Below are 115,343 nucleotides of genomic sequence, written 5' to 3' on the forward strand. Positions count from 1 at the left end.
AGGAGCAGTGATTTTATATTATTTGAATAGATATTTTTTGTCACAGCTAATTGAGGTGAAAGTGTAATTTATAACGAAAAAGATTATATTTGAAAAAATATAAAACGAAAAACCTTCGTATATACATCTAAATTTGGATAGATCTGCGAATGTTTATTTCGCATATTTACTAGTTATAGGCTAGTTGTGCCGAAATTACGCAGAAGAGAATAATCAGAAAACAAACAGTTAGTGAAAAATAATATTTCAAAAATGAAAAAACTCATTTCAATAATAGTATTAGTTTTATTCTGTAGTTGCGAAAAGAAAAAAGAAAGTTGCTTTACAAACTTTACTTATTCAAAAGGTAATATTAAAACGAGTTATAGATTAAAATTTAATTCTTCAGATACAGTTTACTATTTAGATTATTATCCTTTTGGAAAAAAAGGTTTGTACTATTTTTTGCTTGAACAGAATGAGAAAAAAATATTAGATAGTTTAATCTGTGATTTTAAATTCCCCATTAAAGATTCTGTCTTATTAAATGATCAAATAAACGATGGAACAACAATAGCTTTTTCAATAGACAGTAAAAGATTAATGTTACACGGTCATAAAGGACCAAAAGAGTTTTGGGAATTTGAAGAATGGATGGATAATTTGAAAATTTACAAACAGTTAAAACCGATAAATAGAAAAATAAAATTTGACAAGTTTGATAAAATGTTTCCTGTCCCTCCTCATATCATCAATTAATAACTCACTCTGGCGCTCGTTTGCAACGAGTGCCTACATAAATTAAAAGATAAATTGTAGCATTTGTAGTGCGGTTATTAAAACAAAAGTTCATTATAAATTTGTAGAATTCATGTAAACAGCCGCATTGCAAACGCTTTATTTAGTTTCTATAAGTAAACAGATACTCGTTGCAAACGAGCACCAGATTGAACTTCTGGCATGAATACAACTCAGTTTTCTCAAACACAGTGCTTTTACACAAATAAAATCCGATTTGCCTCAGGAAGCAACGTTTCTAACATGAATTAAACTCATTTCACCTCAGATGCAGCGCTTCTGGCATGAATAGAACTCAGTTTGCTTCAAACGCAGCGCTTTTGGCATAAATAAAACTCGGTTTGCCTTAGAAGCAACGTTTCTAACATGAATTACACCCATTCTACCTCAGATACAGCGCTTCTGACATAAATAGAACTCAGTTTGCTCCCTCTAGTGCTCGTTTGCAACGAGTGCCTACATAAATTTAAAAGATAAATTGTAACATTTATAATGCGGTTATTAAAACAAAAGGTCATTATAAATTTGTAGGGAATTCATGTAAACAGTCGCGTTGCAAACGCTTTATTTAGTTTCTATAAGTAAACAGGTACTCGTTGCAAACGAGCACCAGATTGAAGTGGGCACGGATTTTCATTCCTGCAAGGTTTACAAAACATTGTAGGTATTATTAACCTAACGGAATACCTACAAGGTCAAAAAAAGACCTTGCAGGAAAGCATCAGATTTCGCAAATTGATATTTTCAATGACAATCAGGACTCCCCTGTACAAACAAACTCATATTAGAGGGAGAAACATACGGAATTCCTAATCCTAAACCTCTGAGAATAAACAAAACTCCAATTATTACAGCGACATAAGGAATTGCTTTTTGAATTTTATTTCGAAAGGGCAGTTTTAGTAAAGAATGAATATAAACCACAATCGTCATTAAAGGTATCGTTCCCAATCCGAACAAAAGCATGTATAAAATGCCAAAAGAAGCACTTTGCATCGCTATGGCTCCAAATAAAGCTACATAGACCATTCCGCAGGGCAGGAAACCGTTTAATAATCCAATCGTAAATAGAGATTTGTAGCTTTTCTTTTTAAATTGGCTTCCCAAAGTAGATTTTAGGCTTGAAATAACTTTATAAACCGGTTTAGAGAAATTGTATTTAGAAAAGATTCTTTCCGGAATTAAAACCGCAATTATCATCGCCAGGCCAATAAAAATTGACATTTTCTGTTGCAATCCGGCCAGAAAAAAACCTCTTCCTAAGAGTCCGAAAATCAATCCTATTGTGGCGTAGGCAGCTAATCTGCCTAAATGATAGGTGATAATCTGCATTACTTTTTTAGCTTCATTTTGATGATCAATCGGAAGCATCATTGCAATTGGACCACACATCCCCACGCAATGTAAACTGCTGATAAGTCCTAATATGAAAGCTGAATACAACATTTATTTTTTATTTTTTGCAACAGATTTAATGATTAAAATAATTTTTAAAATCTGCTGAATCTGCAAAATCTGCGTGAAAATTTTGGCACGCAGATTCAGCAGATTTTGCAGATTCAAAAACTAAAAATAACTTCAATTTTTACCTGCTCACGTTTTTTAATTAACGTAAATAACCTCTTTGGTTAAGTATTTTTTGCCTTCATACTGCCATTCCATATTGACATCCCAGCGTCCTTTTACCAATTTCTTTTGCGGAATAAGTATAGATGAATTTGTTAAAGCAATTTGGGTATTAAAATCAAACTTTTTGTTTGAAGGACGATAAAGCAAAACGTTTCCTTTTAGTTTATTGCTTTCGAAAGTTTCCGGGAAAGTGATTTTTACTCCGTCTTCGACATACTTAATCGAAGGTTTGTACTGTAAATCATGTGCATTCTGAATGCGTGCCATTTCGTCCTGAAAATGCGAATCGTGTTTGTAATACTCTTCAACAACTAAATCATTGTCGTATTTACTGTTTGACTGTACTTCAAAAACAAAATATAAAATGAAAGTCATAAACAATCCGAATGCTATGACAATTCCTGTTCCCCAATTGATTTTCATAATATTGTTATTTTAAAATGGGAGTAATTAGTTTTGATAATGATTTTTCGTCAGTTCGAGTAATCCCGATTTTTCATCGGGATTGTATCGAGAACAGAAAAATCATCATTAAAGATGGTTCTCGATACATTTTTTGTTCCGTTTCTCTGCACAAAAAACACTCGAACTGACGTTTAATAATTACACCCAAAGGGTTATATTTAAAATTATACCTTAAAAAAGTTTGTTGCTTAATTAAAACTTCTCGGACCTAAAAAATTAGTTGTTGTAGTTTCTAATAATTCATTACCGTTGTACACACCAATTTTAACTTTTGTCTTATCACTTTCCAAAAGAACTTCATTGATTTCGATGAATAATGTTCCCTGCGAAATTCCTTCTTTTGCTACTTTAAAATGCTGTTCTCCCACCTTGCTGATTTCGCCTTTCTGATCAATCAGCTCAAAATGAATATCGCTGTAATCTTTCATGGTCTTGTTTACGATTTTATAGGTGTAAACGTTACTGATTTTATCGCCTTTATGCTGGAAAAGCTGTCCGGGCAAACGCAAAATAATAGCTTCGACATTGGTTCTTAAAAACAGCATTCCGACAAAAACACTCAACAGGATAAATAAGACTGCTGTATATCCTTTCATTCGGGCTGTGAATTTAAAAGGTTCTTTTTTCTCTATTTCGTCTTCAGAAGCATAACGAATCAATCCTTTTGGCAGACCCACTGAGTCCATAATCGAGTCGCATTCGTCGATACAGGCGGTACAATTGGTACATTCTAATTGTGTTCCGTTTCGAATATCAATTCCCATCGGACAAACATGCACACATTGATGGCAATCGATACAATCTCCTTTTCCGGTTAAAGCCCTGTCTTCTTTTTTATTAAATTTGGCACGACCCTGTTCTTTTTCGCCACGAACAAAATCATAAGCCACATTGATCGATTTATTATCTAAAAGTACTCCTTGTAATCTGCCGTAAGGACAGGCAATGATACAAACCTGTTCCCGAAACCATACAAAAACAAAATAAAAAACACCTGTAAAAATCAATAACGCAATAAAGTTACTTGCCTGCGAAACAGGCCCTTGCTCCATCATTAAAAACAAGGTATCACTACCGACCAAATAAGCAAGAAAAACATTTGCTATTCCGAAAGAAATCAGGAAGAAGACAAACCATTTCGTGAGTCTTTTTCGGATTTTATCAGCATTCCATTCCTGTCTTGCCAAACGTGATTGGGCACCGCGGTCACCGTCTATCCAATATTCAATCCGGCGGAAAACCATTTCGAGGAAAATAGTCTGTGGACAAATCCATCCGCAAAATATCCTTCCGAAAACAACAGTAAACAAAATGATAAAGACAACCCCTACAAGCAATGAAATCACAAAAAGATAAAAATCCTGCGGCCAGAAAGGGAATCCAAAAATATTAAAACGACGTTCAACAATATTGAACATCATAAATTGGTTTCCGTTAATTTTTATAAACGGATTTGCAATCAGAATCCCCAATAAAACATAACTGACTATTTTGCGATAATCGTAAAACTTACCAGACGGTTTTTTAGGGAAAATAAATTTTCGTTTTCCGCCTTCATCAATAGTTCCGATGGTATCTCTAAAAGCTTCGTCTGGTAAATTTGACATGGTAATTATTTTTTAACTGCTGTACTATCTGTTGTATTATTTGCTGTAGCATCTTTTTTTGGAGCGCTTTCATCTACCCAAACTTCTCCTTCAGCTTCTTTTGCGTCTTTTGGGTTACTTCCCTGCAATGACAAAATATAACTTGCCACTTTTTGAATTTCTTTTGGCTTCATACCATTGGTTTTCCATGAAACCATTCCTTTTCCGTCTCGTCCACCATTAGATATCGTGTGAAAAATTTCTTTAATTCCGCCACCTAAAATCCATTTATTATCTGTCAAGTTTGGACCAATCTGACCTCCTCCGTCTGCTCTGTGACAGGCAGCACAATTAGTGGTGAAAATTTCTTTACCTTCGGCTAAACTTGGAGCATCTGTAAGCAGGACAACTGTTTTTTCGTCCATCAGATCCGGAGCTGTTTTTAGGTATTCTTCTACCTCGATTTTTGCCTGAGCCATTTCTTTCTTCAATTCCATTTCCTGATTGTCTCCACCAAAAACGTCGAAGTAAAAAACATAAGCAACTCCAAAAACGATACAGATGTAAAATAAATACACCCACCAAGGCGGTAAATTATTGTCTAATTCTTTAATACCGTCATAATCATGATCCATCAACAAATCACCTTCTTTTTCAATTGGTTCTGTCTGGGTAAGTCTGTGCATCAAATTCTTAAACCAGGTACTTTCTTTTAAACTAAGGCTTTCTTCGTATGCCAGTTTTTCTTTTTCTTCAGGAGATAACAATTGATACATTACCCGATTTACAGCATTTAGCGTAATTTCGATAGCAATCAGAATAAACAAAAAGACAAACAAAAAGACAGAAACCATTGGATATTTGATAAAAGCCGGTCTGTCGCCTGAGTCTATAAAATATTCCATCAAACCGAATACAATGAAGAAAATCAACGGTACTCTTACATATACGGGGAAAAACTTTTTCATTATTATTTATCTTTTGAAGTTAAACTACAGCCATCAACCAAAGGAATCTGACTCATTTCCTCAATTTTATCTTTTTTATATGAGAACACCCAAAAGCCTAATCCTACAAAAAAGAAGAAGAAAATCAGGAGAGAGAGAATCGGAAAAATTTCAATCCCCGAAATCGTCTCCATATTGTGTTTTATTTGTTCGAACATAATGCTGTTATTTTGAAGTTTCTTTTACTTTAATATCAGTTCCAAGTCTTTGTATGTAAGCAATCAGAGCTACAATTTCCCTTTCGTTCATCGGAACAAATTTCTCTCCTTTTGCGGCTGCTTTCTTCTTACTTTCCTCATAACTTTTTACATAGTCAGGATCATTTTCAAGACTTTTTTCAATAGTAAGAGCCTGATCTCTCAATGTTTTCTGCGCATTAGCAACTTCTGCTTCTGAATAAGGCACTCCAAGTGTAACCATAACTTTCATTTTCTTTTCAAGTAATGAAATATCCAGTGCTTTATTATCAAATAGCCATTTATAGCCCGGCATGATAGATCCGGCAGATGTGCTTTGCGGATTCCACATGTGGTTAAAGTGCCAGTTGTCATTGTACTTACCTCCTACTCGCTGCAAATCAGGACCTGTACGTTTTGACCCCCACAAAAATGGATGATCGTACACAAACTCTCCTGCTTTGGCCTGAGGCCCGTAACGCTCTACCTCACTTCTGAACGGGCGAACTGATTGTGAGTGACAACCCACGCAGCCTTCTCGGATGTATAAATCACGACCTTCCAGTTCTAACGGTGTGTATGGTTTTACACTTGAAATGGTTGGAATATTCGATTTTACCATAATCGTTGGAACAATCTGAATGATACCACCAATTAAAATCGCAATTGTTGCCAAAATAGTTAACTGAATCGGTTTTCTTTCTAACCAGGAATGGAATTTTTCTCCACTGATTCTACCGCTTTTAATAGTCTGCAATGCTGGAGCCTGAGCCAATTCATCTTCAATTGTATTACCTGCTTTAACGGTCATTATAATATTGTAAACCAGCGTCAGCATTCCTATTAAGTAGAAAGTTCCTCCAATAGCTCTCATCCAATACAGAGGCATAATGGCTGTAACGGTTTCAAGGAAATTCCCGTAAGTCAAAGTTCCATCAGGATTAAATTGTTTCCACATAGATGCCTGTTGAAAACCAGCCACGTACATTGGAACTGTATATAAAATGATTCCTAAAGTTCCAATCCAGAAATGGAAATTGGCTAATTTAGTTGAAAACAATTGACTTTTTGTCATTCGTGGAATCAACCAGTAAATAATACCAAACGACATAAATCCGTTCCATGCTAAAGCCCCTACATGTACGTGTGCTACGATCCAGTCTGTATAATGTGCAATCGCATTTACGTTTTTAAAAGAAAGCATTGGCCCTTCAAAAGTCGCCATTCCGTACCCTGTGATGGCTACCACAAAGAATTTCAAAACCGGTTCTACACGAACTTTATCCCAGGCACCTCTTAAAGTTAACAATCCATTAATCATACCTCCCCAAGACGGAGCCAGTAACATAACAGAGAAAGCAACCCCTAAATTTTGTGCCCAGTTTGGTAAAGCAGAATACAATAAATGGTGTGGTCCTGCCCAGATATAGATAAAGATTAAAGACCAAAAGTGAATAATAGATAATCTATAAGAATAAACCGGTCGATTAGCAACCTTTGGAATAAAATAATACATAAGTCCTAAAAAAGGAGTGGTTAAGAAAAATGCCACCGCATTATGTCCGTACCACCATTGTACCAAGGCATCCTGAACACCTGCATACACAGAATAGCTTTTTAACCCAGAAACCGGAATTTCGATATTATTGAAAATATGCAATACTGCAACGGTAACAAACGTAGCGAGGTAAAACCAAATTGCCACATACAAATGACGTTCTCTACGTCGTAGCATTGTACCAATCATATTGATTCCCATTACGACCCAGATCAATGCAATTGCAATATCAATAGGCCACTCCAGTTCAGCATATTCTTTTGAAGAAGTATAACCTAAAGGAAGTGTAATAGCAGCGGCCACAATAATAAGCTGCCATCCCCAGAAATGAAGGTTACTCAAAAAGTCACTGAACATTCTGGCTTTCAGTAATCGTTGCAGCGAATAATACATCCCGGCAAAAAAAGCGTTACCTACAAAGGCAAAAATTACCGCATTGGTGTGCAAAGGTCTTAAACGACCATAACTGAGCCATGAAATCCCATCGGTCATGTTGGGAAAAAGGTACATAACCGCCAGGGTCAGTCCCACTAACATACCAACTACCCCAAAAAGGATGGTAGCGTAAATGAATTTTTTTACGATTTTATTGTCGTAGTAAAATTGTTCCATTTCCATAATTAAACTTGTTTTTCTTCTATTGGTAAATTATTATTTTGAGAGGTAATTTTGGTTTCATCATCAAAGAGGATTCTGACCGAGGGTGTATAATCATCATCGTACTGTCCGGATTTGACAGCAGCTATAAATGCAATAAAAAAACAGATTGCGACAAAAATACTTACTGAAATTAATAGATAAATGACACTCATACCTTAGATTTATAGTAACAAAATTAGTAGTATAAGGGCGCTTAAAATATGATAATTATCATAGTCAAAGGAGAATATTAAGATTTTAAAAAACTCCTTTTTGACTCAATTCAAATCACTTTAATTTATTCTTACTAAAATAGTTAGACATAATCGTTACAAAACTCACAATAGTAATTGTGCTCAATGGCATTATTATAGCGGCAACCAGAGGATTTAAGTTTCCTGTAACAGCAAATAAGAGCCCTACAACATTATAAAGAAGCGATAAACCAAAACTCATTTTGATTATCCTAATCGATTTGTGAGACAACTTTAAAAAGTAATCCAGTCTGGAAAATTCGCCTGCATCCAGAATAGCATCACAAGCGGGTGAAAATACGTTCACGTTTTCAGAAATTGAAATCCCAACGTTACTTTGGGCCAAAGCACCTGCATCATTCAGGCCGTCTCCAACCATCATTACATTTTGTCCTTTTTCCTGCAGTTTTTTTATGAATTCCAGCTTCTGTTCCGGTTTTTGATTGAAGATAAGTTCAGTACCTTTTGGAAGAATATCCTCCAGATTCGCTCTTTCTCCATCATTATCGCCAGAAAGGACTTTTATTTCATAATCTTTCTTTAGTCTATTAAATAGTACTTCAAGACCATCTCTGTACTGATTTTGAAAATAAAATCGTCCGTAATAAACGTTGTCAATCTTAATATGAAGTGCTGTTTTTTCTATTTCATCAGCGTCATTTGTACTTTCAACAAAAGAAGCCGACCCGATTTTGATGATTTTATTTTCAAAAGAAGCCAAAATACCTTTTCCGGTAATTTCTTCAAATGCATCAATTTTGATTCTTTTTACTTCCGGCAGAAAATCATATAACATTCGGCTCAAAGGGTGATTAGATCCTCTAAGTACATTTTTTATCAGTATATAATTTTCATCAGAAAGTGTATTTCCTTCATATCCAATATTTGATTTTTTATTGGTTGTAATGGTTCCGGTTTTATCAAAAACTATCGTGTCTACTTTTGCAAGTTGTTCTATAACCAAAGCATTTTTAAGATACATTTTTTGTTTTCCCATAATTCTGAGAATATTTCCGAAAGTAAACGGTGCCGTAAGTGCAAGCGCACATGGGCAGGCCACAATTAAAACTGCTGTAAAAACATTAAAAGCTGTATTGACATCAATACATATCCAGTAACCAAAACCGGCAAAAGCTATTAATAATAAAATGGGGGTAAAATAACGACTGATTTTATCGGTAATCGTTTTATGTTTTTGATCTACTTTTTTCTGAAAAATTTCATTGCTCCAAAGCTGCGTTAAATAACTTTGTGAAACCGAATGCAACACTTCCATTTCGATTACTTTTCCAATTTGTTTTCCTCCGGCAAATACTTTGTCTCCTGATTTTTTAGTAATCGGAACTGCTTCTCCGGTAACGAAACTATAATCAATTTCGGCTTTTTCGCTAATCAAAATTCCATCTACCGGAATTAATTCCTGATTTCGAATTAATAATCTGTCTCCTTTTAAAACATCATAAATTGGTACACTTTCCTCTGATGTATTAGAATTGATTCTGGTAACTGCAATTGGAAAATAGGATTTAAAATCTCTTTCGAAACTCAGAAAACTATAGGTTTTGGTCTGAAACATTTTGCCGAGCAGCATAAAGAAAACCAAACTCGCCAAGCTGTCAAAAAAACCCGGACCATGATCCATTAGCATGTCATAAGAACTACGAATAAACATGACGATAATTCCCAAAGCGATTGGAATATCAATATTTAGCATCCTGGTTTTGATACTGTGATAAGCCGAAACATAATAGCCACTTGCTGAATAGAGAAAACTTGGCAATGCCAAAACAAAAATCAAAAGCCTGAAAAATGGTTTATAGCTATCCAGCCAGAATTCTTTCATCTCGAAATATTCGGGAAATGACAATAACATGATATTTCCAAAACAGAAGAAAGCAACACCCAACTTATAGGTCAGGCTTCTGTCTGTTTTTGTTTTTCCTGTCTCGTAGTTTTCTAAACTAATGTAAGGCTCATAACCAATTGAACTCAGCAGATAAACAATTGATTTGAGGGAAACCATTTCAGAATTGAATGTGATTCTAACTTTTTTCTCCGGAAAATTAACCTGTGAGCTATTTATACCTGGCTGCAAACGGTTAAGGTTTTCAAGAATCCAAATGCATGAACTGCAATGAATATGAGGAATATTTAAAGAAACTATTGAAGCATTTCCTTCCTGAAATTCTAAAACTTTAGAAATAATAGTTTCATTGTCCAAAAAATCATATTTTCCCTGAATGTCCTGCGGAGTGGCACCCGGGGATTTTTCAAAATCATAATAGCAGGTTAAATCATTAAGACTAAAAATTTCGTAAACTGTTTTACAGCCCGTGCAACAAAACTTTTTTTCATCAAAATTGATTACTTCATTTTTAGGAATTGTAAGTCCACAATGAAAACAACTCTGCTCGCTCATAATTTGTTTCTTTTTTAATGTAACAAATATTCAAAATAATAAGCGGCTATAAATATGACATTTATCATATAAAAATGAAATCAGATTTTAAATTTAAGAAAATAAAACAGGTAAATTACAACAACAGATTTTCTCTGTGTTTTTTCAAATATTTTAACCTACCAAAGCGATTATTGGTTAATTTTGCAGTAAATACTTTTGCTATGAATAAATGTGACCAATGTATCGTACGCCAGCTTTCATCTTTAAAAGCACTTAATAAAGAAGAAGTTATAAAATTAGCAAATAGTAAAACGACTCACAAAATAAAAAAAGGTGAAGCGATTTTTGAAGAAGGTGAAGTTACAAATGGTGTTTTTTGTGTGAAAGACGGAATTGGAAAACTCTCTAAATTAAGCGCTAACGGAAAAGATCAGATTGTAAAACTGGTAAAATCAGGAGAACTTTTGGGGCAACGTTCGATGATTAGCAATGAACCTGCAAATTTATCAGCAAAAGCTGTTGCAGATATGGAAGTTTGTTTTATTCCGAAATCTGAAATTATACATTTCTTTAATAATAACAATCAATTCTCAATGAACCTGATGCAGTCTGTTTGTGAAGACTTGAAAGATTCTGAAAACGATAAAATTGCCTTAGTACAAAAAACCGTAAAACAACGTTTAGCAGAAACATTATTGCATTTGCATGATGCTTTTGGCGAAAACGCAGACAAAACGCTGAAAGTCCAGCTAACCCGAGAAGAGCTGGCAGGAATAATTGGTACCGCTACAGAAAGCTGTATCAGATTATTATCTGATTTTAATAAACTTGAATTGATTGAATTGGCAGGTAAAAAAATTGTTCTTAAAGATGTAAAAGCTTTAAAAAAGCTGGCTGAACAATTATAATTTTTTTGCTTCGTTCCAAAAAACATCCATTTCTGCCAAAGTCATATCCATTAAAGGCTTTCCTAATTCACCGGCTTTATTTTCTAAGTATTGAAAGCGTTTAATAAATTTTTTATTGGTACGTTCTAAAGCATCTTCAGGATTAACATTTAAAAATCTGGCGTAGTTTATCATCGAGAACAAAACATCACCAAATTCGGCTTCGATTTTATCCTGGTCTCCTGATTTCACCTCAACCTGCAGTTCTTCTAATTCTTCCTGTACTTTATCCCAAACCTGATGTGGTTCTTCCCAGTCAAAACCAACACCTTTAACTTTGTCCTGAATTCGGCTGGCTTTTACCAGAGCAGGCAAACTTCTCGGAACACCTTCCAAAACAGACTTTTTACCTTCTTTAAGTTTTAGTTTTTCCCAGTTTTGTTTGACTTCTTCTTCATCTTTCACAACAGTGTCACTGTAAATATGAGGATGACGGTGAATCAACTTGTCGCAAATTTCATTACATACATCAGCTATATCAAAATCATTGGTTTCAGAACCTATTTTGGCGTAAAAAACAATATGCAGTAATAAATCACCCAGTTCTTTTTTAACTTCATTCAGGTCATTATCCAGAATGGCATCTCCCAATTCGTATGTTTCTTCTATCGTCAGATGCCTCAAAGTTTGCAAAGTTTGCTTTTTATCCCAAGGGCATTGCTCACGAAGCTCATCCATGATAATTAATAATCTTTCAAAAGCTTTAAGTTGAAGTTCTTTGCTCATTTTGTGAAGTTTTTTGTTGTAATCTAATTGTGTAAAAGTAAAAAATCCTGTTAAGAAAACATCTTAACAGGATTAATATATTTGAATGTAAAATTTACTATTCTTCTTTTTTAGCTGTTGCTTTTTTGGCAGGAGCTTTTTTAGCAGGAGCCTTTTTTACCGGCTCTTCAACAGCAATTTCTTCAGATGTTGAAATTGCAGCAGGTGCTTCATCTGTAACTAAACCTTTTGCCTGAAGCATGTTATACCAGTTTAATATTTTTTTAATATCTGAAGGATATACTCTTTCTTCATCATATTCAGGTAAAATTTCTTTAAAATAAGCTGTTAATTTTGCATTATCTTCTTTATGTGAAATTGCCTGACCTTTGTTTTCTTTAACAGCAATACGCTGCATTACTTCTGTCAAAGGTTTTTCTCCTTCGTAAGTATAAATTGAAATTTCAGACAATAAACTTACGTTGCTTTTTAAGTTTACAGTAATTTTTTTTCCGTCTAGTAATGATTCTGCCACAAAACCTGTGCGTGTCTGCACTTTCAATACATATAAACCAGGTTTTCCTGAAATGGCTAAAATTTTCTCTAAATTCATGTTTATTAAATTAGTATTAAGAATTTGGTGTATTATAATTATCTTCCTTTTTTAGCGGATGCATATTTCATTCTGTATTCCTGAAAAGTTTTACCTTCGGTAATATTTTTTAGTTTCTTCTGAATCAGTCGTTTCTTTAAAGATGATATTTTATCAGTAAATAAAACTCCTTCAATATGGTCGTATTCATGCTGAATAACCCTTGCAATCAAACCATCAAAAACTTCTGTTTTTGTTACAAAATCTTCCTCGCAATATTCAAGCGTTACAGTAGGTTTTCTATATACGTCTTCTCTAACATCTGGAATACTTAAACATCCCTCGTTAAAACTCCACTCTTCGCCTTCTTCATGAATAATTTTAGCATTGATAAAAGTTTTCTTGAAACCTTTTAAATCTTTTTGCTCATCAGATGGTAAATCTTCATCATCACTAAAAGGTGTTGTATCGATAACAAACAAACGAATTGCCAAACCTACCTGCGGTGCAGCAAGTCCCACACCATAAGCATTATACATGGTTTCGTACATATTTGCTATTGTTTCTTTTAAGTTTGGATAATCCGGTGTAATTACCTCACCAACTTTTCTTAAAACAGGATCCCCATATCCTACAATTGGTAAAATCATCTATATTGTATTATTTATTTTTATTTACTAAAAAATTAATCTAAATTCTTCCAATTTAGCAGTCAAAAATAGTAAAAAATAGTCAATGAACATTTGAAAATAATATATAAAATCGCATTTTGACCGTTCACCAAAATCTCAGCTATAATTATGCCAAATTATCTTACCTTTGTTTTAAACCTATTTCTATGTTAGATCGTATTGCAAAATTCACCAACAGCACTTCGTTTTTAAATGCCACAAAAGTAACTATTGCCTCAGTAGTGCCCGTATTAATTTTGAATTTTCTGGGTCATTTTGAAATTGGTTTCACCATTGCCTTAGGTGCTTTTTACACTTATCCCAGCGACATTCCAAGTACCTTAAGCCACAAAATAAAAGGATTAATTGTTGCTTCTTTTATTGTTTCCGGAGTCAATTTATTAGTTAATCTGGCCTACCCTTTTCCTTATTTGTTTTACCCTTTTTTAGGGTTTTTACTTTTTTTATGCTCCATGATATCGGTCTATGGGCAACGGGCAACTTTAGTTTCGTTTTCAGCATTAATTTCAATTTCTTTATCATTTGGTCATTTACATCAGGGTTGGGAAGCCTTTGCCTATTCGGGTTACATATTTATCGGAGGAATTTTATATTTAATTGTTTCTCTTATATTTCATTTTGTACAGCCTTATAAATTTATTGAACTTGAAATTGCCGAAGGAATTAAATTAACCGCAAAGTATTTAAAACTAAGAGGTGATTTATGGAGTCCTGAAGCGAACCGAACAACAATTATTGAAAAACAATTAAGTATTCAGGTACAACTCAACGAGATTCATGAGGATCTGCGAAAGGTACTTATTGGAAACCAAAACAGTTCTGCAACAACAAGCCAAAACCGAAAGATGTTACTGGTTTTTATTACTCTGGTTGAAATACAGGAACTGGCTTTATACACTTCATTTGATCATAGTAAAATTCATGAAAAATTTGATAAACATCCTGATGTTTTAAGAACGTATCAAAATGTAGCCTATAAACTCGCTTCAACTTTAAAAAAACTATCTAAAAACGTTCATCACATTGCAGTTTATGTAGACAAGCAAGATTTAAAAAATGAACTTGACGCCCTCGAATTTGCTATTTTTGACTACGAAAAAACATTAGGAAAAGAAGCAGCAGCTGAAGGCGTTCTCATGTTAACCAACATGCTGAAATATGCTAAAAACCAGGTTGGGAAAATAAAGATTATCCAGCGTGCGCTTTCTCTTGCCATGCAGTCTTACAAATTAAAAGATAAGGATAAAGAACTTGAAAAATTCCTGACACCTCAATATTATCCATTGCGCACATTGACTGAAAATTTGAGTTTTTCATCATCCATTTTCAGGCATTCTGTTCGATTGACCATAACCATTTTGATAGGTTTTATTGTTGGAAAATTTCTTCCTTTTCAAAATGTATATTGGATTTTATTGACCATTATAGTAATCATGCGACCAGGTTACGGTTTAACCAAGGAACGTTCTTATAATCGTATTTTCGGGACTCTTTTGGGAGGTTTATTGGCTTTTGGAATTGTTTCGCTTGTACAAAATGATGTTGCATTAAGTATTTTTTCAATTATCTGTATGCTGCTTGGAATTTCCTTTACACAAATCAATTACAAAATCAGTGCGACTTTTGTTACCATGTACGTGGTTTTTATTTATGGAATTTTAGTTCCTAATGTTGTTGAAGTAATTCAGTTTAGAATTTTAGACTCATTAGCCGGAGCCATTTTAGCTTTTCTTGCCAATCAGTTTTTATGGCCCGCATGGGAATTTATCAATACTCCAATACACATTGAAAATTCAATTCGTGCCAATAGGACTTATCTTAAAGAAATTGCGGATTTTTACAATAAAAAAGGAGAAATCCCTACTTCATACAGACTAGCCAGAAAAAGTGTTTTTATAGAAATTGGGAATTTAATGACCTCTTTTCAGCGTATGATGCAGGAACCAAAATCAAAGCAAAAAACACTGCCTCTTGTTAATAAATTAGTGGTTCTAAATCATTCTTTACTTTCAGCCTTAGCCTCTTTATCAACTTACATTCAGGCAAACCAAACCACATCAGCTTCAGAATCTTTCAATTACATCATAAAAACTATCTTATTAAATTTAGATCATTCGATTTCAATTTTAAAAAATGAAGCCATTATAACCGATACTTTTTTTGATAAAGAAGACGTGACTTTGCAATTTGAAGAAATGAAACGTAAAAATTTTACTCGTTTAGCAACAGATGAAGATCTGGATAAAGAAACACGTCAAGCCAAAATGCAGGAGGCGCAAATGGTCATTGAGCAATTAATCTGGATGAGTAACCTGTCCGAAAAAATATTAAAGATTACAAAAGACTTTAAAGCAACAAATCCGGATTAATTATCCGGATTTGTTTTTTATAATAAAGATTACATTCTAGTATTAATTTCTGTTCAGCTTTAAGACTTCAGCAGTATTTTTTCTAATTTCTGCTAAAAGTTCCGGCTTGTCATTTAAAGTTTGGCTATAAGAAGGAATCATATTTTTCAGCTTCGCTTCCCACTCCGGTGTATTAATCTGATCTTTAAAACATCTTCCAATCAAATCAACCATGATAGAAACCGCTGTAGATGCACCTGGAGATGCTCCTAATAAAACAGCCAAAGTTCCGTCTTGTGTATTGATTACTTCTGTACCAAATTCTAAAACTCCGCCTCCATTTTCACCTTTTTTAATAACCTGTACACGCTGTCCTGCTTTTTCTAATACCCAGTCTTTAGATCGTGCGCTTGGCAAATATTCGCGTAAAGCTTTTATTCTGTCTTTAGGAGACTGACGAACCTGCTCAATTAGATATTTTGTCAAAGGAATATTGTTATATCCTGCAGATAACATCGGGATCAGGTTGTTTGCTTTTATAGATAATGGTAAATCTAAATAAGATCCATTTTTTAAAAAACGGGTTGAAAATCCTGCAAAAGGTCCAAAAAGTAATGCTTTTTCACCATCAATTACACGGGTATCAATATGCGGAACCGACATTGGCGGAGCTCCAACACTCGCTTTTCCGTAAACTTTTGCCTGATGTTTTGCAATAACTTCTGGATTTGTACATTTTAACCACTGACCGCTTACCGGAAAACCACCATAACCATGACCTTCCGGTACATTTGCTTTTTCCAGTAATGGCAAGGAACCACCTCCGGCACCAATAAATACAAACTTCGTATAGGCTTTTCTTTTTTGGCCAGACTCTAAATCGGTTATTTTAATTCTCCATGATTTATCTTCACGCTGTCTTATTTTTTTTACCTCATGGTTAAAATGTAAAGACACACCGTCTAATTTTTCTAAATAATTAAACATACTTCTTGTCAAAGCACCAAAATTCACATCGGTACCAATTGCCATTGTAGTAGCAGCCAGTTTTTCATCAGGCTGTCTTCCCTCCATAACTAATGGCATCCACTGTTTCAATTGCTCAAAATCAGTACTAAAAAGCATTTCAGCAAATAATGGATTAGCCTGTAAAGCTTCAAAACGGGTTTTAAGGTATTTTACATTTTTTTCACCCCACACAAAACTCATGTGAGGCACACTTTTTATAAAATTTTCAGGCGAAGGAACCTTATTTTCCTGTACTAAATACGACCAAAACTGACGCGAAACTTCAAAAGCTTCCGCAATGCTGATGGCTTTTTTAGGATCTACAGAACCATCGGCTTTTTCAGGGGTGTAATTTAATTCACAAAAAGCAGAGTGTCCGGTTCCGGCATTATTCCATGCATCAGAACTTTCGGCTGCTGCAACATCTAATCTTTCGTAAATTTCAATCTTGATATCAGGTTGTAATTCTTTCAAAATTACTCCGAGTGTAGCACTCATAATTCCAGCTCCAATAAGCACTACTTCACTATTGGAACGTATTGTATTGTCAGGCATAACAGTATTATATTTTAAAATGCAAAGTTACTTTTTATAATCCCAAAAAAAAACTAATTTTCGAAAGATAATAGTTAGATAATTACATTTTTTTCTAAATAAAGTGAAATTTATAGGCCTAAAACCTAAAAACGATTAGAAGAAAGATAGTCCTGAAGCATAATCGTTGCGGAAATTTCATCTATCAGTCCTTTGTTCTGACGCTGCTTTTTGCTCAGTCCGCTATCGATCATCGTCTGAAAAGCCATTTTTGAAGTAAAACGTTCATCTACACGAACGACTTTCATTTCCGGAAAAATATTAGAAAAATGAGTTACAAAACCTTTTATTACAGAAGCGCTTTCTGATGGCTGTCCATTCATTTGTTTTGGTTCACCGATTAAAACCGCTTCTACTTTTTCTTTAGCAAAATAAGCTGTAAGGAAATCAATTAAAGTATTTGTTGGAATCGTGGTTAAACCAGAAGCTATAATCTGCATTTCATCGGTAACAGCAATTCCGGTACGCTTTTGTCCGTAGTCTATGGAGAGGATTCTTGGCATTTTATATTTTTTTCAAAGGTAACTATTTTAATTTTCCAATTCTTAGCAACAGTGGAAATGTAACTTTCTTATCATTATTTTCCCAGGAAAGCTTCAATTCATCATAAATCAAGTCAATCGGATTTTGATTGTTCTTCGAAATATAATGCTGCACAGACGACCATGTCTGGAGATATCCTATTAATGCTTCAAAAGTCCAAATGAATTGATTTTGAAATCTCTTTGCCGTGATTTCATCAAACGGAAATGGAATCGTTTCATAATTTTCATCCAGATACTTTCGTTCAGCATCCCAATAAGAACCTATAATATCATAATAAAAATGTCTCAGAATTTTATCTGAATCCGGATTGGTAGAAAATAATCCGTAACCCATGACAGCAAAAATGCCTTCGGGCTTTAATATTCTGTAGATTTCTTTATAAAACTTTTCAAAATCAAACCAATGTACAGCCTGTGCCACAACAATCAAATCGAATTGCTGATTTTTGAACGAAGTCTTTTCTGCAGATTCTTTACTGTAGCTTATATTATCAGCCTGAATCGCATTATCGAGTTGCTTTTGACTAATATCTGTAGCAAATACTTTTTTGAAACGAGTAGAAAGCTTATGCGCTACCTGACCGTTTCCTGTAGCAATGTCAAGTGCAATTGATTTATCATTAACAAATGAAACCACAAAATCAATCATTGCCTCAGGATATTGCGGACGAAATTTAGAATAGTCAACTGCTTGTTTTGAAAAATTATCCTTCATGAGTTATATTTTCGAATTGATATTCTAAAAGTACAACTTTTCTATTTTAATCATCTTTTAATAAATACATAAAACTCAAAAAATCCGCCCTGAAAATTCAAAACGGATTTTTAACCAAAAATTAAAACAACTAAAAATTTTATTATAAAGTATTATTACCTGCCAAACAACCTGCTAAAAAAACCTCTTTCCTCTTCTTCATCTTCTGCCTTCATTTCGTAATTAGCAAATTTTGACTGTGCTTTTTCATGTTCATAAATCAGCTCCTTAATATATTCAACATAAGTTCTCTTTTTTTCTTCCAGGAATCCGATTAAATATTTCTCACTAAACTCAACGCCGCTTGCTGCCTCAATTTGCAGTAACTTTTTATAAAGAGGTTCAATATGCAGTGAAATAACTTCCTGAGGTACAGCCTGTCTTCTTCCGAAATAATTAACAATCACACCGTTTTCATCTTTTGCAATTTCAAAATCAGTAATTACCCAATAATATCTTCCTGATTTTGCTAAGTTTTTCACGATAGCATGAAAGTTTTTTCCGTTTTTAAGATTTTCCCAAAGCACTTTAAAAATAACTTTTGGCATATCCGGATGCCGAATAATATTATGTGGCTGTCCCATTAGCTCATAATCTTCATAACCACAAACGTCAACAAAAACTTCATTAGCATATTCTATAATACCAAAAGCATTTGTTTTACTCATAATTACTTGTGTTTTGTCCCACGTGACTTCTTTATCAACGATTGGTACCCGGGTCTGAAACTGATTCTCCTGATTCATTTTTTGGCTTGATTAATTTAAAACTATATTTCAATTCCTTAATTTGTCTCAGGAATTATTAAACAAAATTAACGTGAATAAAAATCATGAAATCTGATTTTTATCATGTAGTAATATTAAAAAAATTACATTTTTAGAAACGTTTCAGACCAAACTAACTTTTCAAATTACACACAAAAAGTTAAATATGTAACATTTTCAAATTGAATTACCTTTTTGATTTTACCTAAATACGCTATCTTTGCCAAAAATTTAAACTTATGAGTTCTTTACAAATTATAATTGAACAAGCTTGGGAAAACAGAGCTTTATTACAAGAAACTGCAACTACTGATGCTATTAGAGAAGTTATCGAATTATTAGATTCCGGAAAACTTCGTGTTGCTGAACCAAAAGGTGACGGATGGCAGGTTAACGAATGGGTAAAAAAAGCAGTGGTAATGTATTTCCCTATTCAAAAAATGGAAACCTGGGAAGCTGGAATCTTCGAATATAATGACAAAATGTTATTAAAAAGAGATTATGCCGAAAAAGGAGTTCGTGTAGTTCCGGGAGCATCTGCCCGTTATGGTTCTTACATTTCAAGCGGTGTAATTATGATGCCAAGTTATGTAAACATTGGTGCTTATGTTGATGCCGGAACAATGGTTGATACGTGGGCAACAGTTGGTAGCTGTGCTCAAATTGGAAAAGACGTTCACTTAAGTGGTGGTGTTGGTATTGGTGGCGTTTTAGAGCCATTACAAGCTGCTCCTGTTATCATTGAAGATGGTGTTTTTGTAGGTTCTCGTTGTATTGTAGTAGAAGGTGTTCACGTAGGCAAAGAAGCTGTTTTAGGTGCAAATGTATGTTTGACTGCTTCTACTAAAATTATTGACGTTACCGGTGATGAGCCTGTAGAAATGAAAGGTTTTGTACCTGCACGTTCTGTAGTAATCCCTGGAAGTTATACTAAAAAATTCGCAGCGGGTGAGTTTCAGGTTCCATGTGCTTTAATTATTGGTACTCGTAAACCATCTACTGATTTAAAAACTTCATTAAATAATGCTTTACGTGAATATGACGTAGCGGTATAATTTAAATTTCAATATTTTAAAATTCCAAATTCCAAACTATACAGGAATTTGGAATTTTTTATTTTAAAACTAATCTTAAATTGATTTTTTTTGCTTCAATTTGTACTCTCTTAAAAGACTCAATTTCTACATGAAGATACTTGTAATTCAACAAAAAATGATTGGCGATGTGTTAGCTAGTTCGGCTATTTGTAATACGTTAAAAAATGAATACCCAACAGCACAAATAGATTATTTAATTTATCCGTTTACCAGTCCGGTTGTTGAAAACAATCCAAATATTGACAATCTTATACTTTTTACAGAGGAAGCTAAAAAAAGTAAAATTGAACTTTTGAAATTTTGTCTTAAAGTTAGAAAAACAAAATATGATATTATTGTAGATGCCTACGGAAAGCTTGAAAGCAATATGATTGTTGCCTTATCCGGAGCTAAAACAAAAATCGGTTTTTACAAATCGTACACTAATCTTATTTACACAAATACCGTTAAAGAACTCTCTGTACCTAAAACAACTGCAGGATTAGCTCTTGAAAACAGAATGCTTTTGTTAGAGTCATTTGACCTGAAAAAAGCATCAAAAGTTAAACCAGAAATCTTCCTGAAAGAATCTGAAATTGAAAACGGAAAACAAATTCTGATTCAGAACCAAATTGATTTTTCTAAAAAAATATACATGATTGGGGTTTTGGGAAGCGGAACAACGAAAACCTATCCAAGTAACTATATGGCTGAACTTTTGGATAAAATTGTTTTGGAAACGAATGCTACATTATTATTCAATTACATTCCTTCTCAATTAAAAGAAGCACAGGTAATTTTTGATTTGTGCCAGCCTGAGACACAAAAAAACATCAAAATAGATATTGTTCCCAAATCTATCAGAGAGTTTTTATCGATTACCTATCATTGTGATGCCTTAATTGGTAATGAAGGCGGAGCTGTAAATATGGCAAAAGCATTAAACAAACCTACATTTACTATTTTTTCGACCTGGATTAAAAAAGAAGCCTGGAATAGTTTTGATGACGGAATAAAAAATGTTTCAGTACATTTAAAAGACTTAAAACCTGAATTATACGGCGAAAAATCTGCTAAAGAAATGAAAAGTCAGGCTATGGTTTTATATCAGGCTTTTACACCTGATTTAATTATTCCGAGTTTAGAAGAATATCTGAAAACTAATTAGAATCGATACCAATTGTAGTTTTTACAACTTTATTCTTCTTTGTATTTTCTCTGATTGCGAAGTTTTTCTTCCATGTTGCCTCATTTACATAACCTCTTGCGTGGTCTAAATGTACCACTATGGCACTATAGCGAATTTGTTTGGATTTCAGGCCTTTATTAAAAAGCCTTTCACCCAATTCCCTATCCTGCCCTCCGTATTGCATTTCCTGATTGAAGCCGTTGATAAAAACCAAATCTTCTTTCCATCCGGAAGCGTTATGTCCGTTCCAGGTAGCTTTTGTAGGCGTTACAGCATTTAAAAATTTAGCTAAAAATCCTGAAGCTGATAATTTAGAATTTTTAAATGATTTTTTTAAACCGTGTTGAATAAGCCATTTTACATCAAAACAATTCTGAGATAAAATATCGTTTTTGGTAATTGCTTTCGAAATATCCATCGGAAGCATAAAATAACCACCCGAAAGAAAATACCCTTTTTCCCTGTATGCTAAATGCGTAGCTACAAAATCTTTCCTCGGAATACAGTCTCCATCTGTAAAAATAAGATAATCCGAATTGGACGCCATTATCGCCTTATTCAGAATTTGGGATTTCTGGAAACCGTTATCTTTCTGCCAAACGTGTATCAATGGCATGGAAATCTGGCTTCTTAGAGCATCTAATAATTCTTTTGTTTTTGGCTTCGAACCGTCATCAGCAATAATAATTTCGAAATTGGTTTCGGTTTGCACACTCAATCCCCAAATGACTTTTTCGAGCCATTCTTCGGCATTATAGGTACTCATTATTACAGATGCTTTCATATTTTTAGTAGTATCAGTCCTTATTTTTTCCAAAACTTTAATGCTTTTTTTATTCTTTTTTTGCGATGAAATTTATCTCTGAAAGCTTCTGCTCCGGTAATCATTATTTTTAAAACGTCATTATAAGAAGCTCCGTAAAGTTTGGCATATTCATCACTCATCACTTCAACAATCTTTCTGTTTGGAGTTAGTTTGGAGAAGTTCAGTATTCTCTGGTTTAGACTCATTTCTTTATGAAATTTCATTCTGTTTAAATCAACCAGAAAAAAAGAATAAGAACCCGCAGGATTTTTTTTAATCAAAGTATTTCCAGGAGTATGATCTAAAAACTCAATTCCGTTTTGATGCAGATTAAATGTAAATTTGGTAAACTGCCTCAAAATTATTTCATGCTCGGGATAATCAAAATCGTTGGTTAATTCTCTGAAAGTTAAATCCGGATAAATTTGTTCACAAACATAATAACTGTCTAAAAGCACTCCTTTAAAATTTTCAAAATAAGCAATTGGCGCCGGAGTACCTATTTCTTTTTCTACAAGAATATTGGCAAACTCATAAGAACGACGTGCTTTTGAAGGTCTGAAAAAAGCGTAAACTATTTTATTTACAAGGTTTGGAACCCTAAAAAATTTTACATTTAGTATTATTTCTCCTAAATCAAAAGTTTTAATTTTATTTCTCTTTCCATCTACAAACAGCGATCCTTTTGTTTCATAATTCTCTATAGCGTCTCTTATTTCGGCCTTTTTGCTTAGAAAATCAGGATGATAAACTTCATGCATTTAATTAAGTTTTACGTTTTTTACAAAAGTAACGATTTGAATTTTACTCTTCAAATAATTAATTTAATTTTACACAAAAGTTATTTAGTATTTAATAAAATTTCACAGATGTTCGAACACTATCTCATTACCCGATTTAATCTTAAAAATCCTAATTGGGATGTAACCAAAAACAACGAAGAACTTCTGACTGATGCCTGGATGGAAGACAGAATGTGGCTTTTTGAAAACTTTTGCCTGCCATCTGTTAAAGCACAAACCAATAAAAACTTTACATGGCTTTTATATTTAGACACTACAACTTCTGAAAAATATAAAACCAAAATGTTCGATTTAACTTCGGGGATAGAAAATATTAAAGTATTTTTTATCAACGGGATGAATGAATTTTATCCTGAAATTAAAAAAGCTATAACAAACGACAAACCCTATCTTATCACCACCCGAATTGATAATGATGACGTAATAAGTTCCTTGTTTATTGATGAAGTCCAAAAGAAATTTGCATCACAGGATTTTCTGGCTGTAGATGTTATAAAAGGATACTCTTTGCAAATAAAACCTACTTATATTTTAGGCAAAAAAGAGCATATTTTCAATCCGTTTATCAGTTTGATTGAAAAAAATGAAAACCCAAAAACGGTTTGGTTTAACGACCACACGCAATGGAAAAAAGAGAGCCGTATTATTCAGGTTACCGATAAAAGGCTTTGGATGTCTATTATTCATGAAAAAAACAAGGTAAACGAATTTGATGGCTATGACAATGTAAAATGGAAAGATGTAAATAGCGAATTCATAGTTTCTAAAGAATTGGATGATTTAATATCCCGGAAGATTATTCCTTACAAAGACTGGTATTTTTTGAGTTTAAAAAACATGTTGTACGTAAAAATGGTTTTATTCAGTAAAACATTAAAGAAATCAATTGGACTCTATAAAGTAAAGTAAAAGATTTAATACTTGCTCCATAACCTATTTTCAACAAAAAGCCATTGCATTTAGCAATGGCTTTTTGTTGAAAATTAATTTCATAAAATTATTACTTTAAAACAATTTGGCAATTATATTATTTAATCCTACTACTACCAAAGTTGGTAAAAATAGCTTAAAATGAATTTCTAAATCTCTTTCTGGTCAGACATATAAAACTGTGTAATTCTATAATTAAGCTTATCAAAAAAATGAGGCCTAAAATAAAATTCCAACCGTATATCTTTATTTTTCCATAAAAACTTAAACCATTGACCAAAATTTTTACACATCAAATATTGTTTTGAGATTTGAAGGTTAGATTTTAGATTAACATTCATTTTTATATCTTCAAATTTTCTGGTAGGCAAATAATCTAATTTTCTCCATCGTTTAGGATTTATATAATAAAAATTTTCAAATTGATTATAATTTGTTTCATTTACCGTTACCCATTTTTTAAGAAAATCTTCATTTACTTCATTATTATGTCCCCAATTTTGGAGTTTACATACCAATTCTTCTTCAGTTCGGGCAATTGATTCATGCAAAACTAAATTGTCAAAATAAATCGTCCTTTCATTAGTTCGTCTGGCGCATTTATAATTGGGGTAATTAGTAGCAAAAACAGACTTCATTGGTTTGTCAACAATAAGAGTTCCTTCTTTTGTATATTTATAAATAATCAACCAAAAACAAGCAAACTGAACTTTCTTTTTTTCGGGTTCATCAAGGTAATGATCGTACTTTCTCAAATTTGAAACAAAACTCTCAAAATCAATAAAATATTCGTCACTATCTATCTGAATTAACCAATTTCCAATGCCCATTTTCAAAGAAAGTAAATAACGTTCTCTGGTGTCGTTTTCTATCGCTGTTAATTCGGGAATATAAAAATTATCTCTATAAAATTCAATTTTATTATCGACATCAAATTCTTTCAACCATTCATAGAAAGAATTATCGACATAAAATTCATTTCCAGACCAAGTTAGCTTATTGCTATCTTCAGCAATAAAAATCTTGTCAGCTGCTTGATATACGGGCGGTATTGATAGTTTCAACTTTTCATAATCATACGAAAGTAAAAAACCTACATGAATTTTTTTCATCATTTAACTTTTAAATAAATAAAATTCAAATACTAATTGAATTTTATTTCTCTTCAAACATTTGAAAAGCCTTTTTATTATAAGAGTGTCATTATTTAAAAAGGTTGCTTTGCGTTTTCCATAATAGACCATTTTTTATAAAACAAGCTTATAGTTTCAGCAAAAACAAGAAACAATTCCTATAAAAACAACCTGAAAAATAAATTAAAAAAATATTGAAAATTTAAAACCATTAAAAATAAGATATCTAATAACAATAATTAAGTTTTAAACATTTGTTCTTATTTCAGTCCTTATAATCAATAAAAAACAAAAAACAAGTAGAATAAAAAACCAATATTTCCTACTTTTGTAGAATATATAAATTTTATGAAAATCTGCTTAATTAGTTTTGATTACTGGGGATATGATGAAAAAATCACTCAAGAATTAATAAAAATGGGACATCAGGCTTTTCATATAAAGCTGAGTGATTATAAGTATCACTATAAAAATACTGGAGAGCGAATTATTAATTCTTTAAACAAAATAATTTTTCAAAAAAATATCAAAAAAATAAAAACAGAAGAATTCATTTTATCAGAATTAAAAAACAAGGGAAAACAAGATAAAATTATTGTCATAAACCCCGAAAGGATTAGTAAAAATTGCCATGTAAGAATAAAGGAATATTCTAAAAATTACATTGCATACCTTTACGACAGTATAGACAGATATGACAATAAAAAATTAATTATTGGAAACAGTTTTGATAAAGTATTTACTTTTGATAAAAAAGACACCAATGACTACAATCTTCTTTTTTTACCAAATTACATTCATTTGAAAAAAAAGGAATTGAAAACCAAACCTCAATATAAAGTTTTATCCGTTACTTCTATTGACGATAGGTACCCCATAATTAATAGTATAACTGACTATTTTGACAGTAATAAAATATCGCATGAGACTATTTTTTTTGGAAAAAGAAAGCCTTACAAACTAAAAAAATCAATTGTATTCACAAAAGAAAAACTTTCCCAGAGTCAAATACAAGAAAAAATTGAAAACTCGGAGATAATATTAGATGTATTAAGAGAAAATCAAAATGGACTTAGTTTTAGAATTTTTGATGCACTGGCACTTGAGAAAAAAATCATAACTACTAACAATTCTATTACTGAATATGATTTTTATAATCCATATAACATACTAGTAATAGATGTGAACAAAATAGAAATTCCTAAGGATTTTTTAAATACCGAATATAAAAAAATACCTGATACTATTTACGAAAAATACACGTTAAATAGCTGGATTACAAACATATTAGCAGAATGAGTAAAAAAACATTATTATATATAGCCCCAGATCACTATAGCTTTTATAAAGTTATACTTGACGGATTCATTAAATTTAGTGGTTACAATGTTCAATTTATCTATTCAAATAAATCGGAAGATTTTAAATACAAAAATTTTGGACAAAGAATTTATAACTTTTTTTTAAAAAATTTCACAAACAGAAACATAAAAAGAGACTACAAATCAAAATATTTTGAATCAAAATTAAATGAATATAAAAACTATGATTTATTATATATTAACAGACCTGATATTTTTACCGAAGAAGAATTAAAAAAAATCACTTCTAAATGTAATAATTCGATTGTATATTATTGGGATAGCTTTGAAAAGATTAAAGGTCAATATGAAACCATGAAATATTTCGATAAAACTTACAGTTTCGACAAATTTGATTGCGAAAAATATGGTTTAATCAAAGGTCATAACTTTTTTTACAACACTGATAATTCAAAAATACCTGAATATGATATTTTTTTCATTGGAACATATGATAAAAGATATGACGATCTGGTAAAAATTTTAGATTTAATTGGTAAACAAAATCTAAAAGTTCATTCTACATTATTTACTTATGATGAAAGTATATCAAAAAAATTACACCATAGAAATATATCTTTCATCCATGAAATAGTACCATTTAATGAAGCATATATTTACAATCAAAACACTAAAATAATTTTAGATATTCAACATGATACACAAGTTGGATTATCCTTTAGACCTTATGAAGCAATAGGTTTAAAAAAGAAACTAATAACAACAAACCCATATATTAAAGAATATGATTTTTATAATCCAAATAATATCTTTATTTGGGAAAAACATATAACTGAAATACCAAAATCTTTTTTAGAAACACCATATCAAGATATCGACACAGAGTTATATAACAAATATAAATTAGAAAGTTGGGTTAAAACATTCCTAAATTAAATTTATGGAGAAAAAAATATATTTTATTTGTACAGATAATAAAGAACCTATTGGAGGAGTAAAACAACTATACCGCCAAGTAGATATTTTGAATAAAAATGGTTTTACTGCTTTTATTATACATCGAAAAAAAGGTTTTAGACATAAGTGGTTCAAAAATGAAACCAAAATAATCTACAATAGATCTATCTATAATACCATTGACAAGATTCTCAAAAAAAAACAAAAGCCCTTTAAACTATTCAAAAACTATTTAAGAACTAAAAATGATGATCCTATTGATGATAATGGGATACTTGTAATACCGGAAATATATGGGCCATATATAAGTGCCCTAAACAAAAACATCGAAAAAGTTATTTTTAATCAAAATTGTTATTACACTTTTAATAAATGTGATATTATAGAGTCTAAAAAAGAAGTTATTTATCTTGATGAAAAATTTTTAGCATCAATTGTTGTTTCTGAAGATTCAAAAAAATATTTAGAATATACTTTTCCTAAATCTACAACTCATAGAGTCCATCTTGGGATAAACACCAATAAATTTAATTATAATAACACTTTAAAAAAGAAACAAATAGCTTTCATGCCAAGGAAATTGGAAGATGATATTATACAAATAATAAATATACTCAGAATAAGAGATAATTTGAAAAATTGGAATTTTGTTCCAATTGATAATAAAACAGAAGACGAAGTTGCAACAATCTTGAATGAAAGTTCAATTTTTTTAAGTTTAAATCATAAAGAAGGTTTCGGATTACCTCCAGCTGAAGCTATGGCTTCTGGATGCATTGTAATAGGATATGCTGGTCAAGGAGGTAAAGAATATTTTAATCCTAACTTTTCTTTTAAAATTGATGAAGGTAACATTATTGATTTTGTAGATAAAATAGAAGAAATCAGTTTAAAATTAGAAAAGAATGATCCTGAAATTTTAAAAATTACTCAATCTGCTTCCGATTATATTTCAAATAATTATAACTTAAAAAAAGAAGAAGAAAGCATTGTTTTAACTTGGAAAAAAATCTTAAAATCCAATTAACAGATGTATATTTCAGTAGCTTTGTGTACCTATAATGGTGAAAAATTTATCAAAAAACAATTAGACAGCATTCTAAATCAAACTTTAAAAGTAAATGAAATAGTTATTTGTGATGACAAATCTTCTGATTCTACCTTAGCCATTTTAGAAAAATATAAAGCTGACTATCCAAACATTTTTAAAATATTCATCAACGAATCTAATTTAAAAAGCAACAAAAATTTTGAAAAAGCACTAAGCTTAACCAGTGGTGATTATATATTTTTTTCTGATCAAGATGATTTGTGGCGATTAGATAAAGTTGATAAAATAATTCGTGTTTTTGAGAAAAACAAAAATATTGAAGGTGTATTTAGTAACGCTAATTTGATCGATGAAAATGATTTAATTCTTTCAAAACCAATTACATTGTGGGATACCGTAGGTTTTTTTGAACAAAAGCTAACAACTCCTGTCAATTATTTAAAATACCTAATGATTGAAGGTAATTTTGTCACTGGGGCTACAATATGTATTTCAAAAAACGTTAAAGATTTTTGTTTACCATTTGATACAAATGAAAAAAACTTCTTTCATGACTATTGGATTGCATTATTATTAGCCGAAAGAAATTCTCTTACATGTATTAATGAAAATTTAATATCCTATAGAATTCATATTAATCAACAAATAGGTGTTGGTAATATTTCCGAAAGAATTGAAAAACATAACAATAAATCAAAAAACTATAACTTAATACTAGGTTATTTTAATCCAAAAACTTTCAAGGAATTTAAATTTATTACAAATTTCATATATGAAAAATACATTTATCATAAAAATAATCCTGATCAATTCTATAGTTTAGATATCAATAAAAGAAAAGAAGAAAATCTTTTTAAACTATATAATGAAGCTAAAAAAAATATGATTAGTAATAAACCTATTATCTATTTTATAAAAAACACTAAAAATAAAATAAAAAATTGGATACGAATTCACAAAAATTGACTCTCTATTTCACTTCCAATGACTGTAAACTCACTAAATTGGCATAATTCCCATTCATATTCAATAGTTCTTCATGAGTTCCCTGTTCTACAATTCTTCCTTTGCTCATAACTACAATCAAATCGGCATTTTGAATCGTTGATAAACGATGTGCAATAACAATAGAAGTCCTGTTCTCCATCATATTTTCTAATCCTACTTGAACTAATTTTTCAGATTCAGTATCTAATGCTGATGTAGCTTCATCCAAAATCATAATTGGAGGATTTTTCATTACAGCTCTGGCAATAGCCACTCGCTGTCGTTGTCCACCGGACAGCATTCCGCCTCCATCACCTACCGGGCTATTATATTGTTCCGGAAATTCTGAAATAAAATTATGGGCATTTGCAACTGTTGCAGCACTTATAATGGCATCCATATCCGGATTATCTATACTTAAAGAAATATTGTTTGCTATCGAATCATTAAACAAAATAGAATCCTGAGCAACGATTCCCATTTGTTTTCTTAGCGAATTTGAAGTAACATCCTTGATATTAACACCGTCAAAAGTGATACTTCCTTCAGTAACATCATAAAGTCTGGTCACCAGGTTTGCCAAAGTAGATTTTCCACTACCCGATTCTCCTACCAACGCTACTCTTTTTCCTTTTGGAACTGTTAAATTAAAGTCTCTCAAAACATATTCGGTATCATACTTAAACGAAACATTAGTAAACTTAATTTCATTTTTAAATTCAGTAATGGTTATAGCATTAAGATTGTCTTTTAGCGGATTGGTTGCGTCTAAAATAAAAGCAACTCTTTCGTAAGCCGCATTTCCTCCCATCAAGGCCTGATTTGCTTTTGTAATTGCTTTTGCAGGTGTTAATATTTGATATGCTAATCCCATGTATGCAATAAAAGCACTACCGCTCATAGAACCATCAATTAAAACCAAAGATCCTCCATATACCAACAAAATAGAGATTACAAAAATTCCTAAAAATTCACTCATAGGGCCTGCCAGACTCATTCGAACTCCTATTTTATTATTCAGATTATTAATAAACTCTGTAGAATTTAAATAGCGACGGGTGAAAAAATTCTCTGAAGTAAAGTTTTTAATTACTTTTATTCCTCCTAAAGTTTCTTCAATATCTGATAATAAATGTCCTTCAAGAGAAAAAATATCTCCTGACTGGCTTTTAATGGATTTACTCATTCTGGAAATTAAAATTCCTGAGAGAGGGAGAAAAAGAAATACGAAAATGGTCAGTTTCCAACTTATAAAAACCATTGATATCAAAGTAAATACAATCGTTAATGGCTCACTTACCATCATTAAAATGCTTAAAAAAGCACTTTTTATGGTATTTATATCAGAGGTCATTCTTGAAATTAAATCCCCTTTTCTCTCATTGGAAAAAAAAGAAACCGGCAGGCTAATTACTTTTTGATATACATCATTTCTCAAATCTTTCAAAATTCCATTATTCAAATAGGTCATGTAAACAATTGAAATGAAGTTGAAAAGATTTTTCAGTAAAAAAGTACTCAAAACAAAAACAACCATCCATATCAATGTACTTAATGCCCCTTTTGTTTCTGTATTATGGGTAATAAAATAATTTAAAGAATCTTCCAAATAACGTTTATCGATACTTTTAAATCCTTCATATACTGGTTTAACATGCACTTTTTCACCATCAGAAAATAACACCTTCATTAAAGGAAAAAGAGAAAGCATTGAAATGGCTGAAAACAATGCATACAAAACATTAAAAATGATACTGATTACTAAATTTTTCTTGTGAGGTATTAGATACTTTAAAAAGCGTTTAAAATTTTTCATTGAATGACTTTAGAATAAAGACTATTTTAATTAATAATTGTTATTTTTTTTGCAAAGTTAAAACTAAAATAGTTTTAAAACTAACAAACTAAAAATGAGTAAACTTAGAAAATATAAGGATTTTGAATTCTAAATTCTCCTGCACAATAATCAAACCAAATCTAATAATTACTTAATTAAAGCCCAAATACAATAACCGCTAAAAAATAAATTTGAAGGTTTTATTTTTAAATTACAAGAATTACATTTACAACTTCAAATTTTTATTCACATTATTAATTTAAAATGCCTACTCATACTTTACTCTGGACCAGCGGATGGGATTCTACTTTTAGACTTTTGCAAATAATTTTAGTTGAAAAAGAAGCTGTTCAGCCAATCTATATAATTGATAAAACCAGAAGATCTTTAAACAAAGAACTTGATAGCATCAAAAGAATTCAGGAAAAAATCAAAGAATTACATCCCGAAGCTTATTTGCGAATACTTCCTGTCTGGTATGTTGATGATGAACTTACCATCGATAAAGAAATAGGAAAAAGTTCTCAGCACATAAAATCACTAACAAAAATGGGCACTCAACATGACTGGATTGCTCAGTTTTGCAGTAATCATAATTTAAAAAATATCGAAATGTGTTTAGACAAAAATGCAAGTATTAGTTCATTTACACATTTTTTAGTAACGAATTATATAGAAACTGATTATCGTAACACTAAAGACAAAGAACTGTACAACTGCATAGATGTTATTTTTAAATATTTCAGTTTTCCAATCATCAATTTATCAAAACAGGAAATGAACATCATAGCTAAATCGAATAATTGGGAAGAAATAATGATTTTAACCTGGTTTTGCCATAAACCTAAAAGAAATAAACCTTGCGGAAAATGCGTTCCATGTATTGCTGTTATACAAAAGCAAATGGGCTTTAGGATTCCGGTTGTTAACAGAATGAAAGGATATTTTAAAATTTATTTTTCAAGAAAAAAATCAAATAGGAAGCTGAATTAAATTTCCCATTTCGAGGTTTAAATAATCTACAGGAAACCTATTATGACCTCCTGTTGGGAAAAAAGTAAGTTCTCCAAATAGAATTTTATTATCAACAGAATACAAATCTACCCGAAGAAAAATAAACTGATCAGATAACGCACTGGCAACTTTTAGCATTTCGTCAAAATTTGCCGGCTTCTCTATTTCTGATTTCAGCCAATTTTTATCATTTTCATTAGAAATAATTTTTCTCCAGTTTAAATCGTAGAAACATTTTTTTTCTTTTCCGTTTTCAGTCTTTTTTACCAGAACATATTTTGGCTGACCATGAAAGCAATAAAATTTATAATCTATCAAACCATCCTCATTATTTGAAATAAACTTTTCAATTAAAAGTCTTGGTTTAACATTTTTATAAATTGTTTCTCTGTATTTATCATAATAATTGCTTTTTAAAAATGACCTTAATTTATTCTTTTCAGCAACATTATTAATTAAAGAAGCGTTTTTTACAATTAAATTATATCCTGAACCATGTGTTCCTCTTATAGCATATTGCTGGGGTAAGTTTTCAAAATCAATTTCTTCAACCGTATTATAAACTCCAATTATTTCATTTAAATATTCTTTCCCTACTTTTGCTTCAACAAAAGAACGTACATCAAATTTATCAACATATTGACCGTATTCTTCTTTATAATGATACAGCTTCAACCATTGAATCTTCTCCATAAACTCCTGGGGATTATCTAAATTCAGTACCCTTTTGTTTTTACAAAAATATTTTGCTTTGGTTACTTTCGCATCATTATTGGAATATTTACTTAATAAAATAGCTTTTGTTTGATTATACTTTCTAAGTATAAAATTGTTTAATTTAGATTCCAATTTTAATTATTATTTTTCTGTAAAACTCCTTTCAGTTCGTTAATCATTTTTTTTGAGACAACTTCTTTTGTACAATTTTCCATTAGAAATTTTCGTCCATTTTCAATGCAATTCTCTTGCAATTCTGTATCGTTTAACATCTTTTCAACTTTATCAGCAAATGACAACGCATTACCAACCTCAGCCAGCAAACCTGTTTGATTGTCTGTAACGACTTCCGGAACTCCTCCTGCGTTTCCGGCAACAACTGGTACTTTACAGGCATACGATTCGAGAATAACGCCACCTAAAGGTTCGCAATTTGAAGTAAATAACAGCAAATCAAACTCAGGTAAAATTTCAGGAATATCTTTTCTAAAACCTGCTATAATAATTTCGTTTTCTAAACCTAAATCCGAAATTTGTTTTCTTACCTGCATTTCTAAAGGGCCTTTACCAATTAAAATATATTTGGCCTTAACTCCTCTTTTTACCAATTCGGCAACAGTATTTACCCAGGTAACATGATCCTTAAAGTCTACAAAGGCAGCTATATTACCAATAATCTTATAATCTGACGGGATGTTGTATTGCTTGTGTAAAATACCTGTTTTTTGTGTTTTTGTAAATTTATGTATATCCGTTACACATCCTACGACACACAATTTACTGTGATCCCTGATAACTGGTTTTAAAATATCAACAACAGGGTAAGAAACACATATAATTTTTTTTATTCCATTATAATCATATTTCCATTTTCTAAAAAAGTTTGTATCAACTCTTTTTATCAATGTCCTGCATAAAACCAAAGGCTGGGTAAGTCCAAACAACAGCTTAGACAGTACCATAAGTGTATGAGAATGACTATTGTGTATAAATACCAAATCTGCATTTAGTTCCTTGGTAATTTTCGAAAACTTTTTAGCATATTTTAAATCATATTCTGACTTATTATTTAATGCAATAACATTCATTCCTTTTTGAGTTGCTACTTTAAAAGTTTCTGAGTCGTCCGGGCAAATAATCCATTGCTCTTCGACATATCCATACTCTTTAAATGCCTCATATAAATAAATGATTTTTTGTTCGTGCCCTCTCCAGCCCCTTGAAACAGTAACCTGTATTAACTTCATTTCTATTTTTAAACTAAAATCATTAACTTATACTTATCTCATAATTTTATTTTATGATACAAGTTTTTGTTTATTCAAAAATTATTGCATTTATGTGTACAAAAAAATCTTACTTTACCTACAGTAGTATTTTAACAGTCTTTAAGCAAGAAAATAAGCACTTTTGAATGCAAATATAGAATAATAGAACAATAAAACTAATAAGTACACAATTAATTAAACAAGTGTGAAAAAAAAATTAAAATCAAAACACAAACAACTACAAATCAAAACATTAACATTTTAAATTATAATTCACACAAGGGTATTTTTTACATTTTAAATCTTCAAATTATCTTTATAAAACAACTTCAATAAAAAACCATCTGGAATTTATTTTTTTTTATTCGTTTCTTTGCATGGCTAATTATTAGTGTTCAATTCTAAAAATAAAAAATGGAAAATCTTAATGAAGAAATACACAAAGCTTTCGAAATAATAAAAGAAGGCGGTATCATTCTTTATCCTACAGATACGGTTTGGGGAATTGGCTGTGATGCTACAAACCCGGAAGCAGTTGCTAAAATATACAAACTGAAACAACGTGCCGAAACACAAAGCATGATTGTATTGATGAATGGCGAAAAAATGATGTACAATGTTTTCAAAAACATTCCTGAAGTAGCCTGGCAAATTCTTGATTTATCCGAAAAACCAACAACTTTAATTTTAGATGAACCTCGAAATGTTGCAAAAAATATTATTGCTGCAGATAATTCGTTAGCAATACGACTGGTAAAAGAACCTTTTTGTTTTAAATTATTAGAAAGAATGAAAAAACCATTAGTTTCTACCTCTGCTAATATTTCAGGACAACCAACACCACTTGCTTTCAAAGATATTAATCCTGAAATTGTAAAAGGAGTTGATTATGTAGTAAACTTATATCACGATAAAATTGCCGGAAAACCCTCTACCATTATAAAACTGACAAACGACTCACAGGTAAAAGTAATACGCAAATAGTTTTTTTTTGTTTCAGGTTTCAAGTTTTCAGGTTAAACCCTTAAACAAAAACTTAGGACCTCACCAACTTAGTATCTTAGCAACTTTTAAATAGTTTTCAAACTGGTAATCAGCCAATCAACATCTTCTTTGGTATTGTAGTGACTAAATGAAATTCGGAGATTCGGTAATTTTAAATCGGTCTCCGAAAGCATTTCTTTTAAAACATGAGAAGGCTTAATACTTCCTGACTGACAAGCACTTCCCCTGGAAACGGCAATTCCTTTCATATCCAGACTAAATAAAAGCATCGAAGTTTTATCCTGTGAGAAAGGCAAAACAATATTGATTATATTATAAAAATCTTCTTTTTTACCGACTATTCTGAAATCTGGAAAGTGAATCTCAAGCTCATTTATCAGATATTTTTTTAAATCAGAAATATATTCTCTTTCCTTTTCTAAATTTTCATACGAAATGCTCAAAGCTTTTGCCATTCCTGCAATCTGATGAACTGCTTCGGTTCCGGCACGCAATCCTTTTTCCTGCTCGCCTCCAAAAAGTAAAGGCTGTAAACCTGAATTTTTTCGAACAAAAGCAAAACCAACTCCTTTTGGGCCATGAAATTTATGAGCACTGGCTACAATAAAATCAACAGCTGTTTTTTGTAAATCAATTTCAGTTTTCCCAACTGACTGTACGGTATCCGAATGAAAAAAAGCGTTATACTGCTTACAGATAATACCAACTCTGTCCGTATCTAAAATAGTTCCGGTTTCATTATTTACATGCATCAAACTTACAATTGTCTTTTTTTCGTTAGACAATAAATTAGACAAATGCGTTAAATCAACACTACCATCACGATTTATATTTACATAATCTATCTGAATATTATAATCAGACTGCAAAGCCAAAACTGTATATAAAACAGCATGATGTTCAATTTTAGAAGTGATAATTCGTTCAATTTTCAGATCCTCCACAGCCGAACGAAGAATCCAGTTATTGGCTTCAGTACCTCCCGAAGTAAAAATGATTTCCTGAGCTGAACAATTTAAATGTTTAGCAATATTTTTTCTGGAAAGTTCAATAATCGTTTTTGCATTTCTTCCAAAACTATGTGTCGATGACGGATTTCCAAAATCATCATTCATAATTTTAATCATTTCCTGAACAACTTCAGGTCGTATAGCAGTTGTAGACGCGTTATCGAGATATACTTTTTTCATTGTGGCAAAGTTATGAAATATCAATTGTCTAAATATCATTTGCAAAAATTTTCACTATTTTTGACACAAATAAAATTACGATGAAAAAATATGCCTGCCTGCTTTTATTCGCCCTTTTACTAAACGGATGCGACGATGGTGATTTAACCCCTGAAACAATTGATTTTGATGATCCAAGCATAAAAATAGAATACTGTACAAACACTTACGAACTGCTGTATAAACTAAAAAGCCAGGAGAGTTTATTATTACAAATGCCAAAAGACATACTTAAAAATCAGGCTACGGCTGATGACGCTCCTCAAACTTTTGCCATTAACACCTCCACCCATAGATTATTTTACAGAACGTATGACGGAACTGTTGCAAAAGCTAACATTTGTGATGCGATTAGACCTTCATCTCCAAATATAACTGATGAATGGTATGCCTTGGGCGGAACAATTGTCATTCATACTAAACCAAAATATGATGTAAACGTAACTGAAAACAGTACCCGAATAGTTGGATACACACATAGTATTTCTTTTAAAAATCTTAGTTATTCTAAACCAGCCGGAGTACAAGTCGGACCTAATTTTGTGTTTGGAGATATTGATACCGATTTTGATGATTTAGACTTAACTTTTGGTGATGAAAAAGTTGAAACATGTACTTCTGCTACAAATGGAAAAATAGTGTACAACTTTAACGACCTAACATCTTTAACAATAAACAATATTGACCCTGACCTGATTGCCAATGAAGTTACACCTCTGGGCACTCCAAGAACACGTTTAATCAGTGCAACACAAAATAAGGTGATATACAATGTTTATAACGGATTAATTCCTACGGATTATTTTTGCAAAACACCCGTACCCGCAACCCCAGCCATAACCCAAACCTGGACCGGATTAGATGGTGTAGCCGGAGAAAGCGGTATTATTGAAGTAACAACTACAAGCGTAGGCCCAAATGTTTTTAAACACATTATAGTATTAAAAAATGTAATTTTAGATAATGGAAATGTAAACTTTAAATTAGGAAGAAGTTTTCTTTTAGGAGAGTTACAGACAGAATCTAACTAACTTTAACACTGTTTAAAACCTTTTTTTTCTTACAAATTAAACGTCCTTTTTTAATCTTAGCTTCATAATAAGCATGATTAAAAAAGGACGTTTTTTTTAAACCCTGAATAAACTATTTTCTCAAAAAACCGAATCGGCTATTTGTTTTGCCTGAAATAAACTTCGGTTGCCCCTAAGCCATATTTTTGATAATTGGCATCCTGAAAATCTACACCATCATAACGGCCTAATAAAAAATCAAGTTCGGCTTTTAGAATTCCTTCACCAACTCCGTGAATAAAAACAATCTTAGGAATGCGGTTTTTAATCGCAAATTCAATATGCCTTTTAGCAGTTTCAGTCTGTAAGGTTAAAATATCATAATTTGACATTCCACGCTTATTAGGAACTAATTTTTCGATATGCAAATCAAATTCCGGTGCCGAAACTTCTCGCTTATCTTTCTTTTCCTTTACAAAACTCCTCGGTTTTGGCTCTTCTTTTTGTTTTGCTACAGAATCTAAATCAATTCTTTTAATAGAATTCATTAAATTACTGGAATCCTGTATTTTAATCAATTCATTGACAAAAAATGTCATCATAAATCCATCTTCAGATTCAATTAAAACTTCATTATTTTTAACAGAAACTACTGTTCCGTTAATGGCTTCGTCCAGAACAGAAACCTTATCTCCTTTAGTCAGCATCCTCTTCTTCTTTTTCTTGATTCTTACTCGGTGTTTTTGCACTTAACCGCATCATGCCAAACATGAAAACTGAAATTGCAATTACGGTTATGTAAATATTTTTATTCTCAGAAACCTGTTCGTACAATGCAATAGAAATTGCCAGAATCATTATTAAAATTTTAAAAGTTTTCATATTTTTAATATAAGACTTCAAAAGTAAGAAACTTTAAAATAGCACCTCCATCCTATTTAAATCTTATCTGCTATTTTTGTAAAATTGTAAAAAATAAAACCGTGGATCTGGAAAAATATATGCTGCCTTGTTTTAGTAAAACCCTCTTCGGAATTGAGTGTTTGGGCTGCGGATTTCAACGCTCTCTATTCTTACTTTTTCAGGGTAATTTTTCAGCTGCATTTAACATGTATCCGGCAATCTATACCACGCTTATTTTTTTAGGTTTTGCAGCTTTACATTTTTTAGACAAAGCTAAAAATCACAATAAATTACTTTGGATTTCAGGAATCATAAATGGCATTTTTATGGTTGCCGGTTATTACTACAAACATTTTTATCTTTGATTTTTTTACCTGAAGTTACTTTTTAATTTGGTTTAAAATATCATTCATCATCTCGATTTGAACTTTTTGGATTTCGATTAATTCCTGTTGCTGATGCATGATCAAGTGATCAATTTTGTCATGAATCATTCTAATTTCCAGTTCTGATTTCAGGTTAATCATATAATCTTTTTTGGCACGGTTTCGGTCTTTTTCTTCCTGTCTGTTCTGACTCATCATAATTACCGGAGCCTGCAAAGCTGCAATACATGACAAAATCAAATTCAACAAAATAAAGGGATACGGATCAAAGCCTTTATTTGCTAAAATATAAATATTAGAACCAATCCAAACGACAATAAAAAGCAAAAACGAAATTATAAAAGTCCAGCTTCCGCCAAAATCTGCCACTTTATCTGCTATTTCCTGACCAAAATTTCTGGTTTCTTCTTCATCTTCCACAATACTCACAATTGATTTATCTTCTTTTAAAGATGAAATAACACTTTTTTCAAGATCCGAAAGTGCTCCAATCTCAGCAGACAAATAATTCGATATGTATTTTTGGCGATATGTATTTAATTCGGTAAAAGAAATAAAATCACTATCACAAAACGAAGGATGATCTTTAACAATAAGCCCTAAAACAGGATCGTGTATTGATTTTCCTGAAACTTTCTCGGTTACAGAAAATGAATGATTAGAAATAGCACTCTTAAATGTAGACTCGTTTTTCATTTTACTATGTTTTAGTGGCTAATTTACGCATTTAACTTCTTAACGATCTTAATAATTTACCAGCTTTAAAATTTCTTTTATTTATCACAAATTGAATTATCAATAGAAAATTTCTTTAGGGAATTCGTGCCTTTATTTACAAAAAACACCTTACTTTTAACGTTTCAAATTATCCATTCAATTTTACAATTGTGTCAAAAGATTTTATCATACAAAATATCAAAGCTTTAAAAAGCCATTCCAATATAAATTACGGGATTAAAACTAAAACCGAAGAGTTTACAGAAAAACTTTTTTATACCCTTTTTGATTCAAATGCAGCCTTAGATAAAAGTATTGACGAACTCGAATTTCGTTTTAAAGAGATTGCTGTTTTAGCCTGCAAGAAACCCGAAAAACTATGTGGCTCGATGTGGGATCTTTTTCTGGAAAAACTGCCAAATGTGTTAGAAAAACTAAATCAGGATGCCGAATATATTTTAGAAAATGACCCTGCATCAAACAGTATTGATGAAGTTTATTTGGGATATCCCGGTTTCTATGCTATCGCAATTTACAGACTAAGTCATGAATTATACAACCTTGATTTATTATTATTTTCAAGATTGATGAGCGAATATGCTCATAGAATAACAGGAACTGATATTCATGCTGGTGCCGATATTGCTTCACCTTTTTTTATAGATCATGCTACAGGAATTGTTATTGGAGAAACAACTGTAATCGAAAAACATGTAAAAATTTATCAGGGAGTCACTTTAGGCGCACTTAGCGTTAGCAAAGACATGAAGAACGCCAAACGACATCCAACTGTTGAAAAAAATGTCTGTATTTATGCAAATGCAACCATTTTAGGAGGCGAAACTATTATTGGCAAAAATAGTATTGTGGGAGGAAATGCCTGGGTAACAAAATCAATTCCCGCAGATTCCATTGTACTGAATACCACTACAACCGAAGTTAAAATAAAAGAAAAGAAATAGAATGAAACCAGAGAAATTACTAAACCTGATTGGCAACACTCCTTTAATGGAAACTGTTAATCTGGTTAAAAATAAAAACGTAAAACTTTTATTAAAACTCGAAGGTAACAATCCTGGAGGAAGCGTAAAAGACAGAGCAGCTTATAATATGATTGCATCAGCCTTAGAAAGAGGCGATATAAAAAAAGGAGACAAATTAATTGAAGCAACAAGCGGCAATACCGGAATTGCACTGGCCATGATTGCACAATTGTTTCAGGTTGAAATAGAACTGGTTCTTCCTGAAGATTCTACAAAAGAACGTACACAAACCATGCGTGCTTATGGCGCAACCGTCATTTTGACACCTGCAAGTGAAGGAATTATTGGTTCTCGTGATTACGCCGACAAAAAAGTAGCCGAAGGCGGTTACGTAATGTTAAATCAGTTTGCGAACGATGACAACTGGAAAGCACATTACAAAACCACCGGTCCTGAAATATGGGAAGATACAGAAGGAACTGTAACCCATTTCGTATCAGCCATGGGAACAACGGGAACTATCATTGGCACTTCGTCCTATCTAAAAGAAAAAAATCCAAATATTCAAATTGTAGGTGCGCAGCCCAGCGACGGATCTCAGATTCCCGGAATCCGCAAATGGCCACAGGAATATTTACCAAAGATTTTTGATGCTTCAAAAGTAGATACCGTTGTAGATGTAAGTGAAGAAGAAGCAAGAGAAATGACCAAAAGATTAGCTCTTGAAGAAGGCGTTTTTGCAGGAATGAGCAGCGGAGGCTCTGTAGCAGTAGCCCTAAAAATTGCTGAACAATTAGAGTCGGGTGTTATTGTAGCTATTATTTGTGACCGTGGTGATCGTTATTTATCTTCTGATTTATTTGATTAAAAAATAAAGACTCTAAGGTTCTCAGTTACTAAGATTCTGAGTTTTTTCTTAGCAAAAAAACCTTAGTAACTCAGAACCTTAGCAACTTAGCCCCCTTAAAAGAAAAAAAATGAACTACCGAAAACTAGGCAAAACCAATTTTAATATATCTGAAATTTCACTTGGTACCTGGCAGGTTGGTGGAAAATGGGGATCGGCTTTTGATAACAAAACTGCTGACGAACTTTTAAATACCGCAATTGACAATGGTGTTAATTTTATTGACACTGCTGATGTTTATGAAAATGGTTTAAGCGAAACTGCTGTTGGAAGAGTTGTTCGTTCGAGATCTGAGCGAATTTATGTAGCTACAAAATGCGGACGCCATATTAATCCGCATGTGAGTGAAGGATACCAGCCAAAAGCACTTCAAAAATATGTTGAAGACAGCTTAAAAAGATTAGGATTAGAAACTCTTGACTTAATTCAGTTACACTGTCCTCCTACTGAAGTTTTTTACCGCCCTGAGATTTTTGAACTGTTTGACCGTTTAAAAGAACAGGGGAAAATATTAAATCTTGGTGTTAGTGTCGAAAAAGTTGAGGAAGCCTTAAAAGCAATCGAATATTCGAATGTTACTACGGTTCAGATTATTTTTAATTTATTTCGTCAGCGTCCTTCACAATTATTTTTTTCTGAAGCAAGAAAAAAAGATATTGGTATCATTGCAAGGGTTCCTTTGGCAAGTGGACTTTTAACAGGCAAATTCGATGCAAAAACAACTTTTGCCCCTCAAGACCACAGAAATTTCAACAGAAATGGTGATGCTTTTGACAAGGGAGAAACTTTCTCCGGAATAGATTATGATTTAGGTCTGAAAGCGGTTGAGGAATTAAAAGCGTTATTTCCGGAAAGTACAAATCTGGCTCCTCATGCTTTACAGTGGATTTTGAGCTTCGAAGACATCAGCTGCATTATTCCAGGTGCTTCAAAAGAAAGCCACGTACTATCCAATTTATCAGTTTATGATTTGCCTAAATTATCCTCAGAAAAAATTGAAGCCATGAATAAAATTTACGAAGAATATATAAAACCTTCCGTACACCAGTTGTGGTAGTTGTTTCCCCATTCTGAGATATTCATTTAAGATACTAAGTTTCTAAGATTTTAAATTTTAGAAACTTTTTTCATTACGCAACCATTCCATAATCAACACATCTTATCAATAAACTAACCTAAAATAATTAATCATGAAAAAATTAAGTTTTATTGTATTCTTTATTTGTTTTGGTGCTGTTTCCTGCAGTAATGACGAAGACACTCAAAAAGAAGATGCCCAAAAATTAGAAAAAATGCATCAAGAGATTGTTACACTTTCATTGTCTACTTCTCAAACCTGTACAAACCCTGAAGAATGGGATTTTACATCAATTAACACCAGTGCCTGTGGCGGAACCAATGACTTTATAATATATTCTAAAAAAATAGATAAGGTTAAATTTCTTGCCAAAGTAGACCAGTACCTAAAAGCACAGGCTGCCTATAATAAAAGATGGAAAATATACGCTGCCTGCGACCTCATGTTACCTCCGGCAGGCATTAAATGCGTCGAAGGAAAGCCTAAATTGTTTTCTTCTATACCAAAATAATTAAAAATTTACTGATTCTAAGGTATTGAGTAATTTGACATTTAAAACTTGAAAAAACTTAGTACCTTAGAATCTTTCTTTACCGGAATTTAGCAAAATGCTCAAAAAATCAAATTTTAAAGAATGGTTTAACCGATACAAATACGCTGAATTAGCGAGTACAAGTGCTGCACTTACAACATCGCTTTTCAGCAAAGTTTATAGCGGACTGACGACTGCTTATTTGATTACGTTTGCAGAATATCTGGCTTTTTACAGCATCATTTTATTTTCTTCTTATAAAAAGTTAGCAAAGCAGCATAAAATTTTAGGTAAAAAAACTTCTTCTCCAGAAATTTTTAAACTTTTAAAAAACTTAATTTTAGAGTTTGGATATCCTGCAATTTTAGATTTTTTGATAATCCGCCCTTTTTGTATGTACTGGATGCCGATACTTTGCGGGAATTATTTCTTCGGAATTATTTTTGGGAAAATTTCTGCCGATTTGTGTTTTTATTTTTTTACGATTGTCAATTATGAATTAATCAAAAGAAAATAATTAACAGTTTTCGAATACAATTTTAAACTCGGCTCCTTTATTTGTTCCATCGCTAGAAGCAGTTAGTTTACCCTTATTTCTTTCGATAATTTTTTTACATAAGTACAAACCAATTCCGGTTGAAGATTCGTTGGCTGTTCCCAGTCGGCTCATTTTAGTGAATTTTTTAAACAATTCATCAATCTGATGTTTACTAAAACCAATACCATTATCAGAAACAGTTATTACCAGAGAAGCATTTTCAGTAAAAAATCTCAGTTTGATCTCACTGTCAAAATAAGAGAATTTTACAGCATTACTGATTAAATTCACCAAAACCTGAATTAATAATCCTTCATCAATTTTAAGCTTTGTTTCTTCAGTTTCAATACTCACATTCAGACTGATATTCTTATCTATAAGGCGCTGTTCTACCTGTTCATTCACAAAATCTAATACATCTGTAAATGAAATTTCTTTGGCTTCCTGATTTGTTCTCACAACCTGATCCTGTTCATCCAGTAACTTAATAAAGTTTTCAATATACCTAAACTGAAGGTTGGTTGATTCACAAATCAGTTCTGCTAAATCCTTAATTGACTCGGATGGTTTTTCGTCTATGATAAGTTTTGCAAGCCCCTGTGGATTTCCGGCAAAATTTTTCAAATCATGTGACAACATGTAAATTAAATCCTGCTTTTCGTTAATAAAACTTTCAGCCTCAAAAATAGATTCCTGAATATTGCTCATTAGCAAACCTGCTTCATCATTATATTGGGTTGGCAAAACAGATAACTTTCTTTCGTTTCTATATTCGTCCAATGATTTTGAAGCGATAACAATTGGCCTTATCAATTGATTTAAAACCAGAAGGGTAATCGCCGTTGCCAGTAAAGTCATAATTAATGAAAAAATCAAAACCGATGTAGCCGGAACAGAACTCTCGAAATACAAAACAAAAAACAAAATTCCAATCAAAGGAATATGAATACCTATAAAAGCAACAAACAGGAATTTGAATGCATAACTTTTTTTTAAAAAGCCAATTTTCGAAAGATTATGATACAACTTCATACAAAACAACAATTACTTAGACTTAAAATGGGGCTATCGAAGCATTTGACAAAACAAAGTTAACTTTTAAAGCCAATTTATACGACGTAAATTACATAATTTGATAAAATATTTTAAAAATTAAATTATAAAAGTTTACAAACCCTTATTTTTGCGCTATGGGAAGAAAAAATACAGACAAAGTCGTCTTTCATCAGATACAAGTTCTCGATGCAGGCGCAAAAGGTGTATCAGTTGCAAAAGCTCCTGACGGAAAAGTAATCTTTATCCCGAATGTAGTTCCGGGCGATGTGGTTGATGTACAAACTTTTAAAAAACGTAAAGCTTATTACGAAGGAAAAGCCGTTAAATTTCATGAATTATCAGAACATCGTATAGATCCAATTTGCGAGCATTTTGGTGTTTGTGGCGGATGTAAATGGCAAAATATGAAATACAGCCAACAGTTGTATTACAAACAAAATGAAGTAAAAAACCACCTGCAAAGAATTGGAAAAATTGAATTACCGGAATTTGAAGATATCTTAGGTTCTGAAAAACAGTTTTTTTATAGAAACAAAATGGAATTTTCTTTTTCGAACAGCCGTTGGTTAACCGAAAAAGAGATTGAAAGCACTGAAGATTTAGGCAACAGAAATGCATTAGGTTTTCATATCCCTAAAATGTGGGACAAAATTCTGGATATTACCAAATGTCATTTACAGGAAGATCCATCAAATGCTATTCGTAACGAAATCAGAGCTTTTGCAAACGAAAATAATTTAGATTTCTTTAACCCGAGAGAACATTCGGGATTATTGAGAACTTTTATGATTCGTACAGCCTCGACAGGCGAGATTATGGTTTTAATTCAGTTTTTCGAAAATGATAAAACCAACCGTGAATTGATTTTAGATCATCTTTACGAAAAATTTCCGCAAATTACATCTTTGCAATATGTGGTCAATTCAAAAGCAAACGATACTATTTACGATCAGGATATAAAGCTTTACAAAGGAAGAGATTATATTCTGGAAGAAATGGAAGGTTTAAAATTTAGCATTAATGCTAAATCATTTTACCAGACCAACTCAGACCAGGCTTACGAATTATACAAAATAACACGCGATTTTGCAGGACTTACCGGCGAAGAAACGGTGTATGATTTATATACAGGAACCGGGACTATCGCACAATTTGTTTCGAAAAAAGCAAAAAAAGTAGTTGGTGTAGAAAGTGTTCCGGAAGCAATTTTAGATGCTAAGGCAAATGCTGAACGCAATAATATTACGAATTGCGAGTTTTTTGTTGGAGACATGAAAGTAGTTTTTAACGAAGCCTTTATCGCACAGCATGGAAAACCGGATGTTATTATTACCGATCCGCCAAGAGACGGAATGCACAAAGATGTTATTGAACAAATTTTAAAAATCGCCCCTAAAAAAGTAGTTTATGTAAGCTGTAACTCTGCAACTCAGGCAAGAGATCTGGCTTTAATGGATGAAAAATACAAAGTAACACGAGTTCGTCCTGTTGATATGTTTCCACAAACACACCACGTAGAAAATGTTGTACTTTTAGAACTTCGATAATACAATTATAAATGAAAAAAATACTGTATTTTTTATTGGTTTTTACGTTTGGATTATCAAGCTGTGAGAAAGATGATATTTGTGATGCAAATACACCTACCACTCCCCGGCTTATTATTTCTTTTTATGACATTACCACTCCTTCTGTAAAGAAAAGTGTAACCCGTTTAAAAGTAACCGGCAAAGACCAGCCTGAAGGTGTTATCTTTAACGAAGGAGGAACTGAAATAACCAAATATCTCACAAGCGGTGATTCAATTGCTATTCCGTTAAAGATAAATGAAGACAGCACAACTTTTTCTTTTATTTTAAATTCTGACAGTTCTAATCCTGAACTGGCAAATACTGATGAAATAACATTTAATTATAGCAGACAAAATATATATGTTTCAAGAGCCTGTGGTTTTAAAACAATTTACAGATTAAACACCCAAAATCCATTTGTAAAAAATGATTCCGGTAATGATGGTATTTGGATGCAGGATGTTCGAGTATATAATCCTAACATTGAATTCGAAAATGAAACACATGTCAAAGTATTTTTTTAGTATTTGTTTATTGTTTACAGTGTTTCTTGTTCAGTCTCAGGAAATCACTACCGATACAATAAAAAAAGAAATCAAGCAGGAAAAACCAAAATCCAAAACTACCAAAGCTGTTACAGAAACGATAGCAGACAGCGTTCCTGTAAAAAAAGACCGTTACGGCTTACGTGTAGGGGTAGATTTGTATAAACTTACTCGTGGTTTTTACGATAAAGACTATAAAGGAGTAGAATTTGTGGGTGATTTTCGCCTTACCAAAAATTATTACTTAGCGGCCGAACTTGGTATAGAAGATAAAACCACCGATGATGACAGATTAAATTCAACTGCCACCGGAACTTATATAAAAGGAGGTTTCGACTATAATTTATACAACAACTGGCTGGATATGGAAAACATTATTTCTGTAGGCTTAAGAGGTGGATTTAGTACTTTCAGCCAGCAATTAAACCATTATAAAATTTATAATTCAAGCCAATATTGGGGCGAAATACCACCTGTTGCAGACGGAACAAAATATACCGGCTTAACAGCAGCCTGGGCAGAAGTTGCTTTAGGAATGAAAGCCAAAGTTTTTAATAATGTTTTTGTGGGATTTGGTGTTCAGTTAAAAATGCTTCTGGCTAATAAAGAACCTGATAACTTTGAAAACCTGTATATTCCCGGATTTAACAGAACTTATGACGGAAACTTTGGCGTAGGTTTTAATTATACCGTTTCCTATTTTATTCCTCTTTATAAAAAGAAAGTAATAATTCCGGAAACAGAAAAAAAAGCTCCTAAGAAATAATTTCATTTCTAAAAACAAAGAAGCCACGAATTCATACTAAATAATGAATTCGTGGCTTTTCTTTAGTTAGAAGTTTAAGATCACTAACTATCCTATTTCCTTAATTCCTTTTATGAAAATCCATTTCATAAAAAGCTTTTCACCATCTTTGGTTTTCAACGCTTTAAACTGAGGAGCTATCAAAGTTGCCACAATAAATGCGGTCATCGGAATCCAGATTCCGGTTAATCCGGAGTACTCTGCAATTATAAATCTTCCAAGAATAAATAAAATTGCGAAACATCCCAATTGATATAAAAAAGCTCTTATTTGTAGTTTTGTCATTTTTTTTTGAGTTACTAAGGTTCTGAGATACTAAGGTTTCCTTTTAGAACTTAAATCCTGAACCTAAAATTATGGTATCATTAATTTTCGCAAGCCAAATTCCTTAGTACCTTAGAAACTTAGCCTCTTAGAACCTTATTGCTGAAATTTAGTTCTTTTACTTCCTTCGTACATTTCGTATTTTACCAAACGGGCTTCAAGGCTTCCGTTAAAAAGTTTGATTTTTCTCGAAGGTTTTAGTCCTACAAATTTCAAAGCTTCAAGATTTGCCGTGATAAACCAGGCGTTCGTTCCCGGGTAGTTTTTCTTTAAAGTGTCGCCAATATTAGCATAAAATTTCTCCATGTGAATATCCAGACGCTCATCATACGGAGGGTTGAATACAATATGTAATTTCCCTTCAACTGCTTTCTCAGTATCAAAAAAATTATCTTCAGAAATCGTTACATAATCTTCCAGATTTGCATTTCTGATGTTGTCTTTGGCTTTGCTTACAGCACTTGGCGCTTTGTCAAAACCTTTTATGGTATAATGAAATTCCCTTGTTTTTTTCATCAGGCTGTCAACGATTTTATCAAACAAATCATTGTCCCAGTCTTTCCATTTTTCAAAAGCAAATTCTTTTCTGTTGATATTTGCCGGAACATTGCAGGCAATCATAGCAGCCTCTGCCAAAAAAGTTCCGGATCCGCACATTGGATCCAAAAAGTGACTTTGCCCATCCCAGCCAGATAGCAAAAGAATTCCTGCCGCCAAAACTTCGTTAATAGGAGCAATATTCGTAGCGGTTCTGTAACCACGCTGATGCAGTGAATTCCCGGAAGTATCCAAAGCTACAGACACCTGATCTTTGTCAATATGAACATTAATTCGTAAATCCGGAAAAGCTTTATCAATACTCGGGCGTTGACCTGTTCTTTCTCTAAACTGATCTACAATCGCATCTTTACATTTTTGCGAGACAAATTCAGAATGATTAAAATAAGTAGAATGAACCGTAGCGTCAATTACAAAAGTCTGATTGGCATTCAGCAATTTTGACCAGTTGACACCCGAAATTCCTTTGTACAATGCCTGCTCATTATTGGCTCTGAATGAGTAAATTGGTTTTAAAACCTTAAGAGCGGTTCTAAGTGACAAATTGGCTTTGTACATAAAACCTTTATCCCCTTTAAAACTTACCATTCTCACTCCTTTTTCGACATCCTGAGCACCAAGATCACGCAATTCTTTTTCTAATATTTCTTCAAAACCAAAAAAACATTTGGCAATCATTCTAAAATTTTCTTCCATCTTTATTTTTGTATTAAAAAAAACCATTCGTAAAGACATCATTCACAGAGATGCATAGCAGTGTATCTTTACAGTATCATTGCGAAATAGTTATTTTTCGGCAAAAATACACTAAATTTGCCGGACTTTGAATTAATTGAAATAGAATAAATGTCTGAAACGCCTAACCCATCAACACCTAATCAGGATCGTAACACCGAAAATTGGTTTACTTCATGGTTTGATACTCCGTATTATCATATTTTGTACAAGGATAGAAATTACAGAGAAGCTCAGGTTTTCATGGACAACCTGACACATTATCTAAACTTGCCTGAAAAAGCAAAAGTACTGGATTTAGCCTGCGGAAAAGGTCGCCATTCTATTTATTTAAATCAACTAGGCTTTAACGTTTTAGGAGCCGATTTGTCTGAAAACAGCATTACAGAAGCCAGTAAAAACAGCAACGAAACACTTCATTTTAAAGTACACGACATGCGTGAACCTTTTGAGGAAAAATTCGATGCAATCTTCAATTTGTTTACCAGTTTTGGTTATTTCGAAAATGACGACGATAATCTGACTACCTTAAAAGCAATTAAAGAAAGTTTATCCGAATATGGTTTTGCCGTAATTGATTTTATGAATGTGACTCAGGTAATTGAAACATTAGTTCCCGAAGAAGTTAAAACCGTTGACGGAATTGATTTCAACATAAAAAGATATGTAGAAGACGGTCATATTTTTAAAGAAATTGATTTTGAAGATCAGGGTCGAAAATTCCATTTTACAGAAAAAGTAAAAGCGCTAACATTACAAGATTTTCAAAATTTAATGGATGAAGCCGGTATTTATCTCCTGGATATTTTTGGAGATTACAAACTCAAAAAATTCCATAAAACCGAAAGCGAACGATTAATCATGATTTTTAAATAAAATTGGTGAATCGTTTAATTGTTTAACCGTTTAATCGCTGAACAAAAAAACAATTAACCGATTAAACAAATCAACGGTTAAACAATAAAAAATGAATTATCTATTACCTTTATTCTCTGTCCTTTTAGGTTACATAGTGGCTTTATTCATAAAACCAAAAAACAAAACCAATCTTAAATTATTGCTTGCATTTAGCGGTTCTTTTTTATTGTCGCTAACCGTAATGCATCTTTTACCTGAAGTTTACGAATCCCACAACCATAATATCGGACTGTTTATCATGGTCGGAATTTTATTCCAGATCATTCTTGAGTTTTTCTCAAAAGGCGCAGAACACGGACACGTACACGGGCACGCAAAAATGTCCCAGATTCCGTGGCTTCTTTTCATCAGCCTTTGTATTCATGCCTTTTTAGAAGGTTTTCCGGTAAGCCATCATCATGGTTTAGCTATCGGAATTGCGATTCACCATTTGCCGATTGCCGTGATTTTAACGACATTTTTCATCAATGCCGACCTCAACAAAAAAGCCATTTTTGCTTTCATGCTTACTTTTGCAATCATGACTCCACTAGGAACTGTAGCATCAGACTTTTTACCTTTTTTAAACGATTATTATACTGAAATAACCGCAATCGTAATCGGAATATTATTCCACATCTCATCAACCATTATTTTCGAAAGCAGCGAAGGACATAAATTTAATGTTGCCAAAGTTTCCATGATTGTTCTTGGTATTCTATTAGCCTTTTTATTATAATTTGGGCGTGACCCTATTTACAAAAGGCGCTATTTAACAAACCGCTTATATGCGCCTTTCGTAAATAAGGTCGGGCTATCCGCACTACTTCGGTAGTTTGCTTTTATCCCTCACGCAACCGTAAATCAGTCAAAATCATCCCAAAAAGAAACAAAAATCTTTGTAACTTTGAGACTTTGCAACTTTGATACTAAAAAACACAATGACGTTTACAAAAACAACCGAACAATCTTCAAAATACGAGCATTTAGAAAAAATGTCTGTTCACGAACTGCTGACTAATATTAATAACGAAGACAAAACGGTACCTAACGCTGTCGAAAAAGCATTACCGCAAATCGAAGCTTTAGTTGCGCAGACTGTCGCAAATTTAAAATTGGGCGGACGTATTTTTTACATCGGTGCCGGAACATCAGGTCGTCTGGGTGTTGTAGATGCTTCTGAGTGCCCGCCAACTTTTGGTGTCCCGTTTGATTTGGTAAACGGAATTATTGCAGGCGGTGACACAGCCATTCGTCGTGCAGTAGAAAATGCCGAAGACAATGCCACACAAGCCTGGATTGATTTACAGGCATACGACATCAACTCAAATGATATCGTGATTGGAATTGCGGCTTCGGGCACTACTCCTTACGTGATTGGCGGTCTGGAAACCTGTAACGAAAATAATATTGCTACAGGCTGTATTACCTGCAATGCAGGAAGTCCTTTGGCACTTACGGCAAAATTCCCTGTAGAAGTTGTTGTAGGACCGGAATTTGTTACCGGAAGTTCGAGAATGAAAGCCGGAACTGCACAAAAATTGGTTTTAAACATGATTTCAACCGCATCCATGATTCAGCTTGGAAAAGTAAAAGGCAACAAAATGGTCGATATGCAGTTGAGCAACAGCAAACTGGTGGATCGCGGAGTGAAAATGATTATGGGAGAAATTCCGGTTTCGTATGAAGAAGCTTCAGAATTATTGAAAAAATACGGCAGTGTGAGAAATGCTGTTGATAATTTCAATAAATAAATACAAACTCATTTTTAATCTTAACCATATCCTGTTATCAAATGAAAACTATTACTATTGTATTATTACTATTAATTTCAGTTTGTTCTTTTTCGCAACAACTTCATCACAAAAACGGCAAAATCTTAGATTCAAATAACCAAAAGATCTCTAATAATGAAGTAAAAAAACTTTTAGCCTCACACCCGGAGCTTTTAGCTTCATATACTGAAGGTAGAACAAAAAGTGCCGTGGGAGGATTTCTATTAGGATTTGGACTCGGATTAACTGCTGGTGACTTGGTAGGAGGTTTAACACAAGATGTTAAATACCCAACAGCTCTTACCTATGTAGGTTTAGCGGCTACTTTAATTTCAATACCGGTTCTATCCGGTCGAACAAAAAAAATTGACGCTGCAATTGATGGTTACAACAACTCATTAGAACCAAAGAAAGTTGGATTTTCAATTGACAAGATGAATATCATAACGAATAGAAACGGAATAGGCATGCAACTATCATTTTAAAAATGGCAACAAATAAACAATTATTAGGAAAAGGGATTAAATATTTAACCGGTGCATTGCCATTGCTGTTTATTGGTCCCACACTCATCTATAATGCATTCATGAATCAGCATACCGATTGGCATTATCTGGTTTTAGGAATTGGTATTGTTGCCTGTTTAAGTGCCATGTTTTTAATTTTTTATGGATTAAAAATTATCATGAAAGGTTTGTTTAATGACTAAATTAGTTACTTAAACAAACCCGACAGTTTTTTAAACCTGTTGGGTTAAATCTTATCTTTAAATTAAAAATCTTATCTTTTATCTACAAAAATGGAAAGCCTGATTCACATTCAAAAAACATTCGAAAAGGTCATTTATATTGACAAGAAAATAAACAATCGGGAGTTTGAAGATTGTGTTTTTAAAAACTGTGATTTTTCCAACAGCAATTTTGCTTACAATACTTTTTTAGACTGCGAGTTTATCGACTGTAACTTGTCGATGACCAGTCTGGCGGGAACAAGTTTAAAGAATGTGACTTTTAAAAACTGTAAACTTTTAGGAATTGCTTTTAACGAATGTGATGACTTTTTATTTCAGGTTTATTTTGAAGAAAGTACCATAGATTACGCTATTTTCTCCAACAAAAAAATGCCAAAAACCAAGTTTATAAACTGTTCTGTTAGGGAAGTTACTTTTATAGGAACCAATTTAACGAGTTCGGTATTTGATAATTGTGATCTCGATGGTGCCATTTTTAATGATACACAATTGGCTGCTGTTGATTTTAGAACGGCTTACAATTATAAAATTGATCCCGAATTTAACCCGATGCGAAAAGCACAATTTTCTAATCAGGGAATAGTGGGACTTTTAGATAAGTATGATATTAAAATTGTATGAATTATGGAGGCTAATGAATCTTATTTAGAAAGTGTTAAAAAGCAATTTTTGTATTACAAAATGCTGGGAGAAAAAGCCATCGATCAATTAGAATCCGAACAGCTTTTTATTGCTTTAAACGAAGACACCAATAGTATTGCGACTATTATCAAACACATTTCGGGAAATATGCTGTCGAGATGGACAGATTTTTTGACTTCGGATGGAGAAAAAGAATGGCGCAATCGTGATGCCGAATTCGAAAATGATTTACAGTCAAAAGAGGAGGCTCTGGAAACGTGGAATAAAGGCTGGAATGTATTTTTTAGCGCTTTAAACAATTTGAAACCGGAACAGCTTTCGGATATCATTTACATTCGAAATGAAGGCCATACGGTTATTGAAGCTATTAATCGGCAATTGGCGCATTATCCGTATCATATCGGGCAGATTGTTTTTTATGCGAAACAGTTGAAAAACAGCTCCTGGGACAGTTTGTCGATTCCGAAAAATAAATCCGGAAATTACAACGCCGAAAAGTTTGCCAAAGAAAAAGAAATTAAAAATTTTACTGATGATGAATTGAATAGATTGAAATAATTACTTCTCTCTTTTAAAATTCTACCTGATGAAAACGACTGCCCTAGCCCTGATGGAAGCGACATCCTTTTGTGGCGTCCCGATAGCTATCGGGAGTCACAAAAGATATAGCGGACAGCAGGAATCAGCTCCTTATAAAACAACTTATTTAAAATGAAAAAAATTATATTCTTATTCCTCATACTTGCTTTGGTATCGTGTTATAATGCAGAACACAACTGTAAAGACTTTAAAAACGGCAAATTCAAATTTGAGTTTGAAGTAAACGGCATTAAAAAAACAACGCTTTTTGAACGTAAAGACAGTATTGAAATTGAAACTTTTGAAGGAAAAACTGATACCGCAACAATTCGCTGGGTAAGTGACTGCGAATATGTTTTACAGAAAAAACACCCAAAAAATATGGCGGAGGAAAAAGCCATCAGCATGAAAATTTTAACGACATCGAAAGATTCTTATACGTTTGAATTTGGAATGGTGGGTTCTGAAGAGAAACAGCGAGGAAAAGTTTTTAAAATCGAATAAAAATAGTAAATTGAATGTAAATTAACATTTACTATGGAAGTATTTTTAAACCCTGATGCCTTAATTGCATTACTGACGCTTACATTTCTGGAAATTATTCTGGGAATTGACAATATCATTTTCATCTCGATCGTTACAGGAAAACTCCCTGAACAGGACCGCAAAAAAGCAACCCGGATTGGTTTGTTTTTAGCCATGTTTATGCGAATTGCCTTGTTGTTGGGAATCTCGTATTTAATTGCCATGAAAGCAACAGTTTTCAGTATTCACTGGAACTGGTTTGAAGCTGATTTTACCGGACAGGCGATTATTTTATTCCTGGGAGGTTTGTTCCTGATTTATAAAAGCACCAAAGAAATCAGTGAAAAAGTGGATCATAAAGGAGACGAAGAAAAAAACATACAGACTGCTGCAAAGAAATCTTTTTCGAATGTTATTGTACAAATCTTGTTGATCGATTTGATTTTCTCTGTGGACTCCATTTTAACTGCTGTAGGTATGACCAATGGCGTTGAAGGTGCGCTGACTATCATGATTACGGCAGTCATAATTTCTGTTATTGTTATGATGCTTTTTGCTGTTCCGGTGGGTAATTTCGTTAATGCAAATCCATCCATTCAAATATTGGGTCTTTCGTTTCTAATCCTGATTGGATTTATGCTGATTACCGAAAGTATGCATTTATCCAATGCCGCTCTGATTGGTGAACATATTGGCGCCATTCCTAAAGGCTATTTGTATTTTGCTATTACGTTTTCTCTGGCTGTAGAATTTATTAATATGCGGATTCGAAAGAAAAAATCATAACTAAAATTTAAAAGTTCCCTTGCGGAGCTTTTTTTGTTTAACAAATAAACCTGATTTTTTACAAAATATAATTTGAATAAAAACTTAAATGTGTTTCTTTTACAATTCTGTTTCTATTCTAAAATTTAGAACTTAATCCAAATATGAAAAATACCATTTCACATAGAGTTGCTGACTTTTTGAAGCACTTCCCTCCTTTTAATCTTTTGCATCAAAAAGATCTTGAAAAATTATCGGAGCAGATTTCAATCATATATAAAGAAAAGGATTCGGTGATTTTTTCTGAGAATGAAAAGACACATGAATCTTTTTATGTAGTTCACAAAGGAGCGATTGCCCTTAAAAAGAATCAAAAAACACTCGACATGTGTGATGAAGGGGATATTTTTGGACTGAGGCCGCTTCTGGCACAGGAGAATTATGTCATGGAAGCCAGTACTTATGAAGAGAGTATTTTATATGCGATTCCGATTGCCGTTTTTAAGCCGTATGCTTTAGAAAACAAAGCCATTGGTAATTTCCTTATTGAAAGTTATGCCTCGAATACTAAAAACCCCTATTCAGAAGTTCATAAAAACAATTTATACGGAGAAGTTATTGCGCAGCATGAACAGAATACCGACAAAGAAGTATTTGATTTACAGCCTATAAAATTTTCGAAAAAAATTGTTACCTGCGGTCCCTCAACCACGGCAAAAGAAATCGCTAAAATCCTGACCAGGAAAAAAGTCGGAGCGATATTAATTGTTGATGAAATGCTTCCAATTGGAATTATTACCGATAAAGATTTACGCAACAAAATCGTTTCAGGCGATTATCCTATTACCACAACAGCCGAAACGATTATGACATCGCCCGTGATTACGTATTCTAAAAAAATGACGGTTACCGAGGCTCAGATGGCTATGATTAAAAGCAATATCAGTTATTTGTGCCTTACCAAAGACGGAACAGTAAATACAAAGGCTGTAGGAATCTTATCGAAACACGACCTCATGGTTTCACTTGGAAATAATCCGGCAGTTTTGATTAAGGCTTTAAAAAGAACCACAAAAGTTAAGGAAATCAAGCCAATCAGAGCCAGAATTATGCAATTATTACAGGGATACCTTGACCAAAATATCCCGATGACACTGATTACAAAAATCATAACCGAATTAAATGATGCCTGCGTAACCCGTGTTATTGATATTTCATTAGAAAAAATGAATACCCCTCCTCCTGTAAATTTTACATGGCTTGCACTAGGAAGTCAGGGTCGTGACGAGCAGATGCTGCATACTGATCAGGACAATGCGATTGTATATGAAAATGTATCGGAAGTTTTTAAAGATGAAACCAAAGCTTATTTTCTAAAATTAGCAACCTACATCAACAAAGGACTTTTTACTATTGGCTATGAATATTGCCCTGCCGAAATGATGGCGTCTAATCCAAAATGGTGCATGAGTCTGGACGAATGGAAGGATCAGGTGGCATACTGGATTAAAAATCCGGGTAAAAATGAAGTCTTGTTATCGTTTATCTTTTTTGATTACAGTGTAAAATATGGCAATCGCGAAATTGTAGATCAGTTATCCGATTCGATATTTGAAAATGTAAAAGCCAATCCTATTTTTTATGTTCATTTGGTGAGTGGTGCTTTACAGAGTCCTTCTCCAACCGGTTTCTTCAGACAGTTTTTAGTGGAACAGGATGGCGCCAATAAAGATCAGTTCGATATTAAACGAAGAGCATTAATGCCGTTGACAGATGCTGCAAGGGTTTTGATTTTATCGCACTCCGTAAAATCGATCAGCAACACAGCGGAACGTTTTGAAAAACTGGCCGAACTGGAACCGCAAAATAGCGAACTTTACTTATCGTGTTCCTATTCGTTTAAAGCCTTATTGAAATTCAGAACCAAACAAGGGCTTTTACATCATGATTCGGGGCAGTTTATCGCTTTGGAATCCCTTTCGAAAATGGAGAAAATAAAACTAAAAAGGACTTTTAAAACCATTAAGGAACTTCAGGAATTAATTTCGGTACGTTTTAATGTTTCAAATATTGTATAAAAATGAGTTTATTTAATTTTTGGCAAAAGGAAGAAGAAAACTTTTTCGATGAAAACATCACTATCGAAGAAACACGTTTTGTCGTTCTAGATACCGAAACAACAGGATTTGATTTTACAAACGACCGTATTTTGTGTATTGGTGCCTTGGTATTACAAAACGGCACCATTTCAGTTCAGGATAGTTTTGAGGTTTATATAGAACAGGATCATTACGATGAATCAACTGCTCAGATTCATGGTATTTTAAAAGATTTTGTTATAAAACGTCCATCAGAATCCGAAGCTTTAAAACAGTTTGCAGATTATTTGGGTGATGCTGTCATTATTGCGCATCACGCCTATTTTGATATCACGATGATTAACCGTGCTCTGGAAAGAAATGGCTTGCCGGAATTAAAAAACAAATCACTCGATACTGGAGTTTTGTATAAAAAAACGTTAATCAAATCGCATCTTTTTGAACGAAAAGACCATTACTCTCTTGATGATCTGGCGGATAAATTTGATATTTCTAAAAAAGACCGCCATACCGCATTAGGAGACGCTTATATTACAGCCATCGCTTTTTTGAAAATTGTAAAAAAACTCAGGGAGAAAAAAGAGATTTCCTTAAACCAGCTATTCAAATAAGTTTAAGATATTTTAAGAAGTTTAAATTTACATTAGAAGCCAAAATTTACGATTTACTAATATAGTATTTCTTATTTATTAGCAATAAGAAAAAATTAACATAACACACATTTTGTTTTCGGGGCATAGCTTTGCCTTATTCAAAAAAAACAAAAAACAGTTATGAAATTTAATTTTTTAAAATCTATTGCCTTACTTGGAATTACAGGTCTTTCTGTAATTAGCTGTCAAAATGACGATGAAGGCGAAAAAACAAACAAAAACATTGATTTTACTACAAAATCTAAAGTTCCGGCATTTGTATTTGCACAGCCTGGCTTCGAAAATTTACAAATTTCAACCTTAATCGCTACAACTGATGTATTGCCGGAAAGTCCTTCTTTCATTTACGCAGGTCAGCCTGACGGAGCCGGATTTATGAAAAATCAAAATGGTGATGGTTATGTAATGATTACCAACCACGAAATTATACAATCCGTTTCGAGAGTGTACTTTGACAAAACTTTAAAACCTGTAAAAGGGGATTATATTGTGGATGCTGCTGGAGGACAAACAAGACTTTGTTCCGCTACCTTAGCAACACCTGATATTCATGGTTTTGGACCAATATTTTTAACAGCCGGAGAAAGCGGACAGGAAAGCATGGTACATGGTGTAGATCCTTTTGGGACTGCAAACGACAAAAGTAGAAAAGACAGGGTTTTACCTGCTTTAGGAAAAGCGAGTATGGAAAACGCTGTTCCGTTAACAAAAAAAGCATATCCTGGCAAAAGTGTTATTATCATGGGAGAAGATCAATCATATGCGGCTTCACATGCTAGTGCGGGTCAGGTTATTATGTACGTTTCTACTGTCGGAGATTTAAATAATGGAAAATTATACGCTTTAAAAAGAAATGATAACGTTCAGGTAGAAACGACAATGACTGTTGGAAATTCTTTTGATGTCTCTTTTGTTGAAATTCCAAATGCCAAAAATATAACCGGAGCTGAAATCAATACTAAAGTAAATGACTTAAAAGCAATCCGTTTTTCAAGAGTTGAAGATATTGATTACAGAAAAGGATCAGCAAAAAACAACAGAGAAGTTTATTTTACCGCTACGGGTCAGTCTTCAAACGGAACTACTCCTGTAGAAGGATATACAATGTGGGGAAGAGTATATAAATTGGTTTTGGATGAAAAAGATCCTTTAAAAGGAAAACTTGAATTAGTTGTTGAAGGTGATTCTACTCCTGGTACAGGTGTTATCAATCCGGATAACCTTTGTGTAACTGAAAACTATGTTTACATTCAGGAAGATGGAGACAGTTATTATCCGGATGCAAAACATGATTCTTATATCTGGCAATACAATATTACTTCGAAAGTGAACAAGCCTTGGCTGAATATGAATCATAAACGTACTGATGCTGCCTGGAATACACTTTACAACACAGCAAATAACAATCGTCTTGGAAGCTGGGAATATGGTGCAATGGAAGATATATCAGATGTAATTGGTGTTCCAAATACTTTCATTGTAAATATTCACCCTCACACCTGGGTAAACAATGATTTCAAAAATGCTGACGGAAGCGGTTTAACCTCAAATACAGAAGGTGGACAAACAGTGATTATTCGTAACGTACAAAGATAATTTTACAACAATTACAACAAAAACAATCCAATTTCCTATTGGGTTGTTTTTGCTATTTATTAAAGTATTCTCCAATGAAAATTGATTTAATCAAAAAAATATTTTTTTCTATTCTCTTCTCTATTTTGATTTTGTTTACCAGTTGTACAAAAGAAAAAACAGAAACTTCTGTAAAGCAGGATCTTCTAATCGACCTGGAAAAACTTGAAAACAAAATAACCCTTTTCAAAAAGATTGCTGAAAACGAAAATGATTTTAAAAAAATTCAGGATTGTTTTAAAGAAACCAGAAATTTATATAAAAAAGCAGAATGGGCTATTGAATATTTCGTGCCTGAAACGGCGAGATTTATTAATGGTCCCGCTTTAGATGAGCTTGAAGTTGAAGAGAATAAGTTTTTGCCTCCAAATGGCTTTCAGGTTATCGAAGAGCTTATTTTTCCTGAATATGACACAAACAACAAAACAGATTTAGTTAAAGAAATAGCGATTATGCGCGCTAATATTGTACAGGTAAAACAACACTTGGATGCCATAACTATTCAAGAAAAACATATTATCGATGCTGCCCGATTTGAGGTCTACCGAATTTTAACATTAGGAATCACCGGTTTTGATTCACCTGTAGCACAGGAATCAATAAATGAAGTTGCTCCTGCTTTGATTTCGATTGAAACTATTGTTTTAAAAACCTGCAAAAATAATTCTAAGGAATCCATCGATTTAAAGTCACAATTAAAAAAGACAATTTCAAACAGCATTTCATATTGCTCTAAAAACAAAGTCTTTAATACTTTTGACAGAGCCACATTCATTAAAGAATATCTGAATGTAATTTCGAAAACAATTTTTGAATTGCAAAAGCAAAACAACATTACAAATGTCAATAAAAACAGTGCAATCAATCCAAATACTGCTACTCTTTTTGAAAAAAACGCTTTCAATGTTAATGCTTTTATTCCCTCTACAGAATATGCTTATTCTGAGGATAAAGTTGCTTTAGGCAATCAATTGTTTTACGATACTTCAATCTCACAAGATCAAAAGAGAAGCTGCGCAACCTGCCATATTCCTGAAAAAGCATTTACTGACGGACTTAAAACAAATCTTTCCTTAGATGGTTTCGATTTACCGAGAAATACACCGACTCTTACTTATGCGGGTTTACAAAATGCCTTGTTTTGGGATTTAAGACAAATTGATCTGGAAAAACAAAGCGTAGATGTCGTACAAAATGAACAGGAAATGCATGGTTCATTCACACAGATTATTCCTCTAATCAATAATGACAAAAAGTACAAGGCTTTATTTGAAAAAGCCTTTCCTAAAAGCAATAAAATCGAAGAGTGGCAATTACAAAATGCAATTGCCTCTTACATTCGTTCGTTGAATAATTTTGATTCCAAATTTGATTTATACATGCGAGGTGAATCAAATGATTTTAGCGAAGAGGAAAAACTCGGATTTAATCTTTTTGCCGGAAAAGCAAAATGCGCTACCTGTCATTTCATACCTTTATTTAATGGAACAGTACCTCCAAATTACAATAAAACCGAACAGGAAGTAATAGGAACCCCAAAAGATAAAACCGCCAAAGAAATAAGTCCTGATTTAGGAAAATACAATCAGTTTAAAATGGATCAGCTTAAGAATGCATTTAAAACACCTTCCATTCGAAACGTTGCCAAAACTGCTCCTTATATGCACAATGGTGTATTTACATCATTAGAAGAAGTTGTCGATTTTTATAACAAAGGAGGTGGAAAAGGTCTGGGCTACGCAGTAGATAATCAAACGCTTCCTTTTGATGAACTTAAACTAACCAAAAAAGAAGAATCAGCTTTAGTAGCGTTTATGAAAACCCTGACTGATAAAAGATACCAATAACTATAATGGATATACTGGGTGTTAAAAATGCACCCAGTCTTTTATTTAGGAATTTCAAAAATTTCCTTCTTAATTTCTACCGAATAATCATTTGGAGAAATATTTCCACCAAAAGTTTTTGCATAAACTTTGGTAAACTCAGCTCCAAAATATAAAATAATAGCCGAATAATAGACCCAAACCAAAATTATAATCACCGATCCGGCAGCACCATATACACTCGCAATTGTAGAACTGCCAAGATAAACCCCAATTGCAAATTTACCCACCATAAACAAAATGGCTGTAGAGCCTGCTCCGATAAAAGCATCTTTCCATTTTATGTTACCGTCGGGTAATGTTCTGAATATAATGGCAAAGAGCAAAGTGATACTCGCAAAAACAATAAAAATATTGATAACATAGAACAGATATACAGTACTATCCGGCAGATATAATTTTAGTCTTGCGTTTAAAATATCCAGAGTAGCATTGAGCATTAAACTGACCAGCATTAAAAACCCTACTGAAACAATCATGGAGAATGACATCAATCGGTTTTGAATGAACTTTTTTAAACCTTTGTTGGGTTTCGCCCGTAATCCCCAAATGTAGTTAATGGAACTCTGAATTTCGGCAAAAACTCCCGAAGCCCCTATTAGCAGCATCACGACCCCGAAAATAGTGACAAAAACATTACTGTCTGATAACTGCACATTTTTTATTGCCTCCTGAATCTGCACTGCGGCATTATTTCCTACCAAACTATTTATCTGACCATACAACTGACCTGTGACTGCCTCTTCCCCAAAAAAGAAGCCACAAATAGTGATAATAATAATCAATAAAGGAGGCAATGCAAAAATGGTATAATATGATAAGGCGGCACTTAGTTTTATGGCATTATCATCATTAAATTCCAGAAATGTAGTCTTCAATAAATACCATAATTTTGAAAAGATATTTCGAGTTTTCATTTGCTGCTTTTTTGAGATACTCTCAAATTTAAGCAATAATCAAAGATTCTTAATTCCTGATTTTTAATCGAATTTTACATTTTTACCATGTATTTTTATTTATAATGACAGAAAATCCCTTTATCATAAACCGTCCATAAACTTGCTTTTTGGTTGGCAGCTTTTAAGGCATTATTCGCCCAGGTATTACAGGTATAAAAAAGGCTGTAACTTCCTTTTGCTTCGTAAAAAGCATCTTTCTTTCCGTAACTGTGGCCTTCAATCCATTGTGGATGAAGAGAATCACTGAAGCTGTCTGAAATATAACTAACTAAGCTTTGATAATTTTCTTTTGAAATCAGGATTCGTTTGCAGTCATCTCCTTCTTTTAATTGCTTAAAAAATGTAGTATGCATTGCCGATGAACTTACACCGAATGCAGCTTTTAATGCCGTACTTGCTTTCAAATCTGACCATTCCGGAGTATCCAGATAAAAACCTTTGTCTCCCCAACCGAAAGCAATATAATTCATCACGGAATCTTTTGATTGCGTCTGACTGAACTTAATTTCACTTCGCCAGTCTTTAACTTCATTTTTAACGGGAACCACAATATCGGTATGAACTCCGTTGGAGAGAATGTAAACTGGAACAGCATTTTGTTCTTCTGTCTGAACCATATCCGAATTTACTGTAATTTTTGAGATTAGAAGTACTGATGAAATGTACAAGGCAATAAAACTGAAAATTCCGAAAAGTGTCCAGCCCAGAAATTTGAAAGATTTTTTTAGCATTTTGATTGGTTTTAGATTTAGTTATTGGTTGATTTTTCTGTAACCAATTTTTGAGCCAAAGTTTTACTGGTTTTTAATTTGTTTGCGAAATGGTACTCGAATTTTACAGATCTGCTATTGCAAAAGCACGGATTTACGCAATTTTTTTAGATTGTCAGGCTGAGCGGAGTCGAAGCCTACCTACATATTGACAGCACTTTATGAGCTTCTTGCGGGGCTTCGACTCCGATCAGCCTGACATTGAATGCGTTTAATTTTAGACATAAAAAAAACTGCTGAATTTCTCCAGCAGTTATCTATTCTCTTTGTTCTTTCTTCTATTTTGCAGAAAAAAATTAAACGTTAAAACGGAAGTGCATTACATCACCATCCTTTACAACATACTCTTTTCCTTCGACTTTGAACTTTCCGGCTTCTTTTGCTTTTGCCTCAGAACCGTACTGAACGTAATCTTCGTATGAAATTACTTCGGCACGAATAAAACCTTTTTCAAAATCGGTATGGATAACACCAGCTGCCTGTGGTGCAGTTGCCCCAATGTTGATGGTCCAGGCACGAACTTCTTTTACACCAGCAGTAAAGTAAGTCTGCTGTTTTAATAATTTGTAAGCTGCACGAATTAAAACGGATGCTCCCGGCTCTGTTAACCCCATATCTTCAAGGAAAACCTGACGCTCTTCGTAGCTTTCTAATTCAGTAATATCAGCCTCTGCTCCTACTGAAAGAATGATAACTTCAGCATCTTCGTTTTTTACTAATTCACGAACCTGATCTACGTATTTGTTACCATTTACAGCAGAACTTTCGTCAACGTTACAAACATACAAAACCGGTTTTGCCGTAATTAATTGAAAAGCCTCCATAAGAACTTCTTCATCATTTGACTGAGGAATAATTGTTCTTGCCGATTTCGCCTGTAATAAAGCTTCTCTAATTCTGTTTAATAAAGCCTCTTCTGTCTGAGCTTCTTTGTTTCCCGTTTTTGCAGCACGTTTTACTTTTTCTAAACGTTTCTCAATCGTTTCTAAGTCTTTTAACTGCAATTCGATATCAATAGTTTCTTTGTCACGAATTGGGTTTACATTTCCGTCAACGTGTACAATATTATCATTGTCAAAACAACGTAAAACGTGAATAATAGCATTACACTCTCTAATGTTTCCTAAAAACTGGTTTCCAAGACCTTCACCTTTACTGGCTCCTTTTACCAAACCTGCAATATCTACGATATCTACAGTTGCCATTTGTACACGCTCTGGTTTTACCAATTCTTCCAATTTATTGATTCTCGGATCCGGAACGTTTACAACACCAATATTAGGTTCAATTGTACAAAACGGAAAGTTGGCACTTTGCGCTTTTGCATTAGATAAACAATTAAATAATGTTGATTTTCCAACATTTGGTAATCCTACAATTCCTGCTTTCATCTGTTGTTTCTGTTTATTTTATTTGATCCTGAGTTAATCAGGTCTTCTATTTATTGTCTTTAATTAATTTTTGGCTTAAAATTTTGCAAATATAAGATTTAATAACTCGTAAAGAAGTAAAATGATGATTAATATAATTTATCATAACCAGAATAAAAAATGACAATTGAGTCTATTTCGTCTTGACCGGGAATAAAAAATCCTGAACTTTGAAGTTCAGGATTTCAATACGTTATTCTTAAGAATTAAAGTTTAAACTCTAATGAATCAATAATTCCTTTTTCTTCATCAGTAGCTGTAAATCCGGAAATATCCCAGTATTTGGTCAGTACTTTATTCTTTTTATTAAAAAGTGATTTCTCTTTGAAAACATCACTTTCTTTATAAGTAAAATTTTGTCTGTTGAAGCTGGTTGTTATAAAATTATTACGAACCTGAATGTTTTTAATTTCTTCTTTTAAAACCAAATCATATCCTATTTCTTCATTTGCTGTCAGCAGATAATAATCCTGACCCTCAATCCTGTAATTAACTTTTACAATTGACCTTGTAACATTTTTAGAACCTATTTGTTCATTTTCTGCTATCTCTGCCAGGTTTTTTGGCTCAATAATAACGCTAAATTCTACAATTAACTTTTTTTCAGGGTCGTAAACTATTTCATAAGTATCTAATGCCGTTTTTGCATTTTCCAACGGCACTACAGACATTACATAATAATTTTTATTATTAGGATGTCCTTTGGTTGTAAAGTTGTATTCTTTTTTTGTTTTTGAATCTAAAAGCGGATCGAAATAGTTTAAATTAGAATAATTCTCCATGATATTATTCAAATTATACCCCATCAAATCGGCACTGATATCGGCTTGCAACAGACCATAAGATCTGTTTTGTTCTACCAATAATGTTGTAGTTGCTTTTTTCTGACTAACCGAAAACTGAAAATTTACAAGACCATCATTATAATAAGAGTATTTATTGTCTAACATAAAAAACTCTCGCACATATACCTTTAACCGGTATGAAGCAGCTAATTTTTGCCTTGAATTAGACACGATTTTTTGAAGGATTTTTTGAGGTTTCTCATTCGAAACAACAATTTCATCTAATTTATTATGGCTGTTTTTAAGATAAACTACAAATTGGTCTTCTTTTAAAACTGCCCAACGAAGCGTTAATTTTTCATAATTAGTTTCAGAAACCTGAACATTTGAAGCTCCTTGCAATTCAAAAGTTACTTTACCGTCTTTATTACTTATCAAAGTCTGCTTGGTTTTCATGATAAACACCGTAGCATTTTCTATAGGCAGCTGTGTTTCTATATCTCTTACAATAATAGAATATTCAGTACTTTGTGCAAAAATACAAACGTTAAATAACAGAATAAATAAAAGTATTAGTCTTCTCATAGGCTATTATTGAAATATAAAATAATATTGTCAAATTTAACTAAAATAAAGCATTAAAAACCAGCTCAATACAAACAAATTATATATTATTTTCAAAAAAAAATCCTAAGCTCAACACTCAGGATTTTCTATATCATAATTTTAAATATTATTCACCATGTAAAAACGCCTGTCTGTTTAACAAGGTTTCTTCATCTTCTACGTGATTATCGTCTGGCACACAACAATCAACAGGGCATACAGCAGCACATTGAGGTTCATCATGAAACCCTTTACACTCTGTACATTTTCCAGGTACAATATAATATACTTCATCCGAAATTGGTGTTTGGGCATCTTCTGCGTCAACTTCAGTTCCGTCTGGTAAAATTACTTTTCCTGAAAGACTTGTTCCGTCTTTATATCTCCAATCATCAGCTCCTTCATAAATTGCTGTATTTGGGCACTCTGGTTCACAAGCCCCACAGTTTATGCATTCGTCGGTTATAATTATTGCCATTTTATTCTTGGTTACGAGTTAAAAATTATAAGATCTCACAAACATTTTATTCTGCTTTGCCTTATAACTTAATATAGCTTATTTTTGTGCAAAATTACAATCAAAACCTTTCATAAACAAATTACTTATGTTACAAAACGAAAAAAAACAATCTTTTATAGCACTTGGTCGGTTTTTGAGTCAGTTTTCTGAAGAAAAAAACACTCAAAATGAATCTGTTTTAGGTAATGACTTGTTTTTTGAAGATTTTATAAACCTTATTCAGCTTTCGCAGTCACACAACGGATGGTACACTCCTGAACAAGTGCATTTTGCAATAAAATCGTGGTCAGATGCTCTTACTGAAGAAAATATAGACAAATGGCTTTCCAACTATTCTGGTGAGTTTGCTCAAAACAATAAAAAAGAAAAAACAGTTGCCTTAATTTTAGCCGGAAATATTCCGCTCGTAGGTTTTCATGATTTTTTATCGGTTTTAATTACCGGAAATAAAGCTTTGATAAAAACGTCTTCTAATGACCAGCATTTATTGCCATTTTTGGCCAGATATTTAATTTTTACTGACGAAAGTTTAAAAGATAAAATCACTTTCGTGGAAGGAAAATTAGAGAATTTTGACACTGTAATCGCCACAGGAAGCAACAATACAGCACGTTATTTTGAATATTATTTTAAAGATAAGCCTTCAATTATCCGTAAAAACAGAAATTCTGTTGCAGTATTGAACGGTAAAGAATCTAAAGAAGATCTGCAAGCTTTAGGTGAGGATATTTTTCGCTATTTTGGTTTAGGATGTCGAAATGTATCTAAACTTTTTGTTCCGAAAGAGTATAAATTTGACACTTTTTTTGAAGCCATTTTCAAATATCAGGATGTGATTCATTACGAAAAATATGCTAATAATTATGACTACAACAAAGCTGTTTTTTTAATGAGCAATTTTAAATTACTGGATAATGGATTTTTGACAATAAAAGAAGATTCCAGTTATGCTTCTCCTATTTCAAGCGTTTTTTATGAGTTTTACGAAAATTTAGAAGATTTACAAAATCGCCTTGAGGCTGAATCTGAGCAAATTCAATGTATTGTAAGCAATAATTTGATTAAAAACAGTATTTCTTTTGGCAAAACACAGACTCCGCAATTATGGGATTACGCAGACAACATTGATACTATATCGTTTTTGTTAATAACATAGGATAAAAAATTATAATTATTGCGAATAATTTAATGCTTTTTCGGCTTGTATTCCCGAAATTTGCGTTTTTAAAATTTGGACTTTTAACTATACCATGAAAAAACACAACTACAGCGCAGGACCAAGTATTTTACCTCAGGAAGTTTTTGAAAAAGCATCAAAAGCAGTTTTAGATTTTAATAATTCAGGATTATCAATTCTTGAAATTTCGCACCGAAGCAAAGATTTCGTTGCAGTTATGGATGAAGCCCGTGCATTGGCTTTAGACTTACTAGGCCTTACAGGCAAAGGATATCAGGCTTTGTTTTTGCAGGGAGGAGCAAGTACAGCATTTTTAATGGCTCCTTACAACCTGATGAAAGAAAACGGAAAAGCAGCATATTTAGATTCCGGAACATGGGCGACAGCAGCCATCAAAGAAGCTAAACTTTTTGGAGAAACGGTTGTCGTAGGTTCTTCAAAAGACGATAATTACACTTATGTTCCAAAAGGTTATGAAATACCGGCTGACGCAGATTATTTTCACTGCACAAGCAACAACACCATTTTCGGAACACAAATGAAAGAATTCCCAACAACAAACATTCCTGTTGTATGTGATATGAGTTCTGATATTTTTTCACGTGTATTAGACTTCTCTAAATTTGACATAATTTATGCCGGAGCTCAAAAAAATATGGGACCTGCAGGAGCTACTTTAGTCGTAGTAAAGGAAGAAATCTTAGGTAAAAATGGAAGAACAATTCCTAGTATGTTAGATTACAGCAAACATATTAAAGCAGAAAGTATGTACAACACTCCTTCTGTTTTCCCTGTATATGTTTCTTTGTTAACATTACAATGGATCAAAGAAAAAGGCGGTATAGCTGCTGTTGAAAAATTAAACAATGCAAAAGCAGAACTACTTTATAATGAAATCGACAGAAACCCATTATTCAAAGGAGCTGCAGCTGTAGAAGATCGTTCTAACATGAACGTTACTTTCCTACTTACAAACGCAGATCATACAGAAACGTTTGATAAATTATGGAAAGAAGCTGGAATTTCAGGATTGCCTGGACACCGTTCTGTAGGTGGTTACAGAGCTTCTATTTACAACGCTATGCCTATCGAAAGTGTTCAGGTTTTAGTAGATGTAATGAAAGCTTTGGAAACAAAGATTTAAAAATTAAAATATTGAATGATTTAAAGATTCATTTGCATCTACAAACCATTCTATTTCTTTATTCAAACAAACAGATTGAATATTTAAATTATTAAATTTTTCAATCTTTAAATATCAAAAAAAATGAAAGTATTAGCCAATGATGGAATTTCTAAAAGTGGAATTCTAGCTTTAGAAAAAGGTGGATTTGAAGTTATCACTACAAAAGTAGCTCAGGAACAAGTTGCTAATTTTGTTAACGAAAATAATGTAGACGTTGTTTTGGTACGTAGTGCTACCAAAGTACGCAAAGATATTATTGATGCTTGTCCCGGTATCAAAATCATCGGACGTGGTGGTGTTGGTATGGATAACATTGATGTTGACTATGCTAAAAGCAAAGGAATTCATGTAATTAACACACCTGCTTCTTCATCAGAATCAGTTGCTGAATTGGTATTTGGACACTTACTTTCTGGTGTTCGTTTTTTACACGATTCTAACAGAAATATGCCTTTGGAAGGTGATTCAAACTTTGATGGTTTGAAAAAAGCTTACGCAAACGGAACTGAATTAAGAGGAAAAACACTAGGAATTGTTGGTATTGGACGTATTGGTCAGGCTACTGCAAAAATGGCTCTTGGTTTAGGTATGAAAGTTATTGCAGCTGATGGTTTTATTCCTTCAGTTGATGTAAAAGTGGAGTTTTTTGATGGTCAGTCTATCACGACTACAATCGTTCCTCAGTCCTTAGAGTCTTTATTAAAAGAATCTGATTTCATTACCTTACACGTTCCTGCTCAGGATGGTTATATTATTGGAGAGAAAGAATTCGAAATCATGAAAAATGGTGTTGGAATCGTAAACTGTGCACGCGGAGGTGTTATTGATGAAGTAGCCTTGGTAAAAGCTTTAGATTCAGGAAAAGTAGCATTTGCAGGATTAGACGTTTTTGAAAACGAGCCAAAACCTGAAATGGCAATTTTGATGCACTCTAAAATTTCATTGACTCCACATATTGGAGCTGCTACAGGAGAAGCTCAGGACAGAATTGGTACTGAATTAGCATCACAAATTATTACTTTATTGAGTTAATTTATTATAACTAAATAATCTTGAAGGGATTTATTAACACTGATTAATAAATCCCTTTTGTTTTTTTACTAAATTTGAGTTCAATCTAAAAACTATAACCTATTATGTTAGACCAATTAACCCAATTAGTACAGCAATTTGGAGGTGATGCCGTTGTCAAAAACAATGCTATTCCAAATGAGCAAAATGAAGATGTATTGAACGAAACGAGCAGTTCTATTTTTTCAGGACTGCAAAAAATTGCTTCAGAAGGCGGCGTAGAACAATTAGCCGGTTTATTTCAGGGTGGCTTAATAGACAGCACAAACCCTGTCGTTCAACAACTATCACAACAATTATCCGGAAATCTTGGGCAAAAATTTGGTTTAAACAGTGATACTTCTTCAAATGTTGCCGGAAGTATGATTCCGCAGATTTTAAATTCTTTGGTAAACAAAGCAAAAGATCCTAATGATGGTAGTTTTCAAATTTCGGATATCATTAATTCAATTTCAGGAAACGGTGGTCAGGCTTCTAACATAATGGATACTATTTCGAAATACGGAATGCAATTTGGACTGGACCAAAATGCTGATGGAAAAGTTGATGTCGCAGATGCCATAGCTGTTGCATCCAGTAAAGGTGGTTTTAGCAGCCTTCTTGGTAAATTATTTGGAAAATAATTTACTTAAAAATTCTAAACCCTTAAGAATACTAAATACTAAATTCCCGAGATTCAATAAAAAGCTGTTTTTGCAATGTAAAAACAGCTTTTCTTTTTATTATTAAAAACAAAACCGTAATGGCTTTTAAAACATTAATGTCTCTTTATACAAAGTGTTAAATAGCAAAACATCTGTCAAAATTATTCGTAATTTTAGACTAAAATTTTCTTGCTATGAAAAAATGCATTTACATATTAATGGTTCTATTGACAGTAATTGCGTGCTCGACAGCTTCAAAAAATGCTTTCGCATCAAAAGAGTCTAAAACAAAAACTACTGTAAATGATACCGTACGAATTGCCAATGACTCCTTAGAGTACGAAGTTATTATTATAGACAACGGATTTAGTTTTTGGCTTTCTTCTCAGGCATTACCCAGAAATTATTATTCTTTAAACTATCTGGAAAATAAAAATCAGATATATGTAAACGAATGGAATAATCGTGTTTTACAGCCACAGCGCTTCAATCCTAACTTGTACGAGATGACTATAGATTATCAGTCACATATCAGATATGGTTACGAAGTAAATTATCTTATTTACAATTACATGATTTACTTTCAAAATACTTACAAACAAAAACTGGCAGGCTACGTACCTTCCAGATAATGTTACTATATTTGTAATCATTCCAAACAAAAATGAATCGATTAAAGCAGCGCTGGGGTGTAACCTCTAATTTTCAATTTGTCATCATATTTATTGTTTTTGCCATTACCGGATCGGCATCTGCATGGCTGTCCAGACCTTTTTGCGAATGGCTTAACATTACTAAAGAAGATTTTGGCGGATGGTTTACCCTTATTCGATTAATAATCATCTTTCCTATTTATCAGGTACTACTGGTTGCAATAGGGACTCTTTTTGGACAATTTCGTTTTTTTTGGAATTTCGAAAAGAGAATGCTTAAAAGTTTAGGATTAGGATTTTTGTTTAAAAAATAAACTCCTTCTGTTTCTTTAACAATTACATTTAAGCGGATAATATTTGTAAAAAAATAGATTTCTTTTTTTTTACTATTTTTCTTTCATTATATCTTCTATATACAGAACGGCAATATTATTTAACACAAGCCTATAAAATCAACATTTCACAACAATCACTACCAATACAAGGTATTTTTAAGAATAACTATACAATATACAAAACAAATCTACCAGTAGATTAACAATCCTACACCAGAACAGGATAGAACAGGATAGATTTATTTTTAGAAATAGCAAACTTTACAAAACAAGATTTTACTAAAACTAACCACCAAACCGCATTAAAATGCTTAATAATTCAATAAAAATTTCGTTTGTAATGGCAATTGTATGCCTTACTATTTCAACAAAGATTTTTGCCCAAAATCCTGTAGTTAAAATTGATTTTGATCAATCAGGAAGACAACCTGCCGAAGTAAACGAACTTGGTTACATACCATGGATAATTGGCTCTGGAACAACTGCTTCTAAAACAGAAAACGGAGTAACTTTTACGATTACTAAAGGTGCTAATGGAACTCAATTAGCAACGAATTGGTACAAAGCTGGCTTATCATCACCTCATTTTGCAAAATTAGTCAGCGATGGAGTTACCGTAAAGGACGGAACAGCAAACCAAGGAGGAGAACTTGAGCTGAAAATTAGCGGTTTAGCAACCGGAAATCACACTTTACTTGCTTTTTTGAATGCAGTAGACAGTCCTACAACCAATACATTCAGCCCTATTGATATTTCGGTAAATGGTACTTTGATTTTCGATAATGTAATCCCAAGTGTAAGAGCTTTAAAAACAGCAGATGCAAAATCAGTTTATTTAAACTTTCAGGCAACTGCAGGAACAGATGTTGTTATTTTATTTGCAGCTGAAACTTCAGGAACCGAAAATGTAAAAAATGTAATGCTTAACGGAATTGAACTAAACACCCCGAATATTTTTAATCAGGCAACAAATCCAATTCCAGGTCATAACGATGAACATGTCGAATTAAATTCTGGAGGTGTATTATTAGGCTGGACTCCTGCCATTAACGCTCTATCGCACAATATTTATTTTGGAACTGATTTAGCAGCGGTTGAAAATGCTACGACAGCATCAGCTGAATTCAAAGGCAACCAACTTAAATCAAATGCTTCTTATCAAGTAAACGGATTATACACTGGTACAACTTATTATTGGAGAGTAGACGAAGTATTAGCCAATAATGCGATTGAAAAAGGAAATTTATGGCGTTTTCGTCCTGCACAATTGGCTTTTCCCGGCGCTGAAGGATATGGCCGTTTTGCCCGTGGCGGAAGAGGCGGAAAAGTAGTAGCGGTTACTAATTTAAATGATAGTGGTCCTGGAAGTCTCCGTGAAGCCGTTACTAATGAAATTGGTCCAAGAACAATTGTTTTTAATGTATCGGGTTTAATACAGCTTCAATCCCGTTTGGTTTCGAATAACCCTTATGTTACTATTGCCGGACAAACAGCACCTGGAAAAGGTATTACACTTAAAGGGAGTTCATTAGGTTTAGGAAGTAGTGACAATATTGTTCAAAATGTAAGAGTACGATTGGGATATGCTTATAATGGCGATGCAGGAGGTATGGGACTAATGGGAAACAATAATATCATTGATCATTGTTCTATTAGCTGGACTTCAGATGAAGGACTTAGCTCTCGTAATGCCACAAATATTACGTTTCAACGCTCCCTTATTTCTGAGTCTTTAAACAGAGCTAACCATCCAAATTATCCAAACGGTACCAGCGAACATGGTTTTGCAGCAAGTATTGGCGGAAAAGTAGGTAGTTTTCATCATAATTTACTCGCTCACAATTTTGGACGTAATTGGAGTTTAGCTGGTGGTTTGGATCCCAATAATAATTTTGCCGGTAATTTAGATATTACCAATAATGTAGTTTACAACTGGGGTTCAAGAACAACTGATGGAGGAGCTAAAGAAGTAAACTTTGTTGGTAATTATTACAAACCGGGACCTGGCATGCAATTACACCAATTCGCCTTAACTATGGATCATGAAAATAACTTTGCTGGTATGCAAAGAGCTTATTTTAACGGGAATGTTATGCCTGGGTATTTTGATGTAACAAACCAAGAATCAGGCAGACGATCTAGGTTATCAAATGGCATTACAATTAATTATGAAACATTTGTAACCACACCTTTTTTCCCTTCTTATGTAACGACTCAATCTGCAGAGAATGCATATAAAATTGTTCTTTCAGATGTAGGCTGCACACAACCTCAATTAGACAATCACGATATCAGAATGATTAATGAAACTTTAGCAGGAACCTATTCTGTAACAGGTAACAGGTCTGGAAAAAAAGGTTTCCCCGATCATGAATCTGATGCTGGGGGATACGAAACATATCCTGAAATTACCCGAGACGCAAATTGGGATACGGATCAGGACGGATTACCAAACTGGTGGGAAACTATCCATGGAACAAATGTAAATTCAGGAACAGGAGATTTTTCAGATTCTAATAGCGATACTGATTTAGACGGATACACCAACTTAGACCTTTATTTACAATGGATGTCTCTGCCACATTATGATTCGCCTGACGGAAATAAAATCAACATCAATATTCAAAACCTTTCTAAGGGTTTTACAACCGGGGTAAATTACTCATTATCTAATGTGGTTAACGGAAATGCTTCTCTTAATTCAGATATCGTAGAATTTACACCAACCGCAACAGGTTTATGTTCTTTTGACTTTACTGTTACAGATAATGAAGGAGCAAGCATGACACGAAAAGTAAATATTGTAAGCGGATACAGTGCTACGCTATCCGTAGAAAAATCAATCAAAGAAAATACCTCTTTTAGTGTTTGGCCCGTGCCAAATAACGGCTCTTTCTCTGTTTTGATGGAAAATGACGGAAGCAATGCAGAACTAAAAATCTTTGACATTTTGGGCAAAGAAGTCCTGAAAAGAAATATTACAGGAAAAATTCAGGAAAACATCAGTTTAAAATCTAAAGGTGTTTTTATTTTAAAATTCTCTGACTCTAAAACAAAAGAAATATTACATATCAAAAAGATCATTGTTCATTAAGTTTAGTTTATTTTTATAGTTTTTTTGACATAAATGGCAACCCTTAAAAGTTGCCATTTATTTAAAATAATCATGACCATTTAATGCCTATTCAAAAATTATGAAACTTATCCACTTTTTTGCTTTACTGATTATAACTGGATGTACAAGTCAGGAAAAAGTATCCAATAAAACTTTTGAGGAAATCACTTTGGTCAATAAAATTGATTTTTTTGACACCAAATTAAATCAGCCAAAATTTAGCTGCGGTTTTTTATTACAATTCAATAACCAAACCTACGCCGTTACGGCAAAACATTTATTAAAAATCATCAAACCTAAAGACATGAAAACCTTAGCGTTTGACAACTATATAAAATCGTGGTCTTTATATCCTTTAGAAAACAAATCAGAAATTGTTATTTGTGACAAACTGTTGAATGAAAACAAATCGGAACTTTTAGAAGCCAAATCAACTTATGAAAATGACTGGCTTCTTTTTTCGATAAAAGAAAATCATTCAAAAATAAAACCGCTGCAAATAAGAACTTCTGCTTTAATTGCCGGAGAAAAATTATATGCTGTGGGATGGACAAGAAAAATGGAAAGTGGAAAACAAAGAGTATATGAATTTGAATATTATAAAACCATTGACAATCGTATTCTTCTAAAAGATATTATTGTTCCGGAACAATTTGGAGGCTTAAGCGGTGCCCCTGTTGTAGATGAAAAAGGAATGCTTGTAGGTATTGTATCCGGCGGAACAACAGATCCTGAAACTGACAAAAAATACTTTTCTCCTTGTTCTGCTACAAGTCTTTTGTCATTTTTAGAAAAATTGTAATACTATTAAACAACCCTATTTTGCTTTTGAAAACAATAGGTATAAATCCATGTAATAGTAAATGAAGGAATTATATCCGTAAACGGAATTATTTCTTCTATAAAAGTCAAAATACTGGCGACTTTTCCTACTCTGCCCTTATACATTCTGGTCATAATAAAAGCCGCAATTGGCGCCCAAATTACATCCGAAAACTCACCTAAAAACGGAATACTGAATGAAATCATTCCAATTCCGTCAAACAGTAAACCTAAAAGTAGTTTTTTGATTCTATCGTCATCCATTGTTTTAATTTCCTGCATCTTAATTCATTTTAGATTACATTCGAATTTATAAAGAATCCAGAAACAAAAATTATTCCATTAAAAAAATTTGTTTCTTAATTCCCATTTCTAGTCTCATAAAATTGTGTTACACCATTTTTATATCCGTAGAATCTTTGTTTCTTTGTAAAAACAGTTTCAAATGATACACGCAAAAAATATACATAAATTCTATGATAAGCTTGAGGTTTTAAAAGGTGTTGATTTACATATTCAAAAAGGCGAAATCGTTTCGATTGTTGGCGCTTCGGGTGCCGGAAAAACGACTTTATTGCATATTTTAGGAACTTTAGACAAACCCGAAAAATCAGGTTCTGAAACTTCCCTTACCATAAACGGCGAAAATATTTTAAAACTAAATGACAAATCCTTATCTAAATTCAGAAACCTGAATTTAGGTTTTATTTTTCAGTTTCATCAACTTTTGCCTGAGTTTACAGCTTTAGAAAATGTGTGTATCCCAGCTTATATTGCCGGAAAAAAACCTTCAGAAACCGAAGCCGAAGCCAAAAAACTGCTGGATTATTTAGGATTATCTCATAGGATTAATCATAAACCAAACGAACTTTCGGGTGGTGAACAGCAGCGTGTTGCCGTAGCCAGAGCTTTAATCAATAAACCTGATGTAATTTTTGCCGATGAACCTTCAGGAAATCTCGACACCCATTCTGCCGAAAATTTACATCAGTTATTCTTTCAGCTCCGAGATGAATTTGGCCAAACTTTTGTCATTGTAACCCATAACGAAGAACTGGCAAACATGGCTGACAGAAAACTTATAATGTCTGACGGACAAATTATATCTTAGGGATGGTTTTAATTTTTATAAGTTGGATTTATATTCTTTTTACTACTATAAACTTAGGATTTGTTTTTGATAAAATTATTGGTACTAAAAATAATAATTTCGTCATTACTTCAATACTAGGCTTGTTTTGTGTTACACTATTAGCAAGTATCTGGGCCATTTTTGGAAGAATAAATATCGAATTTCATTTGTTCTTATTAGCCATAAATGGCACGATAATTCTAAAATTTAAAAATAAAATCATAGAAACTTATAAAAAATTTGTTTCAGAATTTAACCTTTTGCAAAAAAACTTAAAGTTTTTTCTAATCATAACAACCTTTTTAATTATTGCACAAAGTGCTTCTATCCCGTTTGTAATCGACAATGAATCTTATTACATTCAAACTATAAAATGGCTTAATGAGTATGGTTTTGTAAAAGGACTGGTAAATCTTCACTTATTTTATGGACAAACGAGTGGCTGGCATATTACCCAAAGTGTTTTTAATTTTTCATTTTTATATAAAAACTACAATGATTTAAGTAGTTTCTGCCTGCTTTTGGGCAACGCTTATTCAATTCTGAAACTAAACGAATATTATAAAAACAAGAATAAAAACTATCTTATTATTGGGTTATTTTCTTTGTTTAATATTTTCTTTTTTCAATTTATCAGTGCACCATCACCAGATATTCCGGTGTATGTTTTTAGTTTCATTTTACTTTTTTATTTCTTAGAAAATTTCAAAAAAATAACACCCGAAACCTATAATTTAATTGTGGTTTTGGTTCTTTTTTTACTTTACATCAAAAACACTACTTTAACTTTTTCTATTTTTCCAATCATTTTATTGATACTACATTTTCAACTTTTATCAAGGAAACTTTTAAAACCTATTTTTTTAACCATTACAGTACTATTTCTCTTTGTAATAAAAAACATGATTATCTGTGGATCTCCAATTTTTCCGTCTAAAATTTTCACTTCAATGACTATGAATTATTCGATTCCAGACTCCATTCAAGGCTTTTACTACGATCAAATAAAATTTTACGGCTTTTTTGTTACTGTAGAACAATACAACTCTATGTCTGTTTGGGATCTTTTTTTACGATGGTTAACATTGCCCAAACTCAATGGCTTATTTAATAAAATTGCTATTTTGTTAATTGCTATTGTACCTTTTTTTATCTTGAAGTTTCAAAACAAAAAAGCTTTATGGGTACTTTACGGTGTAATGATTCTACAGTTATTCTTGTTTATAATAACATCTCCACAGTATCGATTCTTTATGAATTTCATATTGTTTTTTTCTTCATTTTGCCTGATTTGTATTACTCAAAACAAAAGAATAATTAATATCCTGCTTCTGTTTTCATTAATTCCAACTATAATTGTTTTATTTTTTCCTGTTGATCTAAATAAGTTTTCTAATCATAAATTCATGATGGAAATCAGCAATTTTTCAGTTAAAAATATTGTTTTTCCTTATCCAAACACAAAAAACAATACTGCATTTGAAAGTATTCAATTAGGAAATTTAAAATATAATTCTCCTAAAAAAAATGATTTTTTCTGGGCAAACGGAGATGGTAATTTACCTTGTGTTGACAAACAGCAGATTGATTATTTTGACAAATACTTTCAAATTATCCCACAAATGCGTACTAATGATTTAAAAGACGGATTTTACGCCAAAAAAACACAAAAAAATGAATAAAACGGAACTCAAAGAATTTCTTGACGAAAAAGTCAATCAATATAATAATTTTGATTTTATTGAAAGTGATCCTGTTCAGATTCCACATTTGTTTTCGCTAAAAGAGGATATTGAAATTGCAGGATTTTTAAGTGCCAGTATTGCATGGGGAAACCGAAAAATGATTATTAAAAACTCACATCAAATGATGAATTTGATGGGTAATACTCCTTACGATTTTATAATGTCGCATTCGGATTCTGATTTAGAACGTCTGGAAAATTTTGTACATCGTACTTTCAACGGAAAAGATTTTGCGGGTTTTGTTAAAGGTTTACAGCATATTTATAAAAATCATAATGGATTAGAAAGTGTTTTTGCAAAATATCAGGAAAATAACAGTATGCAGAAAAGCATTCATGAATTCAAAAAAATATTTTTTGAAATTGATCATTTACCAAGAACTCAAAAACATATTTCAGACCCAATGAATGGCTCTGCCGCAAAACGCATCAACATGATGCTTAGATGGTTTTGCCGTCAGGACACAAAGGGTGTCGATTTAGGCATCTGGAAAAACATATCTCCCGCTGCCCTATCCTGCCCTCTTGATGTACATTCCGGAAATGTCGCCCGCAAATTGGGTTTGCTGTCGCGAAAACAAAATGACGAAAAAGCCCTTGCCGAATTAGACTTAAAATTACGTGAATTAGACCCGGCTGATCCTGTAAAATATGACTTTGCCTTGTTCGGCTTAGGCGTTTTTGAAGGATTTTAACTCACCTTATTGATTAACAACTAATCCTTTAAAATTAAAAGTATATTTTTCACCATTCTTATCCCACTCAAAAAAGCAACATAAAATTATGCTTTTACATTTATTATTCTTGCGTTTTCTATTGTTATAACCTGAGTTCGATTAATCCAATACAAAATTATTTACAAATTAATAATGTTGATTAATATTCCTGCAAGGTCTTTTTCGAGACCTCGTAGGTATTCAATCATTAGTATTGAAACCTATAAGATTCTGTGCTGATTTCCAATTGAAATCATAATTTTTATTAATTTTACCCATAGTGTATAATAGAAAAAATAGAATGGAGACACCTGACAAAAAAGGGAATGACTAAAGCTTAAATATTTAATTTATAGTTCTAAACATGAAGACAAAAAAAATTAATAACATTTTAAATAATAGCCATACCTATATCAATTTAACTTTTTCAGTAATTGTTATATTTTGTTTGTTAAGTTTACTTGAAATTTTATTAAACGTTGCTGATAGCACAACAAACCAAAACATTGGCACTACATTATTGTATAAATTATCAAATGATTTTTTTACTGGAGTCTTCATCGGACTGTTATTTAGCCCTTTATATTTCATTTTAAATTATATTAAAAAGCATCTGGGAGTATTATTTATCAAAATAGTTTTTTCTTTGATTGTAATTATTCAGTTTGCGTTAATAAAATATAGCTCTACAACTCTCGTCAACCTGGGAGCAGATTTATTAGGCTACTCTTTCTCAGACATTTACTTAACTGTAACAGCATCCGAATCGCTTTCATTTGTATTCTTTTTGCCATTTATAATAATTCCTTTATTGTATTTGGGAATCTATTTTGCCTTAACGAAATTGAAAAAAAAGCAAATATTTTTAATAACCACATTTGTACTAATTATTATCTCAGGCGGTTTAAAACTATTTCTTTCTGACGTATCTGACTCAAAATACGAAAATAAACTGGCGTTTTTAACCAAAGACATTATTCGGTTTGAAAGAGATAAAAAAATAGCCCGTACTATTCAAAACATCAAATTCAAATCAGAATATCCGATGTTAAAACCTTTTAAAGAAACTCCTGATGTTTTGGGACCGTATTTTAATATTAACAATGAAAAACCAAATATTGTCATTATTGTTGTAGAAGGCTTGGGAGCCGAATTTATTGGTAACAACGAATACGCTGGATTTACACCTTACTTAGATTCGATGATTCCAAAATCATTGTATTGGGAAAATTTTTTAAGCAACGGAGGAAGAACTTTTGCCGTACTCTCCTCATTATTAGGATCACTAACCTATGGAGAAAAAGGTTTTTTGGAATTGAATCCCTATCCAAGACATCTTTCTTTGATAAATATTTTAAAAGCTAATGAATATACCACATCTTTTTATTCTGGTGATAATGCAAATTTTGATAGAAAAATCAATTTTTTAGATCAAAACAATATTGATAATATAATAGATAAAAACAATTATGGTCCTGAATATATTCAGACAAAAGCCAATTCAGGAGGGTTTTCCTGGGGATATCCTGATGCTGAAATTTTCAGGAAAGCACTTGCAGAAACAAACAAAATTAAACTTCCAAGATTAGATATCATACAAACCCTTACCAATCATGAACCTTTTGATTTCCCATCAAAAGACCTGTATTTGAAAAAAGTTGAGGACATTATAAATACCCATCCAAACCTTAAATCTAAAAAAGAAACCATTAGCTCTTACAAAAATATCTTTGCCTGTTTGAATTATGCTGATAATTCAATTAAAAACTATATGGAAGCTTATGCAAAAAGACCCGATTATAAAAATACCATCTTCATAATTACGGGCGACCACCGTTTGATTCCTATCGAACAAAAAGACAAATTATGCCGTTTTCATGTCCCTTTATACATTTTTAGTCCAATGCTAAAAAAAACCGAATCGTTTAAATCAGTTTCTTCCCACTGGGATGTGACACCCAGTTTGGTTTCCTTTTTGTTTAACAATTATAAATTCAACCGACTGGATCAAACTGCCTGGATGGGAAAAGGACTTGATACCGAAAAAGAATTCAGAAATACGCAAGGCATCCCTTTGACACGGAATAAAGGAACAATTGATGATTATGTGTATAAAAATTATTTGTATTCCGGTGGTGAATTGTATAAAATAAAAGACAATTTTGATACCGAAAAAATTAGTGACGAAAGTATTTTAGATACTATTACCACTAAATTTAATGCCTTTAAACAACTGAATGCCTATTTAACGCAGAAAAACAAAATCATTCCAAAATCATTAAATTTAAATAAAGAACAAGGAGTTCAGTTTACTAAAGAGGAACAAATCACAATTAACAAATTAACCAAAGGATTAAATCCTGAACAAATATTTTTGGCAGCCAGAGAGTTAGCTTTCAACAAAAAGCACAAAACAGCGCTTCTGCTTTGCGATTTTATATTAAATGAATTACCCAATTATTCTGATGCACGAACCCTAAAAGGCAGGATACTGGGTTGGGACGGCGAGTATAAAAAATCAGAAAATGAATTAATGATTGTCATCAAAAGAATGCCTTCTTATGATGATGCTTATTTAGCCCTTATGGATGTATATTGGTGGTCCGACCAGAATAAAAAAGCTATAAAAACAGGTGAATTAGCACTTTCAAACAATATAAAAAATCCTGAAATCAGAATAAAGATGGATAGATCTCAAAAAACAATGAACACTTCAAAACAAAATAAGTAATGGGCACTCATAAAAAGGAATATACAAATTTTCAAAAAACCTATATTTTTCTCATTATAACTTTATTTTCGGTTTCGTTTCAAATGACCGGACAGGGAAAAGTGTATAGCGGTGACCCCGACGTTTCGTTTAAAACGGCTCGTGACCTGGCTTTCAACAAAAACAGAAATCAGGCACAAGATACTTTATTACACATCCTGACTAAATATCCGGAGTATCATGATGTCCGCGAATTTTTGGCTTCGACTTATGCCTGGGATGGAAATCATAAAAAAGCAAGAACTGAATTTCAAAAGATTTTAGCAAAAGATACACACAGAAAAACTACATGGATCGCAGCCATTAAAAATGAAATGTGGGGAAACTATCCTTTTCTTGCTTTGAAATTATGCAAAAAAGCATTGAAAAAATTCCCAAATGATACTGAAATAGCAGACCTACAAAAAAGCGCACAGGAAAGTACTATGATCCCAACTGCTACTGCGGGTGCAGTACAAACAATATCCAGCGAGATACTTAATGATTCGACAACCAGAAAATCTGACCCGGATTTAATAAAAACAGTACGAAACAATACGATTGGTGTCACTTCAGAAGTTAACATCTACTCTGATGTCTTTGATGCTATGTTTTACAATGCCGTAAAATATGCACGCCAAACCAAGTACGGAAGTATTATTGGAAGGGTAAATATCGATAGAAGACTTGGTGAGTACGGAACCCAATATGAGGTTGATCTATACCCCAAAATTGCCAAAGGAACATACGCTTATTTGAACTTTGGTGTGTCAGGTTCTTCTTTGTTCCCTGATTACAGATATGGTGCCGAAATTTTTAAATCGCTGCCCAGAAGTTTTGAAGTTTCGCTAGGACTTAGAGGTTTGCAATATGATACAACCACGATGATCTACACCGGCTCTGTAACCTGGTACAATGGAAACAATTACTGGTCGCTGCGACCTTATTTTACTCCGGGAGACAATGGTCTAAGTTCTTCAGCTACTTTAACGTACCGAAAATACAGAAGCGATGCTGATAATTATTTCGGTATCAATTTTGGAGCTGGAATTTCACCGGAACTTAATCAGAATTATTTTTTTACAAATGATGACCGAATTGTAAATCTGCAATCGCAAAAACTGAATATTGCCTATTTCTTTTCGACCCATAATAAACAAAATGCCTGGGGCGCACAACTCGGAATCATACATCAGGAAATTCCTTTTGACCAGGGCAATTATTTCTGGATTTCGACACTTGCATTGTCCTGGGAAATCCGCTTTAGGTAACAGGTTTAAAAAAAATAAAAGAGAATCAATCTGTATTTCAAACCTTTTTTAAGTCGGGATTTTGCGATAGAAAAAAAGAAAAAATGAAACCAAAGTCAATTTGAAGTTTCAATATCAATTCTAAAAAAATGCAAATTAAACAACGTACTATTCTTTACATTGTTGTTTTTTTATCTTTTCTAAACTGCAAAATTATGGCTCAAAATTCCTTAAATTTAGCAAATACGAAAGGACAGGAATTGATTATTGTTTCTTCTGATGAAGATACAAAAAAAGCAGCCATTCTTTTAAAAACCTACTTAGACCAGGCTTTTGACAATCCCTTTATTATTCAAAATAACAAATCAGAAAACACAGGCAACTCAAAAATCATAATTGAAATTAATAAAGAAAGCTCCGGTGAAAATGATTGCTTTGTAATTAAAAGCGATGAAAAAAACCTTTATTTAATTGGTCCTAATGCAAAAACGTTACGATATGCTGTTTATACTTTACTGGAAACATGGGGCTTTAGAAAATACACTGCAAAAGACACTTTTATTCCGAAGCTGAAAGAAGTAACATTTTCAAAAAATTTCAGCAAAAACTACAATCCTTCTTTTGAATATCGGGCCTTATTTTATCCTGATTGTTACGATGAAAATTTTAGAGACTGGCACAAACTGGATTGGCAAATCGATGATTTTGGCATTTGGGGACATTCGTTTTATAAATTACTAAGTGCTAAAGAATATTTTGAAACAAATCCATCCTTTTTTGCTTTATACGAAGGCAAACGAAATTCAGAATCATTATGTATGACTAATAATACTGTAGTGAAAATTGTTTCAAAAAAAATGAGTGAAATTATAAGTCAAAACCTAAAAGCCAGCTTCTTTTCAATAAGCCAAAACGATGATGTTGTGTATTGTGAATGCGATAAATGTAAAGCTTTAAACGAAAAACATGGAGGCCCGCAGGGATCTTTGTACTATTTCCTAAATAAAATTGCTGTAAAATTTCCAAAAACTAAAATAGCAACTCTAGCCTATCACCATTCCTATCAGGCTCCCAAAAACATTAAAATTAAGCCTAACATTTATACGCTTTTTTGTCCAATCGAAATGAATCGCGGTAAATCCATCGAAGATATAACTGATAATAATTTTTTGAACATTCTTAACAAATGGAGTACCACAACAGACCATTTGTATTTATGGGATTACACCGTTGAATTTACCAATTATCTTTCTCCTTTTCCAAACCTTCATACTTTTTCTAACAACTACAAATTATACCAACAAAATAAAGTCAAAGGACTGTTTGTACAAGGTTATGGTGATATTGCTGGTGATTTATATGAATTACGACAATATCTTTTAGCCAAAATAATTTGGGATACCAATACCGATGTTGAAACCATAACAAATGATTTTCTAAATGGTTTTTATGGAAAAGCTTCCCCATTTATCAAAAAATACATTGATTTACTTATTCAAAATCAGCAAAAAAATAACCGCTATCTGAATATTTACACCAACCCAATAGAAAGCAGGAACACATTTCTCTCTCCTGAAGCAATGGATCAATACGATCAGTTGATAAGCGAGGCAGAAATGGTTTCCAGAAACGAGCCTGTAATAGCAAGGAGAATTTTAAAACTAAGATTAGCATTAGAATACGTGTATTTTGAACAGGCAAAATTTTACGGAAAAGGACTTCACGGAATGTATCAAAAAAACGGAGATTCATTTTCTGTTAAAGACAATCTGGAAAACAGGGTTGAAAATTTTGTAAAAAACTGTTCAGATTTTGGAATTTATGAACTCAGTGAAGACGGTTTAAGCCCTGAAGAATATCTGAAACAATGGAAATACATTGCCCAAAATAATGTTGTAAATCATTTAGGCGAAGGTCTGAAATATGAATTTGTAACTCCGCCTGACGCCATGTTCAATAATAAAAAAGAAAACGGACTGCATGACGGAATAAAAGGGTACAAAGATTTTAATCTAAACTGGACAGGCTGGTACGGACAAAATGCCGAAATAAGTATTGATTGTAATAATATCCAATTTAATTCACTGGATTTTCAATGTCTGGAGGATCAAAGGCATTGGATTTTTCTACCCTCAAAAATTATATTGAAAGGATTCAAAAATCAAAAATGGGAAACCATAAAAGAACAAAAATCAGAACACATATCTAAAAATAAAAACGTTACAACAAAAAACTACAGTTTTAATAAAATTGACTTTAGCGTTTTTGAAAAAATAAAAATTATTTTGATTCCTGAACAAAAATTACCGGCATGGCGGGAAAGAAAAAATAAAAAGCCAATGCTTATGATAGACGAAGTAATACTCAGGTAAATTAACCCAAGTCTTGGCCCTCACGAATTTTATTGCGGGTTATAAAGATATTAAAAATGATATTTTACTACAAAACACACTACTGATTAACGATGTTTTTCGTATTTCTCTCTTACAAAGGGGATTTAATGCTATCTTTGCAAAAAATTAATGCAAATGAGTACTTTCGAAAAATTCAATCTTCCAAAATCATTACAAAAAGCAGTTGACGAACTAGGATTTGTTACCCCAACTCCTATTCAGGAAAAATCTTTTTCTGTAATTATGTCCGGCCGTGATATGATGGGAATTGCACAAACCGGAACCGGTAAAACATTTGCGTATTTACTGCCTCTGTTAAAATTATATAAATTCACCAACACCAACACGCCAAAAATCGTAATTCTGGTTCCAACCCGAGAATTAGTAGTTCAGGTTGTCGAAGAAGTTGAAAAACTAACCAAATACATGTCGGTTAGCACTTTAGGGATTTTTGGTGGCGTAAACATCAATACACAAAAAAAAGCGGTTTATGAAGGAGTTGATATTTTAGTTGGAACTCCCGGCAGAACAATGGATTTAGCTTTAGACGCCGTTATTCGATTTGATGAAACTCAAAAATTAGTTATTGATGAGTTTGACGAAATGCTGAATTTGGGTTTCCGCACACAATTGACAGCACTTTTGGCCATGATGAAAACTAAACGCCAGAACATTTTATTCTCTGCAACCATGACAGATGAAGTCGATGCTGTATTGAATGATTTTTTTGATTTCCCGGAAGAAGTTACGCTTGCAGCTTCAGGAACGCCGCTTGAAAAAATTACTCAGATTACTTATAATGTTCCTAATTTCAATACAAAAGTAAATCTGTTGAAACATTTATTGGAAACTGACGGAAGCATGAACCGTGTTTTGGTTTTCGTAAACAATAAAAAGATTTCAGATATGCTTCACACTCGTATCGAAGAATATTTTGAAGGTCAGTTTGGAGTAATTCACTCGAATAAATCTCAAAATTACCGTTTGAGTACCATGGCCGAATTTCAGGAAGGAAATCTTCGTGGCTTGATTACAACCGATATTATGGCAAGAGGTTTGGATATTTCTGATATCACTCATGTAATCAACTTTGAACTTCCGGAAGAACCTGAATTGTATATGCACCGAATTGGTCGTACAGGTCGTGCAGATTCTACTGGAACCGCTATTAGCTTTGTTTCTCCAAGAGAAGAAGAATTTAAAATTGAAACGGAACTTTTGATGGATCGGGAACTTGAAATTACTGATTTTCCTGAAGAAGTTGAAATTTCAACCAAACTAATAGAACCTGAAAAAGACAAACAGCCGATTAAGTTTTTAATGAAAAAAGTAAAATTGGATGGTGACGGTGCTTTTCATGAAAAATCTAAAAAGAACAAAAAAATCAACCTTGGAGGTCCTTCAAAAACAAAAAAGAAAACGCACGGTTCTGTTAACAGAAATATGTTGAAGACACGAGATAAGAAGAGAAAAGATAAGGATAAATAGTTTTTTTTAAGGGGCTAAGATTCTAAGTTACTGAGGTTTTTTACTATATAACAAAAAAGGGATGAAAAAACTCATCCCTTTTTTGTTATCCTAAACTTAGTCCCTTAGTATCTTAAAACCTCAGTGGCTTTAAAACTATATTTTCGTAAAAACCAACCCAACAGGTGAACACAACTCAATTTTCTTTCCTGTATCTTTAAGTTTTCCGGTAATTTTATCTCTTTTAAAAATAATAATATCATTTGTGTACTGATGCCCCACTAAAAGATAATTTCCTGTTGGGTCAATTGAAAAATCCCTTGGACCTTTTCCTAAAGTACTTTGTTGTTCAACTAGCTCTATACCTCCGTTTTTAAAAATTTTATAAACTGAAATATTGTTAGCATCTACACGATCAGTTACATATAAAAACTTTCCGTCAGGCGAAATTTTAATTGCTGCCGCACTAGTACCTCCCTTAAAATCTTTTGGCAGAATACTTGTCTCGGCTATCTTTTTTAAGCTTCCGCTTTTATCATAGCTAAAAGTCGTCAGCGTTGCATCTAATTCCTGTATTAAATACACAAACTTACCATCCTTGCTAAAAGTCAAATGTCTTGGTCCACTTCCCGCTTTTACATCAACACTTCCTTTTAATGTCAGCATTTCGTTTTTAGAATTTGGATTGTATTTATAGATAAAAACTTTGTCCAGCCCTAAATCATTAGACAAAACGAATTTTTTATCCGGCGAAAAAACAACCATGTGTACGTGAGCTTTTTCCTGACGCGCAGGATTGGTGCCTTTTCCTTCATGCTGAATCAGCTGTTGCACTGTAGAAATACTTCCATCAGTATTCTTTTTATAAACTACAATATTGCCACCGGAATAATTAGCAACAATTACATTTTTATCATCATTAATCAAATGACAAGGATCAGCTCCTAAAGCATCATTTTTATTCAGAAAATTAATCTTACCTGATTTTGCATTAAATCCAAAAGCACTTACAGTACTTTGCGGTCCATTTTCATTTACGGCATAAACAAATTTATTATCTGCCGAAACCGATAAATAACTCGGACTTACAACATTCTCCGAAGAGTTTTTTAACTTAAAATCTCCTGAAGCAGCATCAAATTCGTAAACATAAATCCCTTTACTTTCGCAAGTATTGGTATAGGTTCCTACCAATAAATTAAATTTATTCTGGGCCTGCAAATTACTGAAAGCCATAGCTAAAAAAAGCATAACATATATTCTTTTCATATTTTAAAGTGGTTTTTTGAATTAGCTAAAATAGACAATAATATCTTTTACAACAGCTTTTTAACCTATAAATGAATTTTGAAAAATTATAGTATTCAAACTATACTTCAGACTTTCCAAACCATATAAGTAGTATAAGTTCACTCATTGGGTGTAATTAATTTTTGATGATAGTTTTTCGTCAGTTTGACGTTTTTAATAATTACACCCAATTAGTTAACTTCATTTAAATTTACTTAAAATAAAAGTTTACTTATATTCTGTTATATTACTTATATGGTTTAATAAAAAGCTATACTATTTTAAGTAAAAATTTGTATTTTTGACGAGTATGTTTGCGAAAAAAACGTCTTGAAATAAATCAAAGCCTGAATGCATTTTAAAACCCCCGAAATTCTATACTTTCTGTTCTTATTGATTGTTCCTATTTTGGTTCATTTATTTCAATTACGACGTTTTAAAACCTCTTATTTTACCAATGTTCGTTTTTTAAAAGAACTTGCCGTTCAGACTCGTAAAAGTTCTAAAATCAAGAAAAGATTATTATTAACCACACGTTTATTTTTACTGACTTGTGCCATTTTAGCTTTTGCCCAGCCTTTTTTTGAAGCCAAAGACAGTAAAAATGCATCAAACGAAATGTACATTGTTCTGGATAATTCATTTAGTATGCAGGCAAAGGGAAAAAAAGGTGAATTATTAAAACGTGCTATCCAGGAATTACTCGAAAACACTCCGGAAACTGCTCAATTTTCATTGTTAACCAATACCGAAAACTTCTGGAATACGGATATCAAATCTTCTAAAAGTGCTTTACAAAATCTAAAATACAGTGCCACACCTTTTGAACTTTCATCGATAATAGCAAAGATAAAAGCGCATAAATCAGCACATAAAAAAGATATTGTCATTATCACTGATGCTGTTGGTTTAACTGAAAAAGATGTAACAAACATTGATTTTCAAGACAAACCCTACTTTATAATTCCGGAAGCAGAACAAAAAAACAATATTTCTATTGACAGTGTTTTCATCAACCAGACTTTAGAAAATTTCTACGAAATAGGAATCAATTTATCTGCACACGGAGAAGATTTCAGACCTGTTTCAACTGCTTTATACAACCAAAATAAATTAATTGCAAAAACGATTATCAATTTTGATTCGAAGAAAAAGAAAGTCAATTTTACGATTCCAAAAGAAACATTTCACGGATATGTAACTATTGAAGATAATGGTCTGACTTACGACAACAAGCTTTATTTCAGTATTTCAAAAGCTAAAAAAACAAATATTATTAGTATCGGAGAACCAGAAAAAAGCATTTTCTTATCGAGAATTTATACTTCATCCGAATTCAATTACAGCAATTATCCGCTCACCAGTTTAGACTATAATGGCTTAGAAAAACAGAACACCATTATTCTGAACGAATTAATTGAAGTTCCTCAAGCATTACAAACCACTTTAAAAGCCTTTGTTTCTAAAGGCGGAAATTTGGTTGTTATTCCTTCTGAAAAAAGTTCTGTTTCAAATCTGAATGCTTTTTTAGGAAATTTTGGAAAAGTTCAATTCAATAACCTTAAAAAAGAAGAGAAACTAATTACGAAAATCAATTTCGATCATCCTTTATTTTCCGGAGTTTTTGAAAACAAAATAACAAATTTCCAGTATCCAAAAACAAACAGTTCATTTGAAATTTCAAGTCCGTATCCCGCAGTTTTATCTTATGAAGATCAAAGTGTTTTCGTGAGCATGATTCAGAATCCCGTTGCAGGAATTACTGTTTTTTCAGCACCAATAAACACTTCTAATTCAAACTTTCAACAGTCGCCCTTAATTGTTCCTCTTTTTTACAAAATGGGACAAAACAATCAAAAAACGGGTGTAAATGCTTTGACAATTGGCAACAACCAGCCTTATTTTGTGGATGTTTTATTGAGTAAAGATGCCATTTTAGAAGTAAAAGGAAATGAAGATTCTTTTATTCCGATTCAGCAAATATTGAATAATAAAGTAAAACTAACCTTTAATGATTTCCCCGAAACAGCCGGAAATTACAGTGTTTTTGATAAAAAAGAATCAGTCGAAAACCTGTGTTTCAATTACAAAAGAAGCGAAAGTGATTTGAGTAAGGTAAATACAAACGTAGTTTCCGATTTTAAAACCGCCGATACCATTTCGACCATATTTAACACCTTACAAACTGAACGAACAGACAGTCAAATTTGGAAATGGTTTGTTATCTTTGCACTGTTATTTTTAGCATTAGAAATGGCGATCATCAAATTCGTGAAGTAAAGCTTATGGTTTTCTTTTTTTTTAGTTTGTCATTCCGAGGAACGAGGAATCTCCGCGAGAAACTCGACAAAGATTAGCTTTCCGTTGTGGAGTTACTTGCGGAGATTTCTCCTCTGTCGAAATGACAAACTGTATGACTAAAAATGTTAGAAAATTACAATTTCAATTTAAAATAAATTTATCTATATATGAAAATAATCATCAGAAGCGCCAAAATTATCGATTCAAAAAGTCCGTTTCATAACCAGACTGTTGATCTTTTAATTGCAGATGGTTTAATAGAAAAAATAGGAACATCCATTCTTGACATCGACGATACAACAGAAGTTAAGTTTGAAAACCTACACCTCTCTCAGGGATGGTTTGACAGCAGTGTTTCTTTGGGCGAACCGGGTTACGAAGACAGAGAAACAATTGCAAACGGATTGAATGTTGCTGCAAAAAGCGGATTTACAGCCATTGCTTTACAGCCTAACTCCTACCCGATTATCGATAACCAATCGCAGGTAAATTTCGTAAAAAATAAAGCAAATGGTTTTGCCACAGAACTCTTTCCTATTGGCGCCTTGACTAAAGCCAGCGAAGGAAAAGACATGGCCGAATTGTTTGATATGAAAAAATCAGGAGCCATTGCTTTTGGAGATTATAATAAAAGTCTTGACAACGCCAACCTCCTTAAAATCGCCTTGCAATATGTGCAGGATTTTGATGGTTTGGTAATCGGCTATTCGCAAGATGCTAACATCAAAGGAAACGGAGTGGCAAACGAAGGAATTGTTTCAACAAGATTGGGCTTAAAAGGAATTCCGAATTTAGCCGAAGAACTGCAAATTTCAAGAAACTTATTTTTATTGGAATATACCGGAGGAAAACTTCATATTCCAACCATTTCTACAGCAAAAACAGTTGAATTAATTAAAGAAGCCAAAGCAAAAGGTTTACAAGTTACCTGCAGCGTTTCTGTGCATCATTTAGTTTTAACAGACGAAAAACTGGAAGGTTTCGATACCCGCTTTAAAGTGACTCCTCCATTACGAACCGAAGCCGACAGAAAAGCGCTTATCAACGCCGTTTTAGACGGAACAATTGATACAATTACCTCAGATCACAATCCGATTGATATTGAATTCAAAAAAATGGAATTTGACACTGCCAAAAATGGAACAATTGGACTGGAAAGTGCTTTTGGAGCTTTATTGACTGTTTTACCTCTGGAAACTGTAATCGAAAAACTAACTTTAGGAAAAGCCATTTTCGGAATTGAAAATAATTCAATTACTGAAGGTTCAAAAGCTAATTTCACATTTTTTACTCCGGAAGGAAAGTCAACTTTTACTACAGCAAACATTCTTTCAAAATCTAAAAATTCTGCTTTTTTAGGAACTGAAATTAAAGGCTCTGTGTACGGAATTTTAAATCAAAATCAACTTGTTACAAAATAATACAATGAATAACACAATCGAAGAAGGAAAATCAATTGCGATTACCAGTTATATCTTAATTATCGGAGTATTAATTGCAATGTCAATGAACGCTGAAAACAAAAACAATTTTGCTTCTTTTCATATTCGTCAGGCCTTAGGATTGTCTTTAACCTTCATCTCTTTTGGAGCTATAATTAGTAATTTCGATAGCTTTTTTATCACTTTCCCAATGTGGATTTGTATTTCAATCCTATGGACTTTCGGTATTTTTAATGCCATACAAGGACAGACAAAACCAATTCCATTAGTTGGAAATCTATTTCAAAAATGGTTTAAATCTATAGGATAAAAAATTCAATTTTTGAAATTTGAAATTCCAAAACTGAAACTCACATTTTACAATTCACAACTTACATTTTACCATTAAAAAAATGAATCTATCTTTAGAATATAAAATACAGGAACCAAAAGTTATTCTGAAAAAAAATCCTGTATTGCTTTTATTACACGGATATGGCAGCAACGAAGCCGATTTATTTTCGTTTGCCACAGAACTCCCGAATAATTATTACATCATTTCTGCAAGAGCCCCTTATGATTTACAATACGGGGCTTATGCCTGGTATGCGATTAATTTTGATGCCGACCAGAACAAATTTTCAGATAACGAACAGGCCAAAACTTCACGTGATATTATCGCAAATTTTGTAGATGAATTGGTTGCCAATTATCCTATTGATGCAAATAATATTACCTTAATCGGTTTCAGTCAGGGTTCTATTTTAAGTTACTCCGTTGCGCTTTCTTATCCTGAAAAAATTCAGAGAGTTGTGGCAATGAGCGGTTATTTTAATGAAGAAATCATCAAAGACGGTTACGAGAAAAACGACTTTAAAAACCTGAAAATATTTGCTTCACACGGAACTGTAGATCAAGTTATTCCAATTGAGTGGGCCAGAAAAACACCTTCAATTTTAGAAAAGCTAAATATTCCGGTTACTTATAAAGAATATCCTGTTGGACATGGTGTTGCACCTCAGAATTTCTTTGATTTTAAGAATTGGCTGGCTTTGTAAATAATAAAAAGTGAAATGTAAAATGACAAATCAAATTACATTTCACTTTTTTATTTTCTTTTAATTCTCAAATAGAGAATCATAGTACTTAATGTAGAAATAAACTACAGGTTTTATTTTTGGTATAATAAAGACTGATTTACTTCAAAATCAATTGACTCGTCATCATTTACAAAGTATTTCAACAAAACCTCTCCCCATAATTCTCCATTGCTGTAATCTGCAATAATCCATCTGTGGTTTAATACTTTTACTTTATTGATAATAAATTTATTAGGACCAATTTTATCCTGACCTGTATAAGGATTTCCGTCTGGATTTGCATTTAAGTCCAATAATTTCTCCGTCACAACCGGAATCAGTTTTTCGAATAAAATAACTTTACCACCAGAAGCGCTGTTATCAAAGTAATTTTGTGCATTTTCATTGTTTTCCAATGAAAAATAATTTGATTCTGCCAGTTTTGTTGAAACTGTATTTATGCTGTCTCTTAATTTTTTAGTTGTTTTATCATATCTTTCCGTCTCAAATTTTATTTCTCTGCTATAAAACATATAAGTAAAAATATTCATTAGGATTGCTAATAAAAAAAGATAAAGCATTAAGGATTTCTTCATTTTGTAGGTATAATTAAATTGTAATTTCTAAGTTGTCATAGGCCAGAAAAACATTTTCAGGAAGTTGTTTTTGTACTTCTTCGTGAAATCCTAAAACGTGGCTAATGTGAGTTAAATAAGCTTTTTCTGGCTTGACTAAATTTATAAAATCAAGTGCTTCCTGCAGATTAAAATGAGTGTCATGCGGTTCTACACGTAAAGCATTCACAACCAAAACTTTTAAACCTTTAAGTTTCTCAATTTCGGTATTTTCAATGGTTTTTACATCAGTTAAATAGGCAAAATCATCGATTCTATAACCAAAAACCTGTAAATCGCCGTGCATGACATTAATCGGGATTGCTATTTTATCTCCTATTGCAAAAGGAGTGTCATTGATTACTTCAATCGTTTTTACACTTGGAGCACCCGGATATTTATTTACTGTTTCAAAAACATAATCAAAACGCTTTTTTAAATTATCAATCACACGCTGGTGCGCATAAACCGGAATTTCGCCTTGTCTGAAATTATAGGGACGAATATCATCTAAACCGGCTGTATGATCTGCATGCTCGTGTGTGAATAAAATTGCATCGAGTTTTCGACAGCCGCAGGAAAGCATTTGCTGCCTGAAATCAGGCCCGCAGTCTACAACGTATGAATGTTCGTCCCATGTGATCCAAATAGACACACGAAGCCTTTTATCCTTAGCGTCTGTGCTTTTACAAACAGGGTGATCAATCCCAATAATGGGAATACCCTGAGAAGTACCGGTACCTAAAAAATAGATCTTCAATTGAACTTGTTTTTTTTACAAAAATAGGGATTATTTCTCTTTCATTAGAACGCTAATTTACTAACTTTGTAACAAATCTATTCAAAATAAAATGGGCACAGAAATAAAACTCAAAGGTGACAAGGTCATCGCTCAGATTCCTTCTATAAAAGACAAAGCATTACGCATTAATTTAAACGAGAATATTTACGGAACTTTTGCTGAAATTGGAGCTGGACAGGAGACAGTCAGGCACTTTTTCAGATCCGGAGGTTCATCAGGTACGATTGCAAAAGCCATGTCTGCCTACGATAAAGATTTTAGTGATGCCGTTTACGGAGTTGAAGGAGATGGTCGGTATGTAACTGAAAATCGTCTCAAAAAAATGTTAACCTTTGAAGGAGAACTGATTGAAGAACGTTTAAGCAGAGAAAAACACCCAAACAAACTTTTTTTCAGTTATGCCAATACGGTCGCCACGATAGATTTTGCCAAACAATTTAAAGGACACGGCTGGGTTGGAATCAGATACCAGATTGAACCTGACGAAGCCTATAACGAAATTATTCTTCACATTCGTTTTAAAGAAACCGATGCCCGATTACAACAGGAAACATTAGGAATTTTAGGTGTTAACCTGATTTACGGTGCTTTCTACAAATATAATGACCCGAAACGATTACTTCGTTATTTATACGACCATTTAGACAAAGATCAGCTGGAAATCGACACCATTAACTTTTCAGGACCACGTTTTGCCGATGTTGACAATCGTTTAATGAGTTTACAACTGGTTAAAAACGGAATGACTGATGCTGTAATGTTTAATCCTGAAGGAAAAAACGTTTTACCGGCAGCTGTTTTATACAAAAAGAACCTTCTTGCTTTCAGAGGAAGTTTCCGTCCGGTTACCAATGTTAATCTTGATATGTATGAGAAATCGTTAAAAATGTTTCTCGAAGAAAATAAAGTCGAAAAAGACAATACTCTGGTAGTCTTTGAAATTACACTTTCAAATTTACGCTCAGATGGTGAAATTGATGAGCGTGACTTTATGGACAGGGCAGAATTACTTTGTTCGTTAGGACAAACGGTTATGATTTCTAACTTCCAGGAATATTACAAGGTAGTTGAGTATTTTTCTAATTATACCAAAGCCCGCATGGGATTAGCCATGGGAGTTAATAACTTAGTCGATATTTTTGATGAGAAATATTACCGCCATTTGAGTGGTGGAATTCTGGAAGCTTTCGGAAAATTATTCTATCGCGACATGAAAGTATTTTTATATCCGATGTTGGCTGAAGATGGTGAAATCATTACTTCTGAAAACCTAAAAGTACATCCAAGAATGAAGGAATTATACAAATTCTTTAAATTCAACGGAAAAGTAGTTGATATTTTAGATTACAATCCAAATATATTAAATGTATTCTCTCGTGAAGTTTTAAAAATGATTGGTCAGGGAAAACCGGGCTGGGAACCAATGCTGCCATCCGGAGTTGCAGAAATCATAAAAGAGCACCATCTTTTTGGATATCATCCACAAAAAGAATTAGAACAAAACTAAACCAAATTTTATTGGTTCAAAATCATAAAAAGTCCAAAAAAGAGCGATTCTTTTTTGGGCTTTTTTATTTCTCAAAATTTATTTCATTTTACTGCGTTCTACATTATAATTTAAATTTTTAGTACTTTTAATAAAAAATAAAACCATGAAAATTATAGCCTTTGCAGGAAGTAACAGCCAACAATCAATCAATAAACATTTAGCAGCTTATGCAGCCAGTCAATTTGAAAATGCTGAAGTAGAAGTTTTAGACCTCAACGATTTTGTCATGCCGCTATTCAGCGTTGATTTAGAAAAAGAAATTGGCCAGCACGAAATTGCAAAATCATTTCTAAAAAAAATAGAAAGTGCCGATATTCTGGTTGTTTCTTTGGCAGAAAATAACGGAAATTACTCGGTTGCTTTTAAAAATGTTTTCGATTGGAGTTCCAGAATTATCAAAGATATTTTTCAGCAAAAACCAATGCTTTTGATGGCAACTTCTCCCGGAGCAAGAGGTGGTGCTTCTGTTTTAGAAATTGCAAAAACCGCTTTTCCAAGATATGGCGCTCTGGTAAAAGGACTTTTTTCATTACCTTCTTTCAATGCGAATTTTGATTTGGAAAAAAATGAAATCTCAAATATTGAATTCGATAATGAGTTAAAAACAATTGTAAAAAACAGTTTCAATTAATGAAAATGAAACAAATCGTTTTTGCATTTATTTTGCTAAATATCATTTTCTTGCAGGCCTCCTACTCTCAAAAATATAGTACGGTTGACAATATCGTTTTGAAATATCCTAAAAATTTCGATAGCACAGAAGAATTAGCTGAAAAAATAGAAAAAGATTTCAATTCAGATGATGAAAAAGCAAGGGCCATTTACAGTTGGATTGCGTTTAATATAAAATACGATTATGCTTCTTTTTTAAATCCGCCAAAAACACAAAGTTTTTCGTATCGCACCGAAGCCGAAAAACAGAAAAAAATACGAGAGTTTAATAACAATATACTTCAAAAGGCATTTAAATCTAAAAAAGCAGTTTGCGAGGGTTTTACTCTTTTATTTCAGCATTTGACTTCATTAGTTGGAATAAAATCACAAGTTATTAAAGGCGATTCAAAAACAAGACTGGCTGAGATTGGCCGAAAAAACACCTCTTCCAATCATGCATGGAATACCGTTTTAATTGATAAAAAATGGCGTTTAGTTGATGTTACGTGGGGACAAGGTTATTACGACAGTAACAAGGGGAAAATGGTAAAAGATTTTGATCCGGCTTATTTTGATACAGAACCCGATTATTTTTTTGCAAAACATTTTCCTGAATCAGGTAGTTTTTCTGGTCAAAAATTAAACAAAGATGATTTTCTAAATGGTCCTTTAATTTACAACAAAACAATTTCAGGAGACAATAAAATCATAGCACCGGAATCTGGAATAATTGAAGTCAATAATGGCGATAAAATAACTTTTGTGATTAAAAACATTTCAAAATCAGATCCCTTTTATTATGTAAATAAAAAAAACCAGCCTGTTAGAATAGTAAACTCAAAGGAAAAAAGAGGCACTTTGGAGTTTCAGGTTACTTTTGATAAAACCATCGGGGATTATATTACATTTTATCTGGATACAAATAGTATTGTTTCTTTTAAAGTAATTTCAAAATAGATAAAATTAATCTGTTGGGTAAAATTAAGGATTAGATGACAGGCTGAGCGGAGTCGAAGCCCTTTCGTGTTCAAAAGCCTTCGACTAAGTTTATCCTGAGCGAAGACGAATGGACTCAGAATGACATCAATTCCTTAATTTATAGATAATGATTTACTCACTATTTATATTTTTCAATCTACCCCAACGAATTAGAATCAATCTCTGTTCTTGTAATTTTCTTCTTCTTTGAAATTGGCGTAACTTAGCAGTTATTGATTTGAAAAACATTAACAGCTTGAATTATGGAAACAACTTTTTTGAAATCAATCTTAGATAATGATTTCTATAAATTTACGATGCAGCATGCTGTAATCAGGCTTTTTCCAAAAGCAAAAGTTCGTTATGGCTTCATCAATCGCGGCAAACATGTTTTTCCTCCGGGTTTTGCCGATTTGCTTCGAAAATCTGTCGATGCAATGGCAGATCTGAAACTGACAAAAGACGAAAAAAATTATCTATCACACTACTGTCCGTATCTTGATCCTACCTATTTAGATTTTCTGCAGGGTTATCGTTACGATCCTTCAGAAGTTCAAATTATCCAGGAAGGCTCAGAAATCAAAATTGCAATTGAAGGTTATTGGTATCGTACTATTTTATGGGAAGTGCCCTTGATGGCTTTAATTTCTGAACTTTTTTATAAATCAAATCATCTAATTCGTTTAAATGATGACGCCATAAAAGAACTCACCAAAAACAAAATTGACAATTATAATAAACTGGGGGTTTCTGTTTTAGAATTTGGTACCAGACGCCGTCATTCTTACGAAGTCCATAATTTGGTAAATGAAACATTGAAAACTTATGGTGCACAAAGTTTCATTGGAACCAGCAATGTACATTTTGCCATGATTAACAACAAACGCCCTTTAGGAACTCATGCGCACGAATGGTTTATGTTTCATGCAGCCCAATACGGTTTTAAAACAGCAAATTTTATCAGTCTTGAACATTGGACACAAGTTTACGGAGGCGACCTCGGAATTGCTTTAACCGATACTTATACAACAGACATTTTCTTCAATCAATTCGATAAAAAACATTCCAAACTTTTTGATGGCGTTCGGCATGATAGCGGTGACCCTGTTGAATTTGCACAAAAAGTAATTTTACATTATACGAAAATGGGAATCGACCCAAAATCTAAAGCGATTGTTTTCTCAGATTCTCTTAATTTTGATAAAGTTAAAATCATAGCCGATTTTTGCAGGGATAAAATCAGAATGTCTTTTGGAATCGGAACCAATTTTACCAATGATGTCGGTCTTCCATCGATGAATATGGTGATTAAATTGACCGAAACAAAGCCGGACCATGCTAGTTGGCAAGGCGTTGTAAAACTTTCTGACGAAAAAAACAAAAACACGGGAACGCCCGAAATGATTGCTTTAGCCAAACAAGTACTCGGAATCTGATTCTATTTTTTGGTTACAAAATCATTTTTTTATATTTTTAACGATTACTATTTTTTAAAATCAATTAATTACGCTTTTCAGGTACTTTTATTGATAACTTTAAAATAATACGCTTTCATTTTTTATGCAGAAATGGTACATTAGCCAAAAATCCAAATTCATTTATGCTAGAGCAAAATCAATATAACGAAGATAATATTAGATCCCTCGATTGGAAAGAGCATATTCGTATGCGTCCCGGAATGTATATCGGAAAATTAGGAGACGGATCTTCACCGGATGACGGTATTTATATTCTTTTAAAAGAGGTTTTAGACAACTGTATTGATGAATTCGTAATGGGTTCAGGAAAAACTATCGAGGTTACCATCAAAGACAAAACGGTTTCTGTTCGTGATTACGGACGTGGAATTCCGCTGGGAAAAGTAGTTGACGTAGTTTCGAAAATGAATACTGGTGGAAAATACGATTCTAAAGCTTTCCAGAAATCGGTTGGTTTGAACGGTGTCGGAACAAAAGCGGTAAATGCTTTGTCCAATTATTTTCGGGTAGAATCTGTACGTGATGACAAACAAAAAGCAGCGGAGTTTTCTGCCGGAAATTTGGTTCAGGAAGAAGACATTATTGATACCACAAAGCGTAAAGGAACCAAAGTAACTTTTACGCCAGATGAAACGATTTTTAAAAACTATAAATTTCGTTTAGAATATGTCATTAAAATGGTTAAAAACTATTGTTACCTGAACAATGGCCTGACAATTATTTTTAATGGTGAAAAATATATTTCTGAGAATGGTCTTCGGGATTTATTAGAAGAAACCATCAACGAAGAAGATTTAGAGTATCCGATTATTCATTTGAAAGATCACGATATCGAAATTGCTTTAACACACAGTAAAACGCAATACAGCGAAGAATATCACTCTTTCGTAAACGGTCAGAATACCACACAGGGAGGAACACACTTAGCGGCTTACAGAGAAGCGATTGTAAAAACGATTCGGGAATTTTACAACAAAAATTTTGAAGCTTCAGATGTTCGAAAATCGATTGTAAGTGCGATTAGTATTAAAGTGATGGAACCTGTTTTTGAGTCTCAGACCAAAACAAAATTAGGTTCTACAGATATGGGTTCTGATGATGGAACGCCGGCGGTTTCTGTTCGAACTTTTGTAAATGATTTTGTAAAAAATAAATTAGACAATTATTTACATAAAAATCCACCGACAGCCGAAGCTTTATTGCGTAAAATTCTTCAGGCTGAACGCGAAAGAAAAGAATTGTCAGGAATTAGAAAACTGGCAACAGACCGTGCTAAAAAAGCCAATCTTCATAATAAAAAATTAAGGGATTGCCGTGCGCATCTTCCTGATACGAAAAACCCAAGAAACTTAGAAAGCACACTTTTTATTACCGAGGGAGATTCGGCTTCGGGATCGATTACTAAGTCGCGTGACGTAAATACACAAGCCGTTTTCAGTTTGCGTGGTAAGCCTTTGAACTCCTACGGAATGACCAAGAAAATTGTATATGAAAACGAAGAATTTAATTTATTGCAAGCTGCATTGGACATCGAAGACGGATTAGAAAAATTACGTTACAACAATATCGTAATTGCAACCGATGCCGATGTCGACGGAATGCATATTCGTTTATTACTGATTACCTTTTTTCTTCAGTTTTTCCCTGAATTAATCAAAGAAGGACATTTGTATATTTTGCAGACACCTCTTTTTAGGGTTCGAAACAAAAAAGAAACAATTTATTGTTATTCTGAAGATGAAAGAAAAGATGCGATTGAAAAACTAAAACCAAAGCCGGAAATCACCCGATTTAAAGGTTTGGGAGAGATTTCTCCGGATGAGTTCAAAAATTTTATTGGAGACACCATCCGCCTTGACCCGGTTATGATGGACAAACATACTTCGATTGAGCAGTTGTTATCTTTCTATATGGGAAAAAACACACCGGACAGACAGGAATTTATTATCAAGAACCTGAAGGTCGAAATTGATGAACTGGAAGAAATATAAAAAATGGAAAAGAAGAAATTAATTTATGCCGCACTAGTGTTTATTGTAAGTTTTGCAATCACGTATGTTTTAATTAAAAATTATAAAAAGAGTCAGCATACAATTGAAAATATTAAGGTTAAATAAAAATAATATTGTCAAACGATCTTCAAAATAAAGTCATTTTCCAGCAAGTTGCGGAGCTATTGCAAAATGCCCGACAACAAGTTTTACGTACTGTAAACTCAACAATGACAATTACTTATTTTGAAATTGGAAGAATTATTGTTGAAGAAGAACAGAATGGAAAAGATCGGGCGGAATATGGAAAACAGCTTTTAAAAGGTCTTTCTCAACAATTAACAGATGAGTTTGGAAAAGGGTTTTCTGTAGATAATTTACAGAATATGAGGAAATTATATTTGGTATATTCAATTTCCGAGACAGTGTCTAATATTTCTGAGGATATTAATCAAAAATACGAGACAGCGTCTAGTATTTCTAAAATCCAAGATAGAATAGAATTACCTAAAATTGCTTTGAACTTTATATTGACATGGTCTCATTATCTATTTTTGATGAATATCGAAGAGCAAAAAGAGAGAAAGTTTTATGAAATTGAAGCAATTAAATACAAATGGAGTCTTAGAGAATTAAAACGACAGTATAATTCTGCACTTTATACAAGATTATCTTTAAGTCGTGATAAAGAAGGTATTCTGGAACTTTCAAAAAAAGGTCAGATTATTGAAAAACCGAAAGATATTATTAAAGATCCTTATATTCTTGAATTTTTAGGATTACCCGAATTAAATCAATATTCAGAATCCCAATTAGAAGAAAAAATCATTAATAAGCTTGAGAATTTCTTAATGGAATTAGGACATGGTTTCACTTTTGTTAGCAGACAGCAAAGGATCACTTTTGATGACAAACATTTCAGAATTGACTTAGTTTTTTACAATAGAATATTAAAATCTTTTGTGCTCATTGATCTCAAAATTGGCGAATTAAAACATCAGGATTTAGGTCAGATGCAAATGTATGTGAACTATTATGATAGGGAAATGCGATTGGAAGATGAAAATAAAACTATCGGAATTATTCTCTGTCAAAATAAAAGCGAAGCTGTAGTTAAATATACTTTGCCGGAACATAATGAACAGATTTTTGCCAGTAAATATAAAACCGTTTTACCAAGTGTTGAAGTTTTGAAAAAACTTCTTGAAAACAAATAAGATTATAAAATTATAATTTCGAATATAATTAAATGAAAGACGAAGAAGACGATAATATAATTCCAAACGACGACGAGAACACTCAGGATGGCAACCAGATTGATGACAATCAGACTGGAGATGACGATGAGATTATCGACGTAGATGCGAAACACTTTGAAGGGCAGCATTTTTACGAAAATCAGGAAGAAGAAGGCGAAGACGTTATTACGAAAGTAACCGGAATGTACAAGGACTGGTTCCTGGATTACGCTTCTTACGTAATTCTGGAACGTGCGGTTCCTGCTATCGAAGACGGATTTAAACCGGTTCAGCGTCGTATTATGCACTCTTTAAAAGAGCTGGATGATGGTCGTTATAATAAAGTTGCCAATGTTGTTGGTCACACCATGCAGTATCACCCACACGGAGATGCAAGTATTGGTGATGCCATGGTACAAATTGGTCAAAAGGATTTATTGATTGACTGCCAGGGAAACTGGGGTAATATTTTAACTGGTGACGGAGCTGCAGCTTCGCGTTACATTGAGGCACGTTTATCTAAATTTGCTCTGGAGGTTTTGTATTCTCCAAAAATTACCGATTGGGGTGTTTCGTACGATGGTCGTCGTGCAGAACCAAACAATCTTCCGGTGAAGTTTCCATTGCTTTTGGCACAGGGAGCAGAAGGTATTGCAGTAGGATTATCAACGAAGGTTTTACCTCATAACTTCAATGAATTAATCGATGCTTCGATTAAGATTCTAAAAGGAAAAGCTTTTACATTATATCCTGATTTCATGACACAAGGTATTGCCGATGTGTCTAATTATAATGACGGACTTCGTGGTGGACGTGTGCGTGTGCGTGCTAAAATTTCGCAGTTAGACAAAAATACACTGGTAATTACGCAGATTCCGTTTTCGACCAATACCACGACTTTGATTGATAGTATCCTGAAAGCCAATGATAAAGGAAAAATCAAAATCAAGAAAATTGAAGACAATACCGCTGCCGATGTTGAGATATTAATTCATCTTTTTCCGGGCGTTTCACCGGATAAAACAATTGATGCTTTGTTTGCTTTTACAGCCTGTGAAACTTCTGTAGCGCCATTAGGCTGTGTTATTGAAGACAACAAACCATTGTTTATCGGGGTTTCTGAAATGTTGAAAATATCGACACACAGAACCGTTGATTTACTACGTCAGGAACTGGAAATTCAGCTAGAAGAATTAAAAAACAAGTGGCATTTTTCTACTTTAGAAAAAATCTTCATTCGTGAAGAAATGTACATTGATTTCAAATTGTATTCAGACAGAGAATCGCTTTATAAATATTTATACGATCGTTTTGAGCCGTTCAAAAAATCATTTGTCAGAGAAATTAATGATGATGATTTGCAAAGACTAACTCAGATTCCGATGATTCGTATTACTCGTTTCGACTCTGATAAAGCTGATGACTTTATTGCGAAATTAGAAGAAGAAATGAAGGAAGTTGAGCACAATCTGGAACATCTTACCGATTTTGCCATTGGCTATTTTACGAAATTAAAAGAAAAATACGGAAAAGGCCGTGAACGTCAGACAGAACTTCGTGTTTTCGACAATGTTGAAGCTACAAAAGTAGTTTTAAGAAACACCAAATTATACGTAAACCGTGAAGAAGGTTTTGTTGGAACCAGCTTAAAGAAAGACGAATACGTAGGTGATTGTTCTGACATTGATGACGTTATCGTGTTTTTAAGAGACGGAACATTAATGATAACAAAAGTCGATGCCAAAACGTTTATCGGAAAAGATATTATACACGTTGCCGTTTTTGATAAAAGCGATAAACGTACGATTTACAACATGATGTATCGTGATGGTAAATCAGGCCCTTCGTACATAAAACGTTTTAATGTTTCGGGTGTAACACGTGATAAAGCTTACGATTTAACGAACGGCACAAACGGTTCTCAGGTGGTTTATTTTTCACATAATCCAAATGGAGAAGCAGAGGTTGTTACTATTTTATTACGTCAGATTGGAACAATAAAAAAATTGAAGTTCGATATTGATTTTGCCAAATTAGCCATTAAAGGTCGTGCTTCGAAAGGGAATTTGGTAACCAAATATCCAATTAAAAAGATTGAATTAAAAGAAAAAGGAATTTCAACTTTATTGCCAAGAAAAGTTTGGTTTGATGATACGGTAAAACGTTTAAATGTTGATGCCAGAGGTGAATTGCTGGGTGAATTTAAACCAAGTGATAAAATTTTGATTATCAGCCAAAGCGGAAAACTAAAAGTCATTATTCCTGAATTGTCTACCCATTTTGAGGAAGATATGATTGTTCTGGAAAAATGGAAGCCTAAAAAACCAATTTCCGCCATTTATTATGATGGAGAAAAAGAACGTTATTTCCTGAAACGTTTCCTTGTAGAAAATGAAGGAAAAGAAGAAAGTTTTATTACAGACCACCCAAATTCGCAGTTAGAAATTGTATCAACCGATTATCGACCGGTAGCGCAATTGGTTTTTGCAAAAGTAAAAGGAGTACAAAAAGAAGATCTTCATATTGATATTGAGGATTTTATAGCCGTAAAAGGTTTTAAAGCTTTAGGAAACCAATTAACTACGGAGAAATTAAAACAAGTTAATTTATTAGAGTCACTTCCTTACGAAGAACCTGTTGAAGAAGTTCCTGAAAAACCTGAAATCTCAGAAGATGATTCTGTAGAAACTGAATTAGATGATGACGGGCAGATTGGTTTGGTTTTAGAATAATTTTTACAAATAGAAATCAATAATTACAAAAAATGCCCTTTTCAGAGGGCATTTTTATTAAACTTTATTCATTAACCTGAGTTGATTAATCCAATACAAAATTATTTACAAATCAATGATATTGATTAATATTCCTGCAAGGTCTTTTTCGAGACCTTGCAGGTATTCGATCATTAGTATTGATACCTACAAGTTAAAAAAACCTTGCAGGATAAACAATTCAAGATGTTTTTTTTTAATAATCGAGCTCAGGTTCATTAACTAACTTCAGTTCGATTATTACATCAATAAAAAGGTTTCGTAAAAAGTACATCAATTGCCTCCTGCTTTAACTGGAGATTTATTAAATTTTAGAAAGACAATCTGGCTTTAGCCAAAAAACCAACACTCTTTTTATTTAGCTAAAGCTGTAGGCTATTCAATAATAACCGAACTCAGGTTATTATTTTAAAATCTGAGCAGCGTGTTCTTTTGTTTTTACCTGCGAAATAACCTCATCAATAATTCCGTTTTCATCGATTACGAACGTTGTCCTGTGAATTCCGTCATATTCTTTTCCCATGAATTTCTTTGGTCCCCAGACACCAAAAGCGTTGATTACTGATTTATCTTCATCTGCCAAAAGCGGAAAAGGAAACTCGTATTTGTCTTTGAATTTTAATTGCGCTTTCTGACTATCGGCGCTTACTCCCAAAAGTTCATAATTATTAGCTTTAAAACGCTCGAAATTATCTCTTAAATCACACGCTTCTGCTGTGCATCCGGGTGTGCTGGCTTTTGGATAAAAGAAAACCACTAATTTTTTTCCGGCATAATCTGCCAGTTTATGCGCTTTACCATCCTGGTCAATTCCTGAAAAATTCGGGGCTTTATCTCCTTTTTGTAATGTTGTCATCTTTTATAATTGTTAAGTATCAATTGTTAATTGTTTTTTCTGCCCCGGATTAAAGTGAAAACCCCGGAATTGTAAAAGTTTACATTTTTTGCATTAAGAAAGCGACCGGAGGAAGCTCTTGTTAATGCTTAAAAATGTTACTTTGACAATGAGGAGTTGAAACGGAAAGCCGGATTAGGCACATCATCAAAATTATGCTATTTTTACGGGATTAAAAATACGGAAATGAATAAAGAAGCCCGAGTACAATTTGTTATAAATACGTTAAAAGAACTCTACCCTACTATACCTGTACCGCTAGATCACAAAGACCCTTATACCTTATTGATAGCTGTTTTGCTTTCGGCGCAATGTACCGATGTGCGTGTAAACCAGATTACACCACTGCTATTTGCAAAGGCTGATAATCCGTATGATATGATAAAAATGTCGGTTGAAGAAATTAAGGAAATTATTCGTCCGTGTGGCTTATCACCAATGAAATCAAAAGGAATTCATGGTTTGTCACATATTCTGATTGATAAACATAACGGAGAAGTTCCGCAGAGTTTTGAGGCTCTTGAAGCTTTGCCGGCTGTAGGACACAAAACGGCAAGTGTGGTGATGTCGCAGGCATTTGGTGTTCCGGCTTTTCCTGTTGATACACATATTCACAGGCTGATGTACAGGTGGAACCTTTCGAACGGCAAAAATGTAGTTCAGACAGAGAAAGATGCTAAAAGACTGTTTCCAAGAGAATTATGGAATGATCTGCATTTACAAATCATTTGGTACGGACGCGAATATTCGCCAGCGAGAAGCTGGAATCTGGAGAAAGATATTATTACAAGGACTATTGGAAAAAAATCATTGATAGAAGAAGCTGCTAAAAAGAAAGTTTAGCAGCTTCTTTATTTTTACTTGCTGTTTTTAAGAGCGTTATATTCATTTGTCATTTCTAATGACCTGTATATTCCTAAAAGTGATTTTATAGCATCTTCATTTTTTGGCTCGATAACCAATGCTTTTTTAAGATACGGAATCGCACTTTTTACAATTTCGTCTTTCTGAACATTCAATTTATCATATTCTTTCATTTCCTTAGGGCTATTTCCCAAAACATCCATTTTATCGACCAATGCTTTTTTCAATTGCATTTTGATATAAACCAGATTGATGTAACAGTTTAGGCAATTTGGATTTATCTGTAGAGCTTCCAGATAATATTTTTCGGAATTAGTACAGTCATTTCGCTCTAAGTAAGAAAAGGCCAAAGCAATTAAAATTTCTTCTTTTTTTGAAGGAGGAAATACTGTTCTGGGCTTTTCGTAAAGACCAGAAGAAACCCCTAAATCTCTGGCACTTATAGAAACAAAAGCTTCTTCTTCTTTAGTTTTTTTATTACTAGCGTAATAAACAACTCCTTTTCCTGAATAGTTTATTTTTTTTAGTTCTCCGTAATATTTAATACAGGAAATATAATCTTTACCGGTTAAAGACGCTGCTGCTGCATTAAACAGATTTAATGTATCCTTTTTGTCAAATAAATAAACCTCATAGCTTTTATCAGCACTTTCTTTATATTTTCCTTCTTTATAATCTTTATATGCTCCGTCTACTAATTTAGATTTCATCTCTTTTAAAGCCAGATTTGCCTTAAAAGCATATTTATATTTAAGAGACTCATTTTCATACAAAAGAACATCCTGATAGGCACCGGTCGCTAAAGTAAAATTATTAGCCGGATCAATATTTTTAGAAGCTAAGTCCTTATACACATTCCCTTTAAGATAAAAAAAATCAGATTTTATTTCGTCGGAGGCATTGATAATGAGATATTCTACTTTTTTCAAAATTGCTAATGCTTCCTGAGCTTTTCCTTTATCATAATAGGACTGAGCTTCTTTAATTTCGTCTTTCTGAGCAAATGCTCCGATATTTACCAATAGAAGAAATGATAATATCTTAAGTTTTTTTTTCATTTCAATTATGTTTGATTATTAAATAGATTTAATGCTTTTATCAATAATTCTGACACAACAGGCGAACCAAAACTTAGTTAACCTAATTGGAAAAACATAGAACAAAAGTTTCTTTTGTCTATTATTTAGAATTACTGCGGATTCGAATTAATCCTTCTCAAAAACATTAAGCTGTACAGTAAACAAACAATGTAAAGTTGTGTAATTTTTCTCCATAATGGTTTTGGTTTGTTAGTTAATATTTATTTTTAAAAGCTTTTAAATAAAAAAAAACGTTTTTATTAATTCATCTTAATAAAGCGCCATATTTTATCTAAACTAAAAAAAAATATTAAATAAACTAACAAAGTGATAAATTTTAACAAAAAAACTAAACAAATCGTAACCTAAATCTTATGAATATTTTATTTGGATGAGACAAAAAAAACTCACTATTTGTATTTGCATACGAATAGTGAGCTTTCAACCAAAACGACCATTTGGTTTTTCTTTCGAAATAAACATCCGACAAAAGTAGTGGGCTGTTTAATTAGCTATAATTTCAAAACTTTTATTATCGATTTTCACAACTTTTAAAGCTTGTGAATAGCTTAATAAAAAAGAAACTACTTCTTTCTTTGGTTTTAAATCTTTAGAAGCTAATGTTCTTTTAGAGTAAATTTTCGCCATACTATGAAAATGTTTTATAGTAGTATAACGAGCTAATTTTCAAAATAGTATTAGTTGGTTAAAATAATTTGATGCTTATCAATTATTTTTCTCAAATTCATTAATGCATAACGCATTCTGCCTAATGCTGTATTGATACTAACACCTGTCAGTTCCGAAATTTCCTTGAAACTCATGTCCTGATACATTCGCATGACCAGAACTTCTTTTTGATCTTCAGGAAGCTCCTGAATCAGTTTTTTAAGATCAACTTCAACCTGGTCGACAATCATTTTACCTTCAATGGTTAAAGATTCATCAGACATAATCGAAAAAATCGAAAACTCTTCTGTTTCTCTGTACATTGGCATTTTTTTGGTTTTACGAAAGTGATCCACAATTAAATTATGTGAAATACGCATCACCCAAGGCAGGAATTTACCTTCTTCGTTATAGGAATTGGTTTTTAAAGTTTTAATTACTTTAATAAAAGTGTCCTGAAAAATATCGTTTGAGATATCTCTATCGGCAATCTTAGAATATATGAATCCATATATTTTGGACTCATGCCTTTTTATTAATGTTGCTAAAGCATTTTCATTGCCTTCAACATAATTTTTAACCAATAGAGCGTCAGGAATATGCAGATCAGCCATAATACTACTTTTTTAGTTTTGTTTAAAATTTGGAGGAATTTTCTAAAAAGTAATTTTATGGTATAGGCTAATGAGTTTTAGTTATGTTAATAATCTGTTCAAATTTAACAAATTTTTATTTTAAAAAGCAAATGAACAGAACAATAATTAATAATAAAATTGTAAATAATATCAATTAATATTAAATTTTATCGATAAAGTGTTGCTAAAAGTCTAATAATAGAAATGTTTTAACAGTTTAAAAAAGGATACAAACCCTATACCCCTAATCTCAACAACCTTTACCAACTGGAGAATAGCTTGAATTAGAAAAAATACAATTTCCACTAAGAACCATTAAATTCTAAAAGTCCTCGTTATTTACAAAAAACTGGTTTTATCTCGGGAAATCATCCGTGTTTGTTTTGGTTTTGAGTCGGCAAATTAAAAATTAAAACAATTTAAATCAATTAATAAAGAATAATCCGCTGTGTCAGGCTGAGCGGAGTCGAAGCCCTTACGTGTTCAAAAGCCTTCGACGAAGTTTATCCTGAGCGTAGCCGAATGGACACAGGGTGACATCAATTCCTTAAGTTATAAATGATGTTTCACTACCAATTTTTATACTTTTTATAATAAAATCAATCTTTTTTAATCAATTTCACCCAATGGGTTAAAAAGGCATATATAAAACTGTACAATACTAAAAAACAACTTTTACTCATAAAAAATGCTATCGGACAAAAATTTGTGAATCATACATCTTAATTTCTCAATTGGAAAATGACTACTTTTGTATAAACTCATTTCAGTATGCCAATTGACATTTCTACACTCGACCCAAAACACAATATCATCATCAAAGGAGCGCAGGTTCATAATTTAAAAAATGTAGATGTTGCTATTCCACGAAACAAACTTGTAGTTATAACAGGACTTTCAGGATCCGGAAAATCAAGTTTGGCATTCGATACTTTATATGCCGAAGGGCAACGTCGTTATGTAGAAAGTTTGTCATCATACGCACGACAGTTTTTAGGACGTTTAGACAAGCCTAAAGTAGAATATATCAAAGGAATTGCTCCGGCGATTGCCATTGAGCAAAAAGTAAACACAACAAACGCTCGTTCAACAGTTGGAACTTCAACTGAAATTTACGATTATATCAAACTTTTATTCGCCAGAATTGGTCGTACTTATTCGCCAATTTCAGGTCAAGAAGTCAAAAAAAACACAGTAACCGATGTTGTTTCTGATGTAAAAGGCTTCGAACCCGACAGCAAATGGTTATTGCTCTCTCCTATTCATCTTGAAGAAGGACGCCAGCTCGAAGATAAACTGAAAGTACTTTTACAGCAAGGATTTGCACGTATTTTAGTCGATAACGAAATGGTTCGCCTGGATGAATTTACACCTACAGATATTCACAAATTAGACAATAAAGACATTTTATTAGTTATTGACCGAATTGTTGTTAAAGAGGAAGAAGAATTTTATAATCGTCTTGCCGATGCCGTACAAACTGCTTTTTTTGAAGGAAAAGGAATTTGTTATCTGCAGGAATTAGGTTCAGATAAAAAAATATCATATTCTAATAATTTTGAATTAGACGGTATTACATTCCTGGAGCCAAATGTACATTTATTCAGTTTCAATAATCCTTATGGTGCTTGTCCGGTTTGTGAAGGTTACGGAAATATTATCGGAATCGACGCTGATTTGGTTGTTCCAAATACTTCTTTATCTGTTTTTGAAAGTGCAATTTATCCCTGGAGAGGCGAAAGTATGAGCTGGTACAAAGATGAATTTGTAAAACATGCTTATAAATTTGATTTCCCGATTCACAAACCATATTTCGAACTTACAGAAGACCAGAAAGATTTGATTTGGAAAGGAAATCAGTATTTTCAGGGATTAAACGATTTCTTTAAAGAACTTGAAGAGAAAAATTATAAGATTCAAAATCGTGTCATGTTATCACGTTACCGCGGAAAAACAAAATGTCACGCTTGTCGCGGAAAACGCTTACGTGAAGAAGCTTCGTATGTAAAAATTAATAAAAAAACAGTTTCAGAATTAGTCGATTTACCAATTAAACATTTGGTTACTTTTTTCAAAAACATCGAATTGGATGTTTACGAACAGCAAATTGCCAAACGTTTGATGGTAGAAATCAATAATCGTTTATCCTTTTTAACAGAAGTTGGATTAGATTATTTAACCTTAAACAGAAATTCTGCCACACTCTCAGGAGGAGAATCACAAAGAATTAATCTAGCAACTTCACTCGGAAGCAGTTTGGTGGGTTCGATGTACATTCTCGATGAACCCAGTATTGGTTTACACCCAAAAGATTCTGAACGATTGATAAAAGTTTTACTTTCTCTTCGTGATTTAGGCAATACTGTAATTGTGGTTGAACACGATGAAGATATTATGAAAGCTGCGGATATGATTATCGATATTGGTCCTGAAGCCGGAACTTTTGGAGGAAATCTGGTAGCTCAGGGAACGTATGATGAAATTTTAAAGTCAGAATCTCTAACTGCTAAATATTTAAATGGTGATTTAGAAATTTCCGTACCTAAAAAAAGACGAAAATTCAAAAATCATATTGATATCATTGGTGCAAGAGAAAACAATTTAAAAAACATCAATGTGACTTTTCCTTTGGATGTTTTAACGGTTATTACCGGCGTTTCAGGAAGCGGTAAAAGTACATTAATCAAAAAGATATTATTTCCGGCCATGCAAAAAAAGCTGGAAAGTGCTGCCGAAAAAGCAGGTCAGTTTAGCGATATAACAGGGTCGTTTTCTCAAATTAAGCATATTGAATACGTTGACCAAAATCCAATTGGAAGAAGTTCCAGATCCAATCCTGTAACTTATATTAAGGCTTATGATGATATTCGTGATTTGTACGCCAAAGAAAAACTATCTAAAATAAGAGGATATCAGGCAAAACATTTTTCTTTTAATGTTGATGGTGGCCGATGTGAAACCTGTAAAGGAGAAGGTTCTATAAATGTCGAAATGGTATTTATGGCCGATGTTTCATTACCATGTGAAACCTGCGGTGGAAAACGTTTCAAAAAAGAGATTCTGGAAATTAATTTTGACGAAAAAAATATCAACGATATCCTAACGATGACTATTGATGATGCCATTGCATTTTTCGAAAAAAATAAACAGACGAAAATTACTCAAAAACTACAGCCCCTTCAGGATGTTGGATTAGGATATGTGCAATTAGGACAATCTTCCTCTACTCTTTCTGGTGGTGAAGCACAACGTATTAAATTGGCTTCTTTTTTGGTAAAAGGAGCTACAAAAGACAAAGCCTTATTTGTTTTTGATGAACCCACAACGGGATTGCATTTTCATGACATCAAAAAATTACTGGCTTCGTTTGATGCCCTGATCGAAAAAGGACATTCGATCATTGTAATTGAACACAATCTCGATCTTATAAAATGTGCCGACTGGATTATTGATTTAGGCCCTGAAGGTGGAGAAAATGGCGGTCATTTATTAGCTGCCGGAACGCCTGAAGATATTGTAAAAGTAAAAAAATCTGTTACAGGTGTTTATCTGAAAGAAAAACTAAACTAAATAAAATTAGCCACGAATTACTTCTTTTTTTACAAAATTGTAATGAAAAGTAATTCGTGGCTAAAACTTTTAAACTATTTAAAATGTTATGCAACTAAACATTTTTCTTCAAAAGGGACGCCATCTTCATCTATAGCAACTAAAATCTTTTTTTGTTTTGATGCTTCAATTGTAAGATACAGCCAGGCAACTGACCACAAACCAAGGGTTAAACAAAAAATTATGAAATTAAATCCGTGATCCACAGCTTTTCCTCCTTTTGAAAGTACCGCAAAAAGCATTTTGTCATTGCGCTCTTCAAGTACAAATCCATTATGAACCTTCTTAGAAATCATATTAGAGAATACTTGTAAACTTTCTTCCCGGCTGAATTGATTGTTTTTCATAATTATTAAATTAAAATTAATCTGACTTAATTTTTTTAACAAAATTACACAAACCGAACACTGTTAACAATACCCACTTTTAGTGATTTACAAATGATTTTTCAATATAAAAGAGGATTTGTTATTAATTTGAAAACATAAAGGTAATTTTTATCTTATAAACCATAAATAAAACAACTGTTAAATCTTAACATTAAAGAATACCTAATCAACAAATTACATCTTTTTACCATTTTTCACACGATCCTTTAAAAAAAAAATCTTTTTAAAAAAAGGCATCCAATTCAAGAGATTACACTCTGTTTTCTGTTAAATTTACTTCCTTAAATTTTAATCTTTATTTTTCTTAAAACGCCATCAATAACCTGATTAATATCCGGCGATATATTGAATTTATAGTTCAAATACAGATATAAAATCGTAACCAGTATAGATTTTAAAGCAATTCCGATTAAAGGATAAATTGGAAAATCCCAAAAATAAAAAGCTAAAAACAAAGCTGTTGTAACGGCTAAAGAATATAAATTTTGTTTTGTAAAAGGATACAAATGAAGTTTCTTAACAACAAAAAGTAATTTGGCTAAACTATAAAAAGTGATTGACAATAAGGTTGCAAATGCTGATCCCATAATGCCATAAAGAGGTATAAAAATTACATTTAAAATAAACGTCAATACTACTAATCCTAAGCCAAGAAACAACACGGTTTTGTAATATTTAGTGTTAAAAATAATGGCGTTATTATTCCCTAAAATCAAATCAAAATATTTAGACAAACCAATCATGAATACTACCGGTATTCCGCCTCTGTATTCATCAGGGACGATTTCATACAACTGATTAATATTTACAAAAATGCACAACATTACAAAACCACCAACAATTTGCAGGTTTATGGATGTTTTTTTATACAAAATATTCAGCTCGTCGTGTTTGTTTTCATGCATTAATTTAGCCGTAATCGGGTAAACAATTTGATGCATGGCACGGCTTGGAACCGAGATAACCAAAGCAATATAAGTTGCTACAGAATAATAAGCAATATTCTTGATCTCCATATATTGATTCAGCATCAGTTTATCGCCGTCTAAAAGTAAGTTGGCTACACTTCCTGACAAAATAATATAAAAAGTGTACTCCATTACACTTTTTACATTATTAGGAATTGTAATCTGAAAGTTGGGTCTTTTGATATAAAATGCATAAAACATCGTTATCAAAAAGGCAAGAAAGTAAATCGCCGCAGTTAAATAAACAAATTCAACCAATGAAATCCATTTAAAGTAAAGACCAATTAAGGCAAAACTCGAAAATAACCTTAAACCTACTTCTTTTATAAAGTTTCCAAAAACCGAATGCATGTGCACTCTAGCCCAGGCATAAAAAATTTCAAAATACGCCATACAGATTCCGATAAACGGAATTAAGAGCATGAATTCTTTTACAACCGGATTTTCCTTAGAAACAAAAGCCGTAATATCATCAAAGAAAAAGATTCCTATAATTCCCAAAGGAATACACATCAATACCGGAAACAGAGCTGTAAATGACAAAAATTGTTCTCTCTCCTCTTCAGTATCATATTGGGAGTAAAATTTAACTAACGTATTTTGCATCCCGATAGCAAACAAAGGCATAATAACATTTGCAGCTGAAAGAATATAATTTGTTAAGGCGTAATATGTTGCTCCTAAATAAATTGGATACAAATACAGTGTATTAATGGCTCCAATACCGAAACCTATATAAGTAATTATAGTATTTTTGAAAGACTGATTTAAGACAATACCCATTTTTTGGTTGCAGAATTTAGATTGTAGAGTTTAGATTTTCTACTTTCTTATAAGGTTTTAAATTGTTATTGTTTTTGAAATTGATTTTTTAACGGATCAATTGTACCAATTGTTTGGTCAGGTTTTTTCTGGAATATTGC

General features: G+C 32.7%; 108 protein-coding genes (1 of these 108 cut by a window edge). 64 read left to right on the plus strand and 44 right to left on the minus strand.

What is annotated here, in order from left to right; all coding sequences use genetic code 11:
• The first annotated feature begins 252 nt into the window (after positions 1–252).
• Positions 253–738, plus strand: coding sequence for a hypothetical protein (locus FLV_RS09000; protein WP_243233044.1), 486 nt, complete (start codon positions 253–255; stop codon positions 736–738).
• A gap of 783 nt (positions 739–1,521) precedes the next feature.
• Here the strand turns inward: FLV_RS09000 and FLV_RS09005 are convergent.
• The 8 genes from FLV_RS09005 to FLV_RS09040 all read right to left on the minus strand — a co-directional run bounded on the left by FLV_RS09005 (position 1,522) and on the right by FLV_RS09040 (position 10,510).
• Positions 1,522–2,223 (minus strand): sulfite exporter TauE/SafE family protein, encoded by a 702-nt coding sequence (locus FLV_RS09005; RefSeq protein ID WP_243233045.1) that lies wholly within the window; start codon positions 2,221–2,223, stop codon positions 1,522–1,524.
• Positions 2,224–2,379: 156 nt separating this feature from the next.
• Positions 2,380–2,829, minus strand: a complete 450-nt coding sequence (locus FLV_RS09010; protein ID WP_243233047.1) for a FixH family protein — start codon at positions 2,827–2,829, stop codon at positions 2,380–2,382.
• Between the two features lie 230 nt (positions 2,830–3,059).
• Complete coding sequence (gene ccoG, locus FLV_RS09015) at positions 3,060–4,478, minus strand: cytochrome c oxidase accessory protein CcoG (protein WP_243233049.1); 1,419 nt, start codon at positions 4,476–4,478, stop codon at positions 3,060–3,062.
• Positions 4,479–4,483: 5 nt separating this feature from the next.
• On the minus strand, positions 4,484–5,425 hold the full coding sequence (locus tag FLV_RS09020) for a cbb3-type cytochrome c oxidase N-terminal domain-containing protein (RefSeq protein WP_243233050.1): 942 nt from the start codon (positions 5,423–5,425) through the stop codon (positions 4,484–4,486).
• Positions 5,426–5,427: 2 nt separating this feature from the next.
• The gene (locus FLV_RS09025) at positions 5,428–5,622 is read right to left on the minus strand and encodes a CcoQ/FixQ family Cbb3-type cytochrome c oxidase assembly chaperone (protein WP_243233051.1); all 195 of its coding nucleotides are present in this window, start codon (positions 5,620–5,622) and stop codon (positions 5,428–5,430) included.
• 7 nt (positions 5,623–5,629) lie between these two features.
• Positions 5,630–7,816, minus strand: coding sequence for a cytochrome-c oxidase, cbb3-type subunit I (gene ccoN / locus FLV_RS09030; RefSeq protein ID WP_243233052.1), 2,187 nt, complete (start codon positions 7,814–7,816; stop codon positions 5,630–5,632).
• A 2-nt stretch (positions 7,817–7,818) separates the two neighbouring features.
• Entirely contained in the window at positions 7,819–8,010 is a 192-nt protein-coding gene (gene ccoS, locus FLV_RS09035; RefSeq protein WP_031454816.1) for a cbb3-type cytochrome oxidase assembly protein CcoS, read from the minus strand.
• A gap of 115 nt (positions 8,011–8,125) precedes the next feature.
• Complete coding sequence (locus FLV_RS09040) at positions 8,126–10,510, minus strand: heavy metal translocating P-type ATPase (RefSeq protein WP_243233053.1); 2,385 nt, start codon at positions 10,508–10,510, stop codon at positions 8,126–8,128.
• Between the two features lie 203 nt (positions 10,511–10,713).
• Between FLV_RS09040 and FLV_RS09045 the strand changes: the two genes are divergently transcribed.
• Complete coding sequence (locus tag FLV_RS09045; protein ID WP_243233054.1) at positions 10,714–11,400, plus strand: Crp/Fnr family transcriptional regulator; 687 nt, start codon at positions 10,714–10,716, stop codon at positions 11,398–11,400.
• Here the strand turns inward: FLV_RS09045 and mazG are convergent.
• From mazG to def, 3 genes are all read right to left on the minus strand, one after another.
• Positions 11,395–12,165, minus strand: coding sequence for a nucleoside triphosphate pyrophosphohydrolase (mazG, locus tag FLV_RS09050; protein WP_243233055.1), 771 nt, complete (start codon positions 12,163–12,165; stop codon positions 11,395–11,397). The two genes, FLV_RS09045 and mazG, sit on opposite strands and share 6 nt — an antisense overlap.
• 97 nt (positions 12,166–12,262) lie before the next feature.
• Positions 12,263–12,757 carry a DUF5606 domain-containing protein gene (locus tag FLV_RS09055; protein WP_243233056.1) on the minus strand — a complete coding sequence of 165 codons (495 nt, stop codon included), beginning with the start codon at positions 12,755–12,757 and terminating at the stop codon, positions 12,263–12,265.
• Between the two features lie 38 nt (positions 12,758–12,795).
• Positions 12,796–13,386, minus strand: a complete 591-nt coding sequence (gene def, locus FLV_RS09060) for a peptide deformylase (protein ID WP_243233057.1) — start codon at positions 13,384–13,386, stop codon at positions 12,796–12,798.
• A 188-nt stretch (positions 13,387–13,574) separates the two neighbouring features.
• Here def and FLV_RS09065 point away from each other — a divergent pair, with 188 nt between their 5' ends.
• Positions 13,575–15,797 carry an FUSC family protein gene (locus FLV_RS09065; RefSeq protein WP_243233058.1) on the plus strand — a complete coding sequence of 741 codons (2,223 nt, stop codon included), beginning with the start codon at positions 13,575–13,577 and terminating at the stop codon, positions 15,795–15,797.
• Positions 15,798–15,839: 42 nt separating this feature from the next.
• Here the strand turns inward: FLV_RS09065 and FLV_RS09070 are convergent, their stop codons facing one another.
• The 4 genes from FLV_RS09070 to FLV_RS09085 form a co-directional block, all read right to left on the minus strand.
• Entirely contained in the window at positions 15,840–17,339 is a 1,500-nt protein-coding gene (locus tag FLV_RS09070; protein WP_243233059.1) for a malate:quinone oxidoreductase, read from the minus strand.
• A gap of 125 nt (positions 17,340–17,464) precedes the next feature.
• Positions 17,465–17,881, minus strand: coding sequence for a Holliday junction resolvase RuvX (ruvX, locus tag FLV_RS09075; RefSeq protein WP_243233060.1), 417 nt, complete (start codon positions 17,879–17,881; stop codon positions 17,465–17,467).
• 22 nt (positions 17,882–17,903) lie between these two features.
• The gene (locus tag FLV_RS09080; protein ID WP_243233061.1) at positions 17,904–18,638 is read right to left on the minus strand and encodes a class I SAM-dependent methyltransferase; all 735 of its coding nucleotides are present in this window, start codon (positions 18,636–18,638) and stop codon (positions 17,904–17,906) included.
• 155 nt (positions 18,639–18,793) lie between these two features.
• Complete coding sequence (locus tag FLV_RS09085) at positions 18,794–19,423, minus strand: PAS domain-containing protein (RefSeq protein ID WP_243233065.1); 630 nt, start codon at positions 19,421–19,423, stop codon at positions 18,794–18,796.
• Positions 19,424–19,683: 260 nt separating this feature from the next.
• Between FLV_RS09085 and FLV_RS09090 the strand changes: the two genes are divergently transcribed.
• Together FLV_RS09090 and FLV_RS09095 are read left to right on the plus strand one after the other, a co-directional pair.
• Positions 19,684–20,499, plus strand: a complete 816-nt coding sequence (locus tag FLV_RS09090; RefSeq protein ID WP_243233067.1) for a 2,3,4,5-tetrahydropyridine-2,6-dicarboxylate N-succinyltransferase — start codon at positions 19,684–19,686, stop codon at positions 20,497–20,499.
• 130 nt (positions 20,500–20,629) lie between these two features.
• Positions 20,630–21,688, plus strand: a complete 1,059-nt coding sequence (locus FLV_RS09095; protein ID WP_243233069.1) for a glycosyltransferase family 9 protein — start codon at positions 20,630–20,632, stop codon at positions 21,686–21,688.
• On the opposite strand, the gene FLV_RS09100 is transcribed toward FLV_RS09095, so the two are convergent.
• Positions 21,681–22,493, minus strand: a complete 813-nt coding sequence (locus tag FLV_RS09100) for a glycosyltransferase family 2 protein (protein WP_243233071.1) — start codon at positions 22,491–22,493, stop codon at positions 21,681–21,683. The genes FLV_RS09095 and FLV_RS09100 overlap by 8 nt on opposite strands.
• Before the next feature lie 20 nt (positions 22,494–22,513).
• Positions 22,514–23,275 carry a Kdo domain containing protein gene (locus FLV_RS09105; RefSeq protein ID WP_243233081.1) on the minus strand — a complete coding sequence of 254 codons (762 nt, stop codon included), beginning with the start codon at positions 23,273–23,275 and terminating at the stop codon, positions 22,514–22,516.
• 108 nt (positions 23,276–23,383) lie between these two features.
• Here FLV_RS09105 and FLV_RS09110 point away from each other — a divergent pair, with 108 nt between their 5' ends.
• The gene (locus FLV_RS09110) at positions 23,384–24,226 is read left to right on the plus strand and encodes a glycosyltransferase (protein WP_243233083.1); all 843 of its coding nucleotides are present in this window, start codon (positions 23,384–23,386) and stop codon (positions 24,224–24,226) included.
• Positions 24,227–24,396: 170 nt separating this feature from the next.
• Here the strand turns inward: FLV_RS09110 and FLV_RS09115 are convergent, their stop codons facing one another.
• Positions 24,397–25,359 carry a hypothetical protein gene (locus FLV_RS09115; protein WP_243233451.1) on the minus strand — a complete coding sequence of 321 codons (963 nt, stop codon included), beginning with the start codon at positions 25,357–25,359 and terminating at the stop codon, positions 24,397–24,399.
• Between the two features lie 369 nt (positions 25,360–25,728).
• Here FLV_RS09115 and FLV_RS09120 point away from each other — a divergent pair, with 369 nt between their 5' ends.
• From FLV_RS09120 to FLV_RS09135, 4 genes are read left to right on the plus strand one after another with little or no spacing between them, the layout of a single operon-like run.
• Complete coding sequence (locus tag FLV_RS09120) at positions 25,729–26,679, plus strand: hypothetical protein (RefSeq protein WP_243233085.1); 951 nt, start codon at positions 25,729–25,731, stop codon at positions 26,677–26,679.
• Positions 26,676–27,638 carry a hypothetical protein gene (locus FLV_RS09125; protein ID WP_243233087.1) on the plus strand — a complete coding sequence of 321 codons (963 nt, stop codon included), beginning with the start codon at positions 26,676–26,678 and terminating at the stop codon, positions 27,636–27,638. The genes FLV_RS09120 and FLV_RS09125 overlap by 4 nt, the downstream gene beginning before the upstream one ends.
• A gap of 4 nt (positions 27,639–27,642) precedes the next feature.
• Positions 27,643–28,686, plus strand: coding sequence for a glycosyltransferase (locus FLV_RS09130; RefSeq protein WP_243233089.1), 1,044 nt, complete (start codon positions 27,643–27,645; stop codon positions 28,684–28,686).
• Positions 28,687–28,689: 3 nt separating this feature from the next.
• Positions 28,690–29,676: a glycosyltransferase family 2 protein gene (locus FLV_RS09135; RefSeq protein ID WP_243233092.1), complete on the plus strand. Its 987-nt coding sequence runs from the start codon at positions 28,690–28,692 to the stop codon at positions 29,674–29,676.
• Positions 29,677–29,680: 4 nt separating this feature from the next.
• On the opposite strand, the gene FLV_RS09140 is transcribed toward FLV_RS09135, so the two are convergent.
• Entirely contained in the window at positions 29,681–31,513 is a 1,833-nt protein-coding gene (locus FLV_RS09140) for an ABC transporter ATP-binding protein (protein WP_243233094.1), read from the minus strand.
• Positions 31,514–31,798: 285 nt separating this feature from the next.
• Between FLV_RS09140 and FLV_RS09145 the strand changes: the two genes are divergently transcribed.
• Complete coding sequence (locus FLV_RS09145) at positions 31,799–32,527, plus strand: hypothetical protein (RefSeq protein WP_243233096.1); 729 nt, start codon at positions 31,799–31,801, stop codon at positions 32,525–32,527.
• Here FLV_RS09145 and FLV_RS09150 read toward each other — a convergent pair.
• Positions 32,507–33,397, minus strand: coding sequence for an ATP-grasp fold amidoligase family protein (locus FLV_RS09150; protein WP_243233099.1), 891 nt, complete (start codon positions 33,395–33,397; stop codon positions 32,507–32,509). The genes FLV_RS09145 and FLV_RS09150 overlap by 21 nt on opposite strands.
• A gap of 2 nt (positions 33,398–33,399) precedes the next feature.
• Positions 33,400–34,512, minus strand: coding sequence for a glycosyltransferase family 4 protein (locus FLV_RS09155; protein WP_243233101.1), 1,113 nt, complete (start codon positions 34,510–34,512; stop codon positions 33,400–33,402).
• 435 nt (positions 34,513–34,947) lie between these two features.
• Between FLV_RS09155 and FLV_RS09160 the strand changes: the two genes are divergently transcribed.
• Complete coding sequence (locus FLV_RS09160; RefSeq protein ID WP_243233103.1) at positions 34,948–35,517, plus strand: L-threonylcarbamoyladenylate synthase; 570 nt, start codon at positions 34,948–34,950, stop codon at positions 35,515–35,517.
• Between the two features lie 86 nt (positions 35,518–35,603).
• Here FLV_RS09160 and FLV_RS09165 read toward each other — a convergent pair whose 3' ends face one another.
• Positions 35,604–36,728, minus strand: coding sequence for a cysteine desulfurase family protein (locus FLV_RS09165; RefSeq protein ID WP_243233105.1), 1,125 nt, complete (start codon positions 36,726–36,728; stop codon positions 35,604–35,606).
• Between the two features lie 80 nt (positions 36,729–36,808).
• Between FLV_RS09165 and FLV_RS09170 the strand changes: the two genes are divergently transcribed.
• On the plus strand, positions 36,809–37,798 hold the full coding sequence (locus tag FLV_RS09170; protein WP_243233107.1) for a hypothetical protein: 990 nt from the start codon (positions 36,809–36,811) through the stop codon (positions 37,796–37,798).
• Between the two features lie 137 nt (positions 37,799–37,935).
• On the opposite strand, the gene FLV_RS09175 is transcribed toward FLV_RS09170, so the two are convergent.
• Entirely contained in the window at positions 37,936–38,484 is a 549-nt protein-coding gene (locus FLV_RS09175; RefSeq protein ID WP_243233109.1) for a Smr/MutS family protein, read from the minus strand.
• On the minus strand, positions 38,474–38,659 hold the full coding sequence (locus FLV_RS09180; RefSeq protein WP_243233110.1) for a hypothetical protein: 186 nt from the start codon (positions 38,657–38,659) through the stop codon (positions 38,474–38,476). Before FLV_RS09180 ends, FLV_RS09175 begins: the two co-directional genes overlap by 11 nt.
• A 101-nt stretch (positions 38,660–38,760) precedes the next feature.
• Here FLV_RS09180 and FLV_RS09185 point away from each other — a divergent pair, with 101 nt between their 5' ends.
• Positions 38,761–39,045 (plus strand): DUF2752 domain-containing protein, encoded by a 285-nt coding sequence (locus tag FLV_RS09185; protein ID WP_243233111.1) that lies wholly within the window; start codon positions 38,761–38,763, stop codon positions 39,043–39,045.
• Between the two features lie 15 nt (positions 39,046–39,060).
• Here the strand turns inward: FLV_RS09185 and FLV_RS09190 are convergent, their stop codons facing one another.
• The gene (locus FLV_RS09190; protein ID WP_243233112.1) at positions 39,061–39,762 is read right to left on the minus strand and encodes a DUF1003 domain-containing protein; all 702 of its coding nucleotides are present in this window, start codon (positions 39,760–39,762) and stop codon (positions 39,061–39,063) included.
• Positions 39,763–39,953: 191 nt separating this feature from the next.
• Between FLV_RS09190 and epsC the strand changes: the two genes are divergently transcribed.
• The 5 genes from epsC (at position 39,954) to FLV_RS09215 (ending at position 43,800) form a co-directional block, all read left to right on the plus strand.
• Positions 39,954–40,745 carry a serine O-acetyltransferase EpsC gene (gene epsC, locus FLV_RS09195; RefSeq protein WP_243233118.1) on the plus strand — a complete coding sequence of 264 codons (792 nt, stop codon included), beginning with the start codon at positions 39,954–39,956 and terminating at the stop codon, positions 40,743–40,745.
• Between the two features lies 1 nt (position 40,746).
• Complete coding sequence (gene cysM / locus FLV_RS09200) at positions 40,747–41,634, plus strand: cysteine synthase CysM (protein WP_243233119.1); 888 nt, start codon at positions 40,747–40,749, stop codon at positions 41,632–41,634.
• A 109-nt stretch (positions 41,635–41,743) separates the two neighbouring features.
• Complete coding sequence (locus tag FLV_RS09205) at positions 41,744–42,730, plus strand: aldo/keto reductase (RefSeq protein ID WP_243233120.1); 987 nt, start codon at positions 41,744–41,746, stop codon at positions 42,728–42,730.
• A gap of 133 nt (positions 42,731–42,863) precedes the next feature.
• Positions 42,864–43,262: a hypothetical protein gene (locus tag FLV_RS09210; RefSeq protein WP_243233122.1), complete on the plus strand. Its 399-nt coding sequence runs from the start codon at positions 42,864–42,866 to the stop codon at positions 43,260–43,262.
• 97 nt (positions 43,263–43,359) lie between these two features.
• On the plus strand, positions 43,360–43,800 hold the full coding sequence (locus tag FLV_RS09215; RefSeq protein ID WP_243233124.1) for a hypothetical protein: 441 nt from the start codon (positions 43,360–43,362) through the stop codon (positions 43,798–43,800).
• Here the strand turns inward: FLV_RS09215 and FLV_RS09220 are convergent, their stop codons facing one another.
• Positions 43,801–44,853, minus strand: coding sequence for a sensor histidine kinase (locus FLV_RS09220; protein ID WP_243233126.1), 1,053 nt, complete (start codon positions 44,851–44,853; stop codon positions 43,801–43,803). It lies immediately after the preceding gene.
• Positions 44,854–45,011: 158 nt separating this feature from the next.
• On the opposite strand from FLV_RS09220, the gene rlmD reads away from it, so the two are divergent.
• From rlmD to FLV_RS09235, 3 genes are read left to right on the plus strand one after another with little or no spacing between them, the layout of a single operon-like run.
• Positions 45,012–46,424 carry a 23S rRNA (uracil(1939)-C(5))-methyltransferase RlmD gene (rlmD, locus tag FLV_RS09225; protein WP_243233128.1) on the plus strand — a complete coding sequence of 471 codons (1,413 nt, stop codon included), beginning with the start codon at positions 45,012–45,014 and terminating at the stop codon, positions 46,422–46,424.
• Between the two features lie 11 nt (positions 46,425–46,435).
• Positions 46,436–46,972, plus strand: a complete 537-nt coding sequence (locus FLV_RS09230; RefSeq protein WP_243233130.1) for a DUF6452 family protein — start codon at positions 46,436–46,438, stop codon at positions 46,970–46,972.
• Complete coding sequence (locus FLV_RS09235; RefSeq protein WP_243233132.1) at positions 46,944–47,759, plus strand: DUF6048 family protein; 816 nt, start codon at positions 46,944–46,946, stop codon at positions 47,757–47,759. Before FLV_RS09230 ends, FLV_RS09235 begins: the two co-directional genes overlap by 29 nt.
• An 87-nt stretch (positions 47,760–47,846) precedes the next feature.
• Here the strand turns inward: FLV_RS09235 and FLV_RS09240 are convergent, their stop codons facing one another.
• On the minus strand, positions 47,847–48,083 hold the full coding sequence (locus FLV_RS09240; RefSeq protein ID WP_243233134.1) for a hypothetical protein: 237 nt from the start codon (positions 48,081–48,083) through the stop codon (positions 47,847–47,849).
• Positions 48,084–48,218: 135 nt separating this feature from the next.
• Positions 48,219–49,376, minus strand: a complete 1,158-nt coding sequence (locus tag FLV_RS09245; protein ID WP_243233138.1) for a class I SAM-dependent RNA methyltransferase — start codon at positions 49,374–49,376, stop codon at positions 48,219–48,221.
• Between the two features lie 150 nt (positions 49,377–49,526).
• On the opposite strand from FLV_RS09245, the gene FLV_RS09250 reads away from it, so the two are divergent.
• The 14 genes from FLV_RS09250 (at position 49,527) to FLV_RS09310 (ending at position 61,583) form a co-directional block, all read left to right on the plus strand.
• Positions 49,527–50,291, plus strand: a complete 765-nt coding sequence (locus FLV_RS09250; RefSeq protein WP_243233139.1) for a class I SAM-dependent methyltransferase — start codon at positions 49,527–49,529, stop codon at positions 50,289–50,291.
• A 91-nt stretch (positions 50,292–50,382) separates the two neighbouring features.
• Positions 50,383–51,051, plus strand: a complete 669-nt coding sequence (locus tag FLV_RS09255; RefSeq protein ID WP_243233140.1) for a ZIP family metal transporter — start codon at positions 50,383–50,385, stop codon at positions 51,049–51,051.
• A gap of 202 nt (positions 51,052–51,253) precedes the next feature.
• Complete coding sequence (gene murQ, locus FLV_RS09260; RefSeq protein ID WP_243233150.1) at positions 51,254–52,066, plus strand: N-acetylmuramic acid 6-phosphate etherase; 813 nt, start codon at positions 51,254–51,256, stop codon at positions 52,064–52,066.
• 41 nt (positions 52,067–52,107) lie between these two features.
• Entirely contained in the window at positions 52,108–52,572 is a 465-nt protein-coding gene (locus FLV_RS09265; protein ID WP_243233151.1) for a hypothetical protein, read from the plus strand.
• Between the two features lie 2 nt (positions 52,573–52,574).
• A complete protein-coding gene (locus FLV_RS09270) occupies positions 52,575–52,796 on the plus strand; it encodes a DUF6095 family protein (RefSeq protein WP_243233152.1) in 222 nt (73 codons plus the stop codon).
• Between the two features lie 90 nt (positions 52,797–52,886).
• On the plus strand, positions 52,887–53,459 hold the full coding sequence (locus FLV_RS09275) for a pentapeptide repeat-containing protein (RefSeq protein ID WP_243233153.1): 573 nt from the start codon (positions 52,887–52,889) through the stop codon (positions 53,457–53,459).
• Between the two features lie 3 nt (positions 53,460–53,462).
• Positions 53,463–54,038 (plus strand): DUF1572 family protein, encoded by a 576-nt coding sequence (locus tag FLV_RS09280; RefSeq protein ID WP_243233154.1) that lies wholly within the window; start codon positions 53,463–53,465, stop codon positions 54,036–54,038.
• Positions 54,039–54,066: 28 nt separating this feature from the next.
• On the plus strand, positions 54,067–54,195 hold the full coding sequence (locus FLV_RS19945; RefSeq protein ID WP_262916432.1) for a hypothetical protein: 129 nt from the start codon (positions 54,067–54,069) through the stop codon (positions 54,193–54,195).
• Entirely contained in the window at positions 54,192–54,563 is a 372-nt protein-coding gene (locus tag FLV_RS09285) for a DNA topoisomerase IV (protein WP_243233155.1), read from the plus strand. The genes FLV_RS19945 and FLV_RS09285 overlap by 4 nt, the downstream gene beginning before the upstream one ends.
• Before the next feature lie 33 nt (positions 54,564–54,596).
• On the plus strand, positions 54,597–55,370 hold the full coding sequence (locus FLV_RS09290; protein WP_243233156.1) for a TerC family protein: 774 nt from the start codon (positions 54,597–54,599) through the stop codon (positions 55,368–55,370).
• A gap of 143 nt (positions 55,371–55,513) precedes the next feature.
• Complete coding sequence (locus FLV_RS09295; RefSeq protein ID WP_243233157.1) at positions 55,514–57,427, plus strand: DUF294 nucleotidyltransferase-like domain-containing protein; 1,914 nt, start codon at positions 55,514–55,516, stop codon at positions 57,425–57,427.
• A gap of 2 nt (positions 57,428–57,429) precedes the next feature.
• The gene (locus FLV_RS09300) at positions 57,430–58,059 is read left to right on the plus strand and encodes a PolC-type DNA polymerase III (RefSeq protein ID WP_243233159.1); all 630 of its coding nucleotides are present in this window, start codon (positions 57,430–57,432) and stop codon (positions 58,057–58,059) included.
• A 162-nt stretch (positions 58,060–58,221) separates the two neighbouring features.
• Complete coding sequence (locus tag FLV_RS09305) at positions 58,222–59,697, plus strand: hypothetical protein (RefSeq protein WP_243233161.1); 1,476 nt, start codon at positions 58,222–58,224, stop codon at positions 59,695–59,697.
• 74 nt (positions 59,698–59,771) lie between these two features.
• Entirely contained in the window at positions 59,772–61,583 is a 1,812-nt protein-coding gene (locus tag FLV_RS09310; protein WP_243233163.1) for a cytochrome-c peroxidase, read from the plus strand.
• A 41-nt stretch (positions 61,584–61,624) separates the two neighbouring features.
• On the opposite strand, the gene FLV_RS09315 is transcribed toward FLV_RS09310, so the two are convergent.
• The 5 genes from FLV_RS09315 to FLV_RS09335 all read right to left on the minus strand — a co-directional run bounded on the left by FLV_RS09315 (position 61,625) and on the right by FLV_RS09335 (position 66,650).
• Positions 61,625–62,539: a YihY/virulence factor BrkB family protein gene (locus FLV_RS09315; protein WP_243233165.1), complete on the minus strand. Its 915-nt coding sequence runs from the start codon at positions 62,537–62,539 to the stop codon at positions 61,625–61,627.
• Positions 62,540–62,634: 95 nt separating this feature from the next.
• A complete protein-coding gene (locus FLV_RS09320) occupies positions 62,635–63,312 on the minus strand; it encodes a TIGR02117 family protein (RefSeq protein ID WP_243233167.1) in 678 nt (225 codons plus the stop codon).
• A 335-nt stretch (positions 63,313–63,647) separates the two neighbouring features.
• Positions 63,648–64,742 carry a redox-regulated ATPase YchF gene (gene ychF, locus FLV_RS09325; protein ID WP_243233170.1) on the minus strand — a complete coding sequence of 365 codons (1,095 nt, stop codon included), beginning with the start codon at positions 64,740–64,742 and terminating at the stop codon, positions 63,648–63,650.
• 245 nt (positions 64,743–64,987) lie between these two features.
• The gene (locus FLV_RS09330; protein WP_243233172.1) at positions 64,988–66,151 is read right to left on the minus strand and encodes a hypothetical protein; all 1,164 of its coding nucleotides are present in this window, start codon (positions 66,149–66,151) and stop codon (positions 64,988–64,990) included.
• A gap of 148 nt (positions 66,152–66,299) precedes the next feature.
• Positions 66,300–66,650: a 4Fe-4S dicluster domain-containing protein gene (locus FLV_RS09335; protein WP_089051220.1), complete on the minus strand. Its 351-nt coding sequence runs from the start codon at positions 66,648–66,650 to the stop codon at positions 66,300–66,302.
• Between the two features lie 127 nt (positions 66,651–66,777).
• Between FLV_RS09335 and FLV_RS09340 the strand changes: the two genes are divergently transcribed.
• The 8 genes from FLV_RS09340 (at position 66,778) to FLV_RS09375 (ending at position 75,675) form a co-directional block, all read left to right on the plus strand.
• Positions 66,778–67,848, plus strand: a complete 1,071-nt coding sequence (locus FLV_RS09340; RefSeq protein WP_243233173.1) for an acyl-CoA reductase — start codon at positions 66,778–66,780, stop codon at positions 67,846–67,848.
• A gap of 94 nt (positions 67,849–67,942) precedes the next feature.
• Complete coding sequence (gene serC, locus FLV_RS09345; protein ID WP_243233175.1) at positions 67,943–69,013, plus strand: 3-phosphoserine/phosphohydroxythreonine transaminase; 1,071 nt, start codon at positions 67,943–67,945, stop codon at positions 69,011–69,013.
• Between the two features lie 123 nt (positions 69,014–69,136).
• On the plus strand, positions 69,137–70,087 hold the full coding sequence (locus FLV_RS09350) for a D-2-hydroxyacid dehydrogenase (protein WP_243233177.1): 951 nt from the start codon (positions 69,137–69,139) through the stop codon (positions 70,085–70,087).
• A gap of 104 nt (positions 70,088–70,191) precedes the next feature.
• The gene (locus FLV_RS09355; RefSeq protein WP_243233179.1) at positions 70,192–70,749 is read left to right on the plus strand and encodes a DUF937 domain-containing protein; all 558 of its coding nucleotides are present in this window, start codon (positions 70,192–70,194) and stop codon (positions 70,747–70,749) included.
• A gap of 215 nt (positions 70,750–70,964) precedes the next feature.
• Complete coding sequence (locus FLV_RS09360) at positions 70,965–71,402, plus strand: DUF6146 family protein (protein WP_243233181.1); 438 nt, start codon at positions 70,965–70,967, stop codon at positions 71,400–71,402.
• 32 nt (positions 71,403–71,434) lie between these two features.
• Positions 71,435–71,737 (plus strand): DUF6787 family protein, encoded by a 303-nt coding sequence (locus FLV_RS09365; protein WP_243233184.1) that lies wholly within the window; start codon positions 71,435–71,437, stop codon positions 71,735–71,737.
• A gap of 328 nt (positions 71,738–72,065) precedes the next feature.
• Entirely contained in the window at positions 72,066–74,852 is a 2,787-nt protein-coding gene (locus FLV_RS09370) for a T9SS type A sorting domain-containing protein (RefSeq protein ID WP_243233186.1), read from the plus strand.
• Positions 74,853–74,952: 100 nt separating this feature from the next.
• On the plus strand, positions 74,953–75,675 hold the full coding sequence (locus FLV_RS09375; RefSeq protein WP_243233188.1) for a trypsin-like serine protease: 723 nt from the start codon (positions 74,953–74,955) through the stop codon (positions 75,673–75,675).
• Between the two features lie 5 nt (positions 75,676–75,680).
• On the opposite strand, the gene FLV_RS09380 is transcribed toward FLV_RS09375, so the two are convergent.
• Complete coding sequence (locus tag FLV_RS09380) at positions 75,681–75,977, minus strand: hypothetical protein (RefSeq protein ID WP_243233190.1); 297 nt, start codon at positions 75,975–75,977, stop codon at positions 75,681–75,683.
• Between the two features lie 163 nt (positions 75,978–76,140).
• Between FLV_RS09380 and FLV_RS09385 the strand changes: the two genes are divergently transcribed.
• From FLV_RS09385 to FLV_RS09415, 7 genes are all read left to right on the plus strand, one after another.
• Complete coding sequence (locus FLV_RS09385; RefSeq protein ID WP_243233192.1) at positions 76,141–76,806, plus strand: ABC transporter ATP-binding protein; 666 nt, start codon at positions 76,141–76,143, stop codon at positions 76,804–76,806.
• Positions 76,807–76,808: 2 nt separating this feature from the next.
• The gene (locus tag FLV_RS09390) at positions 76,809–78,509 is read left to right on the plus strand and encodes an LIC_10190 family membrane protein (protein WP_243233194.1); all 1,701 of its coding nucleotides are present in this window, start codon (positions 76,809–76,811) and stop codon (positions 78,507–78,509) included.
• Complete coding sequence (locus tag FLV_RS09395) at positions 78,502–79,266, plus strand: TIGR02757 family protein (RefSeq protein ID WP_243233196.1); 765 nt, start codon at positions 78,502–78,504, stop codon at positions 79,264–79,266. The genes FLV_RS09390 and FLV_RS09395 overlap by 8 nt, the downstream gene beginning before the upstream one ends.
• A 385-nt stretch (positions 79,267–79,651) precedes the next feature.
• The gene (locus FLV_RS09400; RefSeq protein WP_243233199.1) at positions 79,652–82,018 is read left to right on the plus strand and encodes an alkaline phosphatase family protein; all 2,367 of its coding nucleotides are present in this window, start codon (positions 79,652–79,654) and stop codon (positions 82,016–82,018) included.
• Positions 82,018–83,307 carry a YaiO family outer membrane beta-barrel protein gene (locus tag FLV_RS09405; RefSeq protein ID WP_243233201.1) on the plus strand — a complete coding sequence of 430 codons (1,290 nt, stop codon included), beginning with the start codon at positions 82,018–82,020 and terminating at the stop codon, positions 83,305–83,307. Before FLV_RS09400 ends, FLV_RS09405 begins: the two co-directional genes overlap by 1 nt.
• A 194-nt stretch (positions 83,308–83,501) precedes the next feature.
• A complete protein-coding gene (locus FLV_RS09410) occupies positions 83,502–85,658 on the plus strand; it encodes a DUF4838 domain-containing protein (RefSeq protein ID WP_243233203.1) in 2,157 nt (718 codons plus the stop codon).
• A 156-nt stretch (positions 85,659–85,814) separates the two neighbouring features.
• Entirely contained in the window at positions 85,815–87,167 is a 1,353-nt protein-coding gene (locus FLV_RS09415; protein WP_243233205.1) for a DEAD/DEAH box helicase, read from the plus strand.
• A gap of 135 nt (positions 87,168–87,302) precedes the next feature.
• Here FLV_RS09415 and FLV_RS09420 read toward each other — a convergent pair whose 3' ends face one another.
• Entirely contained in the window at positions 87,303–88,415 is a 1,113-nt protein-coding gene (locus FLV_RS09420; RefSeq protein WP_243233208.1) for a lactonase family protein, read from the minus strand.
• A 372-nt stretch (positions 88,416–88,787) separates the two neighbouring features.
• On the opposite strand from FLV_RS09420, the gene FLV_RS09425 reads away from it, so the two are divergent.
• From FLV_RS09425 to FLV_RS09440, 4 genes are all read left to right on the plus strand, one after another.
• A complete protein-coding gene (locus FLV_RS09425) occupies positions 88,788–90,716 on the plus strand; it encodes a vWA domain-containing protein (RefSeq protein WP_243233209.1) in 1,929 nt (642 codons plus the stop codon).
• 188 nt (positions 90,717–90,904) lie between these two features.
• On the plus strand, positions 90,905–92,158 hold the full coding sequence (locus tag FLV_RS09430) for a dihydroorotase (RefSeq protein ID WP_243233210.1): 1,254 nt from the start codon (positions 90,905–90,907) through the stop codon (positions 92,156–92,158).
• A 4-nt stretch (positions 92,159–92,162) separates the two neighbouring features.
• On the plus strand, positions 92,163–92,489 hold the full coding sequence (locus FLV_RS09435; protein WP_243233212.1) for a hypothetical protein: 327 nt from the start codon (positions 92,163–92,165) through the stop codon (positions 92,487–92,489).
• An 82-nt stretch (positions 92,490–92,571) separates the two neighbouring features.
• A complete protein-coding gene (locus FLV_RS09440) occupies positions 92,572–93,216 on the plus strand; it encodes an alpha/beta hydrolase (RefSeq protein ID WP_243233217.1) in 645 nt (214 codons plus the stop codon).
• Between the two features lie 113 nt (positions 93,217–93,329).
• Here FLV_RS09440 and FLV_RS09445 read toward each other — a convergent pair whose 3' ends face one another.
• Positions 93,330–93,833 (minus strand): hypothetical protein, encoded by a 504-nt coding sequence (locus FLV_RS09445; RefSeq protein ID WP_243233219.1) that lies wholly within the window; start codon positions 93,831–93,833, stop codon positions 93,330–93,332.
• A gap of 13 nt (positions 93,834–93,846) precedes the next feature.
• Complete coding sequence (locus FLV_RS09450; RefSeq protein ID WP_243233221.1) at positions 93,847–94,611, minus strand: MBL fold metallo-hydrolase; 765 nt, start codon at positions 94,609–94,611, stop codon at positions 93,847–93,849.
• Positions 94,612–94,702: 91 nt separating this feature from the next.
• Here FLV_RS09450 and FLV_RS09455 point away from each other — a divergent pair, with 91 nt between their 5' ends.
• The 7 genes from FLV_RS09455 to FLV_RS09485 all read left to right on the plus strand — a co-directional run bounded on the left by FLV_RS09455 (position 94,703) and on the right by FLV_RS09485 (position 105,273).
• Positions 94,703–96,160: a TonB-dependent receptor gene (locus FLV_RS09455; protein WP_243233223.1), complete on the plus strand. Its 1,458-nt coding sequence runs from the start codon at positions 94,703–94,705 to the stop codon at positions 96,158–96,160.
• A gap of 145 nt (positions 96,161–96,305) precedes the next feature.
• Positions 96,306–96,833: an NADPH-dependent FMN reductase gene (locus FLV_RS09460; protein ID WP_243233225.1), complete on the plus strand. Its 528-nt coding sequence runs from the start codon at positions 96,306–96,308 to the stop codon at positions 96,831–96,833.
• A gap of 5 nt (positions 96,834–96,838) precedes the next feature.
• Positions 96,839–97,813 (plus strand): transglutaminase domain-containing protein, encoded by a 975-nt coding sequence (locus tag FLV_RS09465; protein ID WP_243233227.1) that lies wholly within the window; start codon positions 96,839–96,841, stop codon positions 97,811–97,813.
• A gap of 284 nt (positions 97,814–98,097) precedes the next feature.
• The gene (gene pncB / locus FLV_RS09470; RefSeq protein ID WP_243233230.1) at positions 98,098–99,270 is read left to right on the plus strand and encodes a nicotinate phosphoribosyltransferase; all 1,173 of its coding nucleotides are present in this window, start codon (positions 98,098–98,100) and stop codon (positions 99,268–99,270) included.
• A 164-nt stretch (positions 99,271–99,434) separates the two neighbouring features.
• Complete coding sequence (locus tag FLV_RS09475) at positions 99,435–101,303, plus strand: DNA topoisomerase IV subunit B (RefSeq protein WP_243233233.1); 1,869 nt, start codon at positions 99,435–99,437, stop codon at positions 101,301–101,303.
• A gap of 134 nt (positions 101,304–101,437) precedes the next feature.
• On the plus strand, positions 101,438–102,520 hold the full coding sequence (locus FLV_RS09480) for a YhcG family protein (protein ID WP_243233234.1): 1,083 nt from the start codon (positions 101,438–101,440) through the stop codon (positions 102,518–102,520).
• A 32-nt stretch (positions 102,521–102,552) separates the two neighbouring features.
• Positions 102,553–105,273 (plus strand): DNA gyrase/topoisomerase IV subunit A, encoded by a 2,721-nt coding sequence (locus tag FLV_RS09485; RefSeq protein ID WP_243233235.1) that lies wholly within the window; start codon positions 102,553–102,555, stop codon positions 105,271–105,273.
• Between the two features lie 442 nt (positions 105,274–105,715).
• Here the strand turns inward: FLV_RS09485 and bcp are convergent, their stop codons facing one another.
• Positions 105,716–106,168 (minus strand): thioredoxin-dependent thiol peroxidase, encoded by a 453-nt coding sequence (bcp, locus tag FLV_RS09490; RefSeq protein ID WP_243233237.1) that lies wholly within the window; start codon positions 106,166–106,168, stop codon positions 105,716–105,718.
• A 225-nt stretch (positions 106,169–106,393) separates the two neighbouring features.
• On the opposite strand from bcp, the gene FLV_RS09495 reads away from it, so the two are divergent.
• Positions 106,394–107,050: an endonuclease III domain-containing protein gene (locus tag FLV_RS09495; RefSeq protein WP_243233239.1), complete on the plus strand. Its 657-nt coding sequence runs from the start codon at positions 106,394–106,396 to the stop codon at positions 107,048–107,050.
• A 14-nt stretch (positions 107,051–107,064) separates the two neighbouring features.
• Here FLV_RS09495 and FLV_RS09500 read toward each other — a convergent pair whose 3' ends face one another.
• The 3 genes from FLV_RS09500 to FLV_RS09510 all read right to left on the minus strand — a co-directional run bounded on the left by FLV_RS09500 (position 107,065) and on the right by FLV_RS09510 (position 109,433).
• Positions 107,065–108,129, minus strand: a complete 1,065-nt coding sequence (locus FLV_RS09500; protein ID WP_243233240.1) for a hypothetical protein — start codon at positions 108,127–108,129, stop codon at positions 107,065–107,067.
• A gap of 525 nt (positions 108,130–108,654) precedes the next feature.
• Entirely contained in the window at positions 108,655–108,798 is a 144-nt protein-coding gene (locus FLV_RS09505; protein WP_243233242.1) for a hypothetical protein, read from the minus strand.
• A gap of 50 nt (positions 108,799–108,848) precedes the next feature.
• On the minus strand, positions 108,849–109,433 hold the full coding sequence (locus FLV_RS09510) for an RNA polymerase sigma factor (protein WP_243233244.1): 585 nt from the start codon (positions 109,431–109,433) through the stop codon (positions 108,849–108,851).
• Positions 109,434–110,225: 792 nt separating this feature from the next.
• On the opposite strand from FLV_RS09510, the gene uvrA reads away from it, so the two are divergent.
• A complete protein-coding gene (uvrA, locus tag FLV_RS09515; protein WP_243233246.1) occupies positions 110,226–113,024 on the plus strand; it encodes an excinuclease ABC subunit UvrA in 2,799 nt (932 codons plus the stop codon).
• Between the two features lie 86 nt (positions 113,025–113,110).
• Here uvrA and FLV_RS09520 read toward each other — a convergent pair whose 3' ends face one another.
• The 3 genes from FLV_RS09520 to FLV_RS09530 form a co-directional block, all read right to left on the minus strand.
• Complete coding sequence (locus FLV_RS09520) at positions 113,111–113,410, minus strand: hypothetical protein (RefSeq protein WP_243233248.1); 300 nt, start codon at positions 113,408–113,410, stop codon at positions 113,111–113,113.
• A gap of 323 nt (positions 113,411–113,733) precedes the next feature.
• Entirely contained in the window at positions 113,734–115,203 is a 1,470-nt protein-coding gene (locus FLV_RS09525; protein WP_243233250.1) for a polysaccharide biosynthesis C-terminal domain-containing protein, read from the minus strand.
• A gap of 88 nt (positions 115,204–115,291) precedes the next feature.
• Positions 115,292–115,343, minus strand: partial view of a glycosyltransferase family 4 protein gene (locus tag FLV_RS09530; protein WP_243233251.1) — the end only. Its footprint extends 1,232 nt past the window's final position; 52 of the gene's 1,284 nt are visible here — the last part of the coding sequence; its start codon lies beyond the right edge, outside the window; the stop codon is at positions 115,292–115,294.

The organism is Flavobacterium pectinovorum (genome assembly GCF_022802975.1).
GTDB lineage: Bacteria > Bacteroidota > Bacteroidia > Flavobacteriales > Flavobacteriaceae > Flavobacterium > Flavobacterium pectinovorum_B.

What these genes read in the sequence shown, in the direction of transcription:
- FLV_RS09000 (WP_243233044.1), top strand. Translation starts at nt 253, where the DNA reads ATGAAAAAACTCATTTCAATAATAGTATTAGTTTTATTCTGTAGTTGC.
- FLV_RS09005 (WP_243233045.1), bottom strand. Translation starts at nt 2,223, where the DNA reads ATGTTGTATTCAGCTTTCATATTAGGACTTATCAGCAGTTTACATTGC.
- FLV_RS09010 (WP_243233047.1), bottom strand. Translation starts at nt 2,829, where the DNA reads ATGAAAATCAATTGGGGAACAGGAATTGTCATAGCATTCGGATTGTTT.
- ccoG (WP_243233049.1), bottom strand. Translation starts at nt 4,478, where the DNA reads ATGTCAAATTTACCAGACGAAGCTTTTAGAGATACCATCGGAACTATT.
- FLV_RS09020 (WP_243233050.1), bottom strand. Translation starts at nt 5,425, where the DNA reads ATGAAAAAGTTTTTCCCCGTATATGTAAGAGTACCGTTGATTTTCTTC.
- FLV_RS09025 (WP_243233051.1), bottom strand. Translation starts at nt 5,622, where the DNA reads ATGTTCGAACAAATAAAACACAATATGGAGACGATTTCGGGGATTGAA.
- ccoN (WP_243233052.1), bottom strand. Translation starts at nt 7,816, where the DNA reads ATGGAAATGGAACAATTTTACTACGACAATAAAATCGTAAAAAAATTC.
- ccoS (WP_031454816.1), bottom strand. Translation starts at nt 8,010, where the DNA reads ATGAGTGTCATTTATCTATTAATTTCAGTAAGTATTTTTGTCGCAATC.
- FLV_RS09040 (WP_243233053.1), bottom strand. Translation starts at nt 10,510, where the DNA reads ATGAGCGAGCAGAGTTGTTTTCATTGTGGACTTACAATTCCTAAAAAT.
- FLV_RS09045 (WP_243233054.1), top strand. Translation starts at nt 10,714, where the DNA reads ATGAATAAATGTGACCAATGTATCGTACGCCAGCTTTCATCTTTAAAA.
- mazG (WP_243233055.1), bottom strand. Translation starts at nt 12,165, where the DNA reads ATGAGCAAAGAACTTCAACTTAAAGCTTTTGAAAGATTATTAATTATC.
- FLV_RS09055 (WP_243233056.1), bottom strand. Translation starts at nt 12,757, where the DNA reads ATGAATTTAGAGAAAATTTTAGCCATTTCAGGAAAACCTGGTTTATAT.
- def (WP_243233057.1), bottom strand. Translation starts at nt 13,386, where the DNA reads ATGATTTTACCAATTGTAGGATATGGGGATCCTGTTTTAAGAAAAGTT.
- FLV_RS09065 (WP_243233058.1), top strand. Translation starts at nt 13,575, where the DNA reads ATGTTAGATCGTATTGCAAAATTCACCAACAGCACTTCGTTTTTAAAT.
- FLV_RS09070 (WP_243233059.1), bottom strand. Translation starts at nt 17,339, where the DNA reads ATGCCTGACAATACAATACGTTCCAATAGTGAAGTAGTGCTTATTGGA.
- ruvX (WP_243233060.1), bottom strand. Translation starts at nt 17,881, where the DNA reads ATGCCAAGAATCCTCTCCATAGACTACGGACAAAAGCGTACCGGAATT.
- FLV_RS09080 (WP_243233061.1), bottom strand. Translation starts at nt 18,638, where the DNA reads ATGAAGGATAATTTTTCAAAACAAGCAGTTGACTATTCTAAATTTCGT.
- FLV_RS09085 (WP_243233065.1), bottom strand. Translation starts at nt 19,423, where the DNA reads ATGAATCAGGAGAATCAGTTTCAGACCCGGGTACCAATCGTTGATAAA.
- FLV_RS09090 (WP_243233067.1), top strand. Translation starts at nt 19,684, where the DNA reads ATGAGTTCTTTACAAATTATAATTGAACAAGCTTGGGAAAACAGAGCT.
- FLV_RS09095 (WP_243233069.1), top strand. Translation starts at nt 20,630, where the DNA reads ATGAAGATACTTGTAATTCAACAAAAAATGATTGGCGATGTGTTAGCT.
- FLV_RS09100 (WP_243233071.1), bottom strand. Translation starts at nt 22,493, where the DNA reads ATGAAAGCATCTGTAATAATGAGTACCTATAATGCCGAAGAATGGCTC.
- FLV_RS09105 (WP_243233081.1), bottom strand. Translation starts at nt 23,275, where the DNA reads ATGCATGAAGTTTATCATCCTGATTTTCTAAGCAAAAAGGCCGAAATA.
- FLV_RS09110 (WP_243233083.1), top strand. Translation starts at nt 23,384, where the DNA reads ATGTTCGAACACTATCTCATTACCCGATTTAATCTTAAAAATCCTAAT.
- FLV_RS09115 (WP_243233451.1), bottom strand. Translation starts at nt 25,359, where the DNA reads ATGAAAAAAATTCATGTAGGTTTTTTACTTTCGTATGATTATGAAAAG.
- FLV_RS09120 (WP_243233085.1), top strand. Translation starts at nt 25,729, where the DNA reads ATGAAAATCTGCTTAATTAGTTTTGATTACTGGGGATATGATGAAAAA.
- FLV_RS09125 (WP_243233087.1), top strand. Translation starts at nt 26,676, where the DNA reads ATGAGTAAAAAAACATTATTATATATAGCCCCAGATCACTATAGCTTT.
- FLV_RS09130 (WP_243233089.1), top strand. Translation starts at nt 27,643, where the DNA reads ATGGAGAAAAAAATATATTTTATTTGTACAGATAATAAAGAACCTATT.
- FLV_RS09135 (WP_243233092.1), top strand. Translation starts at nt 28,690, where the DNA reads ATGTATATTTCAGTAGCTTTGTGTACCTATAATGGTGAAAAATTTATC.
- FLV_RS09140 (WP_243233094.1), bottom strand. Translation starts at nt 31,513, where the DNA reads ATGAAAAATTTTAAACGCTTTTTAAAGTATCTAATACCTCACAAGAAA.
- FLV_RS09145 (WP_243233096.1), top strand. Translation starts at nt 31,799, where the DNA reads ATGCCTACTCATACTTTACTCTGGACCAGCGGATGGGATTCTACTTTT.
- FLV_RS09155 (WP_243233101.1), bottom strand. Translation starts at nt 34,512, where the DNA reads ATGAAGTTAATACAGGTTACTGTTTCAAGGGGCTGGAGAGGGCACGAA.
- FLV_RS09160 (WP_243233103.1), top strand. Translation starts at nt 34,948, where the DNA reads ATGGAAAATCTTAATGAAGAAATACACAAAGCTTTCGAAATAATAAAA.
- FLV_RS09165 (WP_243233105.1), bottom strand. Translation starts at nt 36,728, where the DNA reads ATGAAAAAAGTATATCTCGATAACGCGTCTACAACTGCTATACGACCT.
- FLV_RS09170 (WP_243233107.1), top strand. Translation starts at nt 36,809, where the DNA reads ATGAAAAAATATGCCTGCCTGCTTTTATTCGCCCTTTTACTAAACGGA.
- FLV_RS09175 (WP_243233109.1), bottom strand. Translation starts at nt 38,484, where the DNA reads ATGCTGACTAAAGGAGATAAGGTTTCTGTTCTGGACGAAGCCATTAAC.
- FLV_RS09180 (WP_243233110.1), bottom strand. Translation starts at nt 38,659, where the DNA reads ATGAAAACTTTTAAAATTTTAATAATGATTCTGGCAATTTCTATTGCA.
- FLV_RS09190 (WP_243233112.1), bottom strand. Translation starts at nt 39,762, where the DNA reads ATGAAAAACGAGTCTACATTTAAGAGTGCTATTTCTAATCATTCATTT.
- cysM (WP_243233119.1), top strand. Translation starts at nt 40,747, where the DNA reads ATGAAACCAGAGAAATTACTAAACCTGATTGGCAACACTCCTTTAATG.
- FLV_RS09205 (WP_243233120.1), top strand. Translation starts at nt 41,744, where the DNA reads ATGAACTACCGAAAACTAGGCAAAACCAATTTTAATATATCTGAAATT.
- FLV_RS09210 (WP_243233122.1), top strand. Translation starts at nt 42,864, where the DNA reads ATGAAAAAATTAAGTTTTATTGTATTCTTTATTTGTTTTGGTGCTGTT.
- FLV_RS09215 (WP_243233124.1), top strand. Translation starts at nt 43,360, where the DNA reads ATGCTCAAAAAATCAAATTTTAAAGAATGGTTTAACCGATACAAATAC.
- FLV_RS09220 (WP_243233126.1), bottom strand. Translation starts at nt 44,853, where the DNA reads ATGAAGTTGTATCATAATCTTTCGAAAATTGGCTTTTTAAAAAAAAGT.
- rlmD (WP_243233128.1), top strand. Translation starts at nt 45,012, where the DNA reads ATGGGAAGAAAAAATACAGACAAAGTCGTCTTTCATCAGATACAAGTT.
- FLV_RS09230 (WP_243233130.1), top strand. Translation starts at nt 46,436, where the DNA reads ATGAAAAAAATACTGTATTTTTTATTGGTTTTTACGTTTGGATTATCA.
- FLV_RS09235 (WP_243233132.1), top strand. Translation starts at nt 46,944, where the DNA reads ATGAAACACATGTCAAAGTATTTTTTTAGTATTTGTTTATTGTTTACA.
- FLV_RS09240 (WP_243233134.1), bottom strand. Translation starts at nt 48,083, where the DNA reads ATGACAAAACTACAAATAAGAGCTTTTTTATATCAATTGGGATGTTTC.
- FLV_RS09245 (WP_243233138.1), bottom strand. Translation starts at nt 49,376, where the DNA reads ATGGAAGAAAATTTTAGAATGATTGCCAAATGTTTTTTTGGTTTTGAA.
- FLV_RS09250 (WP_243233139.1), top strand. Translation starts at nt 49,527, where the DNA reads ATGTCTGAAACGCCTAACCCATCAACACCTAATCAGGATCGTAACACC.
- FLV_RS09255 (WP_243233140.1), top strand. Translation starts at nt 50,383, where the DNA reads ATGAATTATCTATTACCTTTATTCTCTGTCCTTTTAGGTTACATAGTG.
- murQ (WP_243233150.1), top strand. Translation starts at nt 51,254, where the DNA reads ATGACGTTTACAAAAACAACCGAACAATCTTCAAAATACGAGCATTTA.
- FLV_RS09265 (WP_243233151.1), top strand. Translation starts at nt 52,108, where the DNA reads ATGAAAACTATTACTATTGTATTATTACTATTAATTTCAGTTTGTTCT.
- FLV_RS09270 (WP_243233152.1), top strand. Translation starts at nt 52,575, where the DNA reads ATGGCAACAAATAAACAATTATTAGGAAAAGGGATTAAATATTTAACC.
- FLV_RS09275 (WP_243233153.1), top strand. Translation starts at nt 52,887, where the DNA reads ATGGAAAGCCTGATTCACATTCAAAAAACATTCGAAAAGGTCATTTAT.
- FLV_RS09280 (WP_243233154.1), top strand. Translation starts at nt 53,463, where the DNA reads ATGGAGGCTAATGAATCTTATTTAGAAAGTGTTAAAAAGCAATTTTTG.
- FLV_RS19945 (WP_262916432.1), top strand. Translation starts at nt 54,067, where the DNA reads ATGAAAACGACTGCCCTAGCCCTGATGGAAGCGACATCCTTTTGTGGC.
- FLV_RS09285 (WP_243233155.1), top strand. Translation starts at nt 54,192, where the DNA reads ATGAAAAAAATTATATTCTTATTCCTCATACTTGCTTTGGTATCGTGT.
- FLV_RS09290 (WP_243233156.1), top strand. Translation starts at nt 54,597, where the DNA reads ATGGAAGTATTTTTAAACCCTGATGCCTTAATTGCATTACTGACGCTT.
- FLV_RS09295 (WP_243233157.1), top strand. Translation starts at nt 55,514, where the DNA reads ATGAAAAATACCATTTCACATAGAGTTGCTGACTTTTTGAAGCACTTC.
- FLV_RS09300 (WP_243233159.1), top strand. Translation starts at nt 57,430, where the DNA reads ATGAGTTTATTTAATTTTTGGCAAAAGGAAGAAGAAAACTTTTTCGAT.
- FLV_RS09305 (WP_243233161.1), top strand. Translation starts at nt 58,222, where the DNA reads ATGAAATTTAATTTTTTAAAATCTATTGCCTTACTTGGAATTACAGGT.
- FLV_RS09310 (WP_243233163.1), top strand. Translation starts at nt 59,772, where the DNA reads ATGAAAATTGATTTAATCAAAAAAATATTTTTTTCTATTCTCTTCTCT.
- FLV_RS09315 (WP_243233165.1), bottom strand. Translation starts at nt 62,539, where the DNA reads ATGAAAACTCGAAATATCTTTTCAAAATTATGGTATTTATTGAAGACT.
- FLV_RS09320 (WP_243233167.1), bottom strand. Translation starts at nt 63,312, where the DNA reads ATGCTAAAAAAATCTTTCAAATTTCTGGGCTGGACACTTTTCGGAATT.
- ychF (WP_243233170.1), bottom strand. Translation starts at nt 64,742, where the DNA reads ATGAAAGCAGGAATTGTAGGATTACCAAATGTTGGAAAATCAACATTA.
- FLV_RS09330 (WP_243233172.1), bottom strand. Translation starts at nt 66,151, where the DNA reads ATGAGAAGACTAATACTTTTATTTATTCTGTTATTTAACGTTTGTATT.
- FLV_RS09335 (WP_089051220.1), bottom strand. Translation starts at nt 66,650, where the DNA reads ATGGCAATAATTATAACCGACGAATGCATAAACTGTGGGGCTTGTGAA.
- FLV_RS09340 (WP_243233173.1), top strand. Translation starts at nt 66,778, where the DNA reads ATGTTACAAAACGAAAAAAAACAATCTTTTATAGCACTTGGTCGGTTT.
- serC (WP_243233175.1), top strand. Translation starts at nt 67,943, where the DNA reads ATGAAAAAACACAACTACAGCGCAGGACCAAGTATTTTACCTCAGGAA.
- FLV_RS09350 (WP_243233177.1), top strand. Translation starts at nt 69,137, where the DNA reads ATGAAAGTATTAGCCAATGATGGAATTTCTAAAAGTGGAATTCTAGCT.
- FLV_RS09355 (WP_243233179.1), top strand. Translation starts at nt 70,192, where the DNA reads ATGTTAGACCAATTAACCCAATTAGTACAGCAATTTGGAGGTGATGCC.
- FLV_RS09360 (WP_243233181.1), top strand. Translation starts at nt 70,965, where the DNA reads ATGAAAAAATGCATTTACATATTAATGGTTCTATTGACAGTAATTGCG.
- FLV_RS09365 (WP_243233184.1), top strand. Translation starts at nt 71,435, where the DNA reads ATGAATCGATTAAAGCAGCGCTGGGGTGTAACCTCTAATTTTCAATTT.
- FLV_RS09370 (WP_243233186.1), top strand. Translation starts at nt 72,066, where the DNA reads ATGCTTAATAATTCAATAAAAATTTCGTTTGTAATGGCAATTGTATGC.
- FLV_RS09375 (WP_243233188.1), top strand. Translation starts at nt 74,953, where the DNA reads ATGAAACTTATCCACTTTTTTGCTTTACTGATTATAACTGGATGTACA.
- FLV_RS09380 (WP_243233190.1), bottom strand. Translation starts at nt 75,977, where the DNA reads ATGCAGGAAATTAAAACAATGGATGACGATAGAATCAAAAAACTACTT.
- FLV_RS09385 (WP_243233192.1), top strand. Translation starts at nt 76,141, where the DNA reads ATGATACACGCAAAAAATATACATAAATTCTATGATAAGCTTGAGGTT.
- FLV_RS09390 (WP_243233194.1), top strand. Translation starts at nt 76,809, where the DNA reads ATGGTTTTAATTTTTATAAGTTGGATTTATATTCTTTTTACTACTATA.
- FLV_RS09395 (WP_243233196.1), top strand. Translation starts at nt 78,502, where the DNA reads ATGAATAAAACGGAACTCAAAGAATTTCTTGACGAAAAAGTCAATCAA.
- FLV_RS09400 (WP_243233199.1), top strand. Translation starts at nt 79,652, where the DNA reads ATGAAGACAAAAAAAATTAATAACATTTTAAATAATAGCCATACCTAT.
- FLV_RS09405 (WP_243233201.1), top strand. Translation starts at nt 82,018, where the DNA reads ATGGGCACTCATAAAAAGGAATATACAAATTTTCAAAAAACCTATATT.
- FLV_RS09410 (WP_243233203.1), top strand. Translation starts at nt 83,502, where the DNA reads ATGGCTCAAAATTCCTTAAATTTAGCAAATACGAAAGGACAGGAATTG.
- FLV_RS09415 (WP_243233205.1), top strand. Translation starts at nt 85,815, where the DNA reads ATGAGTACTTTCGAAAAATTCAATCTTCCAAAATCATTACAAAAAGCA.
- FLV_RS09420 (WP_243233208.1), bottom strand. Translation starts at nt 88,415, where the DNA reads ATGAAAAGAATATATGTTATGCTTTTTTTAGCTATGGCTTTCAGTAAT.
- FLV_RS09425 (WP_243233209.1), top strand. Translation starts at nt 88,788, where the DNA reads ATGCATTTTAAAACCCCCGAAATTCTATACTTTCTGTTCTTATTGATT.
- FLV_RS09430 (WP_243233210.1), top strand. Translation starts at nt 90,905, where the DNA reads ATGAAAATAATCATCAGAAGCGCCAAAATTATCGATTCAAAAAGTCCG.
- FLV_RS09435 (WP_243233212.1), top strand. Translation starts at nt 92,163, where the DNA reads ATGAATAACACAATCGAAGAAGGAAAATCAATTGCGATTACCAGTTAT.
- FLV_RS09440 (WP_243233217.1), top strand. Translation starts at nt 92,572, where the DNA reads ATGAATCTATCTTTAGAATATAAAATACAGGAACCAAAAGTTATTCTG.
- FLV_RS09445 (WP_243233219.1), bottom strand. Translation starts at nt 93,833, where the DNA reads ATGAAGAAATCCTTAATGCTTTATCTTTTTTTATTAGCAATCCTAATG.
- FLV_RS09455 (WP_243233223.1), top strand. Translation starts at nt 94,703, where the DNA reads ATGGGCACAGAAATAAAACTCAAAGGTGACAAGGTCATCGCTCAGATT.
- FLV_RS09460 (WP_243233225.1), top strand. Translation starts at nt 96,306, where the DNA reads ATGAAAATTATAGCCTTTGCAGGAAGTAACAGCCAACAATCAATCAAT.
- FLV_RS09465 (WP_243233227.1), top strand. Translation starts at nt 96,839, where the DNA reads ATGAAACAAATCGTTTTTGCATTTATTTTGCTAAATATCATTTTCTTG.
- pncB (WP_243233230.1), top strand. Translation starts at nt 98,098, where the DNA reads ATGGAAACAACTTTTTTGAAATCAATCTTAGATAATGATTTCTATAAA.
- FLV_RS09475 (WP_243233233.1), top strand. Translation starts at nt 99,435, where the DNA reads ATGCTAGAGCAAAATCAATATAACGAAGATAATATTAGATCCCTCGAT.
- FLV_RS09485 (WP_243233235.1), top strand. Translation starts at nt 102,553, where the DNA reads ATGAAAGACGAAGAAGACGATAATATAATTCCAAACGACGACGAGAAC.
- bcp (WP_243233237.1), bottom strand. Translation starts at nt 106,168, where the DNA reads ATGACAACATTACAAAAAGGAGATAAAGCCCCGAATTTTTCAGGAATT.
- FLV_RS09495 (WP_243233239.1), top strand. Translation starts at nt 106,394, where the DNA reads ATGAATAAAGAAGCCCGAGTACAATTTGTTATAAATACGTTAAAAGAA.
- FLV_RS09500 (WP_243233240.1), bottom strand. Translation starts at nt 108,129, where the DNA reads ATGAAAAAAAAACTTAAGATATTATCATTTCTTCTATTGGTAAATATC.
- FLV_RS09505 (WP_243233242.1), bottom strand. Translation starts at nt 108,798, where the DNA reads ATGGCGAAAATTTACTCTAAAAGAACATTAGCTTCTAAAGATTTAAAA.
- FLV_RS09510 (WP_243233244.1), bottom strand. Translation starts at nt 109,433, where the DNA reads ATGGCTGATCTGCATATTCCTGACGCTCTATTGGTTAAAAATTATGTT.
- uvrA (WP_243233246.1), top strand. Translation starts at nt 110,226, where the DNA reads ATGCCAATTGACATTTCTACACTCGACCCAAAACACAATATCATCATC.
- FLV_RS09520 (WP_243233248.1), bottom strand. Translation starts at nt 113,410, where the DNA reads ATGAAAAACAATCAATTCAGCCGGGAAGAAAGTTTACAAGTATTCTCT.
- FLV_RS09525 (WP_243233250.1), bottom strand. Translation starts at nt 115,203, where the DNA reads ATGGGTATTGTCTTAAATCAGTCTTTCAAAAATACTATAATTACTTAT.